This window comes from Methylococcus capsulatus, assembly GCF_036864975.1.
GTDB lineage: Bacteria > Pseudomonadota > Gammaproteobacteria > Methylococcales > Methylococcaceae > Methylococcus.
The window spans coordinates 2239552-2354894 of record NZ_CP104311.1 but is presented as its reverse complement, the minus strand read 5'-3'; the positions used below and the strand labels follow the sequence as shown (position 1 = coordinate 2354894).

Below are 115343 nucleotides of genomic sequence, written 5' to 3'. Positions count from 1 at the left end.
ATACCGTAACGTTGAGCGAGCAGACGGGTGACCCGCTTCTGCAGCGCCTCGCCTTCGCTGAGCCGGATATCGTCCGTTACGATATGAGCGGACAGCATGCGCAACTGCCGCGAAATGCTCCACACATGGAGATGATGCACCCCATGCACGCCTTCCACCTGCATCAGATCCCGCACCATCGAACTCATGTCCACATCCCGCGGTGTGCTTTCCAGCAGGATGTCCATGACTTCGGCCAGCAGCCCTTTGGCGTTCCACAGGATGAGCAGCGCTATCAGGATGCTGACCGCCGGATCAAGCCAGTACAGACCGGTGTAGCGGATCGCCACACCCGCGGCGATGGCGCCGAGGGTCGAAGCCACGTCACCCATCAAGTGCAGAAAGGCGCTGCGCATGTTCAGGTCATCGTGGCTGCCATGATGCACCAGCCAGGCGGTGAAGGCGTTGACCAGCAGCGCCGCTCCCCCTACACCGATCAGGATGTCGGCCTGAACCGGAGCGGGGCTCTGGAGGCGGAGGTAGGCGTCGTAAATGATGTACAAGGCCACGACCACCAGGCCCGCGGAGTTGCCCAGGGCGGCCAGTATGCCGGCGCGGTGGTAGCCGAAAGTCTTGGCCGCGTGCGCCGGCTGCACGGTCAGCCGCATGGCGTACCAACTCAAGCCCAGCGCCAGTACGTCACTGAGGTTATGTACGGCATCGGTCAGCAGCGCGAGACTGTTCGCCTTCCAGCCCGCCACTGCCTCGAACACAACGAAACCGGCGGTGAGGAGCAAGGCCCAGACCAGTCGCCCTTGTACTCCACCGGAATCAGCCGCATGATGGTCATCGTGGTCGTCGTGAGGCACAGCTTTCTCCAGACCGCGCGAAAATACCTATTTTAACGGATTTGCTGCTCCGGCAGCCGCTCACCACCCCGAATCAGCCGCTTTACCAAGAATCCGAGCAGGTCATCCCATGGCTAGACTTTCCCGACGCATCGCAAGCGCAACCCTCGCATTCCTTTTTTCCATTGCCGCAGCCTTCGCCGACACCACACTGCAATATCAGGTCGCTGGAGAACAAACCCCGCAGTCGCTGTTCGTCAAAGACGGCCAAGTACTCATCAAGTCGGCGGGGGGAGACCCCAAACTGGACATTCTGTTCAATCGCTCCCGAAATACAGCATTTCTGATCGATCACCGCAAACAGGCCTATATGCCCGTGACCGAGCAGCGGGTCGCCGAGCTTGCATCCCAGGTCCAGGACGTGCAGCCGCTCCTACGGGGCTTGGGCGAGCAATTGAAGAAAGTGTCCCCCGAACAAAAAGCCCAGTGGTCGGACATCCTGGGCGGCGTCGACCTGGACCGGGTCACGGCCAAATCCGAAGACAATCGGCCGATCCTGCTGACACAGGCCGGTACCGCGACAACTCAAGGGGGCTATGCCTGCAGCAAAGTGGAATTGCGCCAGGGCGGGGACAAGAAGGGCGACATCTGCCTGGCGTCTGCGGAAACGCTCAAGCTTCCGGCCGGAGACTACGAAACCCTGCGCGCCATGATGATGTTTTCGTCCAGAATCGCCGACAAAGCGAAGGGCGCCGCGGCGCACTACGTCGATCTCGGACCGCTCCCCACCGTGAACCTCAGCGAATATCCCGGCATTCCGGTCGAGCTCCACGACGCCTCATCCAAACAGGCCGCCACCCTGACCCTGAGCAGGATCAGCTCGGATACCCTGCCGCCCGGCGCTATGGGCATTCCGGAAGGCTATTCGGCGAAGAAGCTGAAGCTCTGGTAACGATGAGTCTCCGCAGAGACTCAAGCGAGATAGGCGGGATCCGCTTGCACCTTCAGAAAGTTTGCAAACCTTGTTTGCAGCCGGGTTGTATCGAAAAACCTCTGGAAACGGTTCTGCCGTGTACCGATGATCCATTCGGAAAGCGAAAAATAGTCCGCGGCGTTAGCAACGGTCAGCACGAATGGCGGCTGCCCCCCCCTGCGCCAGAATGTAGCTCATGATCAGCGAACCGCTACGGTGGTTCCCTTCGATGAACAATTGAGGCTTGCTCAAAACTCTGGCGTAGACGCCGGCAGCGCGTTCCCAGGGCGATTCCCGGCGATGCAGCGCGTACCAATCCATCAAGCCCTCAATCCCCTTGTATGTTCTTCCCTGAGCCACGGAGGTATGAATAAGAGGTTCGGAGGAAGATAGATCGTTGACCCTCGAAGCCGAGAAATTGAGCTTGTGGGAGAGCGTGGATCGTCTTTCTTCTTTTGTTGGCAGAGCCCGAACAGTTGCTGGGACGGAAGTCCGAATTTTTACAAGGTGGGGTGTGTACGACATGAATAACGAAGAGCGATTTGCCGGGGTGGATGTATCGAAGGCGTATTTGGATTTGGGAGTCAGTCCCGAGGGCGGGGTCGAGCGTTTTAGCAATGATGAGGCAGGGGTCACGGCACTGATCCAGCGACTCCTCACGCTCCAACCGGCGTTAGTCGTCTTGGAGGCGACCGGGGGACTCGAAACCTTGCTCGCGGCTTCCGGTCGAGTGGCCGGACTGCCGTTGGCCGTCGTCAATGCTCGCCAAGTGCGTGACTTCGCCAAGGCCACCGGCCGGCTCGCGAAAACCGATAAGCTGGATGCCCTGGTATTGGCCCATTTCGCCAAGGCCGTGCGCCCCGAAGTTCGCGCCGGCCGGACCGAGGCAGAGCAAGCCTTGGTGGAACTGGTCGCCCGGCGACGGCAATTAGTGGAGATGCGCGCCCAAGAGAGAACCCGCTTGGCGATGGCCGGCTCACGGCAAAAACAGGGCTTAAAGGAGCACATTGCCTGGCTGGACGAGCATATCGCTCGACTCGACGGGGATTTGAAAAACCGGCTGCGCGAATCGGACATTTGGAAAACCCGAGTCGACCTGCTCCAAAGTGCACCGGGCGTAGGCCCCGTGACGATGCTCACGTTGCTGTCGTATCTGCCAGAACTCGGCAAACTCAACCGGCGCGAGATCGCTGCCCGGGTGGGATTGGCGCCGTTTAATCGGGACAGTGGCTTCCAGCGAGGACGGCGGAGGATTTGGGGCGGACGAGCGGAAGTGCGCTCGGTGCTGTACATGGCGACCTTGGCCGCTACCCGAGGCGATAATCCCATCGCCACCTTCCATCGTCGATTGGTCGAAAAAGGCAAACCGGCCAAGGTCGCTTTAACGGCGGCCATGCGTAAGCTCCTCACCAGCCTGAATGCCATGCTGAAACAAAATAAACCTTGGTCATGCCCACAAATCGCTTGACCTCTAACACAGTTGCTCTCCCGGCTCGTCATAGAACCGTTTCTCCGTTGCCTCGATATGGCGGATGTATTCGCAACGCTCGGCTGCGCCAAGTCCGCAAAGCACTCTGGAGTTGATTTCGAGAAAATGCTTCGACTGGCCGAAGGAAAATAGCTCGATGCCGGTCGACAAAAGTTCGTCGACGAACGTATAGCCCGACATCCTGTTTTTCAGCGTATCGTCGCTAAGGCAATCTCTCTCAGCTTTCAGGCGGCGGTTGATTTCGGGAAACTCCGTCTGCAGCCGGCGCAAGTCAGACTCGATCCGCGCAGTGTTGAAGCGTTGCCGCGCGAGCCGCTGTGAGCCTTTTGCCAGCGATTCCACAACAGGCTCCCTTCCCAAGCCGCGCGGAATCGCCGCCGGTAATCTGTTACTCGATGCTGTCCACAGCTGCCCGCGAAAGCTGGACAATGTCATGAGGCAGCGGCACGTAACCTAAGGATTGAGCCATGCCCTGCCCTTCTTCCAACCCCCAAAGGACAAAGTCCTTCAGCACTGCGGACTGCGCGGGATCTGAATATTTTCCGTATAACAACAGCCAGCTGAAGGTCACGATGGGATAAGCTTCGGCGCCGTCGGGATCGGGCAGGAACAACCGAAGGTTCGCCGGCATTTGAGCCGCACTGCTAGCAAGCGCAGTTTGCCCCGTACGCTCGTTGGGTTCGACGAACTGGCCCGACTTGTTTTGCAGCCATGCCATCGGAAGCCCTAAGCGCTTGGCGAAACCGTATTGGATGTAGCCGATAGCCCCTTCGCTCATTTTGATACGCGAGGCGACACCCTCGTTGCCTCGAACGGCCATGGCATTTCCTGGCCAATCCACGAGTTTGCCCACACCCGGGCCCCGGTTCCGCCATTCCGCGCTGATCGCGGAAAGATGGTTGGTCAAGGCATACGTAGTACCGCTGCTGTCCAGGCGGGAAACGATGGTCACGTCCAGGTTCGGCAACGGCAGACCGGGGTTCAAACCTTGGATTCGCGGGTCATTCCAGCGGGTGATTCTACCGGCCAAAAGAGCGACGTAGGCTTCGCGGCTGAGTTTCAAGGGACCGTTCAAATTTCGGAGGTTATAGGCCAATACCACCATGCCGGCAGTCGCCGGTATCAGCCTAACTCCATCGTCCAGCGCGGCCATTTGCTCATCGCTCAAGGCCGCATCGCTGGCCGCGAACTCGACTTCTCTCGCAAGAAATTTCCGCACGCCCTCCCCGCTCCCCACCGCCTCATAATCGATGTGCACGAGGGGATTCATGGCGGAGTAAGTCTTGATCCACGCGCTATAGAGCGGCGCCGGAAAGGTCGCTCCGGCGCCTCGGAGCATGATTACCGAGGTTGGCGCTGCATCGGCCACAACCCCTATCGTAAGCGCCACCAATCCAAAAATGTACGAACCTATAATTCCCTTTTTCACCGTGACTACGAAATTCATACGGATACCCCGATGTCAGCTAAATTCGCCGCGGATGTATTCCTTGGTCAATTCCTCCCTGGGATCTTCGAAGATCTGTCGCGTTTCTCCCAGCTCCACTAAATAGCCGGTCCGCCCGCCCTTAGAAATATCCACCGAGAAAAACGCCGTTTTATCGGCAACGCGGGCTGCCTGCTGCATGTTATGAGTCACTAAAGCAATCGTGTACTTTTCCTTGAGTTCCAGCATCAGCTCCTCGACCCTGCGCGTCGCAATCGGGTCCAACGCCGAACACGGCTCATCCATCAGTACCACGGACGGTTCCGTCGCGATGGCTCGGGCAATGCAAAGGCGCTGCTGCTGTCCGCCGGAAAGGGAGAGTCCGCTTTTCTTCAGTTTGTCCTTCACCTCATCCCATAAAGCGGCGCGGCGCAAAGACTTCTCCACGCGTTCAGCCATGTCCCCTTTATAATGGTTGAGCCTCAGCCCGAAGGCGACGTTGTCGAAAATACTCATCGAGAACGGGTTGGGCTGCTGGAACACCATGCCGATGTAACGCCGCACGACCACCGCATCCACGGAGGGAGCGTAAACGTCCTGCCCGTGAAAGCGAACATGGCCTTCGAACCGGAAGCCGTCGACCAGATCGTTCATCCGATTCAGGCTGCGGAGCACGGTGCTTTTGCCGCAGCCGGACGGGCCGATGAAGCCGGTGATCTTTCCCTTTTCGATCGGCACATGACTGTCCCGAACGGCAAGAAAATCGCCGTAAAAAATTTTATCCAGCTTGCAGTCGATCACTACGGTGGGGGGCGGAGCTTGTACTGCCGAACCTGCGTCTGCGGCCAGTATCGCGTTCATGAGAGCATTCCTCACGATGTCAAATTTTTCGATGCCCGATCAAGTGGCTGATTATGTTGAACGCCAAAACCATCAAGACCAGTACCAACGATGCGGCCCAGGCCAGTTCGATCTGGTTTTCAAAGGGCATTCCGGAAAAGTTGTAAATCATCACCGAGAGCGATGCGATCGGCGCCATCAGCTCGACTTGTCCGCCCTCGAAAAACCAGAAGTTGCTGAACAAAGCAGTGAACAAGAGCGGCGCGGTTTCACCGGCAGCGCGGGCGACGGCGAGCATCACCCCGGTGAGAATGCCGGACAATGCGGTCGGCAGCACGATTTGAATAATGACCTGGGACTTGGTGCAGCCCATGCCGTAAGCGGCGTTCTTCATGTTCACTGGTACCATCTTCATCGCCTCTTCTGCGGTCAGTATGACCGTGGGCAACATGAGCAGGGCCAATGCAACGCCCCCGGCCGGCGCCGAGTCAGTTCCCGTAGTCAATACTACCAACGCATAGGCAAACACCCCGGCGAGGATGGAAGGCAGGCCAGTCAGCGTCTTGGCGCAAAACCGGCCGGCACTTGCCAGTTTGCTGTGAGAGCCGAGTTCTGCCAGGAAAATCGCGCTCAACACGCCGAGAGGAATGCTGATTGCCGCCCCGATGCCCACGGTCACGAGGGTTCCGACGATTGCATTGCCGAATCCACCGCCATCTTCGAAGCCCGCGGGCGGCAGCTCGGTAAAAAGTTCCAAACTCAAGCGACTGCCCCCCCGCACCACGAGCATATAAAGGACCGAGAACAGCGGCACGCTGGCAACGATTGCCGCAACCCACGTCGACACACTGAACACTGTGCTGAGTAAAGTCCGCGGCTCTAACCACGAACGGTCCAGGCTCGGATAGCCATTGCTCGATTTTTCCGATATGGATGGACCGGATCCGCTCATTTCGTGTCTCCTCCGAATTGCCTAGCAGCCTGTCGGACTTAACCGCCCGGCATTCTGAAATGCGATAATCACGACGTTCCTTCTCCGACAGCGAGCCTGCCATGAGCAACTTCCGTCCGATAGACCGCAGCACAGGATATTTGCTGCCGCCCGCGGTGGACGAATGGCTGCCCGAACGCCACCTGGCGCGCTTCGTGGTGGAAGTCATCGACAAACTCGACCTGTCTTCCATGACCCGCGCCTACCGCGGCTCGGGCTCGGCGTCCTATCACCCGGCCATGCTGCTCGGGCTTCTGGTGTACGGCTACGCCACCGGCGTGTTCTCCAGCCGCAAGATCGAGCGTGCCACCTATGACTCGGTGGCCTTCCGCTTCATTGCCGCCAACAGTCACCCCGATCACGACACGCTGGCCACCTTCCGCCGCCGCTTTCTCGAGGACATCGAGCGCCTCTTCGTCGAAGTGCTGATGCTGGCGCGCGAGATGGGCCTGTTGAAACTTGGCACGGTGGCGCTCGATGGCACCAAGATTCACGCCAACGCCTCGCGCCATGCCGCGCTGTCCTACGAACACGCCAACAAGCTCGAAGCGAAGCTGCGGCAGGAAGTGGCCGAACTGCTGGCGCTGGCGGAAGCCGAAGACCGCTCGGACGTGCCCGATGGCCTGTCGATCCCGGAAGAGTTGGCAAGACGCGAAGACCGTCTGGCGAAGATCGGCGCGGCCAAGGCCAAGATCGAAGCGCGTGCGAAAGCGCGTTGCGCGCGCGAGCAGGCCGAGTATGAGGCGAAGCTGGCCGCGCGCGAGGAAAGCGCCAAGATCGGCAAGAAACCTGGCGGCAAACCGCCCGCGCCGCCTGCGGCCGACCCCGGCCCGACCGACCAGGTGAACTTGACCGACGAAGCATCGCGCATCATGCCGGTATCTGGCGGCGGTTTCGAACAATGCTACAACGCGCAAGCGGTCGTGGCGGCCGACAGCCTCTTGGTGGTGGCGCAAGACGTGGTGCAGGACAGCAACGACAAGCGGCAGGTCGCGCCGATGCTGAAGAAGTTGGGCGCGTTGCCGGAAGGACTGGGCAAGTCGGAAACCCTGCTGGCCGACAACGGCTATTTCTCCGCGGCCAATGTGAATGGTTGCGCAGCCGCCGGGATCGCGCCGCTGATTTCGCTGGGGCGTGAGAAGCATCATCCGGGTTGGAAAAAGCGCTTCGAGAAAACCGAACCCGCGCCCGAGCATCCCACGCCGATGCAGGCAATGGCGCATCGACTGGCAACCCAAGAGGGCAAGCGCTTGTACGCACTGCGCAAGCAGATCGTGGAGCCGGTGTTCGGCATCATTAAATCGGTGATGGGATTCCGGCAATTCTCGTTGCGCGGGCTGCAAAAGGTCAAAGGCGAGTGGCATCTGGTGACGTTGGCCTGGAATGTGCGGCGGATGTTCGCCCTGATGCCCGCCTAAAGCAGGGGCGGGATCACTCGACCGCCATTTCAGCCATTTCATCGGCTCAATCATCATGAAAATCCAACCCACCGCTTCGCCTTACATGCAATTCTCAACCTTCAGTCCGACAGGCTGCTAGAGACCCCAGCTCTCCGTCGCCTCATCCGATGATCGATTCCGTCATCCGCTCTGCCCTGCAGCAGCGTCTCGTCGTCGTGATCCTCACCTTGTGCCTGCTGGGCTTCGGCATCGCCGCGATGCAAGATCTGTCGGTGGATGCCTTCCCCGACGTGACCAATGTCCAGGTCCAGGTCGCGGCGGAGGCGCCGGGGCGCTCGCCCGAGGAGGTCGAGCGCTTCGTGACAGTGCCACTGGAAATCGCGATGACCGGCCTGCCGGGCCTGACCGAGATGCGTTCGGTCAACCGCAACGCCCTGTCCCAGATCAACCTGGTGTTCAGCGACGACACCGACGTCTACTTCGCCCGCCAACTGGTGCTGGAGCGGCTGATCGAAGCGGCTGCCCAGCTGCCGGAAGGCATCACGCCAGTGCTGGGGCCGGTGTCGACCGGCCTGGGGGAAGTCTACCAGTTCACCCTGGAGCGCCCGGACGACGGCGACCGCGCCCTGACCGAGCAGGAGCTGACCGAGCGCCGCACCATCCAGGACTGGGTCGTCCGCCCTCTGCTGCGGGGTGTACCGGGCGTCGCCGAGATCAACTCGATCGGCGGCTTCGAGCGGCAGTACCAAGTGCTCGCCAATCCGGACCGGCTGCGCCACTACGGCATCTCGCTCAAGGACATCTACACCGCCCTCGCACTCAACAATGCCAATAGCGGCGGCGGCAAGCTGCCCCGCTATGCGGAACAGTACCTGATCCGCGGGCTGGGGCTGATCGAGAACATCGAGGACATCCGCAACATCGTGCTCAAGGAAAGCGGCGGCACACCCGTGTTCATCCGCGACGTGGCCGAGGTGAAGATCGGCCACGCGGTGCGCTACGGGGCCGTCATCAAGAACGGGCAGACCGAGGCCGTGGGCGGCATCGTGATGATGATCCGCGGCGGCAACGCCAAGCGCATCGTCACGGAACTGAAGGAACGGATCCGTGAGATCAACGACAAGGGCATGCTGCCCGGCGGCCTAAAAATCGTACCCTACTACGACCGCACCACTCTGGTGGACGCGGCGATCCACACCGTGACCAAGGTGTTGGTCGAAGGCATCGCGCTGGTCGTCGTCATTCTGTTTCTTTACCTGGGCGACGTCCGTTCCAGCCTGATCGTGGTGGCGACCCTGGTGGTCACGCCGTTGGCGACCTTCATGGTCATGAACCGGTATGGCATCTCGGCCAACCTGATGTCGCTGGGTGGGCTGGCGATTGCCATTGGCATCATGGTCGACGGCTCGGTGGTGGTCGTGGAAAACACCTTCCGCCACTTGGGCGAAATGAAGGACACCGGCGAAACCAAGCTCCAGGTGGTGCAGCGCGCCGCCGCCGAGGTCGGCACGCCGGTGCTGTTCGGAGTCGGCATCATCTGCCTCGTGTTCCTGCCGCTGATGACCATGACTGGCCTGGAAGGGAAGCTGTTCGCCCCGCTGGCCTACACCATCGCCATCGCGCTGTTCATTTCGCTCATCGTCTCGCTGACCCTCTCGCCGGTGCTGTGCGCCTACCTGCTCAAAGGCGGGGCCGAGCACGACACCCGCATCATCGCGGCGATGAAGCGCCCCTACCTCGCCCTGCTGCGGGTTGCGCTCGGCCGGCCGCGGACGGTGGTCGCCACGGCCCTGGCCTTGCTGGCCTCGAGCCTCGCGCTGTTCCCCCTGCTCGGCACCTCGTTCATTCCCGAAATGAAGGAAGGCTCGATCGTCACCGGCATCAACCGGGCCCCCAGCATGTCGCTGGACGAATCGATCAAGATGGAGACAGAGGCGATGCGGCTGGTCATGCAGGTGCCGGGTATCGAACGCGCCGTGTCGCAGCTCGGCCGCAGCCAGAACCCGACCGATACCCAGCCGGAAAACGAGTCCACTCCCATCCTTACCCTCAAGCCGAAGGACGCACTGCCGTCGGGCTGGGACCAGGACGACGTGATGGATGCTCTGGCCGAGAAGCTCAAAGTGCTGCCCGGCGTTCAGGTCGTGATGTCCCAGCCGATCTCGGACCGGGTCGACGAGATGGTCACCGGCGTACGCTCGGACGTCGCCATCAAGATCTTCGGCGATGAACTCGAGATGTTGAAGCGTAAAGGCGATGAAATCATCCGGGTGCTCAATTCGATCCGGGGTTCGGCGGACATCCGGATGGAGCGGGTCAGCGGCCAGCAATACCTCACCATCGATATCGACCGCTGGGCCATCGCCCGCCACGGCATCAATGTGCAGGACATCAATGACATCATCGAAACCGCGATCGGAGGGCGCGGCTCGACCCAGATCTACGAGGGCGAGCGGCGCTTCCAGGCTGTGGTGCGGTTCCCCGAGTCCTTCCGCAGCAGCCCCGAAGCCATCGGCAAGATCATGCTGCGTTCCCACCACGGCGCGCTGGTGCCGCTGGAACACCTGGCGGAGATCCGGCTGACCGACGGGCCGGCCCAGATCAGCCGGGAAATGGCCAAGCGCCGCCTGGTGATCGGCGCCAATGTGCGCGGCCGCGACCTGGGCGGTTTCGTGGCCGAAGTGCAGAAGGCCGTCAGCGAAAAAGTCAAGCTGCCCGAGGGCTATTACCTCAAGTGGGGCGGCCAGTTCGAGAACCTGGAGCGCGCCATGGATCGCCTCCTCGTCATCATTCCGATCACCATCGCGGCGATCTTTTTCCTGCTGTTCCTGCTGTTCAATTCACTGCGATTCGCCAGCCTCATCATTCTGGTCCTGCCGTTCGCTTCCATGGGCGGGATTTTTTCCCTGTTCGCCTCCGGCGAATACCTGTCGGTGCCGGCCTCGGTCGGCTTCATCACTCTTTGGGGTATTGCGGTGCTGAACGGCGTCGTCCTGGTTTCCTATATACGGAGCCTGCGCGAAACCGGCATCGATCGCGAAACCGCCATCGTCGAAGGCTGCAAGCGGCGTTTCCGTCCGGTCATGATGACGGCGACGGTCGCCATGCTGGGCCTAGTGCCATTCCTGTTCGCCACCGGCCCCGGCTCGGAAGTCCAGCGGCCACTGGCCATCGTCGTCATCGGCGGTCTCATCACCTCGACTCTGCTGACCCTGGTGGTTCTGCCGACCTTGTACCAGTGGTTCGAAGACCGCGCCTCACCATAGCCTGCGGCGATAACCCTGCCGGAGAAACCTCGACCTTCTGCGGCAACACTTTTGTAACTCCCTTTATTCCCCATGACTTCCCTTCCCATACGGGGACTATCGGCTCCTTTGCCGTATGTTCCTTGAATTCCTCCGCATTCTTGTTACGTTGAACTTCGAGGCAGCTCTTCTCGCTGCATTCACGTCTCGACGTTCGACCGTAAGGCGGCGTCATGTCCATTGCCCAATCCTGGGCAGTTCTTTTTTCAGGAGGAAATACCCAATGCGTACCCAAACCGCACAACCGATCGCCGTCATCGGCATGGCCTGCCGCTATCCCGGCGCTGGAAACCTGTTGCAACTGTGGGAAAACATCCTCAGTCGCCGGCAGCAGTTCCGCGAAATTCCCGATGTCCGGCTCCCACTCGCCGATTATTACGACCCCGACCCCGCCGCGCCCGACAAGACCTATGGACGCAAAGCCGCCGTCCTTGACGGCTTCGAGTTCGATCCCGGCGCCTATCGCATCCCCAAATCGACGTTCGATGCCACGGATATCGTCCATTGGCTTTCCCTGGCCACGGCCCTGGAGGCGTTGAACCATGCCCGCCTCAGCCCCGACGACCTTCCGAAGGACACAGCCGGGGCGATCATCGGCAACACCCTGACAGGCGAGGAGACCCGCGCCGGCACGATGCGCCTGCGTTGGCCCTTCGTCCGCAAGGTGCTGCGAAAAACGGCGCAGGCGCGCGGACTCCCCGACGATCTGATGCGAGAATTCGAAACTGCGATGGAAGACATCTACAAATCGGTGTTCCCACCGGCCAGCGAAGACACGCTGGCCGGCGGCCTGGCCAATACCATCGCCGGCCGTATCTGCAATTACCTCGACTGGCACGGCGGCGGGTACATCGTTGACGGAGCCTGTTCGTCCTCGCTGCTGGCGGTGGCCACTGCCGCCGATTATCTGCACCAGGGCAAGATGGACCTGGCGATCGCCGGCGGCGTCGATGTGAGCCTCGATACGCTCGAACTGATAGGCTTCGCCAAGGCCACTGCCCTCACCCGCGACGAAATGCGGGTCTACGACCGGCGCGGCAAGGGATTCATTCCGGGGGAGGGCTGCGGCATGGTTGTGCTGAAACGGCTGGAGGACGCCCGCCGGGACGGCGACACGGTCTATGCGGTATTGCGCGGCTGGGGTGTGTCGTCCGACGGCCGCGGCGGCATTACCGCGCCCAGCGCGAAAGGTCAGAGTCTGGCGCTGCTGCGCGCCTACCGGGCTGCGGGCTATGCCCCGCAGACGCTGGCATTCGTGGAAGGCCACGGTACCGGTACTGCCGTGGGCGACCGTATCGAACTCGAAGGCGTGGCCGGCGCCCTGGCCGCCTACGGGGCGGTCGAGGACCACTCAGTCGGTATGACCTCGTTCAAGTCGATCGTCGGCCATACCAAGGCGGCGGCCGGCATCGGCGGATTCATCAAGGCAGTCCTTGCGGTCAACCGGCGTGTGGTGCCGCCCACCGCGGGCTGTACCGAGCCGCATGCGAGCTTCGCCGATTCGGCGCGCGGACTTTACCCGGTGCAGGAAGGGCAGATCAGAGAGCCGGGCGAGTGCCTGCGCGCCGGCGTGTCCGCTATGGGGTTCGGCGGGATCAACTGCCACGTCACGCTGGAAAGCGGTGACCCGCCGTCCCCGGAAATTGCACCCTCCCTGCCGGAGCGGGTCCTGCTGGCCAGCCGTCAGCATACGGAAGTTTTCCCATTCTCGGCCGCCGATCCGCACCTGCTGCGTCAGACCGTATGTGAGTTCCGCCGGCAGATCAAAGGGATGGCGGTCGGAGAGCTGGTCGATGCGGCCGCCCAGGCAGCGACTCTGGCCGACGACCACCCCTGGCGGGCGGCTGTGGTCGCCGGCTCGGTCGAAGAGCTGGAATCCCGGCTCGAACTCCTGGAGCGACAGCTGGAGCAACAGACCCCGGCGGTGGGCAGCTTGTGGCAAGGGGATCAAGTTTGGATCGGCCATGCCGTCGCGCCCCAGCGGGTCGGTTTCCTGTTTCCGGGTCAGGGCTCCCAGCAGATTGGGATGGGCCGAGGTCTAGTGGAGCGTTTCGAATGGGCGCGCGACACCATCGCACGCGCGGACGCCGAAGCCGCGGCCTCGCGTCCCAAGGACCCGGACGGCCACTTGAGTCGGCTGTACCTGCGCCCCACTGAGCGCGATCCGGCGAAAAAACTCGAACCGGCGTGGATGGCGGAGCTGACCGCCACCGAAAACGCCCAGCCGGCGATCTGCACCGCATCCCTGCTGTGGCAACAACGGCTGGAATCGCTCGGGATCCTTCCTTCCGTAGTGGGCGGACACAGTCTGGGCGAACTCACCGCGCTGGCCGCGGCCGGCGCGTATGACGCAGCCACGCTCATCCGCCTGGCAACGCAGCGGGGGCTCGTCATGGCGGCTCCGGAAGGCGAGGCGGGCGCGATGGCCGTGCTGGCCTGCGACGCCGCGACCGCTGAGGCGATCCTGTCCCGCCAAGAGCACGGCTATTGCGCGATCGCCAACGTCAACGCACCGTCACAGATCGTGATTTCGGGTGAGCGTGCGGCGGTTGCCCGTGCCGTCGAGCTGGCGAATGCCGACGGTATCCGCGCCAGCATGCTGCCGGTATCCAATGCTTTCCATTCGAAGCTGGTCGCAAGCGCGGCGGAAAACTTCCGGCGCAGCGCCGACCTTCCCGCCCGCTCCAGCGACCTGACCGTCCGGGTGTTCTCCAGCATCGACGGCAACGAAATCACATCCGGCGTAGACTTGCGTGCACACCTGTCCCGCCAGATCGTATCGCCGGTGAATTTCACCCGTCTGCTGGAGGCGATGTCGGAACATTGCGACTGGCTGGTGGAAGTCGGGCCGGGCCGGGTGCTTTCCGGACTGGCGCAAAGCCATGGCAACGGGCGCGTGCGCCCCTGCCTGCCGGTCGAAGGGAGACCAGGACGCGACGCCGATTTCAATGCGGTGGTAGCCGAAGCCCATGTCCGCGGACTCGCCCTGCGCTGGGAACGCTTGTACGAAAACCGGCTGATCCGGCCCTTCGTACCCGCCTCGGCACGCAAGTTCTATGTCGCCCCCTGCGAACGTGAACTCGGTGCCGTCCCCGCGGCCGACGGCAACCGGCCAGTCCTCAGAGACGGCCGGCTCCGCCGCATCAGTGAACGAACGGCCTCCGATCTGGCCCAGTTGTCGGAGACGCTGACGGCGGCCTTCCGTGATGCCGTTCACGCCGATCACGCCACCGTGTTGTTGTTCGAGCAGAGCGAGCAGGCCTTGCGGGTCGTCCTGCCTTTCGACGCATTCGCCAACCGGCTGAGCGCCGCCGACGGCATCTTCGCCGACGTGCTCCGGTCCGGAGAGCCGGAGGCTATCGAAATCCTCGGGGAAGATCCCCGCGTCCAGGCCGAGCTCGAGGCCCTCGGCGTTCCGCCGGCATGGACCGCACTGTACGTGCCTTTCCCCAGCGGCGCCGGCCACCCGCTCGGGCTGGTTCGCGTAGCCCGACGGCCGGGCGAGCCTTTCACGCCCATGGACGCGGAAATCCTGGCCGAACTTGCAGCGATCGCCGCACCCGGCCTGATCCAGACCTACCTGGCCGAACGCGCCCGCGAGCTGGAGGGAATCGAAACGCTGCTGCACCGCGTGGTGGCCCGGGAAACGGTGGACCCGCACCCGGAGGCGATCATCGGTAACCTGGTGGAATCGGCCAAGGACAGCCTCGGGGCCGAATACGGCGCGCTCCTACTGCACGATCGTGATACCGCCACCCTCTATCCCGCCTTCGGCACTGCGGCCGAAAGTCTAGGTCTGAGCGCGGAGCACGGCATTGCGGGGGAAGTTTTCACCAGCCGGCGCTCCCTGCATTTGGCCAATGCCCATGCCGACCCCCGTTTCCAGCCCGCGCTCGACCGCCTGGCCGGCGTCAGAACCCGCGCGGTGGACTGTGTACCCGTCCTGACCATGCAGCAACTGCCCCTGGGCGTGCTGCTGCTGATCAACCGCCGGTTTCCGGGCAACCGGGACTACCTGACCGAGCTGGGCCTGAGAATCGGAGCACTGCTCGCCAACCGTCCGTTACTCGATCGCATGCGGTCCATCTCGCAGAATCTCAAGGGCGAACTCTTCGCCGATGTCCAGCCCGCCATCGTGAAGCACCGGCCTGAACCGGCGGCCGCAGCGCCTGCATCCGCAGGCACAACGGCCGCTTCGGCACGCGACGTGGTATTGGCGCTGCTGGCCGAACGTACCGGCTTCGCAATCGACACGTTGAAAGACGAGGCCCGCCTGATCGACGACCTGAACCTGGATTCGATCAAGATCGGCACCCTGCTCGGCGATGCCGCGATCCGCCTGGGGGTGCAGGGAAAGATCGATCCGATGCAGGTGAACACCGATACCGTCGGCAGCGTCGTCGCCGCTTTCGATGCCGTAGCGCTGGCACCTGCCGTGGCCTCTCTCCCGCCGGTCTCGGCGATGGACCTGGTACTCGACCTGGTCGCCGAGCGCACCGGGTTCAGCCGTGACTGCCTGGCACCGGACCAGCGACTGCTGGATGATCTCAACATCGACTCGATCAAAGCCGGCGCGCTGCTGGGCGACTTGATCCTGGCCACCGGCACCCAGGACCGGATCGAAGCCGCACCCCTGGCCAATGCGACGCTGGCAGAAATCGCTGCGGCGCTCGAGACAGCGACCAGCGGCGAGGCCGCACGTTCCGAACCGGCTGCGGCAGCCGCCACGGTACCCGTCAAACGCCTGCGCTGGGTCCGGGCGTTCCGCAAGTCGCGAGTGGCCGCCCCGCTCTTTTCGCCTTCTGACGCGAACGAACCACCGGCCGGCGAATGTCTCGTCCTGCTCCCCCAAGCCGGTGCATCCTTTGCGGAACCTCTTGAACGACGCCTTGCCGCCAAGACAGTGAATGCGGGCCATCTGGACGAGGCCGATCTCCCAGACGGCACCCGCCGGCTGGTGATCGTGCTGTCAGAGAACCCTATGCCGCGCACCGGTGCGATCGCCGACTCGGGTATCGACGAACTGGCCGTCATTCACGAACTGGCTCGACGGACTCCGACCCTTTGGCGGAACGTGAACAGTGTCTTCTTCCTCCAGCGCAGCGGCGGCGGAGGGCCGGGAGGTGGAGCGACCAGCGCCTGGTCGTTCGCCGCCAGCCTTTCGCTGGAGCGGCCGGAACTCGAAGTCGGGGTGCTCGATTTCGACCCCGCCCTGGCGGACGATTTCGTCGCTGATCGGGTGGCGGCAGAACTGCGCGGGCAGCCCGGCTACAAAGCGGTGGAATACGACCCCGAGGGCAAGCGATGGAGCCGCTGCATTGAGCTGATCGAACCCGAAGACTGCACCCCGCGCTCGATCGAATGGTCGGCCGAAGATGTAGTGCTGGTCACTGGCGGCGGCAAAGGCATCACTGCGGAATGCGCACACGCCTTCGCCCTCGAGACCGGCGTCCGGCTGGCTCTGGTCGGACGTTCGCCAGCGCCGCAGCCAGGCGAAACCGGAGAACTCGCCACGACCCTCCAGCGCTTCGCCGAAGCGGGCATCGACTGCCGCTACTACGCCGCCGACGTCGCCGACCTCCAGGCGATGGAACGGCTGATCACTGTTATCCGCAGTGAAATGGGACCGGTGACCGGGGTGATACACGGTGCCGGCACCAATACCCCGCGGCCCGTGGCCCAGGTGTCGGCCGAACAGGCCCGGCGCGAAATCGCGCCCAAGCTGACGGGTGCCGAGAACCTGCGGGTCCTGTTCGACAACCATCCGCCCAAACTGTTTGCGGCACTGACCTCGATCATCGGGGTCACCGGGATGATGAACAACGCCTGGTATGCCTATTCGAACGAGGCGGTGGCGCGGCTGCTGGACGGATTCGCGCAAGCGCACCCGGAAACGGCGGTGGTCTGCCACGCCTTCAGCGTATGGGAGGAGGTCGGTATGGGCGTGAAACTCGGCAGTGTCCGCCATCTGAGCCAGTTGGGCATCGACGCGATCCCGGTCGCCGAGGGTGTACGCCAGTTCCTACGCTGGATGCGCACGGCGCCGCCAACGCGGGAAGTGATCGTGGCCGCCAGTGCCGACGGCCTCGCCACCTGGGTCCGTCCTCCGCTGGCCGAAATGACGCCCCCGGCCGGCCGCTTCCTCGGCGAAGTACAGCGCTTCGAGGCAGGGATCGAACTCATCACCCGGGTGAGCCTCGACACCCGGCACGATCTGTATCTGACCGACCATGACTACCGCGGCTCCTTGCTCCTGCCCACGGTCATGGGGCTCGAAGCCATGGCCCAGGCGGCGCTGCGAGTCGCCGGCGATGCCGGGGCAGAAGTGGTGCGGATCGAGGACATCCGGCTGGAACGGCCCATCGTGGTGAGCCGGGAACGGCCGCAGCGCATTGAGATCCGGGCACTGGCACTGGAACGTAAGGAGGTTTCCGATCCGGTCGTTGTGGAAGTCTCGATCCATGCCGAACAGAGTGGTATGGAACCGGCCCATTTCGCAGCCCGCTTGGTATTGGGCCGGCGTCGCGAAGCCGCGCCGGGAGAAACCGCCCTGCCGCATCGCCAATTGCTGGGCCTCGTACCGAAGGTCGATCTCTACGGCGGCGTCCTGTTCCAGGGGCCGTTGTTCCAGCGTATCAGCGGCGTGGAATCACTCGACGACCGCCATGTCGTCTTCGTGACCGAAGCTCGCGCCGAGACGATCCGTAACCCCGAAGGATTCTCGGATGCGGTGCGTGCCCCGCTGGTGCTGGGCGATCCGTTCTACCGCGACACGTTGCTGCAAGCTGGGCAACTCACGCTCACCCCTGATGTCTGCCTGCCTGTCCGAATCGGCCGAATCAATCTGTACCGCTCGCTATCTGACGGCGGAGTCTACCGGGCGCACGCCGAAATAACCCAGCGTAACGGTCGCCGAGTGCTGGCTGACGTGGTCGTTTACGATGGCGACGACCGGATCGTTGAACGCATCGAAAATTATGAAGTCCAGATGCTAGAGCGTAGCGCCAATCTCCCCACACCAGCCCAACTGTTGGCGCGGGCGGCCTCGGCGGATGACCCCTCCTTGCAGGAAAGGGCGGATCGGCAAGCCCGGAAGTTTGGTCTGTCCGCCCCTTATGTAACCATCCGTAAGATTCCGGAACTGCACGCGCGCAAGCGCGACGAAAGACGGACGTTAAGTCTCCCGGTTTTTCATGCCGCCATTCGGGGGGCCGGACGTCGCTTCGCGGTGGACACGTCGCACCTCGACATAGGCTGGCTGGAAACCGGAAAACCAATACTGGTCCGACTGCCATGCCCTCCGGAAAGCAGAACGGAGCGCGAACTCGCGGAAATCGGGGCAGCTGTGACACCGCTGGAAATCTCGTTGAGCCACGATGATGAAATGCTGCTTTGTGTTGCCGGCGTGGGCTTTCAAGGCTGCGATCTGGTGGGAGCGATCCGGCGTAGCCGCGAACAGTGGCGCGCAATGCTCAACGCCAACCTTTTTTCCCTTGTCCAGCGCCTCGAAAGCAGGGGTGAATTACTGAACGAGGCCGGATCGCGGGTCTGGGCAGCGCTGGAAACGGCCATGAAAGCGCTGAACACGCGTGATGTCACCCTGGACATCGAAGCCATAAAAGCAGATGGCGTGCTGTTTCGCGCCACAGACAAAGACGTCCGACTTTGGATTGTGAGTTTCCCCCTTGTGAGCGAGCGGGATGGGCAACGCATGGTGGCCATGGTCGTCGCCGGTACCCCAGTGCTTGAAGAGAAAAATATGGTCGTTTCGGAGTGCGAAGACACATCCGAAGCCACGATAACCAAAGCAGTTCCGGTAACGATGATGCAACCCGGGCCAACGATAGAGAACGACGAATCCTGGCTGCGCTGGCTTAAAGCTGGGGGCGATCCCTCGGATATTCTCCGCGTTGAACCCCATATCACTGGGCAGGATTCCGACCAACGCATCGCTTTTCGTTTCCCCCTCGCATTCAAGGACGGCGCCAATGCCGATGGAACGCTTTACTTCTCCCGTTATTTCGAATGGATGGGGCGAATCCGGGAAATGGCGCTGCGGCCGGTCTTGAGCCGGCTCACCCACGAATTTACCTCGGGTGAGCATGCCTGGGTAACCAACCGCTCCTGGGCGGTAATCGAAAAGCCCGTCCGCCCTGGCGAAATCATCGAGGTATCCTGCCGCTTCCTTGGCCGCAATGGTCCTGCGAACGCGACGATTGCCGTCGGCTTCGAATGGCACCGCGTACCAGTTGACGGGAACCCGGAGCGCATCGCGACCAGCGAGATCCAGATGACCTGGGCCAAGGTCCTGTCACATGGTGTCGTCGTGCCCGCACCTTATCCCCCTTACCTCGATGGCTTCTTCCGCGAACTCGAAGTAGCCCGGGAAGATCACGGAGAGAAGGACCAGACCAGCTACAGCCGGTCAACCGAACTCATTGGAACCGCCTTGTGGCGCGCAAAACCGGGGCCGGCCGGAAGCGTCTTGCTTGCCGAGCAAACTGTTGCCACATCCCCGAACGACGCGAATCTGGTGGGGAACATCTACTATTCAAAGTACTATGAACTGCAGGGAATGCTGAGGGACGGCTATTTTTACGGTATCGTTCCGGACGCCTATCGAATCGGAGAAGCGCAGGAAGGTCTCCGGTGCATCTTCACCGAGATTCGGCACCTCCGGGACGCGATGCCGTTCGATACCATCAAAGCCCGGATGTCGGTCGCGGCGATCCATCAAAAAGGGGTTCTGCTAGCATTCGACTTTTTCCGGGTACTGCCCGGCGGCAAATCGGAAAAACTCGCTACCGGCACGCATGTGGCAGCCTGGAGGATGTCGACGGAAGGGGCTGAGATCACGAACCTGCCGTCGCTGTTGCGCATCCAATTGCTCAAAGTGGTTAGGGACGAGATACTGACGGCGCCGAGCAAATCGGCTGCTTGACGGAAATGACCGCTTGAGCTGCTCCTCCCCTCTCTCCGAGAGGGGAGCCCGATGGCGAAGGCGAATGGGTACAATGGTAATCCTCGGGAGCCATCCTCCATGGGAACGAGGCGCAAGCCCGTCTCAAAATCCTGGAAGTTCAGGCCGATATCTGAATCGGATCGGACCACGGCCGGCTGTGGTGGTGAGGGCGCTACAATACCATTGGCTTGTTCACGGAATCGCCCGATAAGCATGGGAGCGGCACTCGGCAACACAGACGCCCTGCCATCCGACAATCCCGAACCGCACGAGCAGAAGAGCAGGAATTTTAGAGTGACGCTCATCATTCTCTTGGGAAAATACCTGTGGATAGCCGGCATTCTGGCTTCCGTAGTGATGTCCGAAGCCGTGACCGCAGCGATGGGGCTGCTCCTCAAAGGCGAAGTCACTTATGACTATCTGGCCACAGGAATGGTGGCTGCGCTTTTCGTATCAGCCATCATGGTCACCGCGATCATGAAAATGGAGGAACTGGAGCGGCACCGCCAGGAGGAAGTGGCCAAGAACCGCGCGCTCCGGGCCAGCGAACGGCGCTACCGCACCTTGATCGAGGTCGCCAACGACGCCATCCTCGTTACCGATTCCGAGACAGGAACCCTGGTCGACTGCAACAGGCAGGCCGAGACACTGCTGGGAATGTCACGCAACGAGATCATCGGCCGGCACCTGAGCAATCTCCACGAAACCAGTAAAGATGCCGACGGTGCGGAAACGGATTTCCTCGACCGCATGCTGCATGGCAAGGACGGAACCGTCGAACTGTCGCTGGTCAGAGCCGACGGCACCACCGTGCCGGTGGAAGTCAGCAGCAGCGCTTTCGAAATGGATGGACGACGCTATGTCCACGGCGCATTCCGCGACATCACTCAGCGAAAGGAAGCGGAAGACCGGATCAAACATCTCGCTCATCACGACCCGCTCACCAACCTCCCCAATCGTGTCTTCTTGCACGGACGTCTCGAACGGGCGATCGAATTCGCCCGACGGGCGCGCAAGCAGGTCGCGGTGATGTTCATCGACCTGGACAACTTCAAGCGAATCAACGATACCTTGGGCCACCGGATCGGCGATGCGCTGCTGGAAGAGGTTGCGGGGCGGCTGACCGAAAACGTCCACGGCAACCAGGTGGTCGGACGGCTGGGCGGTGACGAATTCATCGTCGTGATCACCGCCAACAAGGTCTCGACGACCGCGGCAGCCACGGCGGAGCGAATCCTGGAAAGCCTCTGCCGCCCTTACATGGTCGAAGGCTATCAGTTGCACTCCGGCGCAAGCATAGGCATCGCCGTTTACCCCGCCGATGGAAACAGCGCGGAGACACTGATGCAGCACGCGGACGCTGCGATGTATCATGCCAAATCCCGAGGAGGGAATACCTTCGAATTCTTCAGCCAGGCCATCAACCGCGGCGTCCGAGAGCGGCTCGAAATCGAAAACGGCCTGCGTGACGCATTGAAACACGGGGGCTTCAAACTCCATTACCAACCGCAGGTCGATCTAGCCACCGGCTCCATCTGCAGCGTCGAAGTGCTGCTGCGATGGCGCCATCCGGTGCTTGGCGTCATCAGCCCCAACCGGTTCATACCCATCGCCGAAGAGACCAAACTCATCCTGCCCTTGGGACTGTGGGTCATCGACCGGGCATGCCATCAACTGAGAAGCTGGCGGAACGACGGTATCACGGACGTGCGCGTGGCCATCAACGTTTCCGTGAAACAGTTGCAGGATGAGTCATTTTTCAAAGCCCTGAGTTCCATCGTCAAACGCCACGGCCTATCCGGCCCCGATATCGAACTCGAAATCACCGAATCCGCCATTATGGAAAATCTCAGCCGTGTTCAGGCCATATTGAAAGCACTTCAGGATTACGGGATCACGCTATCCATCGACGATTTCGGGACCGGCTATTCCTCATTGGGGCGACTCAAACTATTGCCCATCCAGAGTCTGAAAATCGACCGTTCCTTTGTTCAGGACATCGAAACCGATCACGGTAACGCCAAGATTTGCGACGGCATCATCGCACTCGGCCACAGCCTTGGACTGAAAATCATCGCCGAAGGCGTAGAAACGGAAGCTCAAAAGAACCTGCTGCAAAACTCGGGGTGCGATGCGATCCAAGGCTTCCTCATCGCCAAGCCGCTGCCTGCGGATGAGGTTGCTGAACTCATTACGCAATTGAACGGGACGACTTGAATGGGCCTGTTTGTGACCGTCACCGGCTCCCATCCTGAAACGAGTGCACGATGACGGTTTTCGACCGTCACGAATCCGTTCGAGACCCGGTTTTCGCTCGGCGATGGAAAGACACGGATCCACGCTCCCACTGGCCAGGGGATCCCTTCACGACATGCTCGGGATGCCATACCGCGACGAGTCGCTCTGATGAATCAACCCGCCGCGTATTCCGCCCTTACGCCCATACTGCCGGTTTAGAACGCAACGGCAAAACGGCCGGGCTCATCGTCACTTCGAGGATCGCCGCTTGGCAGGATCGAAATAGCCGTATTGCGTTTCCTGGTCAAATCGATCCCAGACATACACGGGTTCGCTCGACGGCGCTGTGGGGATGGGAAAAGTCACCACATCGAAAACACCGGACAAGGTCCGGCCGAGGGTATGGCCGAGACCTTTTACGAATCCAAACGGAATGAATGCCGGCCCGTCATGGCTTGCCGCAATACCCACCCCTTTCACCATTTCGACCCACCCCAAAGAGGTATTGGCCAGACCCCGTCCGAATTTGTCTCCGGCATCGCCAGCATAATTGGCCCAGTCGTCGCCATAAGACTCAAGCGACATCGATCCGAGAGCCAAACCGAGTATTGCAGCACGTGTAGCGTCATAGAGTTTCATGATTTCGATCCTCACATAGTCCGGTGAAGCACCGTATTTTGGAGCGAAGCCCAATGAACGCTCAAGTACTTTTCCACCCCCGAAGCATAGGCCGCCAGACACAATGCTGTCCGGTCAGAAGATCTTGGAGTCTTGATCGCGGTTGACCGCTTGCGCCCGGGTCACATCCGTTCGCGACGGGGCTAGCCGGTGTCGCTCGACGCAAAAGGCACGGCACAGTGACTCCTTTCTCCCGCCGAGAGAAGACCGGGATGGAGGGGACGCCCCAGGCGGGCAGGGTCTTTCAATGCGAGACCTCCCTCTCTCACCCCCTTCGGGCGCAAAGCATCCACCTGCAGGGCGCAAATTTGAACTATGGAGAGCATGATCCGGAGAGCAGCTTCCGAGAACGGGACCAGTCATCAACCGGCATTCCTGCCGATTCGGCATCAGCCGGGGGCGGCTGGCGACCATGAACGTCAGCCTGGATTGCACCTCGGACTTGCTCGTTTTCGTTATTTCACAGACATGATACCGTAACAAACGCAAGGTATTCTGCGTGTTCGCCACGCCTAGGTCATCGGCAACTGAAAACGGTGGCTCTTTCTCATTTCGTCCACCGTAGGCGTGGCGCTTCGGAACGCTAAGCATGCATCGGCGCAGTTGGTGCTGATGCACGAACTGCGTATGCTCTGTGGGTAAAAAGGCTGTAAGAACGGCCGTTGAGGACGTTGATCCCGTACCGCCGGCCTGAAGCATCGTAACCGATCGATTTCATGGCGTCCCCAGGGGGATTCGAACCCCCGTCGCCGCCGTGAAAGGGCGGTGTCCTGGGCCTCTAGACGATGGGGACAGGACTGACTTGCTAACTTAGAGTTGGTGGAGCCAGGGAGGATCGAACTCCCGACCTCAACAATGCCATTGTTGCGCTCTCCCAGCTGAGCTATGGCCCCAACCGAAGTTGAGCGGCTATTATACGTTTATCCGCTGCATCTGTCTACTTTTTTTGTCTCGATGTACTCCAAGGCGCGGTCGATGCGATTTAGAGTGCGCAGTTGACCCAGTAAATGCAAGGTGACATCCATGGGCGGCGACACGGCGGTGCCGGCCACCGCCACCCGTAGCGGCTGAGCGACAGCCCCGAGCTTGAGTCCCAGCTCCTCCCCAGTGGCGACCAGCACTGCGTGGAGGGGCTCCTTTTCCCATGACTGGACGACGGCCAGATGGCGCCGCAGCGCTTCCAGCGCCGGCACGCTGGCTGCAGTCAGATGCTTCTGGGCAGATTTGGGGTCGTAATCGTCGAAGTCCCGATAAAAGAACCGGCTGGCCTGAGCCATCTCCACCAGGGTCTTGCAGCGTTCGCGTTGGGCCAGCACCACGTCGACGGCATCCGGGCCTTCGGTCGGATCGATATCCAGGCGCCCCAGATGCCATCGCAGATGGTGGGCGACATGGGCTGGATCGGAATGCTTCAGGTAATGATGGTTCAGCCAGAGCAGCTTGTCGGGGTTGAAGGTGGCTGCCGAATGGTTGATCGCGTTGACGTCGAAGTACTCGATCATCTCATCGACCGAAAAAATTTCCTGATCGCCATGCGACCAGCCCAGGCGGACTAGGTAGTTGAGCAAGGCTTCCGGCAGATAACCTTCGTCGCGGTACTGCATCACGCTCACCGCGCCATGGCGTTTCGACAACCGTGCGCCATCGGCGCCGAGGATCATCGGCACATGGCCGTAGCGAGGCGGCTCGACGCCCAAAGCCTTGAGGATGTTGATCTGGCGCGGGGTGTTGTTGACATGGTCGTCACCGCGGATCACATGCGATACCTTCATATCGAGGTCATCCACCACCACGGTGAAGTTATAGGTCGGGGTGCCGTCCGAGCGGACGATGATCAGATCGTCGAGTTCGCTGTTCTGAAAAGCGATGCGTCCGCGCACCAGATCGTCCCATGCCACTTCCCCATCGGTCGGGTTGCGGAAACGGATCACCGGGGACACGCCCGGCCTAGGCTCGCTACGATGGCGGCAGCGGCCGTCGTAACGCGGTTTTTCCTTGCGCTCCATTTGCCCTGCCCTCAATTCGTCCAGCTCCTCCTTGGTGCAATAGCAGCGGTAGGCATGGCCTTCTTTCAGCAGTTGCTCCATCACCTCCCGGTAGCGGTCGAAACGGTGGGTCTGGTAGAACGGCCCCTCGTCATATTCGAGCCCCAGCCAGGTCATACCTTCGAGGATGGCGTTCACCGATTCCACAGTGGAACGCTCCTGGTCGGTATCCTCGATGCGCAGAATGAAGGTGCCGCCGTGCTTGCGGGCGTACAGCCAGGAGAATAGAGCGGTCCGAGCGCCGCCGATATGCAAGTGGCCGGTTGGGCTGGGTGCGAAACGTGTGCGGAGGGTCATCCCTAGAACCTGTTGGGTGAGCAGTAAACCAAAAAGTATTAATGATACCGGCGGGCGGCATCAACAGCGATAGCGGGTCGGATCGGCAATGCCGGCCTGCTCGAACCCTTGGCGACGTAGACGGCAGGAGTCGCAGACGCCGCAGGCCAGACCGTCCCTATCGGCGGCATAGCACGATACCGTCATGGCGTAGTCAATGCCGAGAGCCTTACCGGTACGGATGATGTCGGCCTTGGAAAGAGCGAGCAACGGCGTATGGATCCGGAACCGCCCGCCCTCGACGCCAACCTTGGTCGCCAGGTTGGCGAGCTGCTCGAAGGCCCGGATGAATTCCGGCCGGCAGTCTGGATAGCCGGAATAGTCCACGGCATTGACGCCGATGAAGATGTCCAGCGCCCCCAAGACCTCGGCCCAGCCCAGCGCGAAGGAAAGGAACACGGTGTTGCGGGCGGGAACGTAGGTGACCGGAATCCCGTTTTGCGGACAATCCGGTACGGCTATGTTGAGATCGGTCAGCGCCGATCCACCGATCGCATCGAGGCCGATGTGTACGGTCTTGTGCTCGATTGCCCCCAAGGAACGGGCGAGGCGACGCGCGGCCTTGAGTTCGGCGCCATGGCGCTGGCCGTAATCGAAGCTCATGGCATGGCAGGCGAAGCCCTCGCGGCGGGCAATCGCCAAGGTGGTGGCGGAATCGAGTCCACCCGACAACAGGACTACGGCAGGTTTCATCAGCGCCCCGGAGTGTCGCCCCAAAGCAGCTTGTGCAACTGGAGCTGAAAGCGGACGGGCAGCCGGTCCATTAGTATCCATTCAGCGAGCTCCACTGGATCAAGTGCGCCGGCCACCGGGGAAAAAAGGATTTCGCAACGCTCGGCGAGGCGGTGTTCGTCAAGCCTGGCCACGGCCCAATCGTAGTCGGGCCGGTCGGTGATCACGAATTTGACCTGGTCGCCTTGGCGGAGCGCGTCGACGTTCGCATACAGATTGCGGGACACTTCGCCCGAACCAGGAGTCTTCATGTCCACCACCCGCACCACGCGCGGGTCAACCGCCGAGATGTCGTGCGCCCCGCCCGTCTCCAGCGACACTTGGTAGCCCTCGTCGCAAAGGGCGGTAAGTAGCGGCAGACAGGCTTTCTGGGCCAGCGGTTCGCCGCCCGTCACCGTAACGTGGCGTGCGCCGTACCGGGCGACCCGTTCGACGATTTCAGCGATACTCATGCGCTCGCCGCCGCTGAAGGCATAGGCGGTATCGCAGTAGCAGCAGCGCAAGGGGCAGCCGGTGAGCCGGACGAACACGGTCGGCAAGCCGACCGTCCGGGTTTCGCCCTGGAGCGAAAAGAAAATTTCGGTGATGCGGACGAGAGTTTCGGTCACGAGGATCAGCGCTTCTCCTGCTGCATCTTCTGAAGCCTTTTCTCGGCCTGCTTCGCCGCGCTGGAGCCGGGATAACGTTTGATGACATCGTTTAGCATCTGTCTGGCGCTGGCAATCTGGCCAGTATCGGATTCGATGTAAGCCAGCTTCAGCGCCGCGTCCGGAACCTTGGTACTTTGCGGAAAATTCCTGATCAGCTTCTGAAACGCATCCTTTGCGCTGCTGAAATCACGGTTGACGTAATAGGCCTCGCCCAGCCAGTACTGGCCGTTATCGGCGTAGTCGCCGCTGGGATAGCGGGCGGTGAAACTCTTGAATTCCTTGATCGCTTCGGCGAATCTGCCGTCCTTGAGCGTCCCAAAGGCTCTCTGATACGCGGCCTCCCGGGCCGCGCCATCGGATGCTGGAGGAGGCGCGACCGGCCTGCTCGTCGGCGCGGGAGCCGGTGTCGCGGCCGCGGTTCGGGTTTCCCCGCCAGTCCCGGCTTCCTCGGCTCCGGCGTCCTGGGCATCCGCCGCGACGCCGTCAGCCGGCGCCGCCGGCGGGCTCCCTCCGCCCTGCCGGATCCGCTGATCCAAATCCGTATACATGGCCTGCTGCTGGCTCTTCAGCGTTTCCAGTTTGTGGTTGACCTCTTCGAGTTGGCCGCGTGTTTTCGCCAACTCCCGCTGGAGGCGCTCGATCTGAGTATTCAGATCCATTAGCACCTGGCCGGAGAGTTTTTTCTCCAGTTTGGCGACGCGCTCGTCCAAGGTCTCCGCGCCGTAACCCCCAGCATCATAGGCGCCATAGCCCTGCTCCGCCCAAACCGGAATGGCCAGTGACAGTCCGCAAAACATGAACAGAACAGGTAGAGATCTCATCGGATCAATTTCCCGGGTAGACTATTTCGACACGGCGATTCTTGGCCCAGGCCGCTTCTCCGCTGCCCGGGTCCGCGGGTTTCTCTTCGCCGAAACTCACGATCTGCATCTGACCGTCGCTTGCACCCTGAAAGCGCATGGTGTTGGCGATCGAGCGCGCCCGCTGTTCGCCCAGGGCGATGTTGTATTCGGGCGAGCCGCGTTCGTCGCAATGCCCTTCCAGCGTCACCGTAACGTTGGGATGCGCTGCCAGATAAGCAGCGTGTGCATTGACGATCGGCACGTACTCGGGCAAAACCTCGCTGCTGTCGTAGCTGAAATAAATTACCCGCTTAGAGAGCGGGCTGGAAGGATCGTTCAAGGCGGGATCCCCCGCGCCGCCGTATCCGCCACCGCTTCCATAAGCGCCTCCGGTTCCGCCGTACGCCTTGCCGGCCCCGCCGCCCGGACCGTACTTGCCGATCTGGGGCCCGCCCGGGCCGCCGCCCTCCAGGCCAACTCCGGCCGTCTCGTCTGGCTTCACCTCTTCCTTCTTTGAGCATCCCGCCATAAGCAGCAATGCCGCAACCATTATCACCAAACCCGTTCTCATGCGATTCATATTGCCTCCCTTTCCAAACTCTCGAGATTTATAAGGCCACATCCGCCTCGATCAAGGCGACCACGCCGGTTCCCGCACGGCACCCCCCTCGATCTGCAGACTCTGGCGGACCTTGCCGTCAATGGAAACCGCCGCCAGCTGCCCCCGGCGCGCCGCGTAAAGAATCATGCTGCCGTTGGGAGCGAAGCCGGGGGATTCGTCCAAAGGACCGTTGGTCAAAACCCGAACCGCGCGGCTGGCCAGGTCCATGACCGCTATCCGGTAATCGCCGCCCTTGCCGTGCACCATGGCGAGGCTGCGGCCATCTGGCGAGAAGACACCGCGGGCGTTGTAATCCCCCTCGTAGGTCAGCCGTTCGGCCGGCCCCCCGCCCGCTGACACCAGATACAATTGGGGCTTACCGCCGCGATCGGAAGTGAATACGATGGACCGGCCATCCCGGGACCAGTTCGGCTCGGTGTCGATCCCACTGTAGTCGGTGATCTTGGTGAGCCCGCCCGATCCCAGGTTCATGACGTAGATATCGGGATTGCCATCCTTCGACAGGGTCAACGCCAGCCGTGATCCATCCGGAGAGAAAGCCGGCGCGCCGTTGATACCCGGAGTGTCCGACACCTTCCGGCGCTCGCCGGTCGCCAGCGTCTGGACGTAGATCGCCGACCTCCGGCTTTCGAACGAAACGTAGGCGATCTTGGTACCGTCGGGCGACCATGCCGGCGACATGATCGGCTCGTTCGAGACGATGACGCTCTGCGGGTTGTAGCCGTCAGTATCGGCCACCTGTAGGTTATAGCGCCGGTTGCCGCCTTCTCCGGTTACGGTGACGTAAGCGACACGAGTAGCGAACGCGCCGGGCTCGCCCGTGATCGCCTTATAAATGACGTCGGCGATCCGATGGGCGGCCTGGCGGGTTCCGGCTCTGCCGAAGGGCAGTTTGTAGCTGATGACCAGCGTGCCACGGATGACGTCGACGACATGAAAATCGGCTTCGTAATCGCCGCCAGCCGGCTGAACCTGTCCGACCACGACGAAATCCTGACCCAAGGACTGCCACACCGCCTGCTGAATCTGGTCCGGCGCAGTCGGACGCTCCCGCATGGCGCTTTCCGCCAAGGTACGGAATCGCCCGCTGCGCTGCAGGTCGGCTGATACGATCTGGCTGAGGGATTCACTCAGACTTCCCTGGTTGGCGAAAGGAACGACGGCCACCGGGATCGCGCCTTCCACCCCTTGGCTGATCTGAACCTGGAGTTCCGCACAGACCTGACCCGCGGCGAAAAGCAACAGGAATGATATCCAACGGGCGATCGCACGCGCCTTGTTCATGCTTGGTACCTTGACTCGACTAACCGGAAGGATCGAATTTGAAAGTGAACGAACGGAGCTCCGCGGCAACCCTGGGATCGGACGGCATGGGCAGGGGGGAGGCCTTTTTCACCGCGCTTTCTGCGGAACGGTCGAAAGTGGCGTCGCCGCTACTCTTCACGACTCGAGCTTCAACGACCGTTCCATCTCCCAGCGTTCTTACCTGAATTATACAGGACAGGCCACCTCTGGCGGCAGGCGGCTTGAGCCACAAGCCCTCCACACGGGGTTTGATGTAACGGTTCGCCCATTTGTTCGCTTCCCGCTCCGTCTGCTCCCTGCGTTCGTTGTTGATCTGCTCCTCGAGTTCTGCCTTGCGCCGGGCATCTTCCGCAGCCTTTTTCCGAGCTTCGGCCGCCGCTATGACTTTGGCTTCTTCTTCCATTTCCCTTTTGGCTTCTGCCATGGCCCTGGCCTTGGCCTCTTCTGCGGCCTTACGCCTTGCTTCCGCCGCCGCCCGCGCCTTCGCTTCCTCCTCGGCCTTCTCCCGCGCTTCGGCTTCGGCTTTCTCCCGTGCGGCTTCAGCGGCTTTGCGCTTCGCTTCGGCTTCGGCCGCCGCCTTGGCTTTGGCTTCTTCGGCGGCTTTGCGCCGCGCTTCGGCTTCGGCTTTTTCCTTCGCTTCTTCCGCCGCCTTCTTCCGGGCCACCGCTTCCGCCGCCGCCCGCGCCTTCGCTTCCTCCTCGGCCTTCTGCCGCGCTTCGGCTTCGGCTTTCTCCCGTGCGGCTTCAGCGGCTTTGCGCTTCGCTTCGGCTTCGGCCGCCGCCTTGGCTTTGGCTTCTTCGGCGGCTTTGCGCCGCGCTTCGGCTTCGGCTTTTTCCTTCGCTTCTTCCGCCGCCTTCTTCCGGGCCACCGCTTCCGCCGCCGCCCGCGCCTTCGCTTCCTCCTCGGCCTTCTGCCGCGCTTCGGCTTCGGCTTTCTCCCGTGCGGCTTCAGCGGCTTTGCGCTTCGCTTCGGCTTCGGCCGCCGCCTTGGCTTTGGCTTCTTCGGCGGCTTTGCGCCGCGCTTCGGCTTCGGCTTTTTCCTTCGCTTCTTCCGCCGCCTTCTTCCGGGCCGCCGCTTCCGCCGCCACCCGCGCCTTCGCTTCCTCCTCGGCCTTCTCCCGCGCTTCGGCTTCGGCTTTCTCCCGTGCGGCTTCAGCGGCTTTGCGCTTCGCTTCGGCTTCGGCCGCCGCCTTGGCTTTGGCTTCTTCGGCGGCTTTGCGCCGCGCTTCGGCTTCGGCTTTTTCCTTCGCTTCTTCCGCCGCCTTCTTCCGGGCCACCGCTTCCGCCGCCGCCCGCGCCTTCGCTTCCTCCTCGGCCTTCTGCCGCGCTTCGGCTTCGGCTTTCTCCCGTGCGGCTTCAGCGGCTTTGCGCTTCGCTTCGGCTTCGGCCGCCGCCTTGGCTTTGGCTTCTTCGGCGGCTTTGCGCCGCGCTTCGGCTTCGGCTTTTTCCTTCGCTTCTTCCGCCGCCTTCTTCCGGGCCGCCGCTTCCGCCGCCACCCGCGCCTTCGCTTCCTCCTCGGCCTTCTCCCGCGCTTCGGCTTCGGCTTTCTCCCGTGCGGCTTCAGCGGCTTTGCGCTTCGCTTCGGCTTCGGCCGCCGCCTTGGCTTTGGCTTCTTCGGCGGCTTTGCGCTTCGCTTCGGCTTCGGCTTTTTCCTTCGCTTCTTCCGCCGCCTTCTTCCGGGCCGCCGCTTCCGCCGCCGCCCGCGCCTTCGCTTCCTCCTCGGCCTTCTCCCGCGCTTCGGCTTCGGCTTTCTCCCGTGCGGCTTCAGCGGCTTTGCGCTTCGCTTCGGCTTCGGCCGCCGCCTTGGCTTTGGCTTCTTCGGCGGCTTTGCGCCGCGCTTCGGCTTCGGCTTTTTCCTTCGCTTCTTCCGCCGCCTTCTTCCGGGCCACCGCTTCCGCCGCCGCCCGCGCCTTCGCTTCCTCCTCGGCCTTCTGCCGCGCTTCAGCCGCTTTTCGGCGCACTTCAGCCTCGGCCTTTTCACGCGCTTCCTCTGCCGCCCGTTCTTTTGCCGCTGCTTCCACTTTCCTTCTTTGCTCGTCTTTTCGAGCCTGGTCAGCGAGTTTCTTGGCCTCCATTTGCCGCCGGCTCTCTTCGGCGGCCTTCTCGGCCGCGATTTGCTGAGCGCGCCGGGACTCTTCCGGATTCGGGGTTGAAGCAGGCCCGGGCGGTTCAGGCACGGGTTCCGGCCCGATTTCCGCTGGCGGAGCCGTTTCGGCCTTGAGCCGTTCCGCCTCGGCGGCGATACGGGGATCGTCGAGGACCACCGCCTCGATGATGTCGGGCTGAGGCACTTGGGCCGATCGTTGCGAAGCTTCGAACTTCAGGGCGAACAGGATCAGCAGAACGATGTGGAGCACCAGCGCCAGCGCAAATGGCCCGCGCAGGCTGCGAAGACGAGAATCGGCCATCAATCTTCGACGGGATTCGTCATCAGACCGACCTGCGGCACGCCGGAATTTTTGAGCGCAGCCATCACCGTGATCACCCGTCCATACTCCACGGCCTGGTCACCCCGGATCAGCACGGCAGTACCTGGTTTTTCGGCCAGGGCGCGGGTCACTTTCTCGGTCAACGTGAGAGGGTCGACCGGAATGTCTTCCTGGTTGGTCGCATCCAGGTAGAGCTGGCCGTCCTTGTCGATGGTGACGATGATCGGCTTGTCCTGATTCGGGTCGATCGCCCTCGCCTCGGCTTTGGGCAGGTCGACATCGACGCCGGATTGGAGCATCGGTGCAGTCACCATGAAGATGATGAGCAGCACCAGCGAGACATCGATGTAGGGTACGACGTTGATTTCGGCCATGGGACGGCGGCGGCCGCGTCCGGCTCCGGTCGAGACGTTCATTTGGTGTGCGCCTGCCGGTGCAGCAGGCTCAGGAATTCCTCGGTGAAGGACTCGTAGCGGTTCGCCAGCCGGGAAATGTTGGTCGAATACCGGTTGTACGCGATCACCGCCGGGATCGCTGCAAACAGCCCCATGGCCGTGGCAACCAGCGCCTCCGAAATGCCGGGCGCCACCATCGCCAGAGTCGCCTGCTTGACCGAGCCCAACGAACGGAACGAATTCATGATGCCCCACACGGTACCGAACAGGCCGATGTATGGGCTGGTCGATCCTACTGTGGCCAGGAACGGCAGCCTTTCGTCCAGCTTGTCCAGCTCGCGGTTGAGCGCCACCCGCATGGCGCGCTGAGTACCCTCCATCACCGCCTCCGGCATGATGCCGCTCTGCTGCCGCAAGCGGCCGAACTCCTTGAAGCCCGCCAGAAAGATAAGCTCCATGCCGCCGCATTCGTCGCTTTCCGTCGCCAGCTGGCGGTAAAGATCGGCCAGGTCGATGCCGGACCAGAAACGGTCTTCGAAAGCGATGGAGGTCTGTTCGGCACGCCGGATCTCGCGGTACTTGCCGAAAATGAACGTCCAGGAGATCACGGACGCCGCGATCAAAATGAACATGACGATCTGGACGACCGCGCTGGCCTCCTTGATCAGAGTGATAATCGACAGCTCAGAATTCATTTTCGCTCTGAGATTTGATGTAGAGGAATGACTAAAATCCGGAGGACCGGCATGCGGCTGAAGAATCCACCGGCAGGATGGGGTAGACCGGGTGCCGGCTAGTTTATGAAATACCGGCGGGGCCAATCAAGCCGCCGCCTGGGCCGCGGCGTGGAAAGCCGGCGAACCGGCCGGATTGGTTCACAAGGCTTAGATGTTAAAATGCGGCAACCCAATATTCATGGTTTCGTCACCCGGCCCGCCGTCAGCCGCCTGCCACGAGGACCCTCTTTGGAAACCCATGCAATGAAAGAGCCGGACTACAGCCTTTACGTCAAGGCGTTCACTCGTTTATTTGAGGCTTACGACGCCGCAGCCCCCTATCTCGGCCTCACCGACGACTTCAAATATTACGTCAACCGCAAACGGACCTGGCTGGAACGGCTGAAGTCGCCGGAGTTCCCGGTCGCCTTCCTGGGGGCATTCTCGGCTGGCAAGAGCACCATCATCAACGCCGTGCTCGGCAACGACATCCTGCCCCAGGCCACCAAGTCCTTCACCGCCATCCCCACCCTAATCCGCAAAGGCAAGAATGCCAAAGCCGTCATCCATTATCTGGACGAGAACGAACGGGAAGAACTGAAGAACCTGTATGTCGAGGAGATTTCCAAGGAACTGCGCAAGAGCTGCGACGCCTACCGAAGTTTGAGCCGGGGCGAACTGCTGAGCCAGCTCGGCCGGGACATCGAACAGCACAAAGGGCAGTTCGGGTCGTTCAACAAGCAGAAGTTCTTCGACGAATTGAAAACTCTCGTCCACGGCTGGAACAAGCTCAGCGGGGCGAAGAAGGAAATCGTCCTGCAGGAGTTGCCGAGCTACGTCACCGAAGACTACGAGGATGTGCTTTTCGTCAATCAGGCGGAAATCTTCCTCACGGACGTCAGTATCCCCGAAAACGTGGTGCTGGTGGACCTGCCGGGATTGGGGGTGGTCAATCCGCGCCACCGCAAGGTGACCAAATCCTACGTGGAAAACGACGCCAAGGCCTTCGTCATCGCCATGAAGGTGTTTCACCTGCTGGAAGGCGAGGAAATCGAACTGTTGGCCGAAATCCACAGCCAGCGCAAGCGCGTGCTGCAGCGGGCATTCTGGGTGATCAACCAGTGGGACGTGCTGAGCGCTCAGCAAAAGAAAGAAGAACAGGTCAATTTCGGCCAGAAGATCGACCGTTACGGTTTCCATATCACCAAAGACCGCGTGTTCAAGGTCTCGGCGCTCAACTACCTGCTGCTGAAATTGATTCAGGACGGCCGTCTGGAACAGAGCGTGAGCCTGCGCGAACATGCGGACGCTCTTCAGAAAGCGCTCGGCAAAATCCCCGAACGTCACGAAGCCGAGCGCCATCTCAAGACGCTCGACGAAGCCAAAAGTTTCGCCGCTTTCCGCAGCAGCCTCTTCGACTACCTCGCGCATACGGCCCGCGCCGAGTTCCTCGACGAAGCCCGCAGCGAGTACCTGGATCTGGCGAAAAAGCTGCGGGACCAGCTGGAACCCCTCCACCAGCGCTACCTCAACACCAGTGACGACAGCATGAAAAACACCTTTCTCGCCAGCGAGTTGTCGCGTCGTCAGGATGAAGTCCTACGGCGCCTGCGTTCCACCGTCGAAGAGCACGTCAAGGCGTTGCGGACCGAGGTGCTGCCCGAGTTCGTGTTCTGGCGTGACGAGGACCAGGAGCGGCTCGGCCAGCAGATCACCCATGCGATCGACACTTTAGACCGCAAGGCACTGAAAAACGAGCTGCTCAAAGGGTTGGACCTGCACAGCGTCGTCAGCCGTCTGCCGCACAAGATCGAGGAAAATCTGCGCATCCAGCACACTTTCCGCTGCCAGCTGCAGCAGCTGCTGGAGGAGCAGATGGTACGCCGCCATCTGGCGCAACTGCTCGAAGACATCACCGCCACCGATGCCCTGCCGCCGGAGGTGCTGACGGTGCTGCAGGACCGGCTGAGCGGCCGTGACATGCTCAACCGGCTTAAAGGCATGTGCGACGTGTTCCTGTTCGAATATGGCGAGGTCATCGACGACCTGGGCCGTGACATCATGGCCCAGGCCGCCGGCGATGCGGGCCGCAGAAGGGACGACATCCTGGAGCATGTGCAGAAAAACGCCGACCTCGCGCTGGAAATCGCCAGAAGCCTCAATCTGATCGGCCCCGGCGAGGGAGCACAGCAAATGCTCGCGCTCGGTCTGGACAAGCTGCGGCGCATTCAGGACAGACTGGCCGACTCGAAGAGCAACGGCGCTGACTCGAAGAGCACCGAAGCTGACAGCACCCCGCAGGCGCTTTCGCCGGCGACGATCCGCGGCGACGAAATCGACCGCGCTCTGGACCGCTACAAAAGCGGCCTGCTGGAATATACCCGGCGACAACAGATGCAGATCAACAAGTTCGCGCGGCGGGGCATCAAGAACTATTTCGAAGAGCTGGAAGGGGAACTGCTGGGCTATTTCGATTCCATCAAGGGCGAAATCGCCAAGACCATCATGAAACAGCTCACCCGCGACCTCGACGCCGAACTCAAGGCCGAATTGGACAAGCAGCGGGCGATCCGCGACGCCTACGCGGTCGTGACGTCCGCCGTCGGAGCGGAGTCCGGTCGAGGCCCCCTGAAAGGCCCCTCCACCGCGTGAGAAAGCGGGCCTGGGCAGTGGCGCTCGCGACCGCCTGCGCCGCCGGATGCGCGACGCCACAGACCTGGCTATACCGGCCCGAGCCGGCTGCGGAGCGCCGCCCCCTGCTGGTTCTGGCAGTCGCGGTACCGCCATTCCAGGATGCGCGGGCGAATGCCAATACCGACGAGCTGATGCAGTACGCCATGCCCCTTTTCCCTTTCGGCTGGCAGGATCTCTCCCATCCGGAATACGAGCAACGGCATGCCAATACCGGGACATGGCTGTGGAAACCGGACGAGGACTTGGCGCGGGCCACCGTGGCGGAACTCAACCAAGCCCGAATATTCAAACAGGTAGCGTTCAGCCGCGGCGTCGGCGAGGCCGATCTCAAACTCGAAGGCACGGTGAAATCGACCCGTTATCGCTCGCAAATGTTCAGCTACGGGCTGTCGGTGGTCGGCCCGCTGTTCTGGGTCTTAGGCGCGCCTTCAGACAGCTTCGACAACGAACTGGTTCTCGCCTTCCGACTCAGGGAAAACGGCAACGACAAGGTTTTGTGGGAAAAGGAGTATTCCCGGCAGATCGGCAAGACGAGCTGGATCTACAACGTGCAGGACGATTTCCGCTATCCCGAACTCGCCAAGGCCATCCTCAGGCAACTCGTGGACGACCTCGGCGCCTTTGCGGATATGAACGGACGCGTGCTGCCGGTAAGTGGAAAATGAGCTAGCGTACTGTCCCCAACATTTCCTTACTTTCTGAACGGTAGTAATTTGGGTGGGTACGAGGGTCAGCGAAGAGTCGCTATCGCGACGATGATTTGAATCGGGTTTCCGCACCCGAAGGCGGGTAACTTTATCTTTGCTCGGCCAAAGAAAAGTCACCAAAAGAAAGGCCGCCCAACTGCCGCGGCATACGGGACTCTCCGGCATCCGAACGTCGCTTATTACCAAAGCTTTGTCGGGAACATTACGCTAGCGAGGAATTCAGCCGCCGTCCCGCAGCCGTTTAAGCAAGACCTCCGGCACGGCCTGCGGCCGGAAGCTGTCCGCGGCCAGACAAACGATCCGCACCCGCCCCTCGCACAGCGTGGCGTCCTCCCGCATCACCCGCTGAACGAAACTGAAGCTCGCCGGCCGCGCTTCGACCAGCTCCGCGCTGACCAGCAAGGCATCGTTGAACCGGGCCGGCTTGAGGTATTCGGCCTGCACCGAGCGGACGGCGAAAATCACGCCCAGGTCCTGCCACAAGCTGTCCTGCTCAAACCCCAAGGCACGCAACCATTCGGTGCGGGCGCGCTCCATGAATTTCAGATAGTTGGCGTAATACACCACGCCCCCGGCATCGGTGTCCTCGTAATACACCCGCACCGGCCAGACGAACCCTTCACTCATCGCCGAACAGCTCCTCGTTGAAATTCGCCCGCTGTGGCGGTTTCAGTCCAAAATGGAGATAGGCGTTGCGCGTGGCGACGCGGCCACGCGGGGTGCGCATGATGAAGCCCTGCTGGATCAGATAGGGCTCGAGCACGTCCTCGATGGTGCCGCGCTCCTCGCCGATCGCCGCAGCCAGGTTGTCCAGCCCGACCGGCCCACCGTCGAACTTCTCCATCATGGTCAACAACAGACGGCGATCCGACTGATCGAAGCCGTTCGGGTCGACGTCGAGCATCTCCAGCGCCTTCCCCGCCACTTCGCCGGTGATCCGCCCGTCCGCCATCACCTGAGCGAAGTCCCGCACCCTCCGCAGCAGGCGGTTGGCGATGCGGGGGGTGCCACGGGACCGGCGCGCCACCTCGATGGCGCCTTCCGGCGTGATCTCGCTACCCAGTATGCGGGCGGAGCGGGCGACGATCCGGCCCAGCTCCTCGACGCTGTAGAACTCCAGCCGGTGCACGATACCGAACCGGTCGCGCAGGGGCGAGGTCAGAAGCCCGGCGCGGGTCGTGGCGCCGACCAGGGTGAACGGCGGCAGATCGAGCTTGATCGAACGGGCAGCGGGGCCTTCGCCGATCATGATGTCGATCTGGTAGTCCTCCATCGCGGGGTACAGCACCTCTTCCACCACTGCGCCGAGACGGTGGATTTCGTCGATGAACAGCACGTCGCGCGGTTCGAGATTGGTCAACAGCGCCGCCAGATCGCCGGCCTTCTCCAGCACCGGCCCGGAGGTGTGACGCACGTTGACGCCCAGCTCATTGGCGATAATGTTCGCCAGCGTGGTCTTGCCCAGCCCGGGCGGCCCGAAGATCAGCACGTGATCCAGCGCCTCGCCGCGCCCCAGCGCCGCATGGATGAAGATGGCCAACTGCTCACGCATCGCGCGCTGGCCGACGTAATCTTCCAGACGCTTGGGACGGATGGCGCGGTCGATGGCCTCTTCGTCCCACTGCCCCGCTGCACTCACCAGCCGCTGCGTCATGGATCCAGCTCCCTCAACGCACCGCCGACTGCAACGCCAGCCGGATCAGATCTTCTGCGCTGCGCCCTGCAGCGGACTGCTTGGCCACCAGCGTATTCGCTTCCTGAGGCTTGAAACCCAGTGCGATCAGTGCGCTCACCGCCTCATCAGCCGGCTCGGTGGCCGGCGGGTGCACCGCGCCACCGGCAAAACCGGCCGGGGCCAAAGACGGAGCGACGCCTTCCAGCCGGTCTCTCATCTCGATGATGAGGCGCTCGGCGGTCTTTTTACCGATGCCGGGAAGACGCACAAGGCGCGCCGAGTCCTGCCGCTCCACGCAGGCCCGGAAATCGTCGACCGAGATGCCGGAGAGGATGGTCAGCGCCAGTTTGGCGCCGATCCCGCTGACCCGGATCAGGCTGCGGAACAGACTGCGCTCGGCCTCGGTACCGAAGCCGAACAGGCTGTGGGCGTCGTCGCGGATCTGAAGATGGGTATAGAGCCGCACCTCGGCGCCGATCTCGGGCAGCTGATAGAAAGTGGACATCGGCGCGTCGAGTTCGTAGCCCAGACCCTGCACGTCGATCAACAAAGCAGGCGCACGCTTGGCAACCAGGATTCCGCGGATGAAACCGATCATCGCTGTACCATCCGACTCATGCGGCTTGCGGTCTGGCGGTGGTGCAGATGGCAGAATGCCACTCCCAGCGCATCGCTGGCGTCCAACGCCAGAGGACCGGGCTCGCCCAGCAGGAAGCAGACCATGTGCTGCACCTGGGCCTTGTCGGCGCTGCCTTTGCCTACCAAAGCGAGCTTGACCTGGCGCGCGGCATACTCGTACACCGGCAAACCGCGGGCCACGCCGGCGCAGATCGCGGCCCCCCGGGCCTGACCCAGCTTGAGCGCCGAATCGGCGTTCTTGTGCATGAACACCTGCTCCACCGCCATTTCCTCCGGCTCAAACTCCTCCACGATCCGGCTGATCCCCTCGAAGATCCGGCGCAGGCGCTCGGGAAAATCGTTCGTTTCGGTACGGATGCAGCCCGCCGTCACTAGCACCGGCTTACCTGTCCAGTCCAGGATGCCATAGCCGGTCACGCGGGAACCGGGGTCGATGCCGAGCACCCGCGTCATCGCGCCGGCTCAGCCCAGTTCGGCAAGAATGTCCTCGCTGATGTCCGCGTTGGAATAGACGTTCTGCACATCGTCGAGATCCTCCAGGCGTTCGAGCAGGCGGATCATCTTTTCCGCGTCGTCCTTATCGAGCTTCACACTGGTGCTGGCACGCATGGTGATTTCGGCCGATTCCGGCATGAGCCCGGCGGCCTTGAGTGCATCGCGTACCGCCTCGAACCGCTCGGGAGCGGTGAGCACATCCACCGAGCCGTCCTCATTGACCACCACGTCGTCGGCTCCGGCATCCAGCGCCGGCTCCATCACCCTGTCCTCACCCAGATCGGCCCCGAAGCTGACGACACCGGTCTTGCTGAACAGGTAGGCCACCGAACCGTCGGTTCCCAGATTGCCACCCGCTTTGGAAAAGGCATGGCGCACCTCGGCCACGGTCCGGTTGCGGTTGTCGGTCAGGCAGTCGACCAGCACGGCGATGCCGCCGGGACCGTAACCTTCGTAGCGGACTTCCTCATAGTTGTCGCCATCCGCGGCGCCCGAGCCTTTCTTGACGGCCCGCTCGATGGTGTCCTTCGACATGTTGGCGACGAGTGCCTTGTCCATGGCTGTGCGCAGACGTGGGTTGTTGCCGGGATCGGGACCACCGGTGCGCGAAGCCACGGTGATTTCGCGAATCAGCTTGGTGAACAACTTGCCGCGCTTGGCATCCTGGGCCCCCTTGCGGTGCTGAATGTTGGCCCATTTGCTATGACCCGCCATAGTACTTCTCAAGACCTCCGGACTGATTGAACCGGCAAAGTCTAACATTGCAGGCGGGTCGAATCGATAAAGTGACGGCCTTCGCTGTCACTTGACCGAGCCCGGAGGGGCAGCTCGAAAAACCAAGGTCTGGAAGCCCGCCCAACGCCGGCAGTAGGTTGGAACAGAAGGCTCCCGCCCCACCTCGCTGCCATCCCCTCTCGCCCTGCCGTTCTTCAAATGTCCTCCCCAAGAAACCCCCCGCTCTGGTGCGCCCAAAGCCGGGCGTAGAGACCTCCTCGAGCAAGGAGGCTCCGGTGGCTGCCTTCTTCCACGATCCTTCCCTGATCCAGGACGACGATCCGGTCCATGGCGGCGAGCGTGGACAGACGGTGCGCGATCGCCAGGACGGTCTTGCCCTGCATCAGGCGGTACAGGCTGGACTGGATCGCGACCTCCACTTCTGAATCGAGGGCGCTGGTGGCTTCGTCCAGGATCAGGATCGGCGCGTCCTTGAGCATCACCCGGGCGATGGCGATACGCTGGCGCTGGCCGCCGGAGAGCTTGACGCCGCGTTCGCCCACGTGGGCGTCATAGCCCTTACGGCCTTGGGGATCGGCGAGGCCGAGGATGAAGCCGTGCGCTTCGGCTTTTTCCGCGGCGGCGATCATGGCGGCCTCGTCGGCGTTCGGCCTGCCATAGGCGAGGTTGTCCCGCACCGACCGGTGCAAGAGCGAGGTGTCCTGGGTCACCATGCCGATCTGCGCCCGCAGGCTGTCTTGGGTGACCTGCGCAATGTCCTGCCCGTCGATCAGGATGCGGCCGCTATCGGCGTCGTAGAAGCGCAGCAACAGATTGACCAGAGTGGATTTCCCCGCCCCGGAGCGGCCGACCAGGCCGATTTTTTCACCGGGGCGGATATGCAGTGAAAAATCCCGGAACACCGGCGCGCCGCCGCCGTAGGCGAAATCGACGGATTCGAAGCGGATCTCGCCCCGGCTCACCCGGAGCGGCGCCGCACCGGGGCGGTCGGTCACCGCATGGCCCTTAGACAAGGTGTTCATGCCATCCTGCACAGTCCCGATATGCTCGAACAGAGCAGCCATCTCCCACATCACCCAGTGGGAAATACCGTTGAGGCGCAAGGCCATCGCCGTGGCCGCGGCGACCGCGCCGATACCCACCATGCCTTGGGTCCAAAGCCACAGCGCCGCGCCGGCCGTGCTGGCGATCAGCAGCATGCTGAGGGAATGGTTGACGATTTCGAAGCCGCTGATCAGGCGGCACTGCCGGTATACCGTTTCGAGGAATTCCTGCATCGCACCGCGGGCATATCCGGCCTCGCGGCGCGCGTGGGAGAACAGCTTGACCGTGGCGATATTGGTGTAGGCATCGGTGATGCGCCCGGTCATCAGCGAGCGCGCATCCGCCTGCCGGGCCGCCACCCGCCCCAGCCTGGGCACGAAGAACCGGAGCATCGCGAGATATAGCAGCACCCAGCCCAGGAACGGCATGAGCAGCAGATGGTCGAATCCGGCGGCCACCAGGCTCATGGTCGTGAAATAGATGACGACGAAGACCAGCATGTCGGTGACGATAAGCACGGTGTCGCGCACGGCGAGTGCGGTCTGCATCACCTTGGCGGCCACCCGGCCGGCGAACTCGTCCTGATAGAAGCTCATGCTCTGAGCCAGCATCAGCCGGTGGAAATTCCAGCGCAGCCGCATTGGGAAGTTCCCGGCCAGTGTCTGGTGCTTGATCATCGTCTGCAGCGCGATGACCAGGGGACTGGCTAGCAGCACCCCCGCCAGCAATACCAGGCGGTCCTGTTCATCGGTCCAGAACCGCTCCGGCGGAATTCGGCCGAGCCAGTCGACGATGTTTCCCAGCATGCTGAACAGCATGGCTTCGAACACGCCGATGCCGGCCGTCAGCAACATCATGCCCGCGATGAAACCGCGCAGCCCCGCCGTGCAGGCCCAAAGGAAGGGCAACAGACCTTGGGGCAGACGCTCGGGGACGGCCTCGGGAAAAGGGTGGAGCAGTTGTTCGAAGAAGCGCAGCACGGGACCAGGAATTCAAATGAGGAAATGTCACGATTGGGAAGACCGGTACCGCGTGGCCCGGAAAATCAATCTGCAGCCACGGGTTCCGAAGACGGGACGACCGGATACGGAAACGGCGGCCTACATTGTCCTTTTCAGCAATGGCCTCAGCGCAGCGAGCGATCGGGAGTTCAGCACGTCGCCCTTCTCCAGCCAGCCGCGCCGCGCCTGGCCGACGCCAAAGCGGAGGTGGTCGAAATCCAGCACGCTGTGGGCATCGGAGTTGATGCTGACCAGCACCCCTTCAGCCTTGGCCGCCTGGCAATAGGTGTCGAGCAGATCGAGCCGTTCGGGATGGGCATTCAACTCCAGGTAGCAGCCCCGTTCCTTCGCCTTGCGGATGATGCGCGGCATGTCCACATCGTAAGGCTCACGCCGCTCGATGAGCCTGCCGCTGGGATGGGCCAGCAGGGTGAAATGCGGGTGATCCATGGCCTTCAGGATGCGCTCGGTCTGCTTGGCGCGCGACAGGTCGAAACGGCTGTGGACCGCCCCGACCACCAGATCGAGCCGCCCCAGCAGTTCGTCGGGCAGGTCCAGCCGGCCGTCTTCCAGGATATCGACTTCGATGCCCTTGAGCAGGGTGATGCCCCGCAGCTCTCCATTGAGCCGGTCGATCTCGTCGATCTGCTGCATGAGGCGCAGAGGGTCGAGGCCATGAGCGACAGTCAGCCGGCGCGAATGCTCGGTGATGCCGAGGTATTCGAAGCCCCGCTGGCGGGCGGCCTCGGCCATTTCCCGCAAAGTATTGTGGCCGTCCGTGACCCGTGTGTGGACATGGAGATCACCCCTCAGATCGCCCAGTTCAACCAGTGCGGGCAGGCGCCCTGCCCGGGCCGCCTCGATCTCGCCCCGATCCTCCCGCAGCTCCGGCGGAATGAAGGGCAGCCCCACCGCCCGGAACACCGATTGCTCGGTCTCGCCAGCTATGCGTTTGTTCCCCTCGAACACCCCATATTCATTGATCTTCAGCCCCCGCTCCTGCCCCAGCCGGCGGATCGCGATGTTGTGCGCTTTGCTGCCGGTGAAGTAGTGCAAGGCCGCGCCGTAACTTTCCGGCTCGACCACCCGGAGATCGACCTGCAGCTTGCAGCCGAGCACGACGCTGCTGCGGGTCGGGCCGTGCGAAAGCACCTCCACCACCTCGTCGTAGGCAGTGAAACGCTCCATCACCGGGCTGTCCGGCCCGGCGGTGACCAGAATGTCGATGTCGCCCACGGTTTCCCGTGCCCGCCGGTAGCTGCCCGCCACCACCACATCGTGCACGCCGGGCATGGCGCGCAGCCAGGCGGCCAGCGGCTCGGCGTACTGGGCGGCGGTGGCCAGCTTGAAACGTCCCGCCCCGCCGCCATGCGCGGCCAGAGCTTCAGCGATGCGGCTTTCCGTCTTCTCGCCGAAGCCGGCCAGGGACCGGATGCGATGATCGCGGACGGCCCGTTGCAATTGCTCGACGGTTTGGATGTCGAGTTCATGATAGAGCGCCTTAACGCGTTTCGGCCCCAATCCGGGGATTTTGAGCAGTTCGGTGATCGCCGGCGGCAGCTTCTTGTGGAGCTTGTCCAGCGCCGCGCAGCGGCCGGTCTCGGCGATTTCTCGTATCTTGCCGGCGAGGTCGTCGCCGATACCGGGCAGCGCGGTCAGATCCTCGCCCTTTTGCAGCATGGCACGCACATCCCGACCCAGCTCCTGCAGGGTGCGCGCGGCATTGCGGTAAGCCCGCACCCGAAACACATTGGCGCCCTCGATCTCCAGCAAGTCGGCGATTTCCTCGAAGATGGCAGCGATATCGGCATTATGGATGGGCATGGCACACTCCCGACGGATTTCCACGGATTCGGACGAGACCGGTCCCACAGTCCGCCGGCCGGATATCCACCCGCGCCAACCCGAAGCGCTCCACGACCCAGGCGTTGGTGGTCAGGTGCGGACTGATGCGCTCGACGCTGAACAACGACTCTTCCGGGCACAGGGCGGCGAGGAGGACGATCTGGTCGGCCAGATGCTCTTCCAGGGCGGCGCCGGAACGATAGTGGGCCAGCAGCGCCCCACAGGCTTCTTCGGCGACCCGCTCGGCGGTTTTGCCTCTTTGTCCCAGCGCCGTAAAGCCAGCTAGGCAATGATCGTAACGGACGGTCAGGAACAAACCCGCGCCGGCACAGGCCGCTTGCAGTACGGCCGGCTCGATGGCGGCGACAATGCCGGCATCCGCCAGGATCCTCTGGGCCCGGGCGGCCATGCGTTCCGGGATATGGGCCGGCAGGTTCGCCGCCAGCGCACGCCCCGTGACCGCCTGCAAGGTGCCGCGATTCCTGGCTTTCAAGGCTTTGAGAGGCCAACGGCCTCCTTCCACCGTCAGCCTTGCCTCCCCCTTGCCGATGGGGTACCAGCCGGACCGGATCAGCGACAGCTCGGCCCGCACACCCATGCGGGCCAGGGTCGGCAGCCAGACCTCGCGGACGTAGTCGAAAGGCGGGCTCATCGGCACGTGGGTGCCGCCCCTCAGCGACACCGTCGAAGCGCCCTCGGCCAGGGCCAGCGGCGGCAGAATCGCCTGCAGCACCAGCATGATGGCCCCCGCGCTGCCGCCTTCACGGGCTTCCTCCACGTCCAGCGTATAATCGCCCGCCCGGACGGACCTGCACGGGATGAACTCCAGCGTCTGTGAACCGAGATCGGCGCCCTCGATCCGGGCATCGCACAGGAGGGCGACGGCTTTTACGGCGGTGAGGTGCTGGGCCGCCAGCCCCGGCTTCCGACGCCTGGCCCTGATGTTCTCCAGGCGCACCGCAGTACCGGTCAATGCCGCCAGACTCAAAGCGGTGCGGAGTATCTGCCCGCCGCCTTCACCATAGGAGCCGTCGATGCGAAGCAAATCCATGTCATGCCCGCTCCGGCCCGGGACGGTACTCGCCTTCGCCGGTCAGTGGCACGAAAGCCACGGGCAGCACGCTGCGGGTCTCGATTTCACCTTGGGCGTTCTTGTCTACCGTCATCAATTCCTGATGGTGGTAAGGCAGGCCGACCGGAATCACCATGCGCCCCCCGGGCTTGAGCTGCTCGATCAAGGGATCGGGGACATAAGGTGCGGCCGCGGTAACGATGATGCCGTCGTAGGGCGCGTGTTCGGGCCAGCCGAAGTAGCCGTCGCCGATGCGCACTTCCACGTTGCGATAGCCGAGTTTTTTCAGCCTCTCGGCCGCCTGCTCGCCCAGTTCCGGGATGATTTCGACCGTGTAGACCCGCTTCACCAGGTGCGACAGGATCGCCGCCTGATAGCCGGAGCCGGCGCCGATTTCGAGGATGACCGACTCCTTCTTCGGATTCAGCAGATCGGTCATCAGCGCCACGATGAAGGGCTGGGAGATGGTCTGGCCGCAACCGATGGGGACCGGACCGTTGTCGAAAGCGAACTGCACCCGGTCGGCAGGCACGAAGCGATGCCGCGGAACCTTGCGCATGGCTTTCATCACCTCGGGTGACAGCCTGCCGCGGCCGGTGAGATGGCGCGTCAGCGAGACCTCGGCCTCGAGGTCCCGCATCATCTGGGACAGACTCATCGCCCATACCTCGCTTTGGACGGAACAGGCCGACAATCTTACGCTTCTCCAACAGCTCTGGAACGCCGCGGCCGTCCTGATGTTGCAGAGATAGGCGAAACCCGCCCGAAGGCTTACAATCGCCCCACGAGTACCTTAGCTCCCTTGTCAGACTTTTTCCCGCAGGAGGACGTCATGCAAGTCACCCGGCGCCAATTTTTCAGGCTGAGTGCCGCAACGCTCGGGGGTTCCTCGCTGGCCGTCATGGGATTTTCGCCCCGGGAGGCGCTGGCGGAAGTGCGACAGTTCAAACTGGCGCGCACGACGGAAACCCGCAATACCTGCCCGTATTGCTCGGTAGCTTGCGGCCTCATCATGTACAGTCTGGGCGACAAGGCCAAGAACGCCAAGGCGGAAATCATACACATCGAAGGCGACCCGGATCACCCGGTCAGCCGCGGCAGTCTCTGCCCCAAAGGTGCGGGTCTGCTGGATTTCGTCCGCAGCCCCTCGCGCCTGAAATACCCGGAATATCGCGCCCCCGGCAGCAATGCATGGAAGCGCGTGTCCTGGGACTGGGCCCTCGAACGCATCGCCCAGCTGTTGAAAGAGGACCGTGACCGGAATTTCATCGCCAAGAACGAGCAGGGCCAGACGGTCAACCGCTGGACCTCTCTGGGTTTTCTGGCCGCATCCGCCGGCTCCAACGAAACCGGCTACCTGACCAACAAGATCGCCCGCGCCTTGGGAATAGTCATGTTGGACAGTCAGGCCCGCATCTGCCACGCGCCGTCCGTATCGGCCCTGGCATCCAGCTTCGGCCGCGGCGCGATGACCAACACCTGGATGGACATCAAGAACGCTGATGTCATCCTGGTGATGGGCGGCAACCCGGCCGAGGCCCATCCAGTGGGCTTCAAGTGGGCCATCGAAGCCAAGGCCAGGAACAAAGCCAGACTCATCGTGGTGGACCCGCGCTTCAACCGCACGGCGGCAGTGGCCGACTTCTATGCCCCCATCCGCGCCGGTACCGACATCGCATTCCTCAACGGCGTGATCCGCTATCTGCTGGAGAAGGACGCGATCAACCATGAATACGTGCGGGCCTATACCAACGCCGCCTTCATCGTGCGGGAGGATTTCCACTTCCAGGACGGCCTTTTCAGCGGCTACGACGCCAGCAAGACCGAGCAGCACTACGACCGCAGCACCTGGACCTATGAGCTGGACGAGCACGGCTATGCCAGGATCGACCCGACACTCCAACATCCCCGCTGCGTGTTCCAGTTACTGAAGACCCACGTCGAACGCTATACGCCGGACAAGGTGACCGAGCTGACCGGCACGCCCAGGGACGCTTTCTTGAAAATCTGCGACCTGATCGCCTCCACCGCCGTGCCCGACCGCACCCTCACCAGCCTCTACGCCCTCGGCTGGACCCACCATTCGGTGGGCGTACAGAACATCCGCGTCATGGCCATGATCCAGCTTCTGCTGGGCAACATCGGCGTCTCCGGCGGCGGCGTCAATGCCTTGCGCGGCCATTCCAACATCCAGGGACTGAGCGATCTGGGACTGCTCACCGACATGCTGCCCGGCTACATCACCTTGCCCACGGACAGCGAAACCAGCCGCGCCGTTTACCTGGAAAAACGCACGCTCAAACCGCTGCGGCCGGGCCAGCTCAGTTACTGGTCGAACCTGCCCAAGTTCCACACCAGCCTGATGAAAGCCTGGTACGGCAAAGCGGCCAGCCGGGACAACGACTACTGCTACGACTGGCTGCCCAAGCTGGACAAGCCCTATGACAGCCTGCGCATGTTCGACCTGATGGCCCAAGGCAAAGTCAACGGTTTCATCTGCCAGGGCTTCAACCCGCTGGCCTCATATCCCGACAAGGGTAAGATCGCCACCGCCCTCGCCAAACTGAAGTTCCTGGTCGTCATGGATCCCTTGGCCACCGATACTTCCGTCTTCTGGCAAAACCACGGCGAGTACAATCCAGTGAATCCCGCCGACATCCAGACCGAAGTGTTCCGTCTGCCGACCACCTGCTTCGCCGAAGAGGACGGCTCCCTGGTCAACAGCTCCCGCTGGCTGCAATGGCACTGGAAGGGCGCGGAACCCCCCGGCGAATCACGCAACGACATCGAAATCATGTCCGCCCTGTACCTGCATCTGCGCGAAATGTATGAAAAAGAAGGCGGGGCTTTCCCGGAGCCCATCCTCAACCTGCACTGGCCCTACCAAAAACCGGAGGAGCCCACGCCGGAAGAACTGGCCAAGGAATACAGCGGCTACGCCCTGGCCGACATCGCCGATCCCAAGGACCCGGCGCGGATACTGGTCAAGGCCGGCCAGCAACTGGCCGGCTTCGCCCAGTTGCAGGACGATGGCAGCACCGCCTGCGGCAACTGGATTTTCAGTGGCGCCTTCACCGAAGCCGGTAACCAGATGGCGCGCCGTGACACATCCGATCCCACCGGCTTGGGGATAGCCCCCGGCTGGGCCTGGGCCTGGCCGGCCAACCGGCGCATCCTCTACAACCGCGCCTCCTGCGATCCGGACGGCAAGCCCTGGAACGAAAAACGTCCCATCATCCACTGGGACGGCGCCCGCTGGACCGGACTGGACGTGCCTGACTATAAGGCCGACGTCCCGCCGGGCAGCGACATGTCGCCTTTCATCATGAACCCGGAAGGGGTGGGAAGGCTGTTCGGCGCCGACCGGCTGGCCGACGGCCCCTTCCCCGAGCATTACGAGCCCTACGAAACGCCCCTGGACACCAATCCGCTGCATCCCAAGGTGGTCAGCAACCCGGCGACGCGGGTATTTCCCGGCGACAAGGCCATGCTGGGCGGCAAGGACGACTTCCCCTATGTCGCCACCACCTACCGCCTTACCGAACTCTTCAACACCTGGACCGACCACGTACGCATCAATGCCTCGCTGCAACCGGAGCAGTTTGTGGAAATCGGCCAGGAACTGGCGCGGGAACTGGGCATCGCCAATGGCGAAATCGTCACGGTGCGCTCCAAGCGCGGCTTCATCAAAGCCGTCGCCATGGTCACCAAGCGCATCAAGCCGCTGACGGTGGCGGGCCAGACTGTGCACCAGATCGGCATCCCAGTGCACTGGGGCTTGCAGGGTCAGACCCGCAAAGGCTTTTTCGCCAACAATCTGACGCCTTACCTGGGCGACGCCAATACCCAGACTCCCGAATACAAAGCGTTCCTGGTCAAAGTCGAAAAAGACCTGTCCGAACCCGGGCCGCACACCCGAAAACGGGGCGAAGTTCAGGAAGAGCGCAGGCGCTCCGGCGGCAATGGAACTGCGGGTGCGACCGAGAAGTCGTCCTGGCTGACGCGCGTCCTCAAAGGGCGGCTGGAGGTTTGACCATGGCATTGCAATCCCTCGACATCGTCCGCCGCTCCGCCACCACGACGCCCAGCCCACAGCAGCGGCAGACGACGGAGGTGGCCAAGCTCATCGACGTCACCAAGTGCATCGGCTGCAAAGCCTGCCAGTCGGCCTGCCAGGAATGGAACGATCTGCGGGAAGAAGTCGGCATCAACGAGGGTTCTTACCAGAACCCCCATGATCTCACCGCCAATTCCTGGACCCTGATGCGCTTTACCGAGACCGAGGAAAACGGCACCCTCGAATGGCTGATCCGCAAGGACGGCTGCATGCACTGCGCCGACCCCGGCTGCCTCAAGGCCTGCCCCTCGCCCGGCGCGATCATCCAATACAGTAATGGCATCGTCGATTTCCACGAGGAAAACTGCATCGGCTGCGGCTACTGCATCGCCGGCTGCCCGTTCGACATTCCCCGCCTTTCTCCCAAGGACGGCAAAGCCTACAAGTGCACACTGTGTTCGGACCGCGTGTCGGTGGGGCTGGAGCCGGCCTGCATCAAGTCCTGCCCGACTCAGGCGCTGGTGTTCGGCAGCAAGGAAGACATGATTGAACACGCCAACGAGCGCATCGCCGACCTCAAGGAACGCGGCTTCGAGCACGCCGGCCTCTACGACCCGGCCGGCGTGGGCGGTACCCACGTGATGTATGTGTTGCATCATGCCGACAAACCGCAGCTCTACGACGGTCTGCCTCAAAACCCGCAAATCAGTAGCCTGGTCGGACTGTGGAAAGGCATCTTCAAGCCCCTGGCCACCGCTGCCTTGGCGCTCACCGCGCTGGCCGGGTTTTTCCACTATGTCACGGTCGGCCCCAACGAGACCGGGGAAGACGAAGAGGAGAAAAAGGCATGAGCAGCAACCGGAATCCCTCGCGCATCGAGCGCTACAGCCCGGCAGAGCGTCTGAACCACTGGATCACCGCCCTCACCTTCCTGCTCCTGAGCTTCTCCGGCCTGGCGCTGTTCCATCCCGCCCTGTTCTGGTTCACCCAGTTCTTCGGCGGGCCCACCTGGACCCGCATCCTGCACCCTTACATCGGCGTAGTGATGTTCGTGTCGTTCAGCGCCCTGGCGCTCAAATTCTGGCATCACAACCTGCTAACCCTGAACGACATCGTCTGGCTCCGCCGGATCGCCGACGTGGTGAGGAACCGCGAAGACCGGCTGCCGGAAGTGGACCGCTACAATGCCGGCCAGAAGATGCTGTTCTGGACCATGGTCACCACCATCCCCGCCCTGCTCCTTACCGGCATCGTGATCTGGCGGCCCTGGTTCGCACCTTATTTCGACATCGGCGTGGTCCGCCTGGCGCTGCTGCTCCATGCGCTCTGCGCCTTCGTCATGATCGCCGGCATCATCGTCCACATCTACGCCGCCTTGTGGATCAAGGGCACCATCGGTGCGATGGTCCGCGGCACTGTGACCCGGGCCTGGGCGCGCAAGCATCATCCGGGCTGGTATCGGCGGGTGACCGGCGGGGAGTAGGCACTGCCGTCATCCTCCGGCCGGTCTATAATACCCGGCCCTTTTGCAAACCAGGATTTCACCCATGGGCCAGTTCGACAACGTCAGCATCGTCAAACAAGCCAATGTTTATTTCGATGGCAAATGCATCAGCCACACCGTGCTGTTCCCGGATGGCAGCCGCAAAACCTTGGGAGTGATCCTGCCCTCCGCTCTGCACTTTCAAACCGGCGTCCCGGAAATCATGGAAATCCTCACCGGCGGATGCCGCGTCCAGCTCGCCGGCCAAACCGAGTGGCAAAGCTATCAGGCCGGTGATTCGTTCAGCGTTCCAGGAAACAGCGGCTTCCGGATCGAGGTGAACGATACGCTCCATTACGTGTGCCACTTCGGGTGAAGCCTTGGCCGCACGACAGGAAGGTGAAGGGCGGGATGAAACGAAACTCCTTGTACCTGCGCAAACTGCTTGAGATCGCTCTGGGCATCGCCGCGCTGGAACTCCTGTTCTACCTGTTCCGGCTCGGCGCTGCGGTCTACGCACCGTAAATCCAGGCTCCCTGATCGCATCCAGTACTGGTGATATCATCACTGCGGAACCGTAAGCGTGCCTCGCAGCAGAGCGCGCAACGGACGTCAAACAACCTGATTTGAGGAACGAATCGATGAAATACCTGTTCAGGCATCCTTTGCTGGTATTCGGTCTGGGCATCGCCGCCGGCTACCTGGTGCACAAATACCGGCGGGAGATTCTTGCGGCCACCTCGGGATTTACGGAAAAAGGACGGGAATTCGTGCTGGGCTCCCAGCAACACGATGTGCCGGGCAGTTGCGAGGAGTGCAAAGATTAAAGAAAGGCGCGGACGACCCGGTTGTTTCGACTCGGCTCAGTCTGCGGCAGGACCGGCTCCGCACACCCGGCTTTCCGGCATCGCCTGCGCCTGATCTCAAGCGCTCAAGCCGTAACGGGAGATTTTCTTGTACAGCGTCGAGCGCGCAATCCCCAGAACGCGAGCAGCCTGACTCATATTGCCGCGGCACCTGCAGATCGCCGCGGCGATGCTTTCCGACTCCATTTTCGATAGGCTCAGCGCGTCGGCGGACCAGGCGGCCTCCCGGCCATCCGGGGCGGCACATGCTGCGCATTGCTCCGCCTCTTCGAGAAAATCGGTCGGCAGATCGGCCACTGTCAATACGCCGCCGGAGCAGACGAACAAGGCATTCCTGATCACGTTGCGTAACTCCCGCAGGTTTCCCGGCCAGGGGTGGCGCTCGAACAGAGCCATGACGTCTTCGCCCAAACGAATCCGGGATGCTCCCGCCGCCGCGGCCTCCTGTTCGAACACCGCTTGGAAGATTCGACACCGGTCGGGCCGTTGCCGCAGGGGTGGCAGGTGCAGGCGCGCGCCGTTGAGCCTGTAATACAGGTCGCGCCGGAAACGTCCCTGGCGGATCGCTTCCTGCAAATCGACATTGGTGGCTGCCACGACCTGGACGTCGACGCGCAAGGGTTTGGCACCGCCGACCGGCACGAATTCGCCAGTCTCCAGGACACGCAGCAGCGTCGCCTGGAGATCGAAGCTCATATCGCCGATTTCGTCGAGAAACAGCACGCCGCCATCGGCCAGGAGAAATTTTCCCGGCTTTCCGCGGCTGCGGGCGCCGGTGAAACTGCCGGCTTCGTAACCGAACAGTTCGCTCTCGATGAGATCCTTGGGAATCGATGCGCAGTTGACGGCCACCAGCGGCCCTTTCCGCCGCGGCCCGAAGCGATGGGCAAAGCGGACCAGGTATTCTTTTCCCGTACCCGATTCGCCGCTGACGAGCAGCGGTATGCCACGCTCCTGCAAACGCAGAGCCTTGTCGAGGAGCCCCTCGATCGCCGCATCCCGGATCAGGCCCTGTTCACCTGGCGAAAAACCGGCTGGCACTTCGGGCCTGTCTCCGGTCCTTCGGCTTTGCTCGGCAGCGGGCGCGGTCAACCCGTTGCACGCCATGCGCAGAAAGGCAAGCAATGCGCCTGAGGAACCACGCTGGTCGCTCACCAAACCAACCACGGCGGCTGTTTCGCCGGCCGCATTCCGCAGCGGACAGCCGGCGGTCACCAGGGCATGTAATCTCGCACTGTAGTGCTCCTTGCCTTCGAAGGCGACTGCGGTACCCAGCACCGCCGCGCTGCCGATGCCGTTGTTGCCGAGCACCTCTTCCCGCCAGTCGGCCCCGGTTTTGAGCACCTCCCGCACGACGGGCGCCATCCGCAGTCCGTCATCCAAAACCCGAAAAATCCGGCAATGGGCGTCCGCGACGATGAGGGCCGCCTGGGCGCCTTTAAGGAAATCGAAAACGCCGCGGACCCGTTCCCACACCGACGCAAGTTCCACAGAAACGGACGGGGCCGGAGCATCCGGTTCGGCCTTGCAGGGCCAGTCGTCGGTGCCCGGCGGAAGCCGGCAGTCCTCGAAGCAGCGGCACCACGCCTCGGCCACTTCCGGGCGGACCCAATCCAGAGCGGCCGGCAGAACCCCCGTCTGACGCATCCATTCCCATGCCTGATCGGGCCGGTCCACGTACACACTGCTGAAACGGTTCCAATCGGGAAATTCGACGGGTCTGGAAACGGATGAGAGGTACTGTTCGCTCAACATCGGTGGCTATCTCCTTGGCGTGAAGCTACGATCGACCATTCGTACGGCGGCCAACCTTCTTCTGGGCGCGGCCAGCCATGCATAACCACATCTTGGATTTATTGTTTTGCCGGCCCTTCGACGGCGCTTTGAGGGCAAGCCCGGAGGAAGTTCCGAAATGCGCTCCTGTGCGGGACCGATGTTTAGTTCATCGGCAATGGAACGTGGGTGACACAGTAGCAACTCGCTCATGTGCCTTCAATGCGGCTGATTGTCGCAGACGGTCCGGGCATGAGGCGGCCCGGCGGCAAACGGCCGACATGGCTTTTCCTGCTACCGTAGCCGGTTGAAGCCACAAGCGATTTGTCATTAGACTACGCCGCAGTCCGGACCTGTATGGCCGCCACCTCTTCAACCAGCTGCGGCTGACCCCGTCCCTGCTCACCACGCGTAAGGAAACCATGTCCGAAGATCTCACCGCCCTTCCTGCCATGCGGCAGCGCTTCCTGCGCTCCCTGGGCAGCATCTGCCTCATCATGATCCTGACCGAGGTCATCGTGATGGCGGTCCTGGAGGCGATCCGGCACAGCCGGCTGGAGCTTATGCCGTGGCAGGAAAGCGCGCTGGACGGGATGCTGCTTGCCATCCTCAGTGCGCCCTTGCTGTGGATCATGGCGCTGCGGCCCCTCGCGCGGCAGATCGTCACGGAAAGCCAGCGCAACAAGGAACTCTTGGAAGCGCTGGATGCGCATGCACTGATCAGCATCACCGACCTGCAAGGCAGGATACTGTACGCCAACGACAACTTCTGCGCGGTTTCGCGCTACGGCCGGGAAGAACTCGTGGGACAGGACCACCGCTTCGTCAATTCCGGTTACCACAACAAGGCCTACCTCCGCGACATGTGGCGCACCATCAGCCGGGGGAACATCTGGCAAGGCGAGTTCTGCAACCGCCGCAAGGACGGAACCCGCTATTGGGTCGACAGCACGATCGTCCCGCTGATGGACAATACGGGCAGACCGCGGCAATACATAGCCATCGGACGCGACATCACAGCGCAAAAAGAGGCCGAGGCCCAGATCGCCCGCCTCAAGCAGGCGATGGATGCGAGCAGCGACATGATTCTGCTCACCGACCGCGCCGGACGCATCATCTATGCGAATCCGGCGCTGTGCCGCTTCAGTGGATTGGCGGAACAGGAGCTGCTCGGACAGAACCCCAGCATCCTGGACAGCCCGCTCGCCGATCAAGAGACCCTGGCCGCCATGCAGGCAGCCCTCCAGGCCGGCCAGACTTGGTCCGGACGGCTCCTGTACCGGCGCCGGACCGGACCCAATCCCGACGATGCCCAGGACTACTGGGCAGAGATCAGTACTACGCCGATCCATACCGAAGGCAACACACCGGTGGGCTATATCCAGATTCAGCACGACGTGAGCGCCAAGGTCGAACGGGAACGCGCACTGGCGATGGAACAGGAGGACACCGCCGCCCGCCTCCGCATCGCCGAAACCCTGCAGCAAAGTGGCCCGCTGAAAGAGCGGTGCCGACGCGTGCTCGCCACCCTGTTCGGCCTGCGCACTCTCGACCTGCAACGCAAGGGCGGAATATTCCTCAAGGCGGAAAACGGACACTGTCTGAATCTGTTCGTGCTCGAGGGAAAGTTCTCCGATGAATTCGTCCGGCGCGAACAGACCATTCCCCTGGGTGCCTGCCTGTGTGGCCGAAGCGCCGTTTCCGGCGAAATCCTGGTCTCCGATGACTGTTTCCAGGACCCCCGGCACGAACACCGCTTCGAGGGCATGGAAAACCACGGCCATTACATCGTGCCCATCGCCTCCGGCGGCGACATCCAGGGAGTGATGTTCCTCTACACCGACCCCAACCCCGCTCGCAACGAGGCGCGGATGGCGATGCTCAGGCATGTCGGTGAAATGCTGGCGCTGGCGATACTCGAAGATCGCGCCGAGGCTTCGCTGAAAGCCGCCCACGATGCCGCCGTGGAGGCCACCCAGGCGAAGAGCGCATTCCTGGCCAACATGAGCCACGAGATCCGCACCCCGATGAACGGCGTACTTGGCATGCTGGAGCTGCTGAAGGACACCGACATGTCCCGTGAGCAATGGGATCTGGTGGAAACCGCATCGAATTCCGCCGAAGCCCTGCTGGAAATCATCAACTCGATCCTCGACTTTTCCAAGCTCGAAGCGGGCAAGGTCGAAATCGAACGGACCGAATTCAATCTGCCCGATCTGGTCGAGGAAGTATGCGCCCTCCTGGCCGGCCGCGCCCACGACAAAGGTCTGGAGCTGAACTGCTTCTTGCCGGCAGATATGCCGAAGCTGTGGATCGGTGACCCAACGCGTATCCGCCAGGTGCTCACCAACCTGCTCGGCAACTCCATCAAGTTCACCGAAAACGGCGAGGTTTCGGTCAAGGTGATGCAGGCGGAGGCCAGCGACGGGCGGACGAACCTGAGCTTCGAGATCCGGGACACCGGCATAGGCATCGCACCGGAGGTCCAGCCCAGGCTGTTCCAGCCGTTCACCCAGGCCGATGGCTCCACCGCCCGCCGCTTCGGCGGCACCGGCCTCGGCCTGTCCATCTGCCGAAACCTGGTCGAACTCATGGGCGGAAGCATCGGGCTGGAAAGCGCTCCTGGCCAAGGCAGCCGCTTCTGGTTCACGCTCCCGCTGGAACAGGTCTCCACTGCGTCCGCGCCCCCCTTGCCCGACTTCTCTCACCGGCGAGTGCTGGTGGTCGACGATAACGCCACCAATCGCGTCATTCTGACCCATTATCTGACCCACTGGGGCCTGAAAGTGGATGAAGCGGACCGGGGCGATACAGCCCTGAGCAGGCTGCAGACCGCCCTGCGCGAATCCAAGCCCTACGACCTCGTTTTGCTCGATCTCCACATGCCGCATATGACCGGCTATGGACTCGCCCGCGCCATGAATGCCGACCCGGAACTGAAGGATATCCCGCGCCTGCTGCTATCCTCCGGAGGCTTGACCGGCGAAGCCGAGCTTCGCGCGCTGGGGATCGCACGCAGCCTGCTGAAGCCAGTGCGCCAATCGTTGCTGTTCAATGCCATCGCCGATGTGCTCGCCGCCAGGGCCCAGAAGCAGCCCCCTGCAGTCGACAAGGTCGAAGTCGCCCTGCCGGCTTACACAGGCCGCAAGGTCCTGGTGGTGGAGGACAACCGGGTCAACCAGAAAGTGATCGTCGCCATGCTCGGCAAATTCGGAATCGCTCCCGATGTCGCCGACAACGGCCAGGCCGCCCTGGATCTGCTGGCACGCTCCCGCTACGACCTGGTTCTGATGGACTGCCAGATGCCGGTGCTGGGCGGCTACGAAGCCACCGCGGAACTACGGGCCAGGGAGCTGTCCGCGGGATCGGGACGCACGCCGGTCGTCGCGCTCACAGCGCATGCCGCGACCGGCGAACGGGAAAAATGCCTGGCCGCCGGCATGGACGACTATCTCAGCAAGCCGGTTTCCAGGGACCGTCTCGCCGAGGCCCTCGAGCGCTGGCTGGGCGCTCCCGCGTCCATGGCATCAGCGGAAATCGGGCAGTGGGCTGCGGACGACGATGGCGGACATGAGCCCTCCGGCCCTTCCTGGAACAAGGAAGAAGCGCTGGCGCGCTTGGATTACGACGAGGGACTCCTGGGGGACATGATCGCTCTCTGTATCGCTGAGCTCCCCCAACACCTCAACACCCTTCACGCTGCGGCAGCGGCGAAGGACATGGCCGCGCTGGCCGATGCGGCACATGCCATCAAAGGCATGGCGGGGCATTTCTGCGCCGGAAGGGTCCGGGAGCTAGCCGCGCGTCTGGAAGACCAGGCCCGGACGATGGGATCGGCCCCGCATCCGACGCTGATCCGTGCGCTGGAAACCGCCGCCGCCGACTTGCTGGCGGACATGCGGACCGGCTCCTCCCCGGTACATCCGGCAAAGGGGGGTTGAAGATGAACCGCGATAAGCTCTCCAGCCCTGGCGCCGGAAGACCGGAAATCCTCGTTACGTCTCGACTCGGGGCCGCGGACGATGCATAAGCCAACGCTGTGCGACTCACTACCCACCCCGTCCCGCACGGCCGCGGCGATCCTAAACCTGGCCCGGCGCGAAGACGTCACGGCGGAGGCGCTGGCCCAGCTGATCCAGACGGACCCGGCGCTCACCGGACGGATCCTGCGTTTCGCCAATGCCCCCGCCCACGGCACGCGCCGCCCCATCGTCAGCGTGATCGACGCCATGAGCCTCCTGGGCCTCCAGGCCATCCGCCAGTTCGCGCTGAGCCTCTCGCTCATCGACGCCCATCGCGAAGGCAGATGCGAGGCATTCGATTATCCCGTCTACTGGCAAAAATCCTTAGCCTGCGCCGTTGCGCTCCAGTCGATCACGACCCGCGTACCGACTGTGGCCCCCAAGGAAGCGTTCACGCTGGGTTTGTTGGCCGACGTCGGTCGCCTCGCCCTGGCCACCGCCTGGCCGCTGGAATACAGCGAATGCCTGCGGAAAGCGGACGGCGAAGCCTTGATCGCCCTGGAACGGGAGCGCTTCGCCACCGATCACGACGAGTTGACCCGGATGCTCCTGACGGACTGGGGATTTCCACAGGTTTTCATCGACGCGCTCGAGCAGAACCACCGGGATGACTTCCGGGATGACGACCGCACCGGCCGTTTTGCCCGACAGCTGGCCCTGGCGCGGCGGATCGCTGAATACCAGCTTGCCGAAGAACCGCGGCGGATGACCTTGTCACCGGTAATGCAGACGGAAGCGCGAAGATGCGGACTCGACGACGAGGATCTGGCACAGCTGCTGCGCGGCCCGCAGGCCGAATGGCTCGACTGGACCCGGGTGATCGGCCTCGCCGAAGACGATCAAACCGGCGACGCGGAGCTTTCGGGGCGAAGGCCGCAAGTGGAGGAAAGGCTACACATCCTGCTCGCCGACGACGATCCCATCATGCTCATCCGCCTGTCCCGCCAGCTCGAAGCCGAGGGGCACCACATCGCGTCACGGCGCGACGGCGAAGCGGCGCTCGCATACGCCATCGAGCACGAACCGGAAATGGTGATCACGGACTGGCACATGAAACCCATGAACGGCCTGGAACTGTGCAAGGCGCTGCGGGAGTCCGCCCTGGGCAGCAACGTCTACATCATCATGCTCACGGCGAACGAGAGCGAGGATGCGCTGGTCGAAGCCTTCGGCGCGGGCATCGACGATTACGTCGTCAAGCCGCCCAGTGTCAGGGTCCTCAAGGCCCGCATACGGGCCGGCCAGCGCATCCTCACCCTCCACAAGAAGCTCGCGCGGGAACGCAAGGAAATCGAACGCTACTCCTCGGAACTGGCCGCCGCGAACCGCCGCCTGGAACTCATGGCCAATACCGACCAGCTCACCGGCCTGCCCAACCGCCGCTACGCGATGGACAGGCTGGAACAGGGCTGGGCACAGGCGCGTATGTTCGGCCGGCCGCTGAGTATCATTATGCTCGATCTCGACTGGTTCAAATCCATCAACGACTCTCTCGGCCACGACGCAGGGGACCAAGCGCTCGTGCATGCCGCCCGCGTCATGCGGGAAAGCGTGCGCACCAGTGACGTGGTTTGCCGGATGGGGGGCGAAGAATTTCTGATCATCACCCCGGACACGGACGGGCCGGCCGCCATCCAGACCGCCGAGCGCGTCCGCAGCGCGATCGAGCAGCGGCAACCCCAGGGACTCGAGCTACCCCGCCCGCTCACTGCCAGCATCGGCGTGGCGGACTCCACGTCCGCCGCCAGCCTGAAAGACCTACTGCTGAAGGCGGACAGCGCCCTTTATCAGGTCAAGCAGAACGGACGTAACGGCGTACGTTACACCAGCACCTGATCTCCCGGAGTTCGAACACGTCCCCCCCTCCTTCAGACCCGTGGATCCTCACGGGTCGCGGCGGCCCATTCGCCGCTGAAACCGGCGAAAGCGTCCCGGTCCGGGATTTCCAGTACCACGGCTTCGGTGGTGAGGAAAGTGCCGGCCACCGACGCGGCTTTCTCCAAGGCCAGCCTGAGCACCTTAGCGGCATCCCAGATCCCTTGGGCGTCGAGGTCACAGAAACGTCCACTTTCCTGATCGTAGCCCCAGCCCGGATTCGGGTGATCCATGATCTTGGCGACGACGGCCTCTCCCGACAGCCCGGAGTTTTCCCCGATGACCCGCAGAGGCTCCGTCAACGCCGAACGGACGATGCCGATGCCGCGAGCTTCGTCGACGTCGCGCGCTTCCAGTTCCGCCAAAGCGGGGAGGCTGCCGAGGAAACCAACGCCGCCGCCGGGCAACACCCCCTCTTCCAGGGCGGACACCACCGAGCGGTAGGCGTTCTCGATCCGCACCATCCGCTCTTTCATTTCCACATCGGTCACGCCGCCCACGCGGTAGACCGCGGACTTGCCGCTCAGACCGGCGATGCGGGCCTCGATTTCCTCGAGTTCGTGCAGTCGTCCAGTGGCCGAGCCCTGGCCTGGCTTGAGGGCCCGGTACTGCTCCGCCTCCCGGCGCAGACCCTCCAGGCGGGCACGGGAGGCTGCGGTGCCCGGTGTACCGAGCAGTACGGTGTCATCGGCACTGACGACCGCCCGACGCACCCGCCCCAGATCAGCCGGCGTCACCCGGTCCAGCCGGTCTCCCTGAGCCTCGAGAATCGCGCGGCCGCCGGTCAGCGCCGCCAGGTCCAAGAGGCGGTTCGGCCGCTTGTCGCCGAATCCCGGCGCGGTGACGGCCACCGCCTTGAACACCCCGCGCACATGATTGAGCAGAATGCCGGCCAGGGCCTTGTCGTGAACGCGGTCGGCGGCGATCAACAGACTGCCTCCCGCCTCGGTCACTGCCTCCAGCAGGGGCACCAGATCGATGAAATCGGTCACCTCCCGATCGGTCATGAGCACATAGACGTCGTCGAGTTCGGCCAGTTCACGGGTCCGATCGGTCACGAAATAGGGTGACAGATAGCCTTTCTCCCAGCGATAGCCGTCGACGACGTCGAGCACGTCCTCATGCCGCTGCCCCAGTTCGACCGCCACGGCGCCGTGGACACCGACCGCGCCCAGCGCCTCCAGCAGCAGCCGGCCCACGCCGGGCTCGTTCTTGGTCGCCACTGCGGCTACCCCCAGGATGACCGACTCCTGATCGCCGCGCCGGGCCCGCCCCCGGATGTCTCCGCTCACGCAGGCGACGGCCCGGTCGATGCCGCGCTTGAGCGCAAGGGGATCGGCCCCAGCGCTGAGGCTCTTGAACATCTCCCGGGCGATGTGGCGGGCCAGCACGATAGCGGTGGTGGTGCCGTCCCCCGCTTCGCGGGACATGGTGCCGGCGACGTCCCGTAGCAGCCGGGCGCCGAGGTTGGCCAGGCTGTCCTTGAGCACGATGGAATTTGCCACAGTAACACCGTCCCGGGTCGAAATGGGCGGCAAACCCTCGGCGCGGTGCTGGATCATGACACTGGGGCCGCTGGCGCCCAGCGTCGGCAGCACCGCCCGGGCGAGGATCTCGATGCCCTGCATCATGCGCTGCCGCGCATTCCCGTTGTAGACCACTTCCTTTGCCATGTTGGCGACTCCAGTTCAGTTCAGGATTTATGGTTTATTCGCGCCACCGGCGAGAGATGACGCATATAGGCCTCTCCGGCGTTGGCGCGGCTGGTGCGGGCGCGTCTGAGGCGGGACCAGATCCAAAGCAATTCCCGATCTCGGAAGTCCATGCTCTGCTTGAGCTCCCATTCTTCCTCGGGCGAGAGGACCTGATCCCAGTACTCTCTAAGTTCGGCGACCCGGCCGCTGCCCAGGGAGGCGGCAAGTCCCTTTTCCTTGCGCGTGAGCTCCTGGATGCTGGCGTCCAGTTGCTCGATCATTTCACGCAGGAATTGGGGCGGGAACTGCTCGGCGCTCACGGCACTCCCCCGCTTCAGGCCGTCCCGGACGGCAGGAACTTTTCGAAGAAGATCTGTTCGCCCGGAACACCGCGGCTGCGTGCCAGTTCGCAAGCGGCATCGATCATGCCCGGCGGGCCGCACAGGTAAATGTCCGGCCGGGCGCCGCTGGCCTCCAGGTCTTCGCGCAGCAGATCGACGGGCGAGCCCTGCCTGCCGTCCCAGTCCGCGCCCGGGTGCCAGACACAGGCCTTCACGGTGAGATTGCGCATGGACTGTTCCAGGGATTTGAGCTCGTCAAGGTAGAACAATTCCGGCTCGGTGTTGACGCCGAAATAGAGGCGGGTCTCGTTCGGCGCGGTCCACTCCCGCATCTGCCGCACCATCGAGACCACGGGCGCCAGCCCGGTGCCGCCGGCGACGAAATAGCGCGGCGCCATGCCGTGCTCCTTGAGCCCGAACACCCCCAGCGGCCCTTTGACCGAAAGGACTTGGCCGACACGCGCATCGTTGCGCAAGTAATCCGAAAACCGCCCTTCCGGCAGCACACGGATCAGGAACTCCAGCCGGCCATCGGGATTGGGCAGGTTTGCCGGCGAATAAGAGCGGGAAACGTCGGTACCGGGGATGGTCAGATCCATGAACTGGCCAGGTTCGAATTTCACTCCCCGGTTGCCGCATTCATCGGGCCGCTTCTGCAACAGGAACTGAACTGTGTTGCTCGACACCCAGTTGAGGCCGACGACCTCGGCCTCGAAACTGCCGACCTCGCCATAACTGATCCGGCAATGGGTATAGGGCAGTTCGATTTCCAGGTCGGTCTTGGGATAGGTCCGGCACAATAACACCAACCCTTCCTCCTCCTCTTCCGGCGGCAGCGCCTGCACGCTGCACCCCTTGAGGTCATAGTCTCCTTCGCTGCACAAGGCCTTGCAGGTGGCACAGCCACCTTCCCGGCAAGACGACATCAGGAAGATGTTCTGGCGTAGGGCGGCGGTGATGACGTCCTCGTCCGGGCGGCATTCGAAGCGGAGCGATTCGCCATCCTCCGTCACCGCCGTGATAGTGTGAACTCGCTGCATAAACTTACCTGTTCAATGTTGAACCCCGCCGGTCCCGCCCTCTGGCGGGACGCGTTGCTCGGTCATGCCAAAATAATTCAGTACGTGCGTCACGGCGCGGATCGACGACTCCAGGCTGATCGAGCAACCCTCCTGGACGATCCTTTCTTCCCGGACGATGACCCACCGCCACATGAAATCGAGATCCTTGGCGTAGGCTGCGTAGGTCTCGTCCCGTTTGAGCAGATGCCAGTCCGCGGAAGGGAAGAAACCGGTCTGGGGCCGTGGTTCCTCGAACCCTTCGTCTGCGTCGCCCGAAAAGGGCTGAAATACCGATTCGACCATGGTGATTTCCTTACGAAAGATGGAGGGGGGAGCCGGGACCGGCACGCCCCTTGAAAACCAAAGATTCCGGGCCGGCAGACCGGCCCGGAACGGCATCCCTGCCCCCTGACCTCACGGCGATGCCGTCGGAGTCCAGGGCGAGACTTCCTCCCGTCAGTGCGGCGCCTGCAGATGCACCACCCGCACGCCGCGCTGCTTGCGCAGCTCTTCCAGCGGCGTGTCGTAGTAGTTGAGGTTGCGCAGCTCCATCAGCCGGGTACCCAACTGGCGCTCGCCATCCAGGAAGTAGTTCACCGGCATGATCGGCGGCTTGTAGGCCTGGCGGAAACCGATGTGGATCTTCTCCGCTTCCCACTTGTCCTTGGCCGCGTTCATCTTCGCGACGGTGCCATCCAGAACCGCCTTGGCGTCCTCGCCGAAAGCGGTCTTGTGGCGGAAATCCGTCTCACTGAAGGCGCGCGCCTTGAGCACGGCGACCTTTTCCTCGAGCCTGGCCTCGATCCAAAGATAATCGTTGTCCAGCTCGTAGCTCTTGCGGAACGGCGTGGTGTGATCCATACGGAACTGCTTCAGCATCTCGGCCGCTTTTTCCAGGGTGTTGAGCTGTGCGATCTTGTTCACCCAGGCGTCGCGGGTGTCGTTGCTGTGTATGCCCATGTCGGTCTCCTTATTCGTGGTAGTCTTCGAGCTTGCGGTCCAGGCCCATCAGCTCACTGGTAATGGTGAACTTGTTGCCCAGGGTATAGGCCCGGCCGATGGTCGAGGAAACGTCGACGAGGAAGTCATAGACGTTGTAAGGACGGCCCAAAAGCTCGGTCAGCTCGTCGCAATCGACCTCGATCTTGCCGTTGGCCTTGATCCACCAGTAGCCGGCGCGGTCCTCCACGTTCACCGTCGGATTGACGTTCTTCTTGTAGTCCGTCAGAAGAATCTCCTCGATAAAGGTATTGATCTCGTCCGACTTCTTGAGGACCAGAACGACCGTGTCGCTTTCGTGGACCACCTGATTTTCTTCGGCAAAGAACTGATCGGCGAACTCCTTGCCTTTCAGGCTCATGATGCCGGCATCGTACGCGTTGCTGCTTACGCTCATCGTGATAACTCCTATTTCAGTCCTGCCGAAATTGCATTGACGATCTGGTCGCGGTCCGCCTTGAAGTCGATCCTGCTGGCGTAGTCCTCGATCCAGTCGTCGACAACCCGATACAGGGATGCGATGATTTCTTCCTTGTCGGTGGCGCCGGCTGGCAACTTCGCAAACAGCCCCATGAAGTCGCGCAGCGCGGCGATCGTCGGCTCCAGCCACTTGCCGGTCCAGTTGCGCATCACTGTACGGTTGTAGTCGCCGAATTCCGGATCATCGCCCAGGGTGGTGTAGTACAGGTCATGTACCCCCACCTTGGTGATCTGGAAGTAGGTCTGGGACTGGTTGATGAAGAACGGCGTCAGGTTGTCGCCGAACTTCGGCGCCAGCCGCTGGAAGAACTCGCGGCGGACGAACTGGCCGAACAGCGCGTCGTAGACGGCATGGACCGAGAAGGCGCTTTCGTTCCAGTCGAACACCTCCTGCCACAGCGCCTCCACCGCCAGGCGGGCCCCCTTGTAGATGCCGCCTGTGGTCCATTCCGCCTTCGGCACCGCGGTGGATTCGTCGAATCCGGGCACGATCTTGGCCAGGAACCCGCGCTCGAGCTGGATCATCTGGGCCAGGTCGATCTTGTCGAAGCCCCAGAAAGTGATGCTGACCCGGATCACGTCCGAAAGCGCCTCGCGGGAAGCCTGCGAATGGGCGTTGAACAATCCGTATTCGTTGAACAGGAACGCGCCCCAGTACCGGTTGATGAACTCGTCCCGCCAGGTCGGGTCCATCGACCGGATCTGGCCGTCGGCGGAATAGCCCTGCAGGAAGCGATCGGTGTAGCGCCATTCCTCGGCCTTGTCCTTGACGTACGGCGCGTGCCAGCGGCGCAGCGGGTCGCGGTGCTTGTACCAGTCGACCGTCCGCAGCTCCGTGGTCTCGTTGCCCCAGGACGGACGGCCGCCATGGAACTTCTGAGTCCAGTCGCCCCAGTCCAGACCGCCGGAGATCCAGTCGGCGTTGGGCTGCGCGTACACGGTCAGGGCTTCGTATTCCGTCAGGCGCTTCCAGCGCGGCGTGACGAAATAGCCCATCTTGTTGTTGCTGTCCAGCGGAGCTTCGGGAAGCGCCTTCAGGATGACGGCCGCCATTTCCGGATCGGTCAATCCGCGGCGTCTTTCTCCTAACATGCTCATATCGATGTTCCTTTAGTTTGATGTTGATCGAACGATTGTGTGTCGGGCCCCGTTCTGCGACGGAGCCCAACGCTCGTTTCAATTGAATGCCTTCACCGGGTTCTTGAAGACGCAGTTCAGACGTTTGATGTCGTCCAGCGTCCACAGCTTGTCGCCACGGACATGCGGCTGGGCGATCAGGGTTTTGCCATCGCTGCGCAGGCCGTGCAGCTCGGCGATCACTTCCGACAGCTCCATGCCTTCATACTGCTCGAAGATGTTCTGGCACTCGTAGCGTTCCGGCTCGGCCAGCCACATGCGTTCACCCCACTGGTCGCTGAAGGTGTGCATCTGGCCGTTGTACTCGTGCACGCGCAGGGTGCTGGCGCCCTTGGCCAAGCTCGGGCAGAACGGCACCTGCGACACCCGGTCGATGTAGATCGGGTGGTTGTTTTCGATGAACCACATCAGAGGAATGAAGCCCGAGGACGGATCCTCGCAGCCGCGGGCGCGCCATTCCTCGTAGATCTTGCCGTAGTGGTCGTACCAACCCGGATAGTTGGCCTCGAACCACTCCATTTCCTCCTGATCCGGCAGGGCCAGGCGGAAGAAGCCGGTCGGCCACAGCGCATAAGCCAGCAGATACAGATCGTGGTGTGCCCAGTAAGCGTCCTGCTTGGCGTCCTTCAGGCTGCGCGGCGACTCCACCCCGTACTTGCCCAGACGGCCGATCCAGATGCCGCCCCAGTCCTCGTACACCCAGCGGTTCCAGGTCTTGACCCACGGCTCGACCTTGAACTTGGAGCCGTACTCGAACAGCATGCCCAGCGCCGGCGTGAAGTACTTCTGTTGGGTCCAGAACGCGTTGTTCAGGTCCGTGTTGAGGTACTTGGCGGCAGCCGGATCGTTGGCGATGGAGACCACGGTCTGGTAGCCGTTGGCCATGTGGCGCAGCTCGTCGGTCTCGATCGACAGGAACACCGTCGGGGTGATTTCGTCACCGTTGGCGGCGGCCCATTCGGTCACTGCGACGATCAGGGGGTTGGTGAAGCAGGCCTCGCCCACCAGTTGCAGGTTGATGGAGCATTCCACCGCGTCGCCGGAGATGAAGCCGTCCGAGAACACCCGCTTCATGCCCTTCCACAGCGGCCCGATGGTGCGGGTGCGGCGGGCGTCGTTGTGGCCGGCCGGGTCCTGGCCGTTCTTGGCGAAGTAGTAGTTGACGTAGGCGCACTGGTGGGTGTGGCGGATTTCGTCCAGCACCTGGGCCAGATAGCCGTTCTTCTGTTCCGCCGCCTGGGCGGAGTCCCACAGCATTCCGCTGGCGGCGATGGCGTTGTATTCGCCCACTTCCAGGAAGTTGGAAACCACTTTCATGGTCTCGTTCCACTTCGGGTGAACGCGGTGGCCGGCGTTCAGACGGGTCAGCGCATCCTGCAGGCTGCCGAACTGCCGTTCGTCCTTCACGGCCTCCATGCGCGCATATTCCTTGGCGATCAGCTTGAACTGTTCCTTGGTCTCGTTCGCCATCTTGTACTTGGTGGCGTACTTGGTCCGGTTGTTCTTGAAGTCCCAGTTGAAGCTCTGGAGCCAGCGGTGCACTTCCTGTGCATTCACGCTGGCGGGTGCCCGATTGGCAGCCAGCGCGTCCGTCGCGGCCTTGGTTGCGGTGCTAAGTGCCATTACTCGTTTCCTCCGTAACACATTCTTTCTTTGAGTCGGAATGCCCGATGACGTCAGTGGACACCGGACATACAACCTCCAACGAGGTTGTGACTATCTCGTTACAGGGATCGTGCCAAATTTTTATTTCGGACACACATACCTATATATCAAGACCTTGGAGCGAATATGGGATTGGTCAGACCCTGCCGCCATGAAAGGACGATCTGTCCGAAATCACGACACCTGTCCGATTTTCATACAGTCATCGGACATAATGGTACGACTCAAGTCGGCAGAAAGGCCGTCAATTCGTTACCGAACCCTGAGACATTTCGCCGCATTCAATCGAATTACGAACCATGAGAAAATCAGGCAACGCAGAAATACTTTACTCGACAAGCACGATACAGCCCGCTTTATTCATGTATCAGAGCCGTCAGGAGGATAACCATGCCCAAATATGTCATAGAGCGTACGATTCCCGGCGCTGGAAACCTTTCACGTGATGAGTTGCAGCGGATTTCCCGGAAATCCTGTTCCATCCTCAACGCCATGGGACCGCAGGTTCAATGGCTCGAAAGCTATGTCACCGACGACAAGGTGTACTGCATCTACATCGCCCCGGACGCCGCCACGTTGAGGCAGCATGCGATGGAAGGCGGCTTTCCCGCCGACGCGATCAACGAAGTCCGTACCGTCATCGATCCCACCACGGCAGAATGAACGCCATTCCCCGTTCCGGTGTCGCCGGTGACGCGCCGCAAGCCGCCGGCTACGCGGATCTCAAATCCGAGCTCTTGGACCGGATCGACGAGCTGGCCGAGAACCTTCCTGCGGCTGTGCGCCCCGCCCTCGCCCTTCGTGACAAGGTGCAGGAGGGGTATTTCGACGTCCTGACGGTGGGACAGTTCAAGCGCGGCAAGACCAGCCTGATCAACGCACTACTGGGTGAAAACCTGCTGCCCACGGCGGCAGTGCCGCTGACCTCGGTGGTGACCATCCTCATATACGGCGAGACGCACCGGATCACCGTCCAGCCGCTGGAAGGCCGCCCCTTCGACATCCACCCGGAGACGCTCGCGGATTACATCACCGAGCCGGGTAATCCGGGCAACGCGAAGGGCGTGCGGGAGGTGCTGATCCAGATGCCCTCGCCCCTCCTGAGGAACGGCGTGCGCATCGTCGACACCCCAGGGGTCGGCTCGGTTTTCCGTCACAACACCGACACCGCCTATGCCCGGCTGCCGCATTGCGATGCGGCTCTGTTCGTCCTCTCCGCCGATCAGGCGGTGAGCCAGGCCGAACTGGAATTCCTCAATGAGGTCCGGAAGTACGCCGGCCGTATCTTTTTTCTGTTGAATAAGATCGACATCCTGCAGGAAGCCGACATCGCCGCGATCGAGCACTTCTCCCGCCGTGTCCTGACCCAGGCAGTGGGTACGGAGGTCCGCCTCTTCCCCATTTCCGCCCGGGATGCGCTGATGGGAAAAGCCGGCAACGATCCGGCACGGCTCGACGCGAGCCGCCTGCCGGTCTTCACTGCGGCGCTCGAACGCTTTTTACTGGAGGAAAAAGGTGCGCTGCTGCTCGATGCCGCGGCTTCCGGCCTCGCGCGCCTAACCGGTCGGTTGCGCCTGGAAACCCGGCTGGAGCGAAGTTCCCTGACCCTCCCGATAGCAGAGTTGGACGAAAAGATCGCCCGGTTTGCTGCCCGCCGGTTTCAGGCGGAGCGTGAACTGCGGCGGCTCGACGGACGTCTGCGGCAGGAATTCCATCTGCTGGCCGACGGGATTTTCGCGCGTGACCCCGAACGCCGGTTCGAAGAGCTACGTTCGCACCTGGCCCGGAGATTCGATGCTCTGGTCCTCGACCACGACCTCCAGCCTCCGAAAGATTTCGACGAGTGCCTGGAAACCTTCATCCGGGAAGAGGTCGCAGAATCCTTCGCCGACTGGCGGGAGGTATTGGAGCGCCAAGCCGATGCGGCGGCCGCGGAGATTGTCCGAACCTTCGACCTCGAAATCGACGAAATGGTCACCGACCTCCAGCGCTTTGCCGGCGGTCTGTTCCAGCTTGCCGTGCCGACCGCTGCTTTGCAGACGAGCTGGCCGGAACGAACCCGCGCCGGGGTCCGTCCCACGGACGAACCCATGGGGCTGGAGCTGCTCACGGAGCAGGTCTTGAAGCGGGCGCCGGAACTGGTCGCGCCGCGCTTCCGAAAGCTCAAATCCCTGGCCGAGCGCTGGGCCCGGCACGGTATCGTCCGGCGACGCAGGCGCCAGTTGACCGAGACAATGGAAATGCTGACCGGACGCATCCGCAGCGGCATCCGGCGACGCCTGGAAGAAACGAGGGAGGAGCTGTCGGCCCGCCTACGCCAGCGTCTGGAGGGCGTGGCGGATGGCTTGGAACAGGCATTGACTCGGGGTGCCGCGGAACGCTCCCGGGCCTCGGACCAGGCTGGCTCCCGGATCCGGCGGCTTGAAGCGCAGTTGGCCTGGCTGGAGGGCTTCGATGGGCGCATCCAGGTCTTCCGCGAACGCGCAGCGGCGCAGAGCCGAACTTAGCCGCTCTTCCCGATCGGCATTGCCCCAGCCCAGACAGAGGCGGACTCGCAGCGATCGAACAATCCCCGGTCTTTTCCGAAGATCAAATCGCACCTGCCGTGCCCCGGAATGGCCACAATCACGGAACCTTACTGCCTCCCGCACAGCGACAGCAGGCCCTGCAACAGTGCGAGGGGGGACGGCGGGCAGCCCGGGATGGCGAGATCGACGGGGATCACGTTGCTCACTGCGCCGCAGCTGGCGTAAGACACGCCGAACTCGCCGCCGCAGGCGCCGCAATCGCCCACGGCGATCACCCATTTGGGGTCGGGCGTGGCTTCGTAGGTGCGCTTCAGGGCGGCTTCCATGTGGCGGGAAACCGGCCCCGTCACCAGCAGCACGTCGGCATGGCGCGGCGATGCCACGAAATGCACCCCGAAGCGTTCGACGTCGTAATAGACGTTGTTGAGCGCATGGATCTCCAGCTCGCAGCCGTTGCAGGAGCCGGCATCCACCTGACGGATGGCGAGACTGCCGCGAAACCGTTTGTCGACGATCCCCTTGAGCGCCCGGCCGACTTGCTCGATCGCCTCCTCTCGCTCGGCAACGCCGATCCCGGGACTGGGCGGCTTGGGCACTTTCTCGGTGAGAACGCCGGTTTTGAAGATCTTGCTGTACAGTCGCAGCATAAAAAGCCCTCGTCAAAGGTCGTGGCCGGAATAGGAGCCGTTCACCGATTTGTTGCACACCGGGAAGTCGGGCACGATGTTGCCGAGCACCAGTTTCTCCAGCGCCGGCCAGTTGACGATACTGGGATCGCGCGGCCAGTAGCGGGCGATCGCGTTGCCCGCGCCGAAGCGCACGTAGCAGAGGATTTCGCCACGCCAGCCCTCGACCGCCGCGAAGCCTTCCGCGCCCTCGGGGGGAATCTGCCAGGGTACTGCCACCATGCCTTCGGGCAGGCCTTCGAGCAATGCCTCGAGCAGGCGGAGGCCGACCCGCAATTCCTTGTAGCGTACCCAGAACCGCGAAGCCACGTCTCCCTGACTCTCCGTCGGCACGTTGAACGTCAACCGGTCATAAGGGGCGTAAGGCGCATCGCGGCGCACGTCGAAGGTCTGGCCGCTGGACCGGCCCACGAAACCCAGCGCACCCAGGGCCGCCGCCAGCTCGGTGGAGAGAACGCCGGCGCCGAGAAAGCGGTCTTCCAGGGATGAATTGGAATCGAGGATCGTCAACAGCTCGTCGAGTTCGCCCCGCAAGGCCGCTATGGACCGACCCATGGTCCCCGCTGCGTCGGGGCCGAGGTCGACGGCGACCCCGCCCGGCACGATCCGGTCCATGAGCAGGCGATGGCCAAAATGGAGCTGATTTTCCCGCAGCCACTGTTCCCGCAAACGGCCGAACTGGTAATGGCCGAAGGCGAAGCCCACGTCATTGCACAAAGCACCCAAATCCCACAGATGATTGATGACCCGTTCCCGTTCCGCCAGCAATCCGCGCAGATACGCCGCGCGCAAGGGGATTTCGATTCCGGCGGCGCGTTCCATGGCCATGCAGGCGGCCCAGGTGTGGCCCACCGTGGTGTCGCCGGACACCCGCCCGGCCAGCCGCGCCAGGCCGGCCGGGTCACGGCCCTCGGCGAGCTTCTCGATGCCCTTGTGCACGTAGCCCAGCCTTTCCTCCAGATGCAGGACCGTTTCACCCACGGCTTGAAAGCGGAAATGGCCCGGTTCGATGATGCCGGCATGAACCGGCCCCACCGGGATTTCGTAGACGCTGGCGCCTTCCGCCTTCAGAAAAGGGTAGTCCCGGTCTGGCGGGGTCTCGCCGGGAGGGGTGCCGGCCGCCGCGAAGTGTTTGCGCAGCGGGAATACGTTTTCGTCCCAAGCCTGATGTCGGATCCAGCGGCGCGGGTCGGGATGGCCCTCGAAATGGATGCCGAACAGGTCGCGGATGTGGCGTTCCGGCCGATCCGCGGCCCAGTAGTGCGGGGCCTGCGACGGCAGGATCGCCCGCTCCGGCGTCAGGAGGGTCCGCAGGATCAGATAACTTCCCTGGTGTTCCAAACAGGCATTGACGACCAGCTCGGCGCCTCGGTCCTCGGCCCAGATGCCGGCCCAGCGCCAATGTTCGGACTTGGTGATTTCGGCAGCTTTGCCCCAATCTCGGGCGTCGAGCTGCAACACCATTGCGGGCGACAGGAAACGATGGACCGACGAAACGTTGTCGATGTCCTGGGCCGCCAGCTTCAACCGCAGTGAAGTCAAGCTGTCAACGCTCATTGCGGCAAACTCCCGGCAATCAGTTGCGTCGCCTGGCTGAACCAATTTCCCAGAAAACCGGGGATGGCCAGGCCCAGCCACAGCACCAGGGCGAGGTGCATGAAGACCGGCCACAGATTGGCAGTGATGGCTTTTTGCCCTTCCGGCACGTCGCCGTACACCATGGGCTGGATATGGCGGAACAGCCCGGCGAAGGCCAGTCCTATCCCCAGCAGCAAGAGGGGGGTCAGCCAGGGGAAATCATCCATCGTGGCGACCAAAACCAGGAACTCGCTGGCGAACACCCCGAAGGGCGGGAATCCGGCGATGGCCACCGTGCCGATCAGTAGGCCCCAGCCTATAGTGGGCTGGGTCAGGATGAGCCCGCGGATCTTGTCCATGCGCTGGGTGCCGGCCAACTGAGCGGCATGCCCCACGGTGACGAAGATGGCCGACTTGGTCAGGGAGTGGGTGGTCATGTGGAACAACGCGGCGAAGGTGGCCCAGGGACTGCCCACACCGAAGGCGAAGGTCATCAACCCCATGTGTTCGATGGAGGAATAGCTGAACAGCCGTTTGATATCGGTCTGGCGGTGCAGGAACAAGGCCGCGACCAGGAAGGACAGCAGTCCGAAGCCCATCATCAGGTTGCCAGCCAGATGGGTTCCGAGCGAGCCATCCACCAGCATCTTGCAGCGTACCACCGCATAGAGCGCGTCGTTGAGCAAAAGCCCCGAGAGGATCGCGGACATCGGGGTGGGGCCTTCCGAGTGGGCGTCGGGCAGCCATTGATGCAGGGGCACCAGACCGATCTTGGTACCGTAGCCCACCAGCAGAAATACGAAAGCCAGGCTCAAGATGGCGGGATCGAGGGCGTGGGCGTTGTCGTGCAGCACCGTCCACAACAGCGCCTCGCCGCCCACGCCCAATTTTTGTTCGGCGGCGAAGTACAACAGCACGGTGCCGAACAGAGCCTGGGCGATACCCACGCCGCACAGGATGAAATACTTCCAGGCGGCTTCCACCGATTCGGGGGTGCGGTAAAGGCTCACCAGCAGCACAGTAGCGAGCGTCGCCCCCTCCATGGCCACCCACATGACCCCCATGTTGTTGGTCGTGAGCACCAGATACATCGCCAGCATGAAACCCTGGTACATGGCGTAGTAGAGACGCAGCCGGCGCGCCGTGACCCGGCCGATCTCCTGTTCGTGTGCCATGTAAGGGCCGGAGAACATCGAGGTGGTCAGGCCGACGAAGGCGGTCAGGGCCACCAGGTAGACGTTGTAGGAATCGATGTACAGCAGCCGCCCCGCCGAGAGTTCAGGACCGTTGATCAGCACGTCGATGGCCAGCCACACGGAGGCGGCCAACGCCAAGGCATTGAAGCGGACGTTGAGCCGCCCGGCATCGGCACGGTGTCCGTGGAAGCTCAACAGCGCCATGCCGGCGAGCGGGACCAGAAGCAGGAGATAAACCGCAATCATCGATCGGCCTCGGTCAGCTTGCTGAGCTGGTCTACGTTGAGGGAGTCGATGCTGGAGCGGATCTGGAAGAAGAACACGCCGAACACCACGGCGGCGACCAGCACGTCGAAAGCCACACCCAGTTCCACCACCATGGGCATGCCGTAAGTGGAGACCACGGCGGCAAAGAACAGACCGTTCTCGATCGACATGAACCCGACCACGTGGGCCACCGCCTGGCGGCGGGTGATCATCAGCAGCATGCCGAGCAGCACCACCGCGAGGCTGACCGCGATGGCGTTGAGCGTGACCAGGGTGGAATGCTGGACGACCGGCAGGCTGACGTAATAACTGAACACCACCAAAGCCGTTCCGGCCATCATCACCCGCGCCGGGTGGTCGATGGTGTCCATGACCCGATGCAGCCCCATGCGGTGGATCAGGCGTTGCAGCAGGACCGGAATGACGATGCCTTTCAACAACAGGCTCAGGGCCGCCGAGACGTACAAGTGGGGATAATCCAGCACCGAGGCCGCCAGTGCGGTGGCCGCCGCCAGCAGCAGGCCCTGGAGGGCGAACACGAGGACCAGACGCACCAGCCGCGATTGCCCCAGCATCAGGAAGGAGGTCAGGGCGATCAATCCTGCCAAAAGCAGGATCGCCTGTTGATAGAGGGTTAGTTCGGTAATGGCCATCAGCGCGCCGCCTCCAGGATGATGTGGCTCAACATCCCCAGGACACTGAGCAGATAGGCAAAGCCAAGATATTCCTGCACGCGGAAGATCCGCATCTTGGCGAACAGGGCCTCCGAAAGGGCCAGCAGCAGCGCCAGAACCGCGAGCTTCAGCGCGATCGCCGCGATCCCGTAGCCGAGCATGGGCAGGGACGGCGCCTGCGCGATCCCCCAGGGGACGAAGATATTGGCGATGAGGACACCGTAGAGCATCAGCTTGATCTGACTGGCCCATTCGATGAGCGCCAGCCAGCGGCCGCTGTACTCCAGGATCATGGCTTCATGGATCATGGTCAGCTCCAGATGGGTCGCGGGGTTGTCCACCGGTATCCGCCCGGTCTCGGCGATCGCCACCAGCATCAAACCGCCCAGGGCGAAGACGAAAGAGGGGCGCAGCACCAGGCCGGTGTCGAGCACATAGTTCATGGCCTGCGACAGGTTGGTGGTGTGGGCGCTCATGGCCAGGGTGAACACCGCCATCAGCATCGCCGGTTCGGCCAGCGAGGAAATGGTCATTTCCCGCGACGAGCCCATTCCGCCGAAGGCCGTGCCGATGTCCATGCCGGCCAGCACCTGGAAGGTCCGTCCCAAGGCAAAGAAACCCACCAGCACGATGACGTCGGCGATGCGCGCCGTGGGCAGATCGACCGCCACCAAGGGCACGGTGGAAGCGGCCAGCACGGTCGAGGCGAACACGATGTAAGGGGCGGCGCGGAAAATCCACGAGGCCGGCTGCGGAACGATGGGCTGCTTGCAGTACAGCTTGAACAGGTCGCGGTAGGGCTGGAACAGGGAGGGTGCCTTGCGGTTTTGCAGACGGCACTTGATCCGTTTGGTCCAGCCGGCCAGCAAGGGAGCCGCGCCGATGAAAAGCAGGGTTTGCACGATCGCCAGGAGCCAGACCATCAACTGATCACCCACAACAGAAAGAGCAAGGTAAAGAAGGAATAACCCAGATAGGTGCGGATATTGCCGGTCTGCAAACGGCCGGCCCCGCGCGCCAGCTTCGTGACGACACGGCCCGACGGCTGATACAGGCTCAACCAGGCACGATCCAGGACGTGGAATTGATAGCGCAGCGCCGTGACGCGCGCCTGGGCGGGGCCTTCCTTGTGTTCCTCGAGGGTCTCGCGCAGTTCGAACACGGGTTGAAAGATACGCCGGATCGGCATGCTGAAGGCCCCCGAGGTGTATTGCATGCGTGCCGTCAGACCGCCGAAGCCGCAGTCCCAGGGTTCGGCCCGGCGTGGATCCAAACCGGTGCGGCGATACAGCAGGTAATAGCAAAGCCACCCGACCGCCATAGCCCCCACCAGCACCAAGGCAGGCGAATAGGACGCCACCTCGGGCGACACCGGCGTCAACCACAACCAACCCAAAGCGGAAACGTGGGGAAGCTCGAAGCCGGTCAATTGTCGCGTCAAACCCGCCAGACCGTTGATGAGCGGGGTTGGCAGCACGCCGAGCAGCACGCAGCAGGCGGCCAGCAATACGGGACCGCCGAGCATGCCGCGATGCTGGACCTCACGGGCATGGGCGATGTGATGCGATCGCGGCAATCCCAGGAAGGCCACGCCGTAGACCTTGACGAAACACGTGGCCGCCAGGGCCGACGTCAGCGCCAGTACGGCGCTGGCGGTGGGAATCAGGCTACGCAGCACGCCGCTCTCGATGGCGCTGGCCTGCAACGCGGTCTGGAAGATCAACCATTCGGAAACGAACCCGTTCAGTGGCGGAAGTGCCGCGATGCTCAGGGTGCCGACCAGAAAAACCGCCGCCAGCTTGGGCATGCGATGGACCAAGCCGCCCATGTTTTCCAGGCTTTGTTCGTGGGTCTGATGCAGGATGGCGCCGGCGCCGAGAAACAGCAAAGACTTGAACAGGGCGTGATGGAGCGAGTGCAGCAGCGCAGCCACCAGACCGAGCGTGCCCAGGTGGGTTTGTCCGCTGCTCAGAAAGATCAGCGCCAATCCCAGCGCCACGAAGACGATGCCGATGTTCTCCACCGAGGAATAGGCCAACAGCCGCTTGAGGTTTTGTTGTTGCAGGGCGTAGAGGATGCCGAGCACGGCGGATGCGGAACCGATGATCAGCACCAACACGCCCCATTGCCAGAGGATTTGATCCAGCAGGTCGAACGTGAAGCGGATGAAGCCGTAGACGGCGATCTTCAACATCACGCCGCTCATCAACGCCGAAATATGGGACGGCGCGACGGGATGGGCTTCCGGCAGCCAGGCATGAATCGGAACGAGGCCGGCCTTCATCCCGAAACCGACGAGTCCGAGCACGAAGGCGATGCTGGCCCACAGCGGGCTCAACGATGCCCCACGCAAGGCCTCGAAACTCAATCCCCCGCCGAAACCCGCCAGCACGCCAAAGCCTAAGATGATGGCGATCGCGCCGATTTCGGCCATCAGCAGGTAAAGGAAAGCGGCGCGGCGGTTTGCGGCATGATCGTGCTGGTAGGCGACCAGGAAATAGCTGGCCACCGACATCACCTCCCAGGCGATCATGAACAAAAACGCATCGTCGGCCAAAAGGACCAGCTCCATGCCGGCCACGAACAGCCCGGTGAACAGCCCCAAGGCCGACAGGGAGTGCTTGCCGTGTTCGAACTCCCGAACGTAGCTGGGTCCGTAAAGACTGACGGCGACGAGCGGCAGGCCCAGGACGCAGAAGAAGAAGCCGGACAAGGGATCGATACGGACATGCCAGCTGAGCCAGGGCAGTCCGAACGGCAGGGTATCGGTGCGCACGGCACCGCTCGAGAGCGCGCCCAACCCGGCCAGGACGGCGCTGACGCCGGAAATCCCCAGCAGGGCGAACAGGCTGTAGCGGTGGATGCGGACAAAATGCGTTTCGGAAAGGATTCTGGCCACCGCCGGCGGCGCTTGCAGCCCGTGGCGCCCGAGCGCTTCCGCCAGACGCTGCAACCCGGCGCGGCGGTTGGTGGCCAGCGCGAGGAGTGCCGACGTCAGCGCGGCGATCACCGACAGGTAAGCAAAAAACAACGGCATCTCGGCTCCTGAGACTGAGGTTAATTCTGCGGCGTTTTGATGCGGGCCGCCAGCTCGTGTTCGCCGTAGGGCTCGTGGCCGGCCAGTCCACGAATTTCGCAGCGTCCGCCCTGTGCGATGACATCGTCGCGGAAATGATCGATGAATTCCATCACCGTATGGTCGATCAGATAGACGTCGGACAGGTCGAACAGGATCGTTTTGCCGGCCGGCAGCTCCGCCAAGGCGCTCTTGAGGGCGAGGAAATTGGAGAAGATCGCCGAACCGCGTACATGGATGATACAGGTACCGGGGGCTGGGTGCTCGATCCGGTAGAAAATGGTCAGCAGATTCCTGAGGGGAACGCCTCGCCCGACATGAAGGAGCAGTTTGGCGGCGATGCCGATCAACACGCCCGCGAGGAGGTTGGTGGCCAGCACACCGACGATGGTGATGACGAACAGCGCCAGCTGTTCCCGGCCCAGATCCATAGTCCTGGCGAAGGCCTCGGGCGAGGCCAGGCGGAAACCGGTGTAGACCAGCAGCGCGGCCAGGGAGGCCAAAGGGATCGTGTCGATCACGTGCGGAAACGCCCACACGAACAGCAGCAAAAACGCGCCGTGAAAAAAATTCGACCAAGCGGTTCGGGCACCGGCGTCGATGTTGGCGGAGCTGCGCACGATTTCGGCGATCATCGGCAGACCGCCGATCAGCCCCGCGACGACGTTGCCAATGCCCACCGCGCGAAGGTCTCGGTTCAGGTCGGAATAGCGCTGCTCGGGGTCCAGCTTGTCCACCGCCGCTGCGCTTAGCAGGCTCTCCAGGCTGCCCACCAGACAGATGCTGATCACGCTTTGCCAAAACGCCAGCGTGAAGACCTTGGAGAAATCGGGCAGGTAAAGGCTCGCCAGCAGGCTGTCGGGAATCGCAACCAGAAAAGCGGGGCCGACGATCAAGTCCTTGGGAACCAGGAAGCTTTCACCGGGGCGAAGCTGGGCCAGGTCGAAAACCTGCCCTAGGGCCATGCCGGACAAAATGACGACGATGGGCGCCGGGACTTTGCTGAGGAAGCGGTTTTCGAGCCGTGGCCAGGCGATCAGGATGGCCAGCCCCACCAGGGCGATGAAGGTCGTTTCCGGGATGAAATAGGCGAGCCCATGAGGCAGCTGGGCCATGCTGGACAACAGGCTGGCGTGGGTACCGGGTTCGATTTTGACGCCCGCCATCACCGGGATCTGTTTGGCCATGATGATGATGCCGATGGCGGCCAGCATGCCGTGGACCACCGAGGCGGGAAAGTAGGCGGACAGGCGTCCGGCCTTGTAAAGGCCCAACAGGATTTGCAGCACGCCGGATACAACGATGGCCGCCAGGGTGTAGCGGTAACCGGCCATGGCGTCGCCCTGACCCAGCGATTGCACGGCACCGAGGATCACCACGATCAAACCGGCGGCCGGACCCGTGATGGTGAGGTAGGAACCATTGATACGGGACACCAACAGCCCGCCGACCACCGCCGAAAGAATACCCGCCATGGGCGGGAATCCCGAAGCCACGGCCACGCCCAGACACAAAGGCAGGGCAATCAGAAAGACCAGCAAGCCGGCACCGAAATCCTGGCGCCAGCTTGCATTCCTGTCGGCGAGGCCGCGCAACGCGGTAAAAGTTTGCAACACAGGATTTCCCAATGAATTCTCCAGGCACTGTGTGAACCGTGCGAACAGGCGGTGCGAACGCCGGGGCGGGCAGACACCGGCTGCCCAGCCAAGCGTTCGACGAACCACGTCACCCTTAGTCGCCGAATCGATGATTGACACCAATTTCTACTATTAAAAAAGTATTTTGTCCAGTACACTTCCAGCCAGCGTGGTAAACAAGCATCAAAACCATCAGACCCGTTCCCTGCCTCGAAGGTGCTTTTTTCTCCGCACAACTTCAATCTCAGTCAGGAGTTCGAACCGATGTTGACGCTTTTCGTGCATGGCTTACCCCCTTCAACGACCGATGCCGACCTGCGAGAATTGTTTGGCGGCTATGGCAAAGTCTTCGACTTGAAGGTGAGTAGAGATTTATTTACAGGACAGGCGCGAGGCGTCGCAACGGTGGACATGGAAGGTCATGAGGCCCGCGCGGCGATTTCAGGGCTGGACGGTCAAGATTTCGAAGGGAGGACGATTTACGTCGCTCTGGACAAAGGCCGCAAGACCGGACGTGGCCGGCGCTGACTGCAGCGCAGGCCGGCTCGAACCTGCATTACTGTTATAATGGTTTTTTGTTTTTGATCTGCTCACCGAGCATGCGAAAAACAGCGAGGATGTCTTCCTTGGGCATGAATCCCAACGCCATTCAATCATCGGGAGAAAATTTGACTTCGGTAGGCGTGCGTGTCCGGCATTACCGCGAACGTCTGGGCATGAGCCAGGATGAGCTGGCAGGACGGGTTGGCGCGGCACAGCAAACCATTCAAAGCCTAGAATCGGGCAAAATCAGGAAAAGCACCTTTCTGCCGCTTATCGCCAAGGAATTGGGAATCGATATCGATACGCTGCTGTTCGGAAATGAACATTCCCGCATCGTGAATGCCGCACGGCCTCTGTCAATGGCGAGCGCTCGTCGCGTCCCGCTGTTTTCTCCGCGGGACTGCGAACTCGTACAGGCTTACCTCAAGGATCAGTCGGTGCAATCATCGACAGGCAAATGGGTGGCCATGGACTATTCGCTGCCATTCGCGGAATCCGGTCCACGTCTGTTCGCCCTCAAGCTGGAGCTGAGCGACGAAGCGTTCCAGCCCGAGTTTCGTCCCGGAGATCAATTGGTTGTCGACCCGGATGCACCGCTTCAGCCCAGCGATCCGGTGATCGTTTTCCGACCGGGTGCCGAGCGACTCAACCTGAACAGATACCGCGTCCTATCACAATCCGGGGACGAGATCGACTATGAACTCATCTCGATACATCCCGATTTTCCCAGCTTTGCGGGCACCGAACTGAAATCGCTCGAGATCCTTGGCGTGGTCATCCAGATGCGCCGTCCAGTTTCGAGCCGCGTTCGGCTAGCCGTTCTGGAAGCACAGACCCGCTGACACAGTCCACCTTCAAGGACTCCGCTCGACGAGAGCGACCTTCAGCCGCTCTTCTCGACCGGTATCTTCACTTCCAGCATCCCGCTCGTACAGAACAGGCGAACGGTGATCCAGTCGCCTTCGTGAAAATCTCTGGCAGGCTTGATCAACATCAGATGGCGCTTGCCCGACTCGATGACGAGCAGACCATGCGGCGGCACGGTCAGCGAACCGTCCATCGTCATCCGGATCAACCCGTCCCGCTGCACCAGCGAATGGAATTCCACCGCCGAGAAATCCGGGCTGTCGGCGCGGCGGATGACGAGGGGCGCATCCCCACCGTTGCGCAGCGTCGCAAACCCTGCGAGAACGCTCGCACCGGGCGGGGATTCCATCACTCTGGCCGCTGAAACCTCCAGTCCTTCGCAGGCATGGCCCGGCAGAGTGAACCAAGCCAAGGCTGCGCAGAAAATATGCACTTTCGTCATGGAGCAACCCGTTTCCTGAGTATCGTCTCGAAATCTGCAGCCAGAGCTTCGATCCGGAAAGGTGGGATCAGGTAGCCAACCAGACGGACCCTCGGATCGAGCAACATCAGCTCGGCGGAATGATCGATGCCATAGCCCTCGCCTTCCGCGCCGAGATTCTTGACGAACACGAAGCCGAGCTCGCGCCCCAACGCCATCAGCACATCCACCGGGCCGGTCACCGCCCGGAAATCCTGGTCGAAATGACGTACGTAGCGCGCCAGATGGTCCGGCGTATCGCGCTCGGGATCGACCGACACGAAGAGCACCGCCAGCCGCTCGCCCTCTGCACCGAGTCTGGCCTTGGCGGCCTTGAGCCGGGACAGTGTGGCGGGGCAGACATCGGGGCAGTGGGTATAGCCGACGAAGACGACAGTCCAGCGGCCGGCCAGATCGGCCCGCGTGAATGGTCTGCCGTCGTCACCGGTCAATACGAAATCGGCGACGGGGCGCGGCTGCGGCAGCAGCGTGCCGGATACCAGCGCCGCGGCGCGCTCCGCCTGCTCCCGCCATGCTAGCATGCCCAGAGGCAGCGCGGCCGCCGCAATCATTGTGATCACCACGAACCGCCCTAGCGCCCTCCTTACCTGCCGCATCGAACCTCCGCCCTGCCGTCCCCCCGTTTCCGCCGCCCGCCCCTGCCGGTAAACGCCAGTGCGACACGCGCCAGTGCCGGCAATAGGCGCGGGCGCAGCAAATCCCGGTCGTAGGCGTCCAGCCGCCGCCGGTTTTCCTCCAGACAGGCCGCGAGCAGACCGCCCATCGTGAAGCCTGGCATCAGGCCGGCGGCCTGGGTCGCCGAAAATTCCCGGCCATTGCCCTGGTGGCGGGCATTCCGTGCGGCGACGCCCGCCAGCGCCGCGATCGCACGGGCGTAATGCCATGCCGAGGTCAGCCCGCGCGAAGCCGCCGCACGCCGTCCGCGGAGTGCCTGGTGCCAAGCCATCCAGTTGACGAAGAACAGCACATGGCGGACCTCCTCTCCCATGAGGATTTCCAGAGCGTCGAACATTTCCGGCGGCAGGAATCCGCTCTCCCGCGCGAGACGGAAGAAGCCGAACCCCAGGAAGGAATCCACGCATTCGCCGTAGCCGAAGTCGATGAACGTCCGTTCGACATCCGACGGCAACGGCGGAATCTCTCTGGCTTCGATCACGATCCCATAGCGGGCGATCAGGTGCCGCACCAATCGCTCGTGCCGCCGTTCCTCCTCGGCCATCAGCTCCATGGCCTCCCGCACCAAAGGGTCTGGAACGGTCGGCGCGAATGCTTCGATGATCCGGATCGCCCGCATCTCGGTATACAGGACCTCCTGCCAGAACGGCACTTCCCTGAGACGCTGCAGCATGGTCGGATCCAGCTCCGGCCAGGGCAACTGTGCCGGCTCGAATTGCAAATGACTGTCGATGAAGCTACGGCAGAACAGCTGCCGGTGCTCAGCCGATCCCACTGTCGGTTGCCTTCCCGCCATGCCTCAATTCCCCATGGCATCGCGGCGCAGCGGTGGCTTGAGCGCCGCCAGCCGCCGCCAGGCAAAGGCCCGTTCCAGGACATAGGCCGCCGAAACGCCCAGCTCCAGCAGCCATTGCTTAGGGCCGCTCCAACCCAGGAGCGCCGCCATGTGGCGGACGAACGCCAGGCCGACGTCACGGTAAACACGGATCTCGGCCAGCGCATAGACCTTCAGCATTTGCGCGATGCGGCCTCCATAACCCTGACCGCTGAGCCGGAGCAGCTCCTCGTGGGCATAGGAAAGATGATTGATTTCATCCTCCGCGATGACCCGCAGGCTCGGCGCCAGTTCCGGATCGTCCCCGAACACCCGCAGCAGTCGGTTGACCTCATCGGAGGCGCGCTCCTCGGTCACTTTGCTGTGCACCAGGTACTGCAGGATTTCCTCCGGACCGAGCGGCTCGTCCCGGCTCAGACGCCGGTGCGACAGCCCGATACCGCGGCTTTCCAGCATCATGCAGTAATCGGCATCCGCCGGCACGGGCACTTGGTCCAGCCCGACCTTGCGGAGCAGCTTGCCAAACATCAGGCCATGCTTGGTTTCGTCGGCGCCGTGCCGCCTGACCTTGCGCGCCAGCTCCGGGTCCGGCGTCAGCGCCGCGATCCGTTCGTTCTCCCAGCCGCCCTGGGTTTCGCCCTTGGCGGCGATGCTTATCAGAAGCTGGAACGCCCGGGGATCGCGCCGTATCTCCTGAAAAACGCTGCGTGTCGAAAGCATGCGCATCTCCCTCGATGAATGCCGGATCGGCTCAGGCCAGCAGCGGCGCGATCAACACGGACACCAGCCCCATCAGCTTGATCAGCGGATTGAGTGCCGGTCCCGCCGCCTCCTTGCAGGCGGTTCCGACCCGGTCGCCGGTCAGAGCGGCCTGGTGCGCCTCCGAATCGCGGCCACCGTACATGCCGTCCTCGATATACCGCCTCGCACTGTCCCAGGCGCCGCCACCGTTGCTCATGGCGAATGCCTGGAACAGGCCGGTCACGATAGCGCCGACCAACATGCCGCCCAGTGCCTCCCGGCCACCGCCGAACCCGACCAGGAGCGGAACCGCCAGGGGCAGCAGCACCAGGATCGATGCCCGCCTGAACACCGCTCGCATGGTGGCATTGGCCTGCCCGCCCGGTCCGGCCGCAACCTTCCCGATCGCCCCGAGAGACACCGAACCCAGCAGGTACGGCATCAGGCCGCCGGCGAACAGTCCGGTCAGCACGACCGGATCGGACAGGTTCAGTACCAGGGGTATGCTGAAACATTTCGAATACTCGGCGAACAGCGCCAGCATCGCCAAGCCGCCGGCGCCCACGGCATACCCCTGCACCACCGGACGCGTCGCCCGGCCGGCGGCATCCAGGGAGGCGGTGGCCTGGCGCACCTCGTCTGGCAATCCGGCGGTTTCGGCGATCCCGTGCGCGGCCTCGGCGGCGATGCCATAACCGTCGATGGCGACCATGACGCCGCCGAGCGACGCCATTGCCACGGCGGCAAGTCCCACCGCGAACAGGCCCGTACCCTCGTGGCCCGAAAAGCCACCGCCGAGATAATATGGAGCGATGAACGCCGCGCACAGAAGGGCAATGGCCCAACCGGTGGATTTCAGTCCCGCGGCCAGACCAGCGACGACATTGGTCGCCGGGCCACCGCGCGAGGCCGCCGCGATGCGCCTGGCGAAATCGAAACTTTTCGAGGTGTGATATTCCGCCGCGGCGACGTTCAGGCCGGCCAACGCCAGACCGGTACAGGTTGCGGAGAACAGGTTCAGCACGCTGAAGGCGGGCTGGACGGCGGGCAGGCCGAGGAACCATTCGGACGCATAATAGAGGCTCACGCCGGCCAGGATCATGGTGACGACCACACTGCGGTACAAGGCGCCCACGAGGTAGCGGCTCTTGCCCAGACGCACGAAGCAGGCGCCGGCCAGGGAAGCCGCTACCACGAAGCCGGCCACCAGCAGAGGGAATTCCACCCACGGGCTGTCGGCGCCGAACACGCTCCGAGCCAGCAGCATCGCGGCCACCAGCGCCAGCGTGAGGGTCTCGAACACATCGGCCGCGATTCCGGCCGCATGGCCGGCATGGGCGCCGACATAGTCCCCCAGAGCCGCGGCCCCGCTCGTCGCCTGAGCCAGGGGACCGCCTGCAGTCTTTGCCCAGCCCCCGCCGACGGTCCGAGCGAACACGCTCATCAGCGAACCGCCCAGCGCCAGTCCCAACAGGCCGCCGTGCACGTCGTCCGGCGTCCCCATGGACAGCGCGAGGGCGTAGTAGCCTGCCACGGCCGACAGCGCGAGGCCGGCCACCAGGAGCCCCATGGTGGTTCCGCTCCGGAAGGCCGTCGCCAGCGCCGCGCCCAGCCCCTCGCCCGCCGTGTCGGCGGTGCGCGCCTCCGCCCGCACCGAGACGGCCAGGCCGATATAGCCCGCCAGCGCCGAAGCGACGATGCCGGCGATGAAGCCGTTGGCGGTCCAGACACCGAGCCTCGTCAAAGCCAGCGCGAGCAGACTCCCGAACACCGCCACGGCGAGGTATTGCCGCTTGAGGAACACCTCCGTGCCTTCCTGAATCGCCCTCGCCACCGCCTGAACCTCCGCCGACCCGGCACTTCTTCGCAAGGCTCCTCCGGCGTTCAGCAACGCGCAGGCGACCCCCGCCGCCCCGCTGCCCAAAGCAAACACCACGATATTGCTCACAGTCATCCCATACGCTCCTGTCGGTTGGTTGATATCTGAATTCGCCGCCGCGAATGCGGCGCCTGATTCCATCGCCATAAGCTCGGTATTAAATCCGGCCCAATCATCCGGAACCGGGCTATATCAGGCGGCAGAGTATGGCAGATATCCACTATGGGAGGATGCGACAAATTGCCATGCGGCATTTTGTCATATTCACCTCACACACCGATCGTGTCAGCATCCGGGGCCTCGATATAATAGAGGGATAAGATATGTGGTTATTCGAGTCAGCCTCCAATAATCCATGGGAGTTTCCACCCAGGGCAGCCTGGGAGGTTTCCGTGAGACGACGCGCCAGCAACACCTCAGGGAGATGAATCACTGCCATGGATAACTCGAATGAAATACTCGGCCTTTATCCCACCTGGTACCAGCCGGCACTGGGCAGCGGTTGGGTATTGGGTATCATCGCCGTCATCCACGTGCTGGCCTCCCATACCTCGGTCGGCGCGGCCCTGGTGTCGACCTGGCTCGCCACCGTCGCGGTCCGGCGCAACCGCCCGGAACTGCTCGAATACGTCAGGCGGTACGGCGTCTTCCTGCTGGTGTTTTCCTACGTGCTCGGCTCCATCACCGGTCCTGGCATCTGGTTTTCGGCCACGGTCGCCAGCCCCCGGGGGCTTTCGGCCCTGATCCACAGCTACGTATGGTGGTGGGCGACCGAATGGGTGTTCTTCTTCATCGAGGTGGTCGGCATCTACCTGCTGGTCTATCTGGCTGGGAAGGTGGACGGGAGGAGCTATTTGAAAATCGCTTGGATTTTCGGACTCGCCTCCTGGGCCACGATGCTGATCATCGTCGGCATTCTCTCGTTTATGATGTGGCCGGGGCAGGAGCGCTGGTTCACCGAAGGTGGCACGCTCAACGGCTTTTTCGGCCTCTATACCTTCGCCCAGATACTGAGCCGCACCTGCTTCATGCTGATGGCGGCCGCCCTGGCCGGCGGGCTGATCGCTGCCTATCTGCGGGACGGCGCTTTCCGGCTGGAGATGACCCGGAAGCTGGCCTGGGTGGGTATCCTCGGGGCGGTGCTGGGGGCGGTGTTTTTCCAATGGGGCCTCACGACCCTGCCGGAGAGCGCCCAGCTCCTGATGAAAACCCGCCTGCCGGGATCGTTCGTCCCCGCGATGTGGGCGATCCTGACGGCGATCGTCATTTATTTCTTCGCGCTGCTGCTGCGTCCCGGCACGCTCAATGCCCCCCTCGCCGCCGGCATGATGGTGGGCTTATTGATATTCGGCATCTGGCCGGAGGAGCGGGCGCGCGAATCCATGCGCAAACCCTACGTCGCCGGCCAGTTCGTCTACTCGAACCAGATCATCGCCCGCGACGTGCCGGCACTGGGCGTCAAATCCGAACTGCCGGCGCTCGAAGCCCGCGGCATGCTGGCGCTGCACCCGTTCATGCCCGAACACCTGCGCCAGATCGGCGAAGGAAACGAACTGGAAGCCGGCCATGCGCTGGCCATCGTGTACTGCTCGAACTGCCACGGCCTGGGCACCACCGGCACCCGCCCCTTTGGCGAGATGTTCGCCGGCAACCGAGACGCCGCGGATATCGAACGGTTCATCAAAGGCGCCCTGGTCACCGGCAACATGGTGAATATGCCGCGCATCCCTTTGCACGACGACGAGGCGCATGCCCTGGCGCAGTTCATCGCCAGCCTGCCCCTGTGGCACTCCATCACCCGCTGAACGGAAACCCCTCATGGACATCGACACACTTTACGCATTGCGCAGCAGCTCAGGACTGCCGAGCCATCCTGCCATTTTCCTGGTTCTCCTGGTGCTCACATGGGCGCTGCATATGATCGCCGTCCACGTCATGCTGGGCAGCACCGCCCTGGCCCTGACCGGCGCCTTTTCATCGAACGCCAACTGGCGCCGGCTCGCGGGCCCGATGCTCGACACCGCCAAGGTCGCGGTCTCGATCGCCATCGTGATCGGCGTGGCGCCGCTGCTGTTCGTCCAAGTCATCTACGATCCGTTCTGGTACGTCTCCAACGTGCTGTCGGCGCGCTGGGCCATCGCTTTCATCGTGGTGCTGCTGGTAGCCTACTGGGCGATGTACCACCATTACTTCGTGGGCAAGGAAGGCGGATCGGCCACCAGCCGCTGGTCGCTGGCCGTATCGCTCGCGCTGCTGCTCGCGGCGGGCTTCATCATGCATGCCCTCACCTCCCAGGCGCTGCGGCCGGAGCTATGGATGGCCTGGTATGCGCCGGAAGGGCACCTCGAAACCGCCGGTTCCGGCATCCACGAATTCAACCTCGGGCGGTACCTTTTCTTCATCGTATTGGCGGCCCCGGTCACCGGCGCCTGGCTGCTGGGCTGCCGGCGCTACCTCGACCGCCGGGAACCGAATGACGCGCCGTACCTGGATTGGCTGGCCGGCCTCGGCAACAAGCTCATGACGGTGGGCGGCTTCGCCGCCCTCATCTGCTATGCGGCATGGATGGCAACACTGCCGGGCAGCGCGGCCGGCTTTCCGGTCTCGCTGTGGTCCATCGGCGCCAATGCAGCCATCCTGCTGCTGATCCTGACCCCCGCCTTGTTCAGATCGGCTTCCGGCGGCTATGGACCTTTCGCCACCGCCACCGGCGCCATCCTGCTGATCGCGACCGCCCGCGAGGCGCTACGCCACCGCATCCTGTTCGGCACGCACGGCTACGAACTCTCCACTTACGCGGTCAACCTCGACTGGTACAGCAACGCGCTGTTCTGCCTGACCTTCGCCGGCGTGGGCGGCTTCGCCATCGCCTATTCCGTGGCGATAGCCTGGGAAGCCGGCAAAACCCCTGCCGTCTACACGGCGTCCCCCCGGGTGGACCGCCTCGGCGGATTCGCGCTCGCGGCGCTCGTCGTCTGGATCGCCCAGTACTTCTTCTTCGGCTTTCTGGTCATGACCCGATAGGAACCCGTATGCGCCAAACTTTCTCCTGCCTGTTTTTGGGGTTCGGCCTGGCCGCCGGAGCAACGGCTGCCCTGGCGGAAGCCTTGCCGCTGCCCGAATGGCAGCGCGAACTCGCAGCCAAACCCCAAGGCGATGCCGCACGGGGAAGCACCCTTTACGCCGGGCGCGGCTGCGCCGGCTGCCACGGTCCGGATGGCTTGGCGGACAACCGGCAATGGCCCGTGCTGACCGGGCAGCGTCCGCTGTACCTCTACAAAATGCTGCTGGATTACCAGGCCGACCGGATGGCGGGACCGGACGCTGCCATCATGGCCTCCGTGGTCCGGGCACTGAGCCGTCAGGAGATGGCGGACCTGGCCGAATGGCTGGGCGCGCTTCCGCGGCCGGCAGCGGCCGAGGCGCCGGAACCCGCGATTCTCCGCGGCGACAGGAAGCGGCTCATCCCGCCCTGCTCGGCCTGCCACGGCGCCCACGGCCAGGGCTGGGATCTGCAGCCCGCGCTGCGGGGTCAAAACCGGGACTACCTCGCCAAGACTTTGCAACGCTTCAAGACGGGCGAGAGAAACAACGACGTCAACGCGGGCATGAGCCAGTTCGCCGCCAAGCTCACGGATGAGGAAATCCGGGCGCTGGCCGACCATTATGGGCGCTGAACCCGAGACTCGACGGCTTTATGGCTGGCTCCGCCCGGAAAAAGGCCGCAACTCCAGTCCCGGGTTGGGCACCTCGAAAAACCACGGCTTCAGAAAATCCGCCGTCTAAAAATCATCGACTTACCGTAGTTAGGTTAGCGAGATGCAGGGTTTTTAGAGGTGCCCGTTTTTTACTCACGAACGCCTTCTCGGCATTTTCAGGCGATTCCCGGAAAAGTCGTAAAGAGCTTGGCCGGGATATATTCGACTCAAAATGCTCGCTTGCATTTCAATTTGAAACCGCCTCGCCAGACCAACTGCATCCAAGCCGAAGACCGCGATTGATCGATCGGGCGGGGCAGCCGGATCACGGCCGAATCCTCTCCGCCGACCAGCGGAAATTTCGATCCTGCCGCTCAAAAAATCATTCCATCACTGACTGGCTCGACTCTTCGCTGCACTCCGAATGATCGCTCTTAAGCAACTCCGCTGCCAGCCTGGCGGCCTGACCGCGTATCTCCGGCACCGCCGTGGTTTCCCACAAACGCCCTTTCTGCGGCGGCCCGAGGGTGAACAAGAACGCGGACGCGACGCCATCCGCATCGATCAAGGCCCCGTTGTCGGCGACATCCAACCCGAGCGCCAGAGGATCCGGGCGGATCAGGCGTTGGCCCAGCAGATCCTTGACCAGGGTGCTGTCGAGTCTGCGGTAATCGCTTTCCGAACCCGAGCAGTTCACCACCGTGTCGACATTGAACACATAGCTTTGATCACTGCCTCGCGGCCGGATGGTGACTTCGACCTGACCGCCCACCTCACGAAAGCTGCGGATACGTCCCACGTGGCGGACCAGTTGCCCGGAATCCCGCATCGCGGCCAGCCGCGCGGCGATGCCAGGCGCCAGCCGGTGGCGGTGGCAGTCCCAGAAGGTGCGCAGATGGCGCAGGAATCGGCGCTGCTCGGGCAGTCCAAGACTCTTCCATAGCGTCTGGGTCACCGGCCGCAGCGCGTCGATCACGGAGCGCCAGTCGGCGCCGGTGTTGCGGATGAAAGCCCGGATGCTGTGCAGACCGTCGCGGACGGCCCCGACCTGGCCGGAGGGTTCGATGCCGAAAGCCGCCGGAGCACCCGGTTTGTGGCGCTGGGGCCACAGGCCGCGCCTGGACACCACATGGATAGCGCCGCGGTAGCCGGCCTGATTGAGCGTGATGGCCCAGTCAACCATAGTGAGGCCGCTGCCGACCAGGAGACAGGATTCGGTCGGCAGGAGCCTTTCCAATACATCGGGCCCCCACGGGTCGCCGCGATAGCGGGCGCTGCGGTAAAACGCGGCATCGGCGCCGGACGGATCGCCGGGGCGGAAATTCCCCAGCGCTAGAACCACGCGGTCGGCCCGGAGCTGCGTGCCGGAGGCCAGCCGGAGGCCGACGCCTCCCTCCTCGACCTTCAAGGAAGCAACCTCGTCGATCCGGCGCTCAAGGCCTACGCCGGGCGCCGCACCGCGCTCTGCTTCGTCCAGCACCTCGGCGATGTAATCGCCGTAGGCCCGCCGCGGCAGATAGGCAGCGGCCGTCACTTCGCTGACGCAGGCGCAGTCGAGCAATTCAGCCACCCGGGCTTGCGCCCAGCGCAGGAAGTGCTCGCGGTCGTCGGGATAAGCGCTCATGTTCCCGGCGGGCACGTTGAGGAGGTGGCAGTCCTCAGTGGTGCTGTAGGCGACGCCGCGGGCGAAGCGGCTGCGCTCCCGCTCGATCAGATGGATCGTCAGCGGCGCCTTCGCCCTGGACAACAGGTGCGCCGCCACCAGGGTGCCGCTGAAGCCGGCGCCGACAATAGCGATGGTTTGGGGCGGGGAGGCAGGATTCATGGATCGCTCGCTCAGAGTGCGAAAAAGACGCCGGCTGCGGAACAGCCGGCGTCGATCGAATGACACAAGGTTAAATATTAGCAGACTCTGATTATCTCATCACCGATCCAGGATATCCCCCTCAACGGCCCAACTCCACACTCCCCGCCTGGATGCGCCGCACGGCGGCGACCAGCGCGTCGACATCCTCGCGGGTGTTGTACAGCGCGAACGACGGCCGCACCGTGGTTTCCAGGCCGAACCGCCGCAGAATGGGCTTGGCGCAGTAATGGCCGGCGCGTACCGCGATGCCCTGGCGGTTGAGCGCCTTGCCCACATCCTCGGTGCGGAATCCCTGCAGCACGAAGGAGATCACCCCGGCCTTTTCCGCCGCCGTGCCGATGATGCGCAAGCCCGGCACGGTCGACAGCCCTTCCGTGGCATAGGCGAGTATCTCCTGCTCATGCCGCTCCAGGTTTTCCCGGCCCAAGCGTTCCACGTAATCCAGCGCCGCCCCCAAACCGACGGCGTCGGCGATGTTGCCGGTGCCGGCTTCGAAGCGATGGGGCGCCGCGTGGTAGATCGTGCGCTCGTGGGTCACGTCCTGGATCATGTTGCCGCCAGTTGTGTGCGTCAAGTTGTGCAAATTGGTGATCAGGTAATTGGTTGATCCTGTTTGCGCTGTCGGTGGCGCGCAGGGCTCAGCCCGAAGCGAGGGCGACAGCGCGCAGCCGCTTCAGGCTCATGGTTTCCGGCATCGTCAGGGTCAGCGGAATGTTGCGGGCGGCGGCGACGAAGGCCAGCGCGATCCCGGTGTTACCGCTGGTGGGCTCCACCAGTTCCTTGCCCGGCCCCAACAGGCCGCGCCGTTCCGCATCCTTCACCATCGCCGCCCCGATCCGGCATTTGACCGAATAGGCGGGATTGCGCCCCTCGATCTTCGCCAGCACCGTGGCCAGCGCGCCGTCGGTCACCCGGTTGAGGCGCACCAGGGGCGTATGGCCGACGGATTGCGAGTTATCTTCGAACCAATGTGGCATGGAAACCTCCCCAAGTTCTGCGCGCCGCCCGGATTGCGGGCAACAAAAAAGCCAGCGGCCCCCAAGGGACACGCTGGCTTCCGGTGGTCCGGTCAGCTCCGGTATGCGCGGAACACGTTAACGATCGGGTTCATGACTTGTCAAGCTGGATCGAGGCCAGTGACCTACGAAAATTATGGAATATAAATAGCTCTGTTGATTCTTTAACAATATAAAAAAGCTCGGATAAACTCCTGCCCAACCACGGCTTTCCGGAATCGAACGAACACATGAGGACCTACCAGCGACACAGCGTCCTGCCCGGCTTTCCGCTGGCGCTGGGCTTCACCCTGCTCTATCTCAGCCTGATCGTGCTGATTCCCCTGTCGGCGACCTTCCTCAAAAGCGCCACCCTGGGCTGGGGCGGATTCTTCGAAGCCGTCACCACCCCGCGCGTACTGGCGTCCTACCGGCTGACCTTCGGCGCCGCGCTCGCCGCCGCGGCGATCAACGCCGTCATGGGCCTGCTGGTGGCCTGGGTGCTGGTGCGCTACGAGTTCCCCGGACGCAAGCTGGCCGACGCCTTCGTCGACCTGCCCTTCGCCCTGCCCACCGCCGTCGCCGGCATTGCCCTCGCCACCCTTTATTCGAGCAAGGGCTGGATCGGGCAGTTCGCGGCCCAGGCCGGGTTCAAGATCGCCTTCACCCCGCTGGGCGTCACGATCGCCCTGACCTTTATCGGCCTGCCCTTCGTGGTGCGGACGGTGCAACCGATTCTGGAGGACCTGGAACAGGAACTGGAGGAGGCGGCGGCCAGCCTGGGCGCCACGCGTTGGCAGACCTTTCTCAAGGTGATCCTGCCGACCCTCTCGCCCGCCCTGATGACCGGATTCGCCCTGGCCTTCGCCCGCGGCGTCGGCGAATACGGCTCGGTGATCTTCATCGCCGGCAACATTCCGCTGGTCTCGGAAATCACCCCGCTGCTCATCATCACCAAGCTGGAGCAGTACGACTACGCCGGAGCCACCGCCCTGGCGGTATCCATGCTGCTGGTTTCGTTCACCCTGCTGCTGGCCATCAACCTGCTGCAGTGGTGGACCCAGACCCGCCGCGGCTCCCGCATCTGAACGGCACAATGACCGAATCTATTGCCATGTCCGCACAAACGCTCACCTTCGCCTCGCACATCCATCATGTCCATCACGCCGCCCGCGGCGAAGCGCCCTGGGTGCGCTGGTCGCTGACCGCCGCCGCCCTGGTCTTTCTCGCATTATTCCTGCTGATACCGCTGGCGCTGGTGTTCGTCCAGGCCTTCGCCAAGGGCTGGGAAACCTACGCGTCCGCGCTGGTCGACCCAATGGCCCTGGCCGCGACCAAGCTCACCCTGCTGGTCACCCTGATCGCAGTGCCGCTCAATACGGTGTTCGGCGTGGCCGCGGCCTGGGCCATCGCCAAATTCGAATTTCCCGGCAAGAACCTGCTGACCACCCTGATCGACCTGCCGTTTTCGGTGTCGCCTGTCGTGTCGGGCCTGATCTACGTGCTGCTGTTCGGCATGCAGGGCTGGCTGGGTCCCTGGCTGCACGAGCACGACATCAAGCTGATCTTCGCGGTACCGGGCATCGTGCTGGCCACGATCTTCGTCACCGTGCCTTTCGTCGCCCGTGAGCTGATTCCGCTGATGCAGGCCCAGGGCAACGACGAGGAGGAGGCCGCGCTGGTGCTGGGCGCCTCGGGCTGGCAGACCTTCCGCCACATCACCCTGCCCAACATCCGCTGGGGCCTCCTGTACGGCGTGATTCTATGCAACGCCCGGGCGATGGGCGAATTCGGGGCCGTGTCCGTGGTGTCCGGCCATATCCGGGGCGCCACCAACACGATCCCGCTGCACGTGGAAATCCTCTACAACGAATACAACAGCGCCGCCGCCTTCGCCGTCGCCTCGCTCCTTGCGATGCTGGCCCTGGTCACCCTGGCCTTAAAGAGCGCCCTGGAATGGCGGCTGGCCCAGCAGGTCGACGCCGCCAAAGACGAAGAATGAATCGAGACTGAACCGACCATGAGCATCGAAATCCGCAATATCAGCAAATCCTTCGGCAGCTTCCAGGCCCTCAAGGGCATTGACCTCACCATCGGTTCCGGCGAACTGGTGGCCCTGCTCGGCCCCTCCGGCTGCGGCAAGACCACACTGCTGCGCATCATCGCCGGACTGGAGGCCGCCGACAGCGGCCAGATCCTGTTCCACGGGGAAGACACGACGCACCGCCACGTCCGCGAGCGGCAGGTCGGCTTCGTTTTCCAGCACTACGCACTGTTCCGGCATATGAGCGTGTTCGAGAACATCGCCTTCGGCCTGCGGGTGCGCCCGCGCGGCCGGCGCCCGCCAGAAGCCGAAATCCGGCGGCGGGTGCATGAATTGCTGGAACTGGTCCAGCTCGACTGGCTGGCCGACCGCTATCCCGGCCAACTCTCCGGCGGCCAGCGCCAGCGCATCGCCCTCGCCCGCGCCCTGGCGGTGGAACCTAAGGTTCTGCTGTTGGACGAACCTTTCGGCGCGCTCGACGCCAAGGTCCGCCAGGATCTGCGCCGCTGGCTGCGACGGTTGCACGACGAGTTGCACATCACCTCGGTGTTCGTCACCCACGACCAAGAAGAAGCGCTGGAAGTGGCCGACCGGGTCGTGGTGCTGAACGGCGGGCAGATCGAACAGGTCGGCTCGGCGGATGAGGTCTACGACCATCCCGCCACGCCTTTCGTGTGCCAGTTCATCGGCGACGTCAACCTGTTCCACGGCCGGGTGCACGACGGCCGCGCCCACATCGGAGATACGGTGATCGACCTGCCGGGCATAGCGGAGTCGGACGCCGAACAAGCCTTGTTCTTCGCCCGTCCCCACGAAATCGAAATCGGCGGCGGCACGGGCATCGGCGCCGTCGTCCGGGACATCCGGCGGCGCGGCAACGCGGTGCGGGTGGAGCTGGAACGCAAGGACGGCCAGGGCCCCGTGGAAGCGGAACTCAGCCGCGAAGCGTTCGGACGCCACGCCATCAAGCACGGCGACGAGGTGGTGATCCAGCCCAACCGGATCAGGGTGTTTCAGCCCTGAAACGGTCCTCTATGGCCCGAACGCTCTGGCCAGCTATTCAATCACATCCGAACAGATCTGCTGGTGAAGCTCCGTCAGGCCGGCCATGGCGGCGCAGACTTCCACCAGCCGGCCGGACTCCTGCACGACCGGAAGCATGTCCTTCGGCTTCTGCTGGAAACCGCGGATCGCCGCATTCATCGCCACTTCGCGATCCTCCGGAGAGACTTCCTCCCAGATCGGAAGCACCGCGGCCACCACCGCGAGGCTGGTTTGAAAATCCCAAGGCCCCAGAGCTGTCGCGCGCCTCAGCGCAAGCCTGAATTCGTCGTCGGGGACGTCGAAAGTCGCCTTCAAACCAAGCAGACGTGCCCAGGCCATCGGCCAGGCCGGCCTCAGTGACACCCCCCGGCGGGCCTCGGCGGTCGCCTTGGCGCTCAGTCTGGCTTCCGCGTCGGGATCACCCCGGGCGAGCGTGAGCTGCCACAGGTACAACTGGCACAATTGTTCGTGGAGGACGGGATTATCGGGATCCAGGACGACCGCGCCCCGCAGCACCCGCTCGATGCGGCTCAGCTCGGCCCCGGACGGAGCCTTGTCCGGGTTCGCCGTCCACGCCTTGAACAGCCAGCCCACTTGGGCCTCATGGAGGCCGGCCTTCGCCCGTTTCAGGCAGGTCCAGCCGAGGAACAAGAACCCGGCGGCCAGCAGATAGCACACCAGGATACGCAGGACGGCGGACATGCGGATTCCTGACTTATTGGATGGGCAATCCGAGAATTTCGCTCGGGTTGTCGACGACCAGTCTCCTGGCCACTTCCGGCCCGGCCACACGCTCGACCACCTCCCGCCCCTCCTCCAGATTGGGCGGACGATGCTTGACGTTGTGCGCATCGGACGCCACCACCGTGATCCAGCCCTCCTCCAGGAACTGGAGTGCCCTTTCTTCACAGCGCTCGCCGAACTGCCCAGTCAGCGAACCGGCGGTGACCTGGAACAGGCACTCCATTTCGACATAAGGGAAGATCTTGCTGAAATCGCGAAGCACCGCCTTGTTCCGCTCGGGATGGGCGATCATGGGCAGGATATCGCGCGTCATCAACCAGCGCACCAGCACATCAGTGCCGGGCGGAATCTGCTCGTGGGGGAATTCGAGCAGCATCACCCGCTTGCCCCGGTACTCACCGAGAAAGGGGATCCGGTCCTGCGCCAGCAGGCTCATGATCTCGGCGCACACGCGGACTTCCGCCGCCATACCGACTTCAAGCGGAATCCCCTCGCGTTCCAGCTCCGTCTGGAACGCCCGGAACACGCGCTCGATACCGGCCTGGTCGTTGTCCCAGCAGCCCGGCTGGATATGCGGCGTCACCACCGACCGCCGAATACCCCGCTTCGCCGCAAGCCGGGCCAGCTCCATGGCCTGGGCCAGATTCTCCGGACCGTCATCGATGGCAGGCAACAGATGGCAATGAAGGTCGATCATGGGAATTCAAAGCTCCAAAACGGCAGTCTTGCTTAGGGTACGACCAGGTTACTAGTCGTTAAGAAAGCAATGTCATTGTTTGATCGCCCTCACCCTACCCAGGAACCTATCGGGATCGTAGGGCGGATAAGCGGCGGCGCATCCGCCAAATATCGGCTCCGCCGCTCTCCGAGTCAGCTCCGCCGCTCTCCGAGTCAGCTCCGCCGCTCTCCGAGTCAGCTCCGCCGCTCTCCGAGTCAGCAGGGAGGTGGATGCGCTACGCTTACCCACCCTACCTGTAGGTTCCGGGGAACAATCCGGCGCGCATGGCGCATATCGATCTCTCCCAGAGAGAGAGGACATGTTGTGTGACACTGCTTTCTTAACCGTTAGTACACGTTTCTCACTCGTGGGCGCCTTCCTGCTTGTAACTCCCGTAATAATAGTCGCTGTAGTAATAGCTGCTGTAACCGCGCCGGCTTTTTTCCAGGTTCAACTGGCTCAAAACCACCCCTGTCACCGGAGCACGGACCTTGCGCAGCCGGTCGATGCCCGAACGCGCCATGTGCACCGGCGTTTTTTCCGCCTGGACCACATAGATCACCGAACGGACCAGCCTGGACAACGCCAGCGCATCACTCACCGGCTGCATCGGCGGCGCGTCGAGGATGATCGCGTCGTACTCGCTCTCGAGCTCAGTCATCGCTTCCGCAAAGCGGTGCGAAGACAGCAGCTCTAACGGGTTCGGCGGCACGATGCCGGCCGGCATCAGATCGATATTACCCGCTTCGTAATGATGGATGCATTCCTCGAGCGTCGCCGTCTGGGCCACCAGGTTCGACAGCCCCGGCATCTTGGCTGACAGGCCGCAGCGCTTGGCCAGGTTGGGCCGCCTCAGGTCGGCCTCCACCACCAGCACCCTGGAATTGAGCTGAGCCAGCGCATAGGCGAGGCTCATCGAAATCGACGACTTCCCTTCGCCTGGGACAGAGGATGTCACCAGGATGCTCATGCGCGGATCGTCCAGGGCGGAGAGCATGATGCCGGTACGAATCGTGCGCACCGATTCTGCGAAGTTGCCGCGCGGGTCGTCCAGAAACACCCTGGAGATGTCATCCTTGGCCCCCTGTTTCTGCTTCTGTGTCACCAGCGGTACCAAGCCCAACAAGGGAAGCCCCAACTTCTGCTCGACCTCCTCCGAACTCCGGAAAGACTTGTCCATGAAATCGAGCAGGAAAGCGAGGCCGATTCCGGCCATCAGAGAAAGGAGAAAAGCGATGACCACGCCCAGTTTCTTGTTCGGCTTGACCGGAAACTTGGGCAGAATCGCGGCGTCCACGACGCGGGCGTTGGATGGCTGCAAGTCGCCAGCCTCGGACGTCTCCTTGAGGCGTTTGAAAAACATATCGTAAAGCTCCCGGTTGGACTGCACCTCACGCTGCAATTCGCGATACACGCTTTCTTTTCGGGCAATCCCCTGCAATTCATTCTTGATCGAATCGATCTGACTGGCCAGGGCATTTTCATTGGCATAAGCCGCAGCGATCTGCTGCTTCAGACGGGCGGCCACACTGGCAATCTGCTTCTTCAATGCCGCGCGTACCGACTCGAGATGCGTCTCCGCAGTCACCCGCTCCGGATGCTGTTCACCATAGCGGCTGGCCAACTCATTGACCCGGGTGAGCGCCTCATGTTCCTGCTGTTTGAGCTTGCGTATGGTCTCATCCCCATAGATGGCCGGCATGCTCTCGATATTCTCCGGAACCGCTCCGCCGAGATTGGCGATCTGACTGTAAAGGGTTTCAGCCTCCAACCGCGCCTTGCGCGCTTCGATGTATCTCACGTTCAAGTCACTCAATTGGCTAGCGCTCAAGGACGAAACACCAGAAGCGCCCGCATCTGCCTCTCCTCTCCATGCTCTGCCTTGGAGATCGACCAGATTCTGGCTCTCCAAATAGGCCTGCAACCGACGCTCCGACTCCGCCAACTTCTGGCGCAACCCTTCCAGACGCGCCGCGAGCCACTTCGACGCCAATTGGGTCCCTTCCGAGCGCGCGTCCAAGTTGATATCGATGTAGGCATCGCACACCGCGTTTGCGACCCGCATCGCAAGCTCCGGACTCGCGGCATCGAACGATATCTGCACCAACTGGGTGTTGCGGACCGGTATCACGGTTAAACGTTCCAGGAACTTGTCAGTCACGGCATCGAGCGGATCACCTTTCTCATCGACCGACATACTCGACACTGATGCAACGAACGGCCACCACGCCTGCCAGTCCAGCCAGGATTTCCATCCTCCAAGATCCGCGTCCTCGCTGTTTCCCTCCGGCTCAGTGGAAGCGCCTTCGCCGACCACTTGGGTCGGAATTTGCGGACCGTATGGTCCCACTGGCCCAATCTCTTCCCGCCCTTCCGCCACATCCTCCTCTTCATCGATGAATTCCGGATTCGAGCCCAGCTGCAAGGCTTCGACCACCTTCCTTGCAATAGCGCGGGATTTTAGAATCTCTGCCTGAGTGAGGTAGTATTCCTTGCTCTTCGTGTCGATCCCGTAGAGCTCTTCAACCGACACAACTTTCTGCTCTTTCGGCTCAATGATCAAAGTCGCGGTCGCCCGATAAATCGGCGTTATTGACAACAAAATCAGGAAGGTCAGCACCGATACCGAACCCGCAAGGCCCAGAATGCCCCATAAGTGGCGGCGAATGACATTCCAGTAGCGTCTCAGATCGAGTTCTTCTTCGTCTGCTTGATAACCACCTCCTTCATATGGAGGATTGACCACTTGGGGAAAGTTGCTCTGAACTATCGGCGAATAGATTGGCTTGTCATTCATGACGAAGTGAAGAAATCGGAAGCGATACGATGCCTGGCATGAATCAGAAAAAACTTTCTTTAACGGTAATGACGTCCCCAGGCCGCACCGGCGTCATCAGATTCGCATCTACCGGCGTTTGCATAGGATCATCTTCGTGGATCACTACGATGTCGCTTGATGCTCTTTCCGTAAAGCCACCTGCCAAAGCCACCGCCTTCTGTATGGTAAGACCCGGCTGAAACGGATAACCGCCCGGTGCTTTTACCTCTCCCCCGATGAAAAACTTTCTATACTCGACCACACTGACGCTAACCTTAGGATCGACTAAATAAGGCCCCTTCAGACCACGAGTGATTTCAGCCGCAAGCTCGCTGACAGTGCGCCCCAACGCATGGATTTCCCCAAGAAAGGGATAGGAAATCGTCCCAGCGTCACTCAATCTGACTTCCATGCTGAGGTTTTCCTCATTGAGGACGTAAATCTTGATCAAATCCCCCGAACCCAAACGGTAGTCAGACACCGCAGGACGTTCCTCGCCATGGCAATAGAACGGGATCACTGCAACCAACAAACAAACGAAATAAATAATCCGTTTCATCGACTTTCTTCATTCCGGCCCAGAATCAGCACATCGCGCCCGCAGATAAAAAATCCATACCCGGATACAATAACTGCGTCTGCTTGAGAGCCAAGAAAACAATACCAAAACCCAATGCAGGTATCCCTCAGCAAGAAGAGAGGTACATGATATTATTATCACCGCTGAATATCTACATATTCATCTGAAAATTCAGCTCTATCATGTTTCGGTCATAGTCGTATTGATTCCGAGTCGAGCGCCGCTGATTGTAGAAATAGTTAAGCCCCGTCGTCAGCCAGTGTTGAGGTTTGTAATAAAAACCCGCAAACACGCCATAACCCCTGTTGTTGATGTCCGAGTTTTGGTACTTATCTTCGCGGGCATTGACTTCGAGGCGGCTGCTGAAACGTTCGAGCCACACATGGTTCCAGGACAAAGCGTAATATTGGCTGTCGCTAAACGACGCCCCTAAATAAACCGATTCGTTAGCGATTCTCGACGCTGCGAGTCGAAACGTGGAATAGGTCTGGGGTGCCCAGGAAACCGCGGCTTCATAGGTCGGCAAACCAAAGGCCCCCAGCGATGAATCGCTGAAGTCCTTGGTCAGGTATCCCGCACGGAGCGAACCCGTCGTTTTTGCAGTGGGTTCCCACAATACACCCGCCAAGTAACGACCTTGCAGGCTATCCAATGACGGTGCACCCGGTGGAGTGTACTGATAGTCTGACAAAATCTGGTCCACTTGGACCAATAGCGAGGTTTTTGGCATCACCCGATAGTAAAACGTACCTCCGAGCGTATAGCCATTGACGTCTCTGCCCTTGGTGAGCAACGGATGGTTATCGTAGGTTCTGCTCACAAAATTGAAGTAAAGGTCAAAGCGTCCTTTTGCCTTGTTCGCCCCATAGCGGAACTGTGCTCCGAAAGTCTCCTCATGCCATTCGTTGGGCTCGCTCAGCAAATTGGCCACATTACCCTGACTGAACATAGTGCCGATCGGATCGTGAGCAAAGACCAGACTGCCGTTCAACATTAGCCTGGCACGGTGATTGAATTCCAGATCCCCAAACGCATTGAGATAATTATCGACATAATTGTTTTGCGAGGCATTTTCGTAAATGCTGCCGCGAAAGGAATAACCCAACCCCAAATTCTGTTTACCAAAACGCATCGGAACCAAAAATTGCGGGTTCACGACAGTGACGAAAGAAGACCGGCGATTCAGATTACTATAAAAGACATTGTCGTCGTAATATTCGCCCACACGGATTCGCGTCAATAATGGCAGCCGAAACCCTTCCAGCCAGCCTGCACCCTCGGTCGGCGCTCCCCCAGTATCCAGGATGGGGCGAGTCCGAAGATAAGGGCTATCCGCACCTCCTGATACCAAGGGAGAAACATACGAACTATACCCGCTTGGAGCGTTTGCCCCCATACCTCCAGCAACCACCCTTACAGCGGGTATCGCTGCAAACAGACCGAACAGTAGGACCCCGCGGCAGAAGATATGCCTTCGTTCCCTGCTCACTGCCGTCTCCTTCGGAGCGATCTGCTTCCATACTTGGCATCCACAGTTGGAGATGTCTTAGCATCGCGATGCGGATGACTAAAAGCTGAAACCCATGCCAACGCCATGAGCACAACAAAGAAGCCGGCGTTTGCCGGTATCTGCAAATTGAAGTCAACGCATGAATGTATCAATAGCGCCAGGATACCCATGAACGAGGCAAAAGCCGCAGCCTTCAGCACAGCGTCATGCCGCTGACGCAGCGCAAACAACGCAACCACCAGACTCAACGCCACAGCGAGCGCCATGGGCAGAAACCCTATCCCCCATTCGCCGAGAAACTCCAGATAGTCGTTATGGGCATGATCGTAAGGAGTGACCACCTCCGGCCCGCCATAAGGCAGAAAAGACGCCACGAAGGAACCCGCTCCCGCACCGAACGGCAGGTAGTCCGACACATATGGCAATGCATAGTCGAACAGATCGACCCGATTCGACGCCTCCACTACCGTAGTCTGCTCCAAGCGCCGCGCCACTTCTTCGATTCCGAAATAACTGCCGATGACCAGGACATCGACGAGCACTATGCTCAAGAAGAAGACCAACACGAGACCTCTCGAGAACTTCGAGGATCGCACAAACAGCAAGTAGACGGCGCCGGCGATGGTCAAGGAAGCCGCGAACCCCACGTTCCCCATGCGAGACCGTGTGAGCACCAAACCGACCGCCATGATCACGACCGCGATGCGAAGAGGTGCCTTCTCGCTGAGCAGGAAGGTCGCCAGCCCTCGCAGCCAATCGCGCCAGTTGCCACCGGGAGAGGAATACCTGCCGGAAATCAACAAGCCAACCCCCACCGCCAACGTCATCTCCAGGAGGCCGGCAAGGTGATTGCGGTGGACAAAGGTGCCGGTCGCGACGGCTTTGCCAATCTCCTTGCCGAAGAAACCGAACTCCAGTCCCGTCAATGACTTGGCCGAACCGTACAAGGCTTCGAAGACCCCGCAGCTCACCATCGTATAGGCCAGCCACCGGACCCTCGGCTGATCGCGGACAAGCAACAGAATGATCGCGAACATGGCCAGATAGGCAGCCCCCCGGAATGCTGCGAGGCGGGTGTAGTACGGATCGGTACTAAAAGAAAACAAAAGCCCGGGATCGATCTGGCGCGCATCCGGATAGACCAGTGCAGCCCGAGGACCCCACTTTTCCGCCAAATCGGAAAACCATGTGGAGCCTTGGAAAGCCACCCAGACGACACTCGCGCCGATCAGAAGCATAGCAGGCCACGCCTTGCGAAACGCGGTCGTGAGCGGAAGACCACCGTGAGCATACAACAGGCAACAACCCGCTCCGAGCACGAATGCGATGCTGGAAAAAAAATAAACAGCCCCTTCCCAGTTGCTGCCCCAGGGCAGTGGCAGCCAAAAGATCAAGGCCAACAGAACCGCAAACAACCCCTTGTCAAATACCAAAGCCACAAGCCGTCTGCATTCCGCGCACAATAAACTCGCCGGGTCGGGCGGACCCGGCGAGTCCCAATCCTCTCCGTTAGAATCAGAAGATCCGGCCGTTGCTGGCGTACTCACGCAGCCAGCTGATCCAACTTACGAGCCATTTGTAGTTCCAGCCGTTACGACTAGAAAAACCGTCTGACAGGGATTCCGCCTGTGTCCCGCTGAATCCGTCCAGCACAGCGACCAGCTCCTTCTGGTTGGCGCTGCTGCTCAGGGAGCTCAGCAAACCATTCTGGTTGGCCTGGACCTCCCGAACCTGGGTCTTATATTCGCCCTTCGAAATCGTGCCTGCCATCCAAGCAGCCCGAAGTGCCTGGATGCGGCTTGCGGCCTGGTCCTTGACGGCCTGCCTGGCGTTTCGGATCAACTGCTTGTCCGCATCCGACAGCGAGGCCTTGGACGGCGCCGCGGAACCCATCGACGGCATCAGCAACGGGATCAGCAAGGAAAAAATCATCGTGAGTCGAGTGAATGCAACCTTCATGACAGGGTCCCCCCGGAGAAAGTGAAACATGGTTTGAACGAACAATTACGCCTTCCAGTGGAGATGCGCAGAAAAAAGTGTCAATAGCCAGAAGGATTTTTTCTCGCTTCCTATTCGCGGCGGAAGCGTCTTTATTCGCGGGAGCGGCTCCGCCTGTAAAAACGCCAATACCTGTACCATACCGACAAGCCCCGCCGGCGGTAGACCGATTGGGGGAGCGCAGACCGAACTGCTAGAAGGCGGTAAGGCCCCCTGGTCCCACGGCACGCATCGCCGACAGGTGCAGGGCGTCGACCTTGCAGCCGTCTATTCAAAATGTTGAAGAACATTTCGATTTCCCAGTGGCAACCCCCCCCGCCGCTGATTCCATGGCTTCGGCCGGACTCCACCTTCTCGCCCCCTCTCGCACCTGGAGAATGGTTGGTACAACCAGAACCTCTGACAGCCGGCTCGGACTCTCGCCAAAACACAGATGTCACTCGATAGGACCCTTTAACATCGCTTTTCGAGCTTGAAACGACGGAGACAGCGGCTACACTCATACATCACCTATCGCGGTAAGCTCCCGCACAGATGACGCTGAATCGGCGGACAGGCCGATTTGCATGCTGCGCACCCGAATGGTGCAATGTCGGGAGGTGTCAAACGAATGAATGCAACGGCTCGCCATGAGCCATTCCTTCACTGCGGCCATCCCTGAATGAGAGGAATGCATATGACCGTTGGTAACCGGCTGTTTTCCGAAGACGATGTCATATCCTCTGGCCCACCTCCCTCCGGCACAAAGCCGACGAGAGAGAACAGCCGTGCTCGCCTTCAGCGGGCCGACAGAACGGGCGGCATGACTTTAGGGCACCTCGAAAAACCCTACATCTCGCCAACTTGACCACGGTAAGTCGCTGATTTTTAGACGGCGGATTGTCTGAAGCCGTGGTTTTTCGAGGTCCCTTTACTCAGTAACAAGGCACCTGCCTTCTCATCGCAGATATAAGATATGCATTCCTCAACCTTAACAATTGACGTACGAACCTCCCCACAAAAAGCAAGGAATAGCGTCGGTTATTTTTTTACTTTCGTATATTTATTTTTCCTGATTTCTGTTATTTTTGTTGATCTCTCCGTTCTATCCGAGACAAATTTATCTTTGTCATTAAGCAAAATCAACGAAGCCATCAAACCGGTACTTGGATTCGCGATAGATCTGGAGAACGTTCACGAATCATTCAATAATAAATACGTCATAATCCTCATTTTGATCGGCGCGTTTGCAACCTACCTGGGCAGCGTCGTTGCCCTCACTCATATTCGTCAACGGCGAATATCGAAAGACACAATGGCGGATGTGCCCGACATCCCCAGACTCCCATCGTCCTACCCAATTGCGGACTTCGTTCTTGCCGGAACGGATATCTTGCTTCTACATGGAACATTTCTCGCCATCGCTTGGCTCGGGAACCAGAAGAGCCCCTCCGGCGTGGCACCGTACCCTGCCCCATTCGCATGTTACAGCCTGATGATAGCGATCACCCTCCTGTGGTTCTGGCTATTGGAACACTACCGACTCCGCCGGCCTTTTTGGGATGAACTGCGGGAAATCACGCGCGTCGTTTTCATCATGACCCTGCTTGCGGGCGCAAGCAACTTCATCACTGGTCTCTCCCAGGGCCGCAGTCTCTATCTCTTGGTATGGAGCGCCAATTTCCTTTTGATCCCAGTCGGGCGGGCCAGCACGCGGTGGCTGCTCGACCGCCTCGGCTTATGGCAACGCTCCGCCGTTATTCTCGGCGCAGGCCAGAATGCGCGCGAAGCTTATCTGGCGATCAAGGACGAGAGGAGCCTAGGCTATCGCATCCTCGGATTCGTGGAAACCGAAAAAAATAACGGCGATCCAACCTCTGCCCAAGTAGCGACAGTACAGAAATCCGTAATAGAGTCGGATAACGAGTCGGTCATGGCCTCGCTATGGCGAAAAACTCGAATTGAACCTCCCTCCCTCAGGATCGGAGACGAGTCTTTTCCCATTTTTGCCTCCCGTAAACCCATCGATACCCTGATCGTAGAACTCGGCAACCCTTATGTCATTGTCGCCATGGATTCACTGGTCGAACCGGAAAATCAGAAGCTGGTCAATCATCTCCTCGCCACACAAATCAAGCTTCACATCGTTCCCGCCATTCGTGGTTTGCCTTTGTTCGGCACCAAAATATCGCACTTCTTCAGCCATGAAGTGATATTCCTGACGGTAAGGAACAACCTTGCGCAACCCGGTTATGCCTGGTTCAAGCGAACATTCGACGTAGTCGTAGCCGGCCTGCTGCTCGTGTTACTCGCGCCCCTCTTTTTGCTGATGTCGTTTCTAATCCGGCGCGACGGAGGCAAAGCCTTCTATGGCCACACCCGCATCGGCCGCAACGGCAAATCGTTCCGGTGCCTAAAGTTCAGGTCTATGCGAATGGACGCCGACAAAGTGCTCCAGGACCTTCTTGCACGAGATGCCGGCGCCAGGGCCGAATGGGAAAAAGATTTCAAATTGAAAAACGACCCTCGAATCACTCCGATCGGCCGCTTTCTACGCAAAACCAGCCTGGACGAACTTCCTCAACTCATCAATGTCATCAAAGGCGAGATGAGCCTGGTCGGTCCCCGCCCCGTGGTAAGCGCCGAACTCGACCGTTATGGCGATTATGCCCGGCTATACTTGCAAGTATTCCCGGGTATCACGGGCCTGTGGCAAGTCAGCGGCAGAAACGATACCAGCTACAACGAACGGGTGAGCCTGGACGCCTGGTATGTGCAGAACTGGTCGATCTGGTACGACATTGCCATCCTATTCAAGACCATCAACGTCGTACTGAACCAGCGGGGCGCCTATTGACCGGCGAGCTCGGAAAGGGAGTTTTCGAACGCCGTCAGCAAAGCCTCCTTCCCGAGATGGGCGAGAGCGTAGCTGCGTGCCGCCTCTCCCAGCCGTCGCCGCAAGTCGAGGTCACTGGCTAACGTAGCGACTGCACGCGACAAGGCGACGGCGTCACCGGGATCCACGATTATGCCTTTGCCCTCGACTACTCGAGCCAACTGCGTTCCCGGTTTCGCAGTGGCCACTACGGGACGGCCGCTCGCCAACATTCCCGTCAGTTTCGAAGGCATGACCAAATCGGCCACATCCGCCCGCTGCGGCAGAAGGTGAATATCAGCCAGATTCAACAGATCATTCAAACGCTCCACGGGCTGCAAATCAAGAAAACGCACGTTGGACAACCCCGCGCACTCCGCTTCCAATTCACTGCGCCCCGGGCCATTACCACAGAACACGAACAACAAACGCCGAACTTCCGTCTCCCCACTCAAAGCCCCCTTCCCGAACACCTCCCCTTGCCCCAAAGCTTCCCCTTCCAGCAACCGGGCCGCATCTCCCAGCAGTTCCAACCCCTGTTTTCGCCCCATGTTCCCCGAATAGAGTGCAACGACATCGGTGTCGGCAATTCCAAGCTCGCACCGGAAAGGACTGGAAACCGAAAGAGGAACGATGCGATCCGTATCCACCCAGTTGGGGAACAGTACGCCTTCCGCGATGCCTTTGTCACTCAAGCGCTGGATCATCTTGTCCGAAATGGTCGAAACACGATCAAAGCGACGCATCAACCAGCATTCGATCTTTGAAACGACGCGCCGCCAAAAGCCGGAACGTAACAGACCGAGGTCGAAGGCAGCATCTACTTCGAAATCCTGCACATGCAGCCAGGACTTTCCGCCGCAAAGCCGCCCAGTAAGCCAGGCCGTGGGTGCACAGAACAAAGGCGGCTCGACCGCCCATACCACTGCCGGCCGCCACCATACCTGCCTCAACATCACCGGGAAACTGCTCACCGCAAAACTCGCCAAATGCAGCAGCCGCTTCGGTCCCGATGGCTGCTTGGGAACCCACAATGGACAGCGCCAGACTCTGATGCTTCCCTGCGGGAAAGAGCACTTCCTTCCCGCCCTATTCTCCGGTTCTGAAGAAGCAGGTTGCGATGGAGCCACCGTAATGAAGGTATGCCGATACCACCCGCCCGAGTACCCGTCGTGTACACGCCATTCCGGATAATAAGGCGGCGCGGTCACCACGTGCACTTGGTGGCCGTGCGCTGCCAACCATTCGGCCAACTCGCCCGTATACTTGCCGGGGCCGGTGAGTTCCGGCGCAAAATTGATGCTGTAAATGAGAATCCTCATGGGCGTTAACAGTTACCGTTGAACTGGCTATCAGATCGTAATAAAAAACACGCTGAGGGTGACTCGAAACACTTCCATTGTCAAACGATTGCTTTAACGCCGCGCAAAAGACAAATAAGCCGCCCACCCTGCACTTACATTTTATTATTATTAACTTACTAATGCTTAATCAAAATCACTTGTGCAAAGCTGGTCAAAGCAGCAACTGGATGGCGTTTCAACCATACACATAAACGCAGGTGGAAACGATATAGAACAGGAATTTTTCGATAATACGCCGGCGTTGGTGCATAAATTAACCAAAGGCAACATTTCCCTTACCCCAGCTTTCCTCAGGAGGGAACGCGCCCTACCCGAACCGAAATCGGCATGCCGAGGTAGGTCATGACATTCATCGCGGCGATACGCACATGGACTTCGGTCACTTGGGTTTCAAACAGGCGGGAGGCCAGGCTGCCATCGAACAGTTGCTTGAGGCGGTACATGGCATTTTCCGCGAGGCTGCGGCAGTGATAGCCCGTCGCTTTCTTCCACGCCGCCATGCCTTGCTCAGCGATCTGCCGCAGCGCGTCGTTCCGCGGATGACCGTCTTCCCACGGAACGGCATTGTCACGCGGCGGCACAACCAACCGGGCCTCCCGCGAGACGGCAACCTCCTAGGCACTGCAGGTGTCATAAGCGCCATCGCCGTCGATCTGTTCAATCGGGCCTTCGACTTGCTCCACCAAGCCTTCGAACACCTCGCCATCCGCCCACTCGACCGGGGTGACCTCCACGCCGATCACGTCCTTGGCGTTGCCATCCACCGCCAAATGAACCTTGCGCCAGGTCCGGCGCTGGCCTGCACCATGCTGGCGGACTTTCCACTCGCCTTCGCCGTCGATTTTCAGCCCCGTCGAATCCACCACCAGATGCACCGGCCCCGGCCGTTCCCGCCGCGGCATGGCCCCCTCCAGGCGCTTCGCGCGCCGCGACATTGGGGTATGATTCGGGACCGGCAATGCCACGCCCATCAGGCGCATCAGCGAACCCGCCAGACCTTCCACCGCGCGGTAAGGCAATCCAAACACCGCCTTGAGCATCAGCAAGGTTTGAATCGCTGTATCCGCGTATTTCAACGGCTTCCCCCGGTTGCCGGTCGCTTTCCCGTGCCAGTGACGACGCAAGAAGTCTTCCTCGAACCCCACCGTCATATCGCCTCGCCGCACCAGCGTACGGTCGTCATCCGGCCAGTTCGTCACCCGGTATTTATCTTCGGCTTTGGCCGCTTGGCTCTTCGGCAACCCCGGCTTCGACACACGCTACTCTCTCTTCAGGCTGGATGGACCGCATAGAATGGCGCATCCAGCCGATTTATGCACCAACGCCTAATACGCCGGGTGCCCGAAAAAGCCGGAATATTTTTCCACCATGAAGCCGACGCTTTCAAATCGCTTGATCTGCGACTTGAGTGGGCCGCGGCACCAACTGTATCTGGCAGGAAACTTGCCCTGTTTGCCTGACCGCTCGCGACCGGGTTGTAAAAAATGCAGCAATCGCTCGGCCAAAGTTTCCGGCAAGAGGTAATTAACCACAAAGGGCGGCGCAAATAACGTTGGGAAGAAATGAAATGCCACCCCCCCATCGCGCAACAGTGACCTTACATTCCGGTGAAATCGCACGCCGCTTGAAACATGCTCGGCCAGCATCCGGCTGAACGCAAAATCATATCCGCCAGGCACAAAAAATTCTACCGCCGAAATATCAGCAAGAATTTTCACGTAACCCGTGGGCGCCTTGTCCAATTCAGTCTGAGAGATATCTAACAGCGCATAGTCGAGACCGTGACGCTCGACAAATTCGAGCGATAACGTCGGGTTTGCTCCCCCACCGATTTCTACGATACGACGAAACCCCCGCTGTTCGATCATGCGCTCGATCAACGATATGACGTTGGCCCACGCATCCCAAGACAAGCCGTAATCAACAATTGTCATCTCAAACAACTCTCTCTATAGGCGACCGAACAGAAAATCAGCCTGTACTGCCCGGCCATGGCTGTCATACACCGGATTGAACATTCCCCACAAGCGCAGTCCCTTGGCCGACAACCATTCGATCACATCCGCCGCAAGCTTCTGGCCGGCATACAGCTCAACGAAGGAACATTCGCAGTACACCCAATCGAAATGCGCCAGCAGCGGTGCACAACCGGCCAGTGCCACCAGCTCAAAGCCTTGCACGTCCAGTTTCAACAACGCCGGCATAGCGATATCCGCCGCCGAGACGAAGCTATCAAGCGGCGCCACGGCAACCTCTGTCGTACCCACCTCGGCCGTGCCGGGAAACAACGAGGATTGAAGCGGAGCAATCGGCAATAGGGAAGACGAATCGTCCCGCGCCGAGACATGCATCATGCCCCGCGCGACTTGCGGCCCTACGGCCGCCTCGTGCAGCGTGACCGCATCATCCTGCGCGAACACCCGGCGGAAAATGGCCGCCGGCCCCGGCAGCGGCTCGAAGGAGACGATGCGCGCACTGGGAAAGCACTGCCGCGCCACCAGCGCGAACTGCCCCCGATTGGCGCCGATATCGAACACCAACTGACACCCTTCGAGCTGGCGCAGCACGCACAAGTGTTCAGCGCCAGCTGCCACACGGTGACAAAGCAAGGCTCTCCGCCATGCCGGAACCCGCAAGATAGCGGCCATTTTGACTACCTTCGGCAGCAGCCTAGCCATAGCTCCTATTTTTAAAGCCCCGCTTGTTACCCTGTTCACTCTGAATCTCCAACAGCGCGTCTTTATTCCTATTGCGCTTTTTGTGCCAAAACCAAAAGATGATCTTTCCCTCGCACAATTCGACTAAATGCCAACGCAAACCCATTAAGCGAAAAGGATGGATTGGAAAGCCCGGTTGTACCCCGTCTATTAACACTTAATAGGCGCCGATAAAGTTTTCGCAACGTAACACCAACTAAGGCGGAATGATGTGTCACATGAAGCACCTTTATAGGGATCATATCGACACTTTGCAGCGATTTTGTCAAACTCTCACCACTGAAAAAAGAGACATGCTCCGGATAATTAACATAATACCACGCCCCTCCAAAGAAACGCGCAGCAAATGTTTCTATATTACCAGTAAGCGCAATAAATAATCCTCCAGGCACCAACAGTTGTGCGACCCGAGAAAGCACAGCCATAGGTGAAGATATGTGTTCAAGCACATCCATCATGAAGATTATGTCATAATGCAATCCGACATCATTAACAAAGTTCTCAATCTTAGATTCGAAGATTGTCAACCCTTTTTTACGTGCTTGCTCTGCAGCGTATTTGTTAAGCTCTATCCCATGTCTCACCCAGATCTCGGGTAATTGCTCAAGAAGCGTACCATCCCAACATCCAATATCGAGCACATTTTTTACCTCTGAATCGAACTCCATAGATAACGTGCGAAATATCCGATCCACCCTTAACGTTTCGGAATTGCGCTCCTCGATTTGTCCGGAAATCTTTTCCGTCACATCCCAAGCATCTAAAATCCATCGATGCCTACACCGCGAACACCCCCAAATATGTCTTCGGCCAAATCCAACCACAGACACGGTCCGACCAACAATGCGAGACTTCAAATTACAAATAGGACACAGATGGCTCATAGCCAACACTCCTGAGAGCAACAATCATAGCAACACAAATGCTGCCGGACAAATTTATGCAGAGAAAGCCACCCAAAATGATTAGTTCAGCAAAAACGTTAATAAAATTACGTGGGTAACCGCTTAAATTTGCGTACAGCGTTCCGCAGTTGAGGAATACGCGATGCCAAAAACGCCTTTGATATTGAAAGAGGGTTAATTTTGTAAAGATTCCGATTAAGAAAATAATCTAATTTTGTAGAAACAACCATATCTTCAGGCCCCTCAATCACTCCTGATATCTCCTCAACTGGAATATTTGCTCTCGGATCATTACATCTTCCACCATGCATGCCTTCTATGCCAAATCCTATGTTGCTAACCAAATTTACCGTTGGTGTACAAGCCAGCCCACGGTTCGCCCACAGAGCGAGCTGCCAACGAAAATCCCAGTTTTTGACACTATAGGCATAGTCAAATATATATTTCCAGTACAACCAGGTCGTCAACGAAGAATTTCCGAGACCATGTTGCATAGCGGAGGCCAGCCGTATGTTTGGAAAACTTTGCCTATATTCAGGTCCAAACACCAACCAAGCCGTGCGCCAGGATGCCCAGCCCCAGGGTATTGCGTATGCAGAATACAAGTACTGCGGATCCTGCTCGCTACTTTTATAGCCGACATTCGAGCCGTTGATCCACATAACATTTTGATTACCCCTGTATCGTTCGAGTAATTCATCACAGTACCTAAAGAAACTCTCACTTGGCACACAATCATCTTCCAAAACAATACCCTCTTCTTCGTTATCGAAAAACCAGTCAACGGCTTGCGGAATACTGGTATGTGAGCCTAAATTGCTTTCATTAACCTTGAAAAATATTTGGCATGGCCAATCCACTTCTTCAAATATACTAAGCGTTTCAGCGCACTTTTCATGTTCTCCTAACTTATTTTTTCTAGGGGCATCGGCCGCAACGTAAAGTCGTTCTGGCTGAACGATGCTTACAGCTTGAAATACAGCTCTCGTTTCATTGGGACGGTTAAACACGATCTGCAATACTGGGCTTCTTGTCTTATACATGAATTTTTACTAAGCTAAGTTGCGGTAAGTACACAATCCAATCATGCAATATTATCAGCGTCTAAAATATCTAATGTACACAGGGTCTTTACCAAGAAAAAGTTCAACCTTCTTTTGAAGACAAGAAATCTTTTGAACGTTTCCCATCATGTCGTAGATTTCCAGATCTTGTGCATCGACGGGAACAACCGCACGACGTGACTTATCTCCGTAATCCCACAACGCCAGCACGACTTCGTCGTTCAGTTCATAACTGTATCCCATTTCGGTACCATCCAATCCTTTGACGGGCCCTAGCGACCGGTGCCCTTCGAGCAGATAAGTCATAGCAGCGTAAGCCGGGGCAGCCGGCTTGGGTCCAATTTTTTTAGGGCCGAATGGAAGACCCTCTACTAAATTATAATAGAGGCCGTAGCGGCCGTTATCGCCGTTCTCACCTCGGTAATCATGGAGATAAAAAGAAATGTTCATTCGCCACCCTTCTCCGAGTAAGATCAGATTGCTTCGCACAAGTGCACGGGCTTGTTCCAGTTCCGCTTCGGGGGTAGCGACTGCATCGAACCCTTGCTCGGTACCGAACATGGGAACTGCTTTGCCAGTATGTTGCTGAATGAATTGGGCAATCCGCCGTGACGCATCAATGAGACCTTTTTGTTCTGGCGGAAACTTAACGTAAGGGTGGTTGGAAAAACCGTCGATATAGCGGCCTAATCCTTTACGGAATAAATTCATATTCCATTCGATATCTCTAGGCAACGACCCGCCGGTTGGCCCGATCACTATGGCCTTGGGGTCGGCTTTGTGGATGACTGGATATGCTAGTTCGAAAATCCTGACAAGGTCGTCGACTGTGCCTTTGAAACCCCAAGGATATACCGGCTCCCAAGTAATTTGATAATAGCGCTGATTACGTTCAGGATACAGAGCCGCATAAGCTGACACCGCCCGCGCCACATACTGAATCCACTGTTGTTCACCATCCGGAGTCAATCGCCCTGTGAAGGTCACCAATGTTTCTGGCTTGACTGGCAGCCATTTCATCCTGTTGGCGCGTATGTCAAACAGCGTCGGCAGGGTATATACGGTCCAGGTTGATGACCGCCCATTGATCTCGACGTGCGGCCAACTCCAATCAGGTATTCCAGGAATATTGGTCAGCTGTTCTCCAGCTTTTTCCGTTCTGGTGATATTTTCGGCTAACTGTCCTGGGTAATCTTGCTCTAAGTCCTTCCATGCAAATCCTCCCAGGACCCATCGTACTCCTAGATATGGCAACACGTTAACCGTACGGTTATACCCACCTTGTAGACCGAAAAATGTTTGGGTATCGGGATACAATTTACGGCCCACAGGGTCGGGAACTATACAATACGTCATATAGCCTTTCGGACGGCTGCCTAGCGCATCCAGTTTCATGCCGTTAGATAGATCCGCATAAACCCGATAGAAGCCTAGGTGATCGTTTGGGGCATCTACGCTAGCGTGCCAAGTTCCTGCCCCATCTGTCTCAACGGGCATGGTTTTTACCGCGAGAAGTTTTCCTCGCTCATCTTCTATTCGGAGAGTCAAGGACAAAGTGTGTCCTTGCACAAGCGCCGGACTTTTCCCCCTGAATAATAATTTAACGGTCTCCCCAAGAGTGAACGTGCTCATCTCTGGACGTGACGTCTCGCCGCTCATCTGCACAGCGGCTGCCATAGGTTCTGCCACGAAGCAGCCAAGTAATAACGTGCTGCATAGCCTCAGAATTACGATACAGATAAAACAGCGCCGACACCTGAACGGCGCCCGCGCTGCCGCATTGACCACTGCCATACCCTGCGTCGGCGGCGCGAAAATGCCGACCAATATGATCTGTGGCCGTTTGACGTTCACGGCATTACCAACTCGCGAGGTTTGCTTTGTTGCTTTAGCGCAATCGTTGCGTCAAGCAGGGTAAGGAGGGCGAGGACTCCAACGGCTGGCAGCGTGACGAACACACCATTTGGCCCCGCGGACCCTGCGGATGGTGAGAATTCACATCCAGTGTCAAATGGCAATTTTATGCCATCTAAAGGGGTCTGCTGCCTGCAGCCTAGACTGCAAATCCGCCGATACACGTACATAAAGTGTGTTGCCCGTAGTTCGTTGATGTTGGATCGCACGCAACTTCCGTGACACAGGGTCGTAGTGCACGGGGTTGAAGTCGTGCCTGACCAATTGCGCATGAATGTCGGTATCGCTGAAACCATAACGCGCACCCAACCCATTCAACTCGATCAGTACGGCTTGCAGCGACTCCTGCGCCAGCAGCCCAGCCGCGCCCCGAATGACGTTGGCTTCGAAGCCTTCAACATCGATTTTGATCATCTTCGGCGTCCAGCCAGCCGCAATCGTGTCAAGTGCATCGACAGTAACCGTCACTGCATGGTCGCCAGCTTCACCGGGCGCCAGTACATGGTTAGTCGGACCAAACTGAGTCGAGAATTGGAGTTTACCTGGCTTGGCGCCAACACCCATATTCCGGGCATCAATCCGGTCATAGAATCGATTAAGATGGACGTTGTCCAGCAATTGCCGTAGGTGGCGGGGACCGGCTCTATCGCTAGAACGTTTGCGCCTCGGCCCGCTGCCAAGATGGCATATTCACCGGAATTCGCGCCAACATCCAGAAACTCATCATCTTTGCGCAACAGGTGGAACACAAATAGCATGTCCTCGAACTCATGTAAGCCGACGTAAACATTCATCGTCATGCCATGCATGCCGGTGCGAAGCAGGAGCCGCGTGCCGTCTACGAAAGGCATTGCCACAGCCTCGTGAAGCATACGACCGCCAATCTGCCAACGGATAAATCGCACCAGTGTGCCAAGTCGGTCACAGCGGCCCAGCGGATGGTTCAACAAGTCATGCAGAACACGCAACAATCGAGGAGGTCTAGGTATCAAGTCCCGGACGATCATAAATACGCCGATGAAAGAGATTGGGATGAGTTGTATACCCGGCTTTCATGCCTTGGATCGGAGTCTGGCTGCCGAGCGCGGATTGGGGCAGGTGGTAGTTGTAGAGGGTGACATCACGGTGCAGGGTTTGCTCCAAATTGAGGGCCGAATCGAAGGGATGGGTCTTGAGGATATCGGCGATGCGGCCATTGAAACGCTCGACCATCCCCTGGGTTTGCCCGCCCCGTCCTTGGGGCTCGCCCGGCGGGCCCGCCGAAGGCGGGTCCCCCTTTGCTCCCGGCAAAGGGGTGGGGCTCCGGGGCGGCGTCAGGCGGTGTTCCATCCCCAAGGCGTGGCCCAGTTGATCGAATTCGTGCTGGCCGGCAGGAGCCCGGGCGCGGTTGCCAAACGGACGGTCGGTGCATGGCTCATCCCCTCCCAGGGGTTCGTCCCTTCGGGACCCGCGCGGCGGTCCAAAGTCGCTGCCGGCGACTTTATCCTTGCCGTTGTCGGTAAGCCGTTTGGAAATTTTGATCGGACAGGCCTTGTGCAGGGCCTTGAGGAACGCCGGCGCGGAGGCGGCGGTCTTGTTCGGCTTGACCGCGATGAACAGCCAGCGGGTGGCGCGGTCGATCGCGACGAACAAGTCACGGCGCGAGGTTCCGTCCTGCCTCCGCGGCAGGTAAGTCAACTTCGTTGCTCTACGAGTCAACTTCGTTGCTCTGCGAGTGACGTCCCTGTGGAGAAAGCCCGGCGCATAGGCCTTGAAGGGTTTGGACGGCGCCTTTTCTACGGGCGGCAGCAGGTTACGGCGACAGCCGACCCCGTGACGGCGCAGACGGCGGTCCCGCCCGGAGCGGGACACCGCCGGGGGCAGACTCGAAGAGCAGCGAAGCTGAAACTCGCGGGTCACGGCGAGCCGGTCATCCAGGGGCAACGAGAGGGTTTTGCGCAGATACACCACAAGGGTTTCTTGCGCCGGGGTCAGCGTGGTTTGCAGGCGCTGCGCCGTGGGCGACCGGTCGTTGAACGCCGTGCGCGATTTCCACTGGCGGACGGTGGCCTCCGTCACGGTGTACCGGCGCGCCAACACCCGGATGGGATCCTGACTTGGGGTTATCTCGGCTCGCGCTGCCGGGGTCGTGCGGGCTGGTTTATGCAGAGCGATCTGCATGGGACGGACTCTCTTACGTCGATATCACATGATGGCGCGAAATGCGCCGTCAACAGCGCTCGCGCATAGAATAACGGATAACGCCTTTTGTCTATAGGATCGTCCAGGATGCGACACCTAGGGTAC

General features: G+C 61.5%; 90 protein-coding genes, 2 tRNA genes and 2 pseudogenes (1 of these 94 running past the window's edge). 26 read left to right on the top strand and 68 right to left on the bottom strand.

What is annotated here, in order from left to right; all coding sequences use genetic code 11:
- Positions 1–848 carry the 5' portion of a cation diffusion facilitator family transporter gene (locus N4J17_RS11620; RefSeq protein ID WP_198321371.1) on the bottom strand. It extends 97 nt beyond the left edge of the window, so only the first 848 of its 945 coding nucleotides appear in the window; it begins with the start codon at positions 846–848; its stop codon lies beyond the left edge, outside the window.
- A 109-nt stretch (positions 849–957) separates the two neighbouring features.
- Here N4J17_RS11620 and N4J17_RS11615 point away from each other — a divergent pair, with 109 nt between their 5' ends.
- Positions 958–1779 carry a hypothetical protein gene (locus N4J17_RS11615; RefSeq protein WP_198321370.1) on the top strand — a complete coding sequence of 274 codons (822 nt, stop codon included), beginning with the start codon at positions 958–960 and terminating at the stop codon, positions 1777–1779.
- Between the two features lie 162 nt (positions 1780–1941).
- Here the strand turns inward: N4J17_RS11615 and N4J17_RS11610 are convergent, their stop codons facing one another.
- Positions 1942–2121: a hypothetical protein gene (locus N4J17_RS11610; RefSeq protein ID WP_198321369.1), complete on the bottom strand. Its 180-nt coding sequence runs from the start codon at positions 2119–2121 to the stop codon at positions 1942–1944.
- Between the two features lie 202 nt (positions 2122–2323).
- Here N4J17_RS11610 and N4J17_RS11605 point away from each other — a divergent pair, with 202 nt between their 5' ends.
- Positions 2324–3268: an IS110 family transposase gene (locus N4J17_RS11605; protein ID WP_198324346.1), complete on the top strand. Its 945-nt coding sequence runs from the start codon at positions 2324–2326 to the stop codon at positions 3266–3268.
- A gap of 3 nt (positions 3269–3271) precedes the next feature.
- On the opposite strand, the gene N4J17_RS11600 is transcribed toward N4J17_RS11605, so the two are convergent.
- From N4J17_RS11600 to pstA, 4 genes are read right to left on the bottom strand one after another with little or no spacing between them, the layout of a single operon-like run.
- On the bottom strand, positions 3272–3631 hold the full coding sequence (locus tag N4J17_RS11600) for a hypothetical protein (protein WP_198324334.1): 360 nt from the start codon (positions 3629–3631) through the stop codon (positions 3272–3274).
- A 46-nt stretch (positions 3632–3677) separates the two neighbouring features.
- On the bottom strand, positions 3678–4736 hold the full coding sequence (gene pstS / locus N4J17_RS11595) for a phosphate ABC transporter substrate-binding protein PstS (RefSeq protein WP_198324335.1): 1059 nt from the start codon (positions 4734–4736) through the stop codon (positions 3678–3680).
- A gap of 15 nt (positions 4737–4751) precedes the next feature.
- Entirely contained in the window at positions 4752–5576 is an 825-nt protein-coding gene (gene pstB, locus N4J17_RS11590) for a phosphate ABC transporter ATP-binding protein PstB (RefSeq protein WP_198324336.1), read from the bottom strand.
- Between the two features lie 19 nt (positions 5577–5595).
- Complete coding sequence (gene pstA, locus N4J17_RS11585) at positions 5596–6507, bottom strand: phosphate ABC transporter permease PstA (protein ID WP_198324337.1); 912 nt, start codon at positions 6505–6507, stop codon at positions 5596–5598.
- A gap of 101 nt (positions 6508–6608) precedes the next feature.
- Here pstA and N4J17_RS11580 point away from each other — a divergent pair, with 101 nt between their 5' ends.
- The 4 genes from N4J17_RS11580 (at position 6609) to N4J17_RS11565 (ending at position 22430) form a co-directional block, all read left to right on the top strand.
- Positions 6609–7964 carry an IS1182 family transposase gene (locus tag N4J17_RS11580; RefSeq protein WP_338457603.1) on the top strand — a complete coding sequence of 452 codons (1356 nt, stop codon included), beginning with the start codon at positions 6609–6611 and terminating at the stop codon, positions 7962–7964.
- A 149-nt stretch (positions 7965–8113) separates the two neighbouring features.
- Positions 8114–11212 carry an efflux RND transporter permease subunit gene (locus N4J17_RS11575; RefSeq protein ID WP_198323341.1) on the top strand — a complete coding sequence of 1033 codons (3099 nt, stop codon included), beginning with the start codon at positions 8114–8116 and terminating at the stop codon, positions 11210–11212.
- Positions 11213–11474: 262 nt separating this feature from the next.
- Positions 11475–20192 (top strand): type I polyketide synthase, encoded by an 8718-nt coding sequence (locus N4J17_RS11570; protein WP_198323342.1) that lies wholly within the window; start codon positions 11475–11477, stop codon positions 20190–20192.
- A 315-nt stretch (positions 20193–20507) separates the two neighbouring features.
- Positions 20508–22430, top strand: a complete 1923-nt coding sequence (locus N4J17_RS11565; RefSeq protein WP_277458577.1) for a putative bifunctional diguanylate cyclase/phosphodiesterase — start codon at positions 20508–20510, stop codon at positions 22428–22430.
- A 270-nt stretch (positions 22431–22700) separates the two neighbouring features.
- Here the strand turns inward: N4J17_RS11565 and N4J17_RS11560 are convergent, their stop codons facing one another.
- The 12 genes from N4J17_RS11560 to tolQ all read right to left on the bottom strand — a co-directional run bounded on the left by N4J17_RS11560 (position 22701) and on the right by tolQ (position 33179).
- Positions 22701–23090 (bottom strand): exosortase system-associated protein, TIGR04073 family, encoded by a 390-nt coding sequence (locus tag N4J17_RS11560; protein WP_198323344.1) that lies wholly within the window; start codon positions 23088–23090, stop codon positions 22701–22703.
- 756 nt (positions 23091–23846) lie between these two features.
- Positions 23847–23922: transfer RNA gene (locus tag N4J17_RS11555), tRNA-Glu, on the bottom strand.
- A gap of 24 nt (positions 23923–23946) precedes the next feature.
- A tRNA-Ala gene (locus N4J17_RS11550) sits at positions 23947–24022 on the bottom strand.
- 27 nt (positions 24023–24049) lie between these two features.
- Positions 24050–25471: a glutamate--tRNA ligase gene (gene gltX, locus N4J17_RS11545; RefSeq protein WP_198323345.1), complete on the bottom strand. Its 1422-nt coding sequence runs from the start codon at positions 25469–25471 to the stop codon at positions 24050–24052.
- Between the two features lie 60 nt (positions 25472–25531).
- The gene (queC, locus tag N4J17_RS11540) at positions 25532–26203 is read right to left on the bottom strand and encodes a 7-cyano-7-deazaguanine synthase QueC (RefSeq protein WP_198323346.1); all 672 of its coding nucleotides are present in this window, start codon (positions 26201–26203) and stop codon (positions 25532–25534) included.
- Entirely contained in the window at positions 26203–26850 is a 648-nt protein-coding gene (gene queE / locus N4J17_RS11535; protein WP_198323347.1) for a 7-carboxy-7-deazaguanine synthase QueE, read from the bottom strand. Before queE ends, queC begins: the two co-directional genes overlap by 1 nt.
- Positions 26851–26855: 5 nt before the next feature.
- The gene (gene ybgF, locus N4J17_RS11530; RefSeq protein ID WP_198323348.1) at positions 26856–27713 is read right to left on the bottom strand and encodes a tol-pal system protein YbgF; all 858 of its coding nucleotides are present in this window, start codon (positions 27711–27713) and stop codon (positions 26856–26858) included.
- A gap of 4 nt (positions 27714–27717) precedes the next feature.
- Positions 27718–28356, bottom strand: coding sequence for a peptidoglycan-associated lipoprotein Pal (gene pal / locus N4J17_RS11525; protein ID WP_338457602.1), 639 nt, complete (start codon positions 28354–28356; stop codon positions 27718–27720).
- Positions 28357–28365: 9 nt separating this feature from the next.
- Positions 28366–29640, bottom strand: coding sequence for a Tol-Pal system beta propeller repeat protein TolB (gene tolB, locus N4J17_RS11520; protein ID WP_198323349.1), 1275 nt, complete (start codon positions 29638–29640; stop codon positions 28366–28368).
- Positions 29641–29659: 19 nt separating this feature from the next.
- On the bottom strand, positions 29660–32068 hold the full coding sequence (gene tolA, locus N4J17_RS11515; protein ID WP_338457601.1) for a cell envelope integrity protein TolA: 2409 nt from the start codon (positions 32066–32068) through the stop codon (positions 29660–29662).
- Entirely contained in the window at positions 32068–32505 is a 438-nt protein-coding gene (tolR, locus tag N4J17_RS11510; protein ID WP_198323352.1) for a protein TolR, read from the bottom strand. Before tolR ends, tolA begins: the two co-directional genes overlap by 1 nt.
- A complete protein-coding gene (tolQ, locus tag N4J17_RS11505; RefSeq protein WP_198323353.1) occupies positions 32502–33179 on the bottom strand; it encodes a protein TolQ in 678 nt (225 codons plus the stop codon). The genes tolR and tolQ overlap by 4 nt, the downstream gene beginning before the upstream one ends.
- Positions 33180–33464: 285 nt before the next feature.
- Between tolQ and N4J17_RS11500 the strand changes: the two genes are divergently transcribed.
- Both N4J17_RS11500 and N4J17_RS11495 read left to right on the top strand, forming a co-directional pair.
- On the top strand, positions 33465–35852 hold the full coding sequence (locus N4J17_RS11500; protein WP_198323410.1) for a dynamin family protein: 2388 nt from the start codon (positions 33465–33467) through the stop codon (positions 35850–35852).
- A 17-nt stretch (positions 35853–35869) separates the two neighbouring features.
- A complete protein-coding gene (locus tag N4J17_RS11495; protein ID WP_198323354.1) occupies positions 35870–36559 on the top strand; it encodes a hypothetical protein in 690 nt (229 codons plus the stop codon).
- Between the two features lie 261 nt (positions 36560–36820).
- Here N4J17_RS11495 and ybgC read toward each other — a convergent pair whose 3' ends face one another.
- The 9 genes from ybgC to N4J17_RS11450 all read right to left on the bottom strand — a co-directional run bounded on the left by ybgC (position 36821) and on the right by N4J17_RS11450 (position 45765).
- The gene (gene ybgC / locus N4J17_RS11490; RefSeq protein ID WP_232470555.1) at positions 36821–37228 is read right to left on the bottom strand and encodes a tol-pal system-associated acyl-CoA thioesterase; all 408 of its coding nucleotides are present in this window, start codon (positions 37226–37228) and stop codon (positions 36821–36823) included.
- Complete coding sequence (gene ruvB, locus N4J17_RS11485) at positions 37221–38255, bottom strand: Holliday junction branch migration DNA helicase RuvB (protein WP_198323355.1); 1035 nt, start codon at positions 38253–38255, stop codon at positions 37221–37223. Before ruvB ends, ybgC begins: the two co-directional genes overlap by 8 nt.
- A 13-nt stretch (positions 38256–38268) precedes the next feature.
- Positions 38269–38874 (bottom strand): Holliday junction branch migration protein RuvA, encoded by a 606-nt coding sequence (gene ruvA, locus N4J17_RS11480; RefSeq protein WP_198323356.1) that lies wholly within the window; start codon positions 38872–38874, stop codon positions 38269–38271.
- Positions 38871–39368, bottom strand: coding sequence for a crossover junction endodeoxyribonuclease RuvC (ruvC, locus tag N4J17_RS11475; protein WP_198323357.1), 498 nt, complete (start codon positions 39366–39368; stop codon positions 38871–38873). Before ruvC ends, ruvA begins: the two co-directional genes overlap by 4 nt.
- 9 nt (positions 39369–39377) lie before the next feature.
- Entirely contained in the window at positions 39378–40124 is a 747-nt protein-coding gene (locus tag N4J17_RS11470; RefSeq protein WP_198323358.1) for a YebC/PmpR family DNA-binding transcriptional regulator, read from the bottom strand.
- A 215-nt stretch (positions 40125–40339) separates the two neighbouring features.
- Positions 40340–42169 (bottom strand): ABC transporter ATP-binding protein, encoded by a 1830-nt coding sequence (locus N4J17_RS11465; RefSeq protein ID WP_198323359.1) that lies wholly within the window; start codon positions 42167–42169, stop codon positions 40340–40342.
- A 120-nt stretch (positions 42170–42289) separates the two neighbouring features.
- A complete protein-coding gene (polX, locus tag N4J17_RS11460) occupies positions 42290–44014 on the bottom strand; it encodes a DNA polymerase/3'-5' exonuclease PolX (RefSeq protein WP_198323360.1) in 1725 nt (574 codons plus the stop codon).
- A complete protein-coding gene (rtcA, locus tag N4J17_RS11455; RefSeq protein ID WP_198323361.1) occupies positions 44001–45086 on the bottom strand; it encodes an RNA 3'-terminal phosphate cyclase in 1086 nt (361 codons plus the stop codon). The genes polX and rtcA overlap by 14 nt, the downstream gene beginning before the upstream one ends.
- Before the next feature lies 1 nt (position 45087).
- Entirely contained in the window at positions 45088–45765 is a 678-nt protein-coding gene (locus N4J17_RS11450; RefSeq protein WP_198323362.1) for a protein-L-isoaspartate(D-aspartate) O-methyltransferase, read from the bottom strand.
- 174 nt (positions 45766–45939) lie between these two features.
- Between N4J17_RS11450 and fdnG the strand changes: the two are divergent.
- From fdnG to N4J17_RS11425, 5 genes and pseudogenes are all read left to right on the top strand, one after another.
- Positions 45940–48996 (top strand): annotated as a pseudogene (fdnG, locus tag N4J17_RS11445) (formate dehydrogenase-N subunit alpha); the annotation flags it as partial.
- A gap of 146 nt (positions 48997–49142) precedes the next feature.
- Entirely contained in the window at positions 49143–50015 is an 873-nt protein-coding gene (gene fdxH / locus N4J17_RS11440; protein ID WP_198323364.1) for a formate dehydrogenase subunit beta, read from the top strand.
- Positions 50012–50647: a formate dehydrogenase subunit gamma gene (locus N4J17_RS11435; RefSeq protein ID WP_198323365.1), complete on the top strand. Its 636-nt coding sequence runs from the start codon at positions 50012–50014 to the stop codon at positions 50645–50647. The genes fdxH and N4J17_RS11435 overlap by 4 nt, the downstream gene beginning before the upstream one ends.
- 64 nt (positions 50648–50711) lie before the next feature.
- Positions 50712–51023 carry a pyrimidine/purine nucleoside phosphorylase gene (locus N4J17_RS11430; RefSeq protein ID WP_198323366.1) on the top strand — a complete coding sequence of 104 codons (312 nt, stop codon included), beginning with the start codon at positions 50712–50714 and terminating at the stop codon, positions 51021–51023.
- A gap of 265 nt (positions 51024–51288) precedes the next feature.
- Entirely contained in the window at positions 51289–51474 is a 186-nt protein-coding gene (locus N4J17_RS11425; RefSeq protein WP_198323367.1) for a hypothetical protein, read from the top strand.
- Between the two features lie 96 nt (positions 51475–51570).
- On the opposite strand, the gene N4J17_RS11420 is transcribed toward N4J17_RS11425, so the two are convergent.
- On the bottom strand, positions 51571–53268 hold the full coding sequence (locus N4J17_RS11420; protein WP_198323368.1) for a sigma-54-dependent Fis family transcriptional regulator: 1698 nt from the start codon (positions 53266–53268) through the stop codon (positions 51571–51573).
- Between the two features lie 440 nt (positions 53269–53708).
- Between N4J17_RS11420 and N4J17_RS11415 the strand changes: the two genes are divergently transcribed.
- Both N4J17_RS11415 and N4J17_RS11410 read left to right on the top strand, forming a co-directional pair.
- The gene (locus N4J17_RS11415) at positions 53709–57227 is read left to right on the top strand and encodes a response regulator (protein WP_198323369.1); all 3519 of its coding nucleotides are present in this window, start codon (positions 53709–53711) and stop codon (positions 57225–57227) included.
- An 81-nt stretch (positions 57228–57308) separates the two neighbouring features.
- Complete coding sequence (locus N4J17_RS11410; RefSeq protein ID WP_198323370.1) at positions 57309–59144, top strand: GGDEF domain-containing response regulator; 1836 nt, start codon at positions 57309–57311, stop codon at positions 59142–59144.
- A gap of 32 nt (positions 59145–59176) precedes the next feature.
- Here the strand turns inward: N4J17_RS11410 and N4J17_RS11405 are convergent, their stop codons facing one another.
- The 8 genes from N4J17_RS11405 to mmoX form a co-directional block, all read right to left on the bottom strand.
- Positions 59177–60856, bottom strand: coding sequence for an Hsp60 family chaperonin (locus N4J17_RS11405; protein ID WP_198323371.1), 1680 nt, complete (start codon positions 60854–60856; stop codon positions 59177–59179).
- A gap of 20 nt (positions 60857–60876) precedes the next feature.
- Positions 60877–61197, bottom strand: coding sequence for a hypothetical protein (locus N4J17_RS11400; protein WP_198323372.1), 321 nt, complete (start codon positions 61195–61197; stop codon positions 60877–60879).
- Positions 61198–61211: 14 nt separating this feature from the next.
- A complete protein-coding gene (gene mmoC, locus N4J17_RS11395; protein ID WP_198323373.1) occupies positions 61212–62258 on the bottom strand; it encodes an aromatic/alkene monooxygenase hydroxylase FAD-binding subunit MmoC in 1047 nt (348 codons plus the stop codon).
- A 12-nt stretch (positions 62259–62270) separates the two neighbouring features.
- Positions 62271–62582, bottom strand: a complete 312-nt coding sequence (mmoD, locus tag N4J17_RS11390) for a soluble methane monooxygenase-binding protein MmoD (RefSeq protein WP_198323374.1) — start codon at positions 62580–62582, stop codon at positions 62271–62273.
- Between the two features lie 153 nt (positions 62583–62735).
- A complete protein-coding gene (mmoZ, locus tag N4J17_RS11385) occupies positions 62736–63239 on the bottom strand; it encodes an aromatic/alkene monooxygenase hydroxylase subunit gamma (RefSeq protein WP_198323375.1) in 504 nt (167 codons plus the stop codon).
- 10 nt (positions 63240–63249) lie between these two features.
- Positions 63250–63675, bottom strand: a complete 426-nt coding sequence (mmoB, locus tag N4J17_RS11380; RefSeq protein WP_198323376.1) for a methane monooxygenase regulator MmoB — start codon at positions 63673–63675, stop codon at positions 63250–63252.
- 11 nt (positions 63676–63686) lie between these two features.
- Positions 63687–64856 (bottom strand): aromatic/alkene monooxygenase hydroxylase subunit beta, encoded by a 1170-nt coding sequence (mmoY, locus tag N4J17_RS11375; RefSeq protein WP_198323377.1) that lies wholly within the window; start codon positions 64854–64856, stop codon positions 63687–63689.
- A 78-nt stretch (positions 64857–64934) separates the two neighbouring features.
- Positions 64935–66518, bottom strand: a complete 1584-nt coding sequence (mmoX, locus tag N4J17_RS11370) for an aromatic/alkene monooxygenase hydroxylase subunit alpha (RefSeq protein ID WP_198323378.1) — start codon at positions 66516–66518, stop codon at positions 64935–64937.
- A 432-nt stretch (positions 66519–66950) separates the two neighbouring features.
- Between mmoX and N4J17_RS11365 the strand changes: the two genes are divergently transcribed.
- Both N4J17_RS11365 and N4J17_RS11360 read left to right on the top strand, forming a co-directional pair.
- Positions 66951–67223 carry a DUF4242 domain-containing protein gene (locus N4J17_RS11365; protein ID WP_198323379.1) on the top strand — a complete coding sequence of 91 codons (273 nt, stop codon included), beginning with the start codon at positions 66951–66953 and terminating at the stop codon, positions 67221–67223.
- On the top strand, positions 67220–69067 hold the full coding sequence (locus N4J17_RS11360) for a dynamin family protein (protein ID WP_198323380.1): 1848 nt from the start codon (positions 67220–67222) through the stop codon (positions 69065–69067). Before N4J17_RS11365 ends, N4J17_RS11360 begins: the two co-directional genes overlap by 4 nt.
- A 128-nt stretch (positions 69068–69195) precedes the next feature.
- On the opposite strand, the gene N4J17_RS11355 is transcribed toward N4J17_RS11360, so the two are convergent.
- From N4J17_RS11355 to N4J17_RS11325, 7 genes are read right to left on the bottom strand one after another with little or no spacing between them, the layout of a single operon-like run.
- Positions 69196–69735, bottom strand: coding sequence for an NADH-quinone oxidoreductase subunit B family protein (locus N4J17_RS11355; protein WP_198323381.1), 540 nt, complete (start codon positions 69733–69735; stop codon positions 69196–69198).
- 12 nt (positions 69736–69747) lie between these two features.
- Positions 69748–71331, bottom strand: a complete 1584-nt coding sequence (locus N4J17_RS11350; RefSeq protein ID WP_198323382.1) for an NADH-quinone oxidoreductase subunit C — start codon at positions 71329–71331, stop codon at positions 69748–69750.
- Positions 71328–72794, bottom strand: a complete 1467-nt coding sequence (locus N4J17_RS11345) for a hydrogenase 4 subunit F (RefSeq protein WP_198323383.1) — start codon at positions 72792–72794, stop codon at positions 71328–71330. Before N4J17_RS11345 ends, N4J17_RS11350 begins: the two co-directional genes overlap by 4 nt.
- Positions 72791–73468 (bottom strand): formate hydrogenlyase, encoded by a 678-nt coding sequence (locus N4J17_RS11340; protein ID WP_198323384.1) that lies wholly within the window; start codon positions 73466–73468, stop codon positions 72791–72793. The genes N4J17_RS11345 and N4J17_RS11340 overlap by 4 nt, the downstream gene beginning before the upstream one ends.
- Complete coding sequence (locus N4J17_RS11335; protein WP_198323412.1) at positions 73468–74412, bottom strand: respiratory chain complex I subunit 1 family protein; 945 nt, start codon at positions 74410–74412, stop codon at positions 73468–73470. Before N4J17_RS11335 ends, N4J17_RS11340 begins: the two co-directional genes overlap by 1 nt.
- Positions 74412–76526 carry a hydrogenase 4 subunit B gene (gene hyfB / locus N4J17_RS11330; RefSeq protein ID WP_198323385.1) on the bottom strand — a complete coding sequence of 705 codons (2115 nt, stop codon included), beginning with the start codon at positions 76524–76526 and terminating at the stop codon, positions 74412–74414. The genes N4J17_RS11335 and hyfB overlap by 1 nt, the downstream gene beginning before the upstream one ends.
- 20 nt (positions 76527–76546) lie before the next feature.
- Entirely contained in the window at positions 76547–78181 is a 1635-nt protein-coding gene (locus N4J17_RS11325; protein ID WP_198323386.1) for a SulP family inorganic anion transporter, read from the bottom strand.
- A 285-nt stretch (positions 78182–78466) separates the two neighbouring features.
- Here N4J17_RS11325 and N4J17_RS11320 point away from each other — a divergent pair, with 285 nt between their 5' ends.
- Entirely contained in the window at positions 78467–78730 is a 264-nt protein-coding gene (locus N4J17_RS11320) for an RNA recognition motif domain-containing protein (RefSeq protein WP_198323387.1), read from the top strand.
- A gap of 104 nt (positions 78731–78834) precedes the next feature.
- A complete protein-coding gene (locus N4J17_RS11315; protein WP_198323388.1) occupies positions 78835–79587 on the top strand; it encodes an XRE family transcriptional regulator in 753 nt (250 codons plus the stop codon).
- A gap of 41 nt (positions 79588–79628) precedes the next feature.
- Here the strand turns inward: N4J17_RS11315 and N4J17_RS11310 are convergent, their stop codons facing one another.
- Genes N4J17_RS11310 through N4J17_RS11290 form a run of 5 tightly spaced genes read right to left on the bottom strand, consistent with a single transcriptional unit; the run spans position 79629 to position 84298 of the window.
- On the bottom strand, positions 79629–80054 hold the full coding sequence (locus N4J17_RS11310; protein ID WP_198323389.1) for a copper chaperone PCu(A)C: 426 nt from the start codon (positions 80052–80054) through the stop codon (positions 79629–79631).
- Positions 80051–80689, bottom strand: a complete 639-nt coding sequence (locus N4J17_RS11305) for an SCO family protein (protein ID WP_198323390.1) — start codon at positions 80687–80689, stop codon at positions 80051–80053. The genes N4J17_RS11310 and N4J17_RS11305 overlap by 4 nt, the downstream gene beginning before the upstream one ends.
- Positions 80677–81564, bottom strand: coding sequence for a hypothetical protein (locus tag N4J17_RS11300; RefSeq protein ID WP_198323391.1), 888 nt, complete (start codon positions 81562–81564; stop codon positions 80677–80679). The genes N4J17_RS11305 and N4J17_RS11300 overlap by 13 nt, the downstream gene beginning before the upstream one ends.
- Positions 81565–81567: 3 nt before the next feature.
- Positions 81568–82323, bottom strand: a complete 756-nt coding sequence (locus N4J17_RS11295) for a ferritin-like domain-containing protein (protein ID WP_198323392.1) — start codon at positions 82321–82323, stop codon at positions 81568–81570.
- A 31-nt stretch (positions 82324–82354) separates the two neighbouring features.
- The gene (locus tag N4J17_RS11290; RefSeq protein WP_198323393.1) at positions 82355–84298 is read right to left on the bottom strand and encodes a sodium/proton-translocating pyrophosphatase; all 1944 of its coding nucleotides are present in this window, start codon (positions 84296–84298) and stop codon (positions 82355–82357) included.
- A gap of 362 nt (positions 84299–84660) precedes the next feature.
- On the opposite strand from N4J17_RS11290, the gene N4J17_RS11285 reads away from it, so the two are divergent.
- Genes N4J17_RS11285 through N4J17_RS11275 form a run of 3 tightly spaced genes read left to right on the top strand, consistent with a single transcriptional unit; the run spans position 84661 to position 87900 of the window.
- Positions 84661–86028 carry a c-type cytochrome gene (locus N4J17_RS11285; protein WP_198323394.1) on the top strand — a complete coding sequence of 456 codons (1368 nt, stop codon included), beginning with the start codon at positions 84661–84663 and terminating at the stop codon, positions 86026–86028.
- A 13-nt stretch (positions 86029–86041) separates the two neighbouring features.
- Complete coding sequence (locus tag N4J17_RS11280) at positions 86042–87247, top strand: hypothetical protein (RefSeq protein ID WP_198323395.1); 1206 nt, start codon at positions 86042–86044, stop codon at positions 87245–87247.
- Positions 87248–87255: 8 nt separating this feature from the next.
- Complete coding sequence (locus N4J17_RS11275) at positions 87256–87900, top strand: c-type cytochrome (protein ID WP_198323396.1); 645 nt, start codon at positions 87256–87258, stop codon at positions 87898–87900.
- A 403-nt stretch (positions 87901–88303) separates the two neighbouring features.
- Here the strand turns inward: N4J17_RS11275 and N4J17_RS11270 are convergent, their stop codons facing one another.
- From N4J17_RS11270 to N4J17_RS11260, 3 genes are all read right to left on the bottom strand, one after another.
- Positions 88304–89746 (bottom strand): FAD/NAD(P)-binding protein, encoded by a 1443-nt coding sequence (locus tag N4J17_RS11270; RefSeq protein WP_198323397.1) that lies wholly within the window; start codon positions 89744–89746, stop codon positions 88304–88306.
- A 121-nt stretch (positions 89747–89867) separates the two neighbouring features.
- The gene (locus tag N4J17_RS11265) at positions 89868–90362 is read right to left on the bottom strand and encodes an aminotransferase class V-fold PLP-dependent enzyme (protein ID WP_232470557.1); all 495 of its coding nucleotides are present in this window, start codon (positions 90360–90362) and stop codon (positions 89868–89870) included.
- Between the two features lie 64 nt (positions 90363–90426).
- Positions 90427–90765, bottom strand: a complete 339-nt coding sequence (locus tag N4J17_RS11260; protein ID WP_346780355.1) for a pyridoxal-phosphate dependent enzyme — start codon at positions 90763–90765, stop codon at positions 90427–90429.
- A gap of 269 nt (positions 90766–91034) precedes the next feature.
- Here N4J17_RS11260 and cysT point away from each other — a divergent pair, with 269 nt between their 5' ends.
- From cysT to N4J17_RS11245, 3 genes are read left to right on the top strand one after another with little or no spacing between them, the layout of a single operon-like run.
- The gene (gene cysT / locus N4J17_RS11255; RefSeq protein ID WP_198323398.1) at positions 91035–91871 is read left to right on the top strand and encodes a sulfate ABC transporter permease subunit CysT; all 837 of its coding nucleotides are present in this window, start codon (positions 91035–91037) and stop codon (positions 91869–91871) included.
- Between the two features lie 26 nt (positions 91872–91897).
- Positions 91898–92785, top strand: a complete 888-nt coding sequence (cysW, locus tag N4J17_RS11250; RefSeq protein ID WP_198323414.1) for a sulfate ABC transporter permease subunit CysW — start codon at positions 91898–91900, stop codon at positions 92783–92785.
- 18 nt (positions 92786–92803) lie between these two features.
- A complete protein-coding gene (locus N4J17_RS11245) occupies positions 92804–93850 on the top strand; it encodes a sulfate/molybdate ABC transporter ATP-binding protein (RefSeq protein WP_198323399.1) in 1047 nt (348 codons plus the stop codon).
- A 33-nt stretch (positions 93851–93883) separates the two neighbouring features.
- Here N4J17_RS11245 and N4J17_RS11240 read toward each other — a convergent pair whose 3' ends face one another.
- The 7 genes from N4J17_RS11240 to N4J17_RS11210 all read right to left on the bottom strand — a co-directional run bounded on the left by N4J17_RS11240 (position 93884) and on the right by N4J17_RS11210 (position 102200).
- Positions 93884–94573 (bottom strand): hypothetical protein, encoded by a 690-nt coding sequence (locus N4J17_RS11240; protein ID WP_198323400.1) that lies wholly within the window; start codon positions 94571–94573, stop codon positions 93884–93886.
- Between the two features lie 13 nt (positions 94574–94586).
- Complete coding sequence (locus N4J17_RS11235) at positions 94587–95312, bottom strand: tyrosine-protein phosphatase (protein WP_198323401.1); 726 nt, start codon at positions 95310–95312, stop codon at positions 94587–94589.
- A 382-nt stretch (positions 95313–95694) separates the two neighbouring features.
- Positions 95695–98130, bottom strand: coding sequence for a GumC family protein (locus N4J17_RS11230; RefSeq protein ID WP_198323402.1), 2436 nt, complete (start codon positions 98128–98130; stop codon positions 95695–95697).
- A 43-nt stretch (positions 98131–98173) separates the two neighbouring features.
- Positions 98174–98710 carry a polysaccharide biosynthesis/export family protein gene (locus N4J17_RS11225; protein ID WP_198323403.1) on the bottom strand — a complete coding sequence of 179 codons (537 nt, stop codon included), beginning with the start codon at positions 98708–98710 and terminating at the stop codon, positions 98174–98176.
- Positions 98711–98882: 172 nt separating this feature from the next.
- A complete protein-coding gene (locus tag N4J17_RS11220; protein ID WP_198323404.1) occupies positions 98883–100220 on the bottom strand; it encodes an outer membrane beta-barrel protein in 1338 nt (445 codons plus the stop codon).
- Positions 100217–101680, bottom strand: a complete 1464-nt coding sequence (locus tag N4J17_RS11215; RefSeq protein WP_277458495.1) for an O-antigen ligase family protein — start codon at positions 101678–101680, stop codon at positions 100217–100219. Before N4J17_RS11215 ends, N4J17_RS11220 begins: the two co-directional genes overlap by 4 nt.
- Positions 101681–101756: 76 nt before the next feature.
- Complete coding sequence (locus N4J17_RS11210) at positions 101757–102200, bottom strand: hypothetical protein (protein WP_198323405.1); 444 nt, start codon at positions 102198–102200, stop codon at positions 101757–101759.
- Between the two features lie 994 nt (positions 102201–103194).
- On the opposite strand from N4J17_RS11210, the gene wbaP reads away from it, so the two are divergent.
- Positions 103195–105075 (top strand): undecaprenyl-phosphate galactose phosphotransferase WbaP, encoded by a 1881-nt coding sequence (gene wbaP / locus N4J17_RS11205; RefSeq protein ID WP_198323406.1) that lies wholly within the window; start codon positions 103195–103197, stop codon positions 105073–105075.
- On the opposite strand, the gene N4J17_RS11200 is transcribed toward wbaP, so the two are convergent.
- The 10 genes and pseudogenes from N4J17_RS11200 to N4J17_RS11155 all read right to left on the bottom strand — a co-directional run bounded on the left by N4J17_RS11200 (position 105069) and on the right by N4J17_RS11155 (position 115217).
- A complete protein-coding gene (locus N4J17_RS11200; protein WP_198323407.1) occupies positions 105069–106415 on the bottom strand; it encodes a glycosyltransferase WbuB in 1347 nt (448 codons plus the stop codon). The genes wbaP and N4J17_RS11200 overlap by 7 nt on opposite strands.
- A 332-nt stretch (positions 106416–106747) precedes the next feature.
- Positions 106748–107713 (bottom strand): annotated as a pseudogene (locus N4J17_RS11195) (IS5 family transposase).
- 69 nt (positions 107714–107782) lie between these two features.
- Positions 107783–108391, bottom strand: coding sequence for a class I SAM-dependent methyltransferase (locus tag N4J17_RS11190; protein WP_232470769.1), 609 nt, complete (start codon positions 108389–108391; stop codon positions 107783–107785).
- Between the two features lie 15 nt (positions 108392–108406).
- Entirely contained in the window at positions 108407–109024 is a 618-nt protein-coding gene (locus N4J17_RS11185; RefSeq protein WP_198324321.1) for an FkbM family methyltransferase, read from the bottom strand.
- 179 nt (positions 109025–109203) lie between these two features.
- Positions 109204–109923: a class I SAM-dependent methyltransferase gene (locus N4J17_RS11180; protein WP_198324322.1), complete on the bottom strand. Its 720-nt coding sequence runs from the start codon at positions 109921–109923 to the stop codon at positions 109204–109206.
- 242 nt (positions 109924–110165) lie between these two features.
- Positions 110166–111122: a hypothetical protein gene (locus N4J17_RS11175; protein WP_198324323.1), complete on the bottom strand. Its 957-nt coding sequence runs from the start codon at positions 111120–111122 to the stop codon at positions 110166–110168.
- Between the two features lie 54 nt (positions 111123–111176).
- A complete protein-coding gene (locus tag N4J17_RS11170; protein ID WP_198324324.1) occupies positions 111177–112997 on the bottom strand; it encodes a hypothetical protein in 1821 nt (606 codons plus the stop codon).
- 153 nt (positions 112998–113150) lie between these two features.
- Positions 113151–113636, bottom strand: coding sequence for an FkbM family methyltransferase (locus tag N4J17_RS11165; protein WP_277458607.1), 486 nt, complete (start codon positions 113634–113636; stop codon positions 113151–113153).
- The gene (locus N4J17_RS11160) at positions 113522–113908 is read right to left on the bottom strand and encodes a hypothetical protein (protein ID WP_277458609.1); all 387 of its coding nucleotides are present in this window, start codon (positions 113906–113908) and stop codon (positions 113522–113524) included. The genes N4J17_RS11165 and N4J17_RS11160 overlap by 115 nt, the downstream gene beginning before the upstream one ends.
- Before the next feature lie 130 nt (positions 113909–114038).
- Complete coding sequence (locus N4J17_RS11155; protein ID WP_338457600.1) at positions 114039–115217, bottom strand: integrase core domain-containing protein; 1179 nt, start codon at positions 115215–115217, stop codon at positions 114039–114041.
- Positions 115218–115343 lie beyond the last annotated feature (126 nt).

Bases quoted from the DNA above. Each gene is read 5' to 3' on its own strand.
- N4J17_RS11500 (WP_198323410.1), top strand. From the start codon at position 33,465: ATGAAAGAGCCGGACTACAGCCTTTACGTCAAGGCGTTCACTCGTTTA.
- pstA (WP_198324337.1), bottom strand. From the start codon at position 6,507: ATGAGCGGATCCGGTCCATCCATATCGGAAAAATCGAGCAATGGCTAT.
- N4J17_RS11610 (WP_198321369.1), bottom strand. From the start codon at position 2,121: ATGGATTGGTACGCGCTGCATCGCCGGGAATCGCCCTGGGAACGCGCT.
- mmoD (WP_198323374.1), bottom strand. From the start codon at position 62,582: ATGGTCGAATCGGTATTTCAGCCCTTTTCGGGCGACGCAGACGAAGGG.
- N4J17_RS11290 (WP_198323393.1), bottom strand. From the start codon at position 84,298: ATGACTGTGAGCAATATCGTGGTGTTTGCTTTGGGCAGCGGGGCGGCG.
- N4J17_RS11320 (WP_198323387.1), top strand. From the start codon at position 78,467: ATGTTGACGCTTTTCGTGCATGGCTTACCCCCTTCAACGACCGATGCC.
- cysW (WP_198323414.1), top strand. From the start codon at position 91,898: ATGTCCGCACAAACGCTCACCTTCGCCTCGCACATCCATCATGTCCAT.
- N4J17_RS11425 (WP_198323367.1), top strand. From the start codon at position 51,289: ATGAAATACCTGTTCAGGCATCCTTTGCTGGTATTCGGTCTGGGCATC.
- N4J17_RS11355 (WP_198323381.1), bottom strand. From the start codon at position 69,735: ATGCTGCGACTGTACAGCAAGATCTTCAAAACCGGCGTTCTCACCGAG.
- N4J17_RS11305 (WP_198323390.1), bottom strand. From the start codon at position 80,689: ATGCGGCAGGTAAGGAGGGCGCTAGGGCGGTTCGTGGTGATCACAATG.
- N4J17_RS11315 (WP_198323388.1), top strand. From the start codon at position 78,835: ATGAATCCCAACGCCATTCAATCATCGGGAGAAAATTTGACTTCGGTA.
- N4J17_RS11365 (WP_198323379.1), top strand. From the start codon at position 66,951: ATGCCCAAATATGTCATAGAGCGTACGATTCCCGGCGCTGGAAACCTT.
- pstS (WP_198324335.1), bottom strand. From the start codon at position 4,736: ATGAATTTCGTAGTCACGGTGAAAAAGGGAATTATAGGTTCGTACATT.
- N4J17_RS11575 (WP_198323341.1), top strand. From the start codon at position 8,114: ATGATCGATTCCGTCATCCGCTCTGCCCTGCAGCAGCGTCTCGTCGTC.
- tolR (WP_198323352.1), bottom strand. From the start codon at position 32,505: ATGAACGTCTCGACCGGAGCCGGACGCGGCCGCCGCCGTCCCATGGCC.
- mmoX (WP_198323378.1), bottom strand. From the start codon at position 66,518: ATGGCACTTAGCACCGCAACCAAGGCCGCGACGGACGCGCTGGCTGCC.
- mmoY (WP_198323377.1), bottom strand. From the start codon at position 64,856: ATGAGCATGTTAGGAGAAAGACGCCGCGGATTGACCGATCCGGAAATG.
- rtcA (WP_198323361.1), bottom strand. From the start codon at position 45,086: ATGGATTTGCTTCGCATCGACGGCTCCTATGGTGAAGGCGGCGGGCAG.
- N4J17_RS11435 (WP_198323365.1), top strand. From the start codon at position 50,012: ATGAGCAGCAACCGGAATCCCTCGCGCATCGAGCGCTACAGCCCGGCA.
- N4J17_RS11470 (WP_198323358.1), bottom strand. From the start codon at position 40,124: ATGGCGGGTCATAGCAAATGGGCCAACATTCAGCACCGCAAGGGGGCC.
- hyfB (WP_198323385.1), bottom strand. From the start codon at position 76,526: ATGCCGTTGTTTTTTGCTTACCTGTCGGTGATCGCCGCGCTGACGTCG.
- N4J17_RS11285 (WP_198323394.1), top strand. From the start codon at position 84,661: ATGGATAACTCGAATGAAATACTCGGCCTTTATCCCACCTGGTACCAG.
- N4J17_RS11570 (WP_198323342.1), top strand. From the start codon at position 11,475: ATGCGTACCCAAACCGCACAACCGATCGCCGTCATCGGCATGGCCTGC.
- N4J17_RS11275 (WP_198323396.1), top strand. From the start codon at position 87,256: ATGCGCCAAACTTTCTCCTGCCTGTTTTTGGGGTTCGGCCTGGCCGCC.
- cysT (WP_198323398.1), top strand. From the start codon at position 91,035: ATGAGGACCTACCAGCGACACAGCGTCCTGCCCGGCTTTCCGCTGGCG.
- N4J17_RS11300 (WP_198323391.1), bottom strand. From the start codon at position 81,564: ATGGCGGGAAGGCAACCGACAGTGGGATCGGCTGAGCACCGGCAGCTG.
- ruvA (WP_198323356.1), bottom strand. From the start codon at position 38,874: ATGATCGGTTTCATCCGCGGAATCCTGGTTGCCAAGCGTGCGCCTGCT.
- gltX (WP_198323345.1), bottom strand. From the start codon at position 25,471: ATGACCCTCCGCACACGTTTCGCACCCAGCCCAACCGGCCACTTGCAT.
- N4J17_RS11225 (WP_198323403.1), bottom strand. From the start codon at position 98,710: ATGAAACGGATTATTTATTTCGTTTGTTTGTTGGTTGCAGTGATCCCG.
- queC (WP_198323346.1), bottom strand. From the start codon at position 26,203: ATGAAACCTGCCGTAGTCCTGTTGTCGGGTGGACTCGATTCCGCCACC.
- pal (WP_338457602.1), bottom strand. From the start codon at position 28,356: ATGTGGCCTTATAAATCTCGAGAGTTTGGAAAGGGAGGCAATATGAAT.
- N4J17_RS11340 (WP_198323384.1), bottom strand. From the start codon at position 73,468: ATGGCCATTACCGAACTAACCCTCTATCAACAGGCGATCCTGCTTTTG.
- N4J17_RS11360 (WP_198323380.1), top strand. From the start codon at position 67,220: ATGAACGCCATTCCCCGTTCCGGTGTCGCCGGTGACGCGCCGCAAGCC.
- N4J17_RS11420 (WP_198323368.1), bottom strand. From the start codon at position 53,268: ATGTTGAGCGAACAGTACCTCTCATCCGTTTCCAGACCCGTCGAATTT.
- ruvC (WP_198323357.1), bottom strand. From the start codon at position 39,368: ATGACGCGGGTGCTCGGCATCGACCCCGGTTCCCGCGTGACCGGCTAT.
- N4J17_RS11350 (WP_198323382.1), bottom strand. From the start codon at position 71,331: ATGAGCGTTGACAGCTTGACTTCACTGCGGTTGAAGCTGGCGGCCCAG.
- N4J17_RS11405 (WP_198323371.1), bottom strand. From the start codon at position 60,856: ATGGCAAAGGAAGTGGTCTACAACGGGAATGCGCGGCAGCGCATGATG.
- N4J17_RS11615 (WP_198321370.1), top strand. From the start codon at position 958: ATGGCTAGACTTTCCCGACGCATCGCAAGCGCAACCCTCGCATTCCTT.
- N4J17_RS11450 (WP_198323362.1), bottom strand. From the start codon at position 45,765: ATGAGTCTGTCCCAGATGATGCGGGACCTCGAGGCCGAGGTCTCGCTG.
- N4J17_RS11160 (WP_277458609.1), bottom strand. From the start codon at position 113,908: ATGCCTTTCGTAGACGGCACGCGGCTCCTGCTTCGCACCGGCATGCAT.
- ybgC (WP_232470555.1), bottom strand. From the start codon at position 37,228: ATGAGTGAAGGGTTCGTCTGGCCGGTGCGGGTGTATTACGAGGACACC.
- N4J17_RS11295 (WP_198323392.1), bottom strand. From the start codon at position 82,323: ATGCTTTCGACACGCAGCGTTTTTCAGGAGATACGGCGCGATCCCCGG.
- pstB (WP_198324336.1), bottom strand. From the start codon at position 5,576: ATGAACGCGATACTGGCCGCAGACGCAGGTTCGGCAGTACAAGCTCCG.
- N4J17_RS11260 (WP_346780355.1), bottom strand. From the start codon at position 90,765: ATGCCACATTGGTTCGAAGATAACTCGCAATCCGTCGGCCATACGCCC.
- N4J17_RS11335 (WP_198323412.1), bottom strand. From the start codon at position 74,412: ATGGTCTGGCTCCTGGCGATCGTGCAAACCCTGCTTTTCATCGGCGCG.
- mmoC (WP_198323373.1), bottom strand. From the start codon at position 62,258: ATGCAGCGAGTTCACACTATCACGGCGGTGACGGAGGATGGCGAATCG.
- fdxH (WP_198323364.1), top strand. From the start codon at position 49,143: ATGGCATTGCAATCCCTCGACATCGTCCGCCGCTCCGCCACCACGACG.
- N4J17_RS11240 (WP_198323400.1), bottom strand. From the start codon at position 94,573: ATGTCCGCCGTCCTGCGTATCCTGGTGTGCTATCTGCTGGCCGCCGGG.
- N4J17_RS11415 (WP_198323369.1), top strand. From the start codon at position 53,709: ATGTCCGAAGATCTCACCGCCCTTCCTGCCATGCGGCAGCGCTTCCTG.
- polX (WP_198323360.1), bottom strand. From the start codon at position 44,014: ATGCCCATCCATAATGCCGATATCGCTGCCATCTTCGAGGAAATCGCC.
- tolQ (WP_198323353.1), bottom strand. From the start codon at position 33,179: ATGAATTCTGAGCTGTCGATTATCACTCTGATCAAGGAGGCCAGCGCG.
- tolA (WP_338457601.1), bottom strand. From the start codon at position 32,068: ATGGCCGATTCTCGTCTTCGCAGCCTGCGCGGGCCATTTGCGCTGGCG.
- mmoZ (WP_198323375.1), bottom strand. From the start codon at position 63,239: ATGGGCATACACAGCAACGACACCCGCGACGCCTGGGTGAACAAGATC.
- ybgF (WP_198323348.1), bottom strand. From the start codon at position 27,713: ATGAGATCTCTACCTGTTCTGTTCATGTTTTGCGGACTGTCACTGGCC.
- N4J17_RS11410 (WP_198323370.1), top strand. From the start codon at position 57,309: ATGCATAAGCCAACGCTGTGCGACTCACTACCCACCCCGTCCCGCACG.
- N4J17_RS11190 (WP_232470769.1), bottom strand. From the start codon at position 108,391: ATGACAATTGTTGATTACGGCTTGTCTTGGGATGCGTGGGCCAACGTC.
- ruvB (WP_198323355.1), bottom strand. From the start codon at position 38,255: ATGACGCAGCGGCTGGTGAGTGCAGCGGGGCAGTGGGACGAAGAGGCC.
- N4J17_RS11210 (WP_198323405.1), bottom strand. From the start codon at position 102,200: ATGAAGGTTGCATTCACTCGACTCACGATGATTTTTTCCTTGCTGATC.
- N4J17_RS11560 (WP_198323344.1), bottom strand. From the start codon at position 23,090: ATGAAACTCTATGACGCTACACGTGCTGCAATACTCGGTTTGGCTCTC.
- N4J17_RS11430 (WP_198323366.1), top strand. From the start codon at position 50,712: ATGGGCCAGTTCGACAACGTCAGCATCGTCAAACAAGCCAATGTTTAT.
- mmoB (WP_198323376.1), bottom strand. From the start codon at position 63,675: ATGAGCGTAAGCAGCAACGCGTACGATGCCGGCATCATGAGCCTGAAA.
- N4J17_RS11280 (WP_198323395.1), top strand. From the start codon at position 86,042: ATGGACATCGACACACTTTACGCATTGCGCAGCAGCTCAGGACTGCCG.
- N4J17_RS11605 (WP_198324346.1), top strand. From the start codon at position 2,324: ATGAATAACGAAGAGCGATTTGCCGGGGTGGATGTATCGAAGGCGTAT.
- N4J17_RS11245 (WP_198323399.1), top strand. From the start codon at position 92,804: ATGAGCATCGAAATCCGCAATATCAGCAAATCCTTCGGCAGCTTCCAG.
- N4J17_RS11235 (WP_198323401.1), bottom strand. From the start codon at position 95,312: ATGATCGACCTTCATTGCCATCTGTTGCCTGCCATCGATGACGGTCCG.
- N4J17_RS11270 (WP_198323397.1), bottom strand. From the start codon at position 89,746: ATGAATCCTGCCTCCCCGCCCCAAACCATCGCTATTGTCGGCGCCGGC.
- N4J17_RS11580 (WP_338457603.1), top strand. From the start codon at position 6,609: ATGAGCAACTTCCGTCCGATAGACCGCAGCACAGGATATTTGCTGCCG.
- N4J17_RS11345 (WP_198323383.1), bottom strand. From the start codon at position 72,794: ATGATTGCGGTTTATCTCCTGCTTCTGGTCCCGCTCGCCGGCATGGCG.
- N4J17_RS11155 (WP_338457600.1), bottom strand. From the start codon at position 115,217: ATGCAGATCGCTCTGCATAAACCAGCCCGCACGACCCCGGCAGCGCGA.
- N4J17_RS11310 (WP_198323389.1), bottom strand. From the start codon at position 80,054: ATGACGAAAGTGCATATTTTCTGCGCAGCCTTGGCTTGGTTCACTCTG.
- N4J17_RS11175 (WP_198324323.1), bottom strand. From the start codon at position 111,122: ATGTATAAGACAAGAAGCCCAGTATTGCAGATCGTGTTTAACCGTCCC.
- N4J17_RS11200 (WP_198323407.1), bottom strand. From the start codon at position 106,415: ATGAGGATTCTCATTTACAGCATCAATTTTGCGCCGGAACTCACCGGC.
- tolB (WP_198323349.1), bottom strand. From the start codon at position 29,640: ATGAACAAGGCGCGTGCGATCGCCCGTTGGATATCATTCCTGTTGCTT.
- wbaP (WP_198323406.1), top strand. From the start codon at position 103,195: ATGCATTCCTCAACCTTAACAATTGACGTACGAACCTCCCCACAAAAA.
- N4J17_RS11230 (WP_198323402.1), bottom strand. From the start codon at position 98,130: ATGAATGACAAGCCAATCTATTCGCCGATAGTTCAGAGCAACTTTCCC.